Origin of the sequence: Mammaliicoccus sp. N-M50 (assembly GCF_022386995.1) — a bacterium.
Classification (GTDB): Bacteria; Bacillota; Bacilli; order Staphylococcales; family Staphylococcaceae; genus Mammaliicoccus; species Mammaliicoccus sciuri_A.
In genome coordinates, this window is record NZ_JAJNJA010000002.1 from 288,357 (window position 1) to 403,699 (window position 115,343).

At 32.0% G+C, this 115,343-nt stretch carries 130 protein-coding genes and 1 riboswitch (2 of these 131 cut by a window edge); of the genes, 111 read left to right on the forward strand and 19 right to left on the reverse strand.

The genetic code is table 11. The features are described 5' to 3' along the window. The 16 genes from LQ622_RS04705 to LQ622_RS04780 all read left to right on the forward strand — a co-directional run. Window positions 1–305, forward strand: partial view of an acetyl-CoA carboxylase biotin carboxyl carrier protein gene (locus LQ622_RS04705; RefSeq protein WP_204252596.1) — the 3' portion only. It extends 115 nt beyond the left edge of the window; only the last 305 of its 420 coding nucleotides appear in the window; its start codon lies off the left edge, out of view; it ends in the stop codon at window positions 303–305. 14 nt (window positions 306–319) lie between these two features. Beyond that, window positions 320–1,657 carry an acetyl-CoA carboxylase biotin carboxylase subunit gene (accC, locus tag LQ622_RS04710; protein ID WP_239705345.1) on the forward strand — a complete coding sequence of 446 codons (1,338 nt, stop codon included), beginning with the start codon at window positions 320–322 and terminating at the stop codon, window positions 1,655–1,657. 12 nt (window positions 1,658–1,669) lie between these two features. Beyond that, a complete protein-coding gene (pxpA, locus tag LQ622_RS04715) occupies window positions 1,670–2,428 on the forward strand; it encodes a 5-oxoprolinase subunit PxpA (protein WP_037588380.1) in 759 nt (252 codons plus the stop codon). Window positions 2,429–2,439: 11 nt separating this feature from the next. Next, window positions 2,440–3,678 carry an NRAMP family divalent metal transporter gene (locus tag LQ622_RS04720; RefSeq protein ID WP_239762007.1) on the forward strand — a complete coding sequence of 413 codons (1,239 nt, stop codon included), beginning with the start codon at window positions 2,440–2,442 and terminating at the stop codon, window positions 3,676–3,678. A 67-nt stretch (window positions 3,679–3,745) separates the two neighbouring features. Next, the gene (locus LQ622_RS04725; RefSeq protein WP_239762006.1) at window positions 3,746–4,435 is read left to right on the forward strand and encodes a 5'-methylthioadenosine/adenosylhomocysteine nucleosidase; all 690 of its coding nucleotides are present in this window, start codon (window positions 3,746–3,748) and stop codon (window positions 4,433–4,435) included. A gap of 230 nt (window positions 4,436–4,665) precedes the next feature. Beyond that, window positions 4,666–5,190: a YqeG family HAD IIIA-type phosphatase gene (locus LQ622_RS04730; protein ID WP_025904225.1), complete on the forward strand. Its 525-nt coding sequence runs from the start codon at window positions 4,666–4,668 to the stop codon at window positions 5,188–5,190. A gap of 2 nt (window positions 5,191–5,192) precedes the next feature. Further along, on the forward strand, window positions 5,193–6,293 hold the full coding sequence (yqeH, locus tag LQ622_RS04735) for a ribosome biogenesis GTPase YqeH (protein ID WP_119650964.1): 1,101 nt from the start codon (window positions 5,193–5,195) through the stop codon (window positions 6,291–6,293). 12 nt (window positions 6,294–6,305) lie between these two features. Beyond that, on the forward strand, window positions 6,306–7,124 hold the full coding sequence (gene aroE, locus LQ622_RS04740; protein WP_239762005.1) for a shikimate dehydrogenase: 819 nt from the start codon (window positions 6,306–6,308) through the stop codon (window positions 7,122–7,124). Beyond that, entirely contained in the window at window positions 7,118–7,408 is a 291-nt protein-coding gene (yhbY, locus tag LQ622_RS04745; RefSeq protein WP_103360667.1) for a ribosome assembly RNA-binding protein YhbY, read from the forward strand. Before aroE ends, yhbY begins: the two co-directional genes overlap by 7 nt. Before the next feature lie 4 nt (window positions 7,409–7,412). Continuing rightward, the gene (gene nadD / locus LQ622_RS04750) at window positions 7,413–7,985 is read left to right on the forward strand and encodes a nicotinate (nicotinamide) nucleotide adenylyltransferase (protein ID WP_037588369.1); all 573 of its coding nucleotides are present in this window, start codon (window positions 7,413–7,415) and stop codon (window positions 7,983–7,985) included. Next, complete coding sequence (gene yqeK / locus LQ622_RS04755; RefSeq protein ID WP_037588367.1) at window positions 7,975–8,547, forward strand: bis(5'-nucleosyl)-tetraphosphatase (symmetrical) YqeK; 573 nt, start codon at window positions 7,975–7,977, stop codon at window positions 8,545–8,547. The genes nadD and yqeK overlap by 11 nt, the downstream gene beginning before the upstream one ends. A 12-nt stretch (window positions 8,548–8,559) precedes the next feature. Further along, complete coding sequence (gene rsfS, locus LQ622_RS04760; RefSeq protein ID WP_239774729.1) at window positions 8,560–8,913, forward strand: ribosome silencing factor; 354 nt, start codon at window positions 8,560–8,562, stop codon at window positions 8,911–8,913. After that, window positions 8,910–9,629 carry a class I SAM-dependent DNA methyltransferase gene (locus LQ622_RS04765; protein WP_371683272.1) on the forward strand — a complete coding sequence of 240 codons (720 nt, stop codon included), beginning with the start codon at window positions 8,910–8,912 and terminating at the stop codon, window positions 9,627–9,629. Before rsfS ends, LQ622_RS04765 begins: the two co-directional genes overlap by 4 nt. 42 nt (window positions 9,630–9,671) lie before the next feature. Then, complete coding sequence (locus LQ622_RS04770) at window positions 9,672–10,319, forward strand: helix-hairpin-helix domain-containing protein (RefSeq protein WP_126477530.1); 648 nt, start codon at window positions 9,672–9,674, stop codon at window positions 10,317–10,319. Between the two features lie 60 nt (window positions 10,320–10,379). Further along, window positions 10,380–10,835, forward strand: a complete 456-nt coding sequence (locus LQ622_RS04775) for a ComE operon protein 2 (protein ID WP_037588364.1) — start codon at window positions 10,380–10,382, stop codon at window positions 10,833–10,835. A gap of 147 nt (window positions 10,836–10,982) precedes the next feature. Beyond that, window positions 10,983–13,163: a DNA internalization-related competence protein ComEC/Rec2 gene (locus tag LQ622_RS04780; protein ID WP_239762004.1), complete on the forward strand. Its 2,181-nt coding sequence runs from the start codon at window positions 10,983–10,985 to the stop codon at window positions 13,161–13,163. Window positions 13,164–13,198: 35 nt separating this feature from the next. Here LQ622_RS04780 and LQ622_RS04785 read toward each other — a convergent pair whose 3' ends face one another. Beyond that, complete coding sequence (locus LQ622_RS04785) at window positions 13,199–13,336, reverse strand: YqzM family protein (protein WP_075577996.1); 138 nt, start codon at window positions 13,334–13,336, stop codon at window positions 13,199–13,201. A 91-nt stretch (window positions 13,337–13,427) separates the two neighbouring features. Between LQ622_RS04785 and holA the strand changes: the two genes are divergently transcribed. Then, the gene (gene holA / locus LQ622_RS04790; protein ID WP_159315594.1) at window positions 13,428–14,402 is read left to right on the forward strand and encodes a DNA polymerase III subunit delta; all 975 of its coding nucleotides are present in this window, start codon (window positions 13,428–13,430) and stop codon (window positions 14,400–14,402) included. A 72-nt stretch (window positions 14,403–14,474) separates the two neighbouring features. Here holA and rpsT read toward each other — a convergent pair whose 3' ends face one another. Then, window positions 14,475–14,726, reverse strand: a complete 252-nt coding sequence (rpsT, locus tag LQ622_RS04795) for a 30S ribosomal protein S20 (protein WP_239774730.1) — start codon at window positions 14,724–14,726, stop codon at window positions 14,475–14,477. A gap of 234 nt (window positions 14,727–14,960) precedes the next feature. Between rpsT and lepA the strand changes: the two genes are divergently transcribed. The 20 genes from lepA (at window position 14,961) to recO (ending at window position 33,277) form a co-directional block, all read left to right on the forward strand. After that, a complete protein-coding gene (lepA, locus tag LQ622_RS04800; RefSeq protein ID WP_037588356.1) occupies window positions 14,961–16,784 on the forward strand; it encodes a translation elongation factor 4 in 1,824 nt (607 codons plus the stop codon). Window positions 16,785–16,838: 54 nt separating this feature from the next. Further along, window positions 16,839–17,957 carry a radical SAM family heme chaperone HemW gene (gene hemW, locus LQ622_RS04805; RefSeq protein WP_159315595.1) on the forward strand — a complete coding sequence of 373 codons (1,119 nt, stop codon included), beginning with the start codon at window positions 16,839–16,841 and terminating at the stop codon, window positions 17,955–17,957. Window positions 17,958–18,073: 116 nt separating this feature from the next. Beyond that, window positions 18,074–19,048, forward strand: coding sequence for a heat-inducible transcriptional repressor HrcA (gene hrcA / locus LQ622_RS04810; RefSeq protein ID WP_239774731.1), 975 nt, complete (start codon window positions 18,074–18,076; stop codon window positions 19,046–19,048). 27 nt (window positions 19,049–19,075) lie between these two features. After that, window positions 19,076–19,663, forward strand: coding sequence for a nucleotide exchange factor GrpE (grpE, locus tag LQ622_RS04815; RefSeq protein WP_037588350.1), 588 nt, complete (start codon window positions 19,076–19,078; stop codon window positions 19,661–19,663). Between the two features lie 44 nt (window positions 19,664–19,707). Then, window positions 19,708–21,543 carry a molecular chaperone DnaK gene (gene dnaK, locus LQ622_RS04820; protein WP_126477526.1) on the forward strand — a complete coding sequence of 612 codons (1,836 nt, stop codon included), beginning with the start codon at window positions 19,708–19,710 and terminating at the stop codon, window positions 21,541–21,543. Between the two features lie 94 nt (window positions 21,544–21,637). Continuing rightward, window positions 21,638–22,771 (forward strand): molecular chaperone DnaJ, encoded by a 1,134-nt coding sequence (gene dnaJ, locus LQ622_RS04825; protein ID WP_025904208.1) that lies wholly within the window; start codon window positions 21,638–21,640, stop codon window positions 22,769–22,771. Window positions 22,772–22,774: 3 nt separating this feature from the next. Next, complete coding sequence (gene prmA, locus LQ622_RS04830; RefSeq protein ID WP_037588345.1) at window positions 22,775–23,707, forward strand: 50S ribosomal protein L11 methyltransferase; 933 nt, start codon at window positions 22,775–22,777, stop codon at window positions 23,705–23,707. Between the two features lie 8 nt (window positions 23,708–23,715). Beyond that, entirely contained in the window at window positions 23,716–24,465 is a 750-nt protein-coding gene (locus LQ622_RS04835) for a 16S rRNA (uracil(1498)-N(3))-methyltransferase (protein WP_107577765.1), read from the forward strand. Between the two features lie 6 nt (window positions 24,466–24,471). After that, window positions 24,472–25,818, forward strand: coding sequence for a tRNA (N(6)-L-threonylcarbamoyladenosine(37)-C(2))-methylthiotransferase MtaB (mtaB, locus tag LQ622_RS04840; RefSeq protein WP_126477524.1), 1,347 nt, complete (start codon window positions 24,472–24,474; stop codon window positions 25,816–25,818). Between the two features lie 124 nt (window positions 25,819–25,942). Continuing rightward, window positions 25,943–26,119, forward strand: a complete 177-nt coding sequence (gene rpsU, locus LQ622_RS04845) for a 30S ribosomal protein S21 (RefSeq protein WP_016998564.1) — start codon at window positions 25,943–25,945, stop codon at window positions 26,117–26,119. 211 nt (window positions 26,120–26,330) lie between these two features. Continuing rightward, window positions 26,331–27,047, forward strand: a complete 717-nt coding sequence (locus LQ622_RS04850; RefSeq protein WP_176698803.1) for an NfeD family protein — start codon at window positions 26,331–26,333, stop codon at window positions 27,045–27,047. A gap of 23 nt (window positions 27,048–27,070) precedes the next feature. Next, window positions 27,071–28,066, forward strand: a complete 996-nt coding sequence (floA, locus tag LQ622_RS04855; protein ID WP_025904203.1) for a flotillin-like protein FloA — start codon at window positions 27,071–27,073, stop codon at window positions 28,064–28,066. Window positions 28,067–28,081: 15 nt separating this feature from the next. Further along, a complete protein-coding gene (locus LQ622_RS04860) occupies window positions 28,082–28,786 on the forward strand; it encodes a hypothetical protein (RefSeq protein ID WP_204169996.1) in 705 nt (234 codons plus the stop codon). A gap of 108 nt (window positions 28,787–28,894) precedes the next feature. Next, window positions 28,895–29,392, forward strand: a complete 498-nt coding sequence (locus LQ622_RS04865) for a PH domain-containing protein (RefSeq protein WP_204188860.1) — start codon at window positions 28,895–28,897, stop codon at window positions 29,390–29,392. 35 nt (window positions 29,393–29,427) lie between these two features. Further along, window positions 29,428–30,375, forward strand: a complete 948-nt coding sequence (locus LQ622_RS04870) for a PhoH family protein (protein ID WP_037588335.1) — start codon at window positions 29,428–29,430, stop codon at window positions 30,373–30,375. 1 nt (window position 30,376) lies between these two features. Next, the gene (ybeY, locus tag LQ622_RS04875) at window positions 30,377–30,838 is read left to right on the forward strand and encodes an rRNA maturation RNase YbeY (RefSeq protein WP_025904199.1); all 462 of its coding nucleotides are present in this window, start codon (window positions 30,377–30,379) and stop codon (window positions 30,836–30,838) included. Next, window positions 30,831–31,178, forward strand: a complete 348-nt coding sequence (locus tag LQ622_RS04880; RefSeq protein ID WP_107565597.1) for a diacylglycerol kinase family protein — start codon at window positions 30,831–30,833, stop codon at window positions 31,176–31,178. The genes ybeY and LQ622_RS04880 overlap by 8 nt, the downstream gene beginning before the upstream one ends. Before the next feature lie 19 nt (window positions 31,179–31,197). Next, window positions 31,198–31,602 carry a cytidine deaminase gene (cdd, locus tag LQ622_RS04885; RefSeq protein WP_025904197.1) on the forward strand — a complete coding sequence of 135 codons (405 nt, stop codon included), beginning with the start codon at window positions 31,198–31,200 and terminating at the stop codon, window positions 31,600–31,602. Further along, complete coding sequence (gene era / locus LQ622_RS04890; protein WP_037588330.1) at window positions 31,603–32,502, forward strand: GTPase Era; 900 nt, start codon at window positions 31,603–31,605, stop codon at window positions 32,500–32,502. A 22-nt stretch (window positions 32,503–32,524) separates the two neighbouring features. Continuing rightward, window positions 32,525–33,277: a DNA repair protein RecO gene (gene recO / locus LQ622_RS04895; RefSeq protein WP_037588328.1), complete on the forward strand. Its 753-nt coding sequence runs from the start codon at window positions 32,525–32,527 to the stop codon at window positions 33,275–33,277. Between the two features lie 102 nt (window positions 33,278–33,379). Here the strand turns inward: recO and LQ622_RS04900 are convergent, their stop codons facing one another. Further along, window positions 33,380–34,768 carry a glycine--tRNA ligase gene (locus LQ622_RS04900; RefSeq protein ID WP_204188565.1) on the reverse strand — a complete coding sequence of 463 codons (1,389 nt, stop codon included), beginning with the start codon at window positions 34,766–34,768 and terminating at the stop codon, window positions 33,380–33,382. A gap of 294 nt (window positions 34,769–35,062) precedes the next feature. Here LQ622_RS04900 and ccpN point away from each other — a divergent pair, with 294 nt between their 5' ends. From ccpN to LQ622_RS04935, 7 genes are all read left to right on the forward strand, one after another. Then, complete coding sequence (gene ccpN / locus LQ622_RS04905; protein WP_037588327.1) at window positions 35,063–35,698, forward strand: transcriptional regulator CcpN; 636 nt, start codon at window positions 35,063–35,065, stop codon at window positions 35,696–35,698. Between the two features lie 14 nt (window positions 35,699–35,712). Continuing rightward, window positions 35,713–36,528, forward strand: coding sequence for a pyruvate, water dikinase regulatory protein (locus LQ622_RS04910; RefSeq protein ID WP_037588325.1), 816 nt, complete (start codon window positions 35,713–35,715; stop codon window positions 36,526–36,528). A gap of 11 nt (window positions 36,529–36,539) precedes the next feature. Further along, window positions 36,540–38,312, forward strand: coding sequence for a DNA primase (gene dnaG, locus LQ622_RS04915; RefSeq protein WP_025904191.1), 1,773 nt, complete (start codon window positions 36,540–36,542; stop codon window positions 38,310–38,312). Window positions 38,313–38,338: 26 nt separating this feature from the next. After that, window positions 38,339–39,448 (forward strand): RNA polymerase sigma factor RpoD, encoded by a 1,110-nt coding sequence (rpoD, locus tag LQ622_RS04920; protein ID WP_025904190.1) that lies wholly within the window; start codon window positions 38,339–38,341, stop codon window positions 39,446–39,448. Window positions 39,449–39,548: 100 nt separating this feature from the next. Next, window positions 39,549–39,902 carry a c-type cytochrome gene (locus tag LQ622_RS04925; protein WP_025904189.1) on the forward strand — a complete coding sequence of 118 codons (354 nt, stop codon included), beginning with the start codon at window positions 39,549–39,551 and terminating at the stop codon, window positions 39,900–39,902. Between the two features lie 54 nt (window positions 39,903–39,956). After that, window positions 39,957–40,622 carry a tRNA (adenine(22)-N(1))-methyltransferase gene (locus LQ622_RS04930; RefSeq protein ID WP_196307524.1) on the forward strand — a complete coding sequence of 222 codons (666 nt, stop codon included), beginning with the start codon at window positions 39,957–39,959 and terminating at the stop codon, window positions 40,620–40,622. After that, the gene (locus LQ622_RS04935) at window positions 40,622–41,713 is read left to right on the forward strand and encodes a Nif3-like dinuclear metal center hexameric protein (RefSeq protein ID WP_239762001.1); all 1,092 of its coding nucleotides are present in this window, start codon (window positions 40,622–40,624) and stop codon (window positions 41,711–41,713) included. Before LQ622_RS04930 ends, LQ622_RS04935 begins: the two co-directional genes overlap by 1 nt. Before the next feature lie 29 nt (window positions 41,714–41,742). On the opposite strand, the gene LQ622_RS04940 is transcribed toward LQ622_RS04935, so the two are convergent. Beyond that, complete coding sequence (locus LQ622_RS04940) at window positions 41,743–42,711, reverse strand: 4-hydroxy-3-methylbut-2-enyl diphosphate reductase (RefSeq protein ID WP_239762000.1); 969 nt, start codon at window positions 42,709–42,711, stop codon at window positions 41,743–41,745. Between the two features lie 149 nt (window positions 42,712–42,860). On the opposite strand from LQ622_RS04940, the gene LQ622_RS04945 reads away from it, so the two are divergent. The 5 genes from LQ622_RS04945 to LQ622_RS04965 all read left to right on the forward strand — a co-directional run bounded on the left by LQ622_RS04945 (window position 42,861) and on the right by LQ622_RS04965 (window position 47,506). Beyond that, complete coding sequence (locus LQ622_RS04945) at window positions 42,861–44,195, forward strand: DEAD/DEAH box helicase (RefSeq protein WP_239761999.1); 1,335 nt, start codon at window positions 42,861–42,863, stop codon at window positions 44,193–44,195. Between the two features lie 9 nt (window positions 44,196–44,204). Further along, window positions 44,205–45,095, forward strand: coding sequence for a deoxyribonuclease IV (locus tag LQ622_RS04950; protein WP_239761998.1), 891 nt, complete (start codon window positions 44,205–44,207; stop codon window positions 45,093–45,095). 246 nt (window positions 45,096–45,341) lie between these two features. Then, entirely contained in the window at window positions 45,342–46,148 is an 807-nt protein-coding gene (locus LQ622_RS04955; RefSeq protein ID WP_025904183.1) for a metal ABC transporter ATP-binding protein, read from the forward strand. A gap of 100 nt (window positions 46,149–46,248) precedes the next feature. Continuing rightward, window positions 46,249–47,130 carry a metal ABC transporter permease gene (locus LQ622_RS04960; RefSeq protein WP_239774732.1) on the forward strand — a complete coding sequence of 294 codons (882 nt, stop codon included), beginning with the start codon at window positions 46,249–46,251 and terminating at the stop codon, window positions 47,128–47,130. Then, the gene (locus LQ622_RS04965; protein ID WP_037588307.1) at window positions 47,093–47,506 is read left to right on the forward strand and encodes a Fur family transcriptional regulator; all 414 of its coding nucleotides are present in this window, start codon (window positions 47,093–47,095) and stop codon (window positions 47,504–47,506) included. Before LQ622_RS04960 ends, LQ622_RS04965 begins: the two co-directional genes overlap by 38 nt. A 460-nt stretch (window positions 47,507–47,966) precedes the next feature. On the opposite strand, the gene LQ622_RS04970 is transcribed toward LQ622_RS04965, so the two are convergent. The 3 genes from LQ622_RS04970 to LQ622_RS04980 are packed head-to-tail and all read right to left on the reverse strand — an operon-like array spanning window position 47,967 to window position 50,437. After that, complete coding sequence (locus LQ622_RS04970; RefSeq protein ID WP_025904179.1) at window positions 47,967–48,530, reverse strand: 5' nucleotidase, NT5C type; 564 nt, start codon at window positions 48,528–48,530, stop codon at window positions 47,967–47,969. A gap of 18 nt (window positions 48,531–48,548) precedes the next feature. After that, window positions 48,549–49,640 (reverse strand): flavodoxin-dependent (E)-4-hydroxy-3-methylbut-2-enyl-diphosphate synthase, encoded by a 1,092-nt coding sequence (gene ispG / locus LQ622_RS04975; RefSeq protein ID WP_239762041.1) that lies wholly within the window; start codon window positions 49,638–49,640, stop codon window positions 48,549–48,551. A gap of 41 nt (window positions 49,641–49,681) precedes the next feature. Next, window positions 49,682–50,437: a DUF1189 family protein gene (locus LQ622_RS04980; RefSeq protein WP_239761997.1), complete on the reverse strand. Its 756-nt coding sequence runs from the start codon at window positions 50,435–50,437 to the stop codon at window positions 49,682–49,684. A 164-nt stretch (window positions 50,438–50,601) separates the two neighbouring features. On the opposite strand from LQ622_RS04980, the gene LQ622_RS04985 reads away from it, so the two are divergent. The 13 genes from LQ622_RS04985 (at window position 50,602) to LQ622_RS05045 (ending at window position 62,150) form a co-directional block, all read left to right on the forward strand. Next, entirely contained in the window at window positions 50,602–51,204 is a 603-nt protein-coding gene (locus tag LQ622_RS04985; RefSeq protein WP_025904177.1) for a superoxide dismutase, read from the forward strand. Between the two features lie 190 nt (window positions 51,205–51,394). After that, window positions 51,395–53,440 carry a peptidoglycan D,D-transpeptidase FtsI family protein gene (locus tag LQ622_RS04990; RefSeq protein WP_037588294.1) on the forward strand — a complete coding sequence of 682 codons (2,046 nt, stop codon included), beginning with the start codon at window positions 51,395–51,397 and terminating at the stop codon, window positions 53,438–53,440. A 486-nt stretch (window positions 53,441–53,926) separates the two neighbouring features. Next, on the forward strand, window positions 53,927–54,877 hold the full coding sequence (locus LQ622_RS04995) for a PstS family phosphate ABC transporter substrate-binding protein (protein WP_037588292.1): 951 nt from the start codon (window positions 53,927–53,929) through the stop codon (window positions 54,875–54,877). 66 nt (window positions 54,878–54,943) lie between these two features. Further along, window positions 54,944–55,873 (forward strand): phosphate ABC transporter permease subunit PstC, encoded by a 930-nt coding sequence (gene pstC / locus LQ622_RS05000; protein ID WP_037588290.1) that lies wholly within the window; start codon window positions 54,944–54,946, stop codon window positions 55,871–55,873. Window position 55,874: 1 nt separating this feature from the next. Further along, the gene (gene pstA / locus LQ622_RS05005) at window positions 55,875–56,777 is read left to right on the forward strand and encodes a phosphate ABC transporter permease PstA (protein WP_025904173.1); all 903 of its coding nucleotides are present in this window, start codon (window positions 55,875–55,877) and stop codon (window positions 56,775–56,777) included. A 78-nt stretch (window positions 56,778–56,855) separates the two neighbouring features. After that, window positions 56,856–57,644 carry a phosphate ABC transporter ATP-binding protein PstB gene (pstB, locus tag LQ622_RS05010; protein ID WP_232174216.1) on the forward strand — a complete coding sequence of 263 codons (789 nt, stop codon included), beginning with the start codon at window positions 56,856–56,858 and terminating at the stop codon, window positions 57,642–57,644. A gap of 1 nt (window position 57,645) precedes the next feature. After that, on the forward strand, window positions 57,646–58,293 hold the full coding sequence (gene phoU, locus LQ622_RS05015) for a phosphate signaling complex protein PhoU (protein ID WP_239761996.1): 648 nt from the start codon (window positions 57,646–57,648) through the stop codon (window positions 58,291–58,293). Between the two features lie 76 nt (window positions 58,294–58,369). After that, window positions 58,370–58,519, forward strand: coding sequence for a 50S ribosomal protein L33 (gene rpmG / locus LQ622_RS05020; RefSeq protein WP_016911879.1), 150 nt, complete (start codon window positions 58,370–58,372; stop codon window positions 58,517–58,519). Window positions 58,520–58,668: 149 nt separating this feature from the next. Continuing rightward, window positions 58,669–59,223 carry a 5-formyltetrahydrofolate cyclo-ligase gene (locus LQ622_RS05025; RefSeq protein ID WP_239761995.1) on the forward strand — a complete coding sequence of 185 codons (555 nt, stop codon included), beginning with the start codon at window positions 58,669–58,671 and terminating at the stop codon, window positions 59,221–59,223. Further along, window positions 59,224–60,672 (forward strand): rhomboid family protein, encoded by a 1,449-nt coding sequence (locus LQ622_RS05030; RefSeq protein WP_239774733.1) that lies wholly within the window; start codon window positions 59,224–59,226, stop codon window positions 60,670–60,672. 4 nt (window positions 60,673–60,676) lie between these two features. Further along, window positions 60,677–60,868 carry a YqgQ family protein gene (locus LQ622_RS05035; protein WP_078099923.1) on the forward strand — a complete coding sequence of 64 codons (192 nt, stop codon included), beginning with the start codon at window positions 60,677–60,679 and terminating at the stop codon, window positions 60,866–60,868. Then, the gene (locus tag LQ622_RS05040; RefSeq protein ID WP_239761993.1) at window positions 60,865–61,836 is read left to right on the forward strand and encodes an ROK family glucokinase; all 972 of its coding nucleotides are present in this window, start codon (window positions 60,865–60,867) and stop codon (window positions 61,834–61,836) included. Before LQ622_RS05035 ends, LQ622_RS05040 begins: the two co-directional genes overlap by 4 nt. Then, on the forward strand, window positions 61,836–62,150 hold the full coding sequence (locus tag LQ622_RS05045; RefSeq protein WP_048539720.1) for an MTH1187 family thiamine-binding protein: 315 nt from the start codon (window positions 61,836–61,838) through the stop codon (window positions 62,148–62,150). Before LQ622_RS05040 ends, LQ622_RS05045 begins: the two co-directional genes overlap by 1 nt. A gap of 29 nt (window positions 62,151–62,179) precedes the next feature. Here LQ622_RS05045 and LQ622_RS05050 read toward each other — a convergent pair whose 3' ends face one another. Continuing rightward, window positions 62,180–62,419, reverse strand: a complete 240-nt coding sequence (locus LQ622_RS05050) for a DUF2759 domain-containing protein (protein WP_016911885.1) — start codon at window positions 62,417–62,419, stop codon at window positions 62,180–62,182. 97 nt (window positions 62,420–62,516) lie between these two features. On the opposite strand from LQ622_RS05050, the gene LQ622_RS05055 reads away from it, so the two are divergent. After that, complete coding sequence (locus LQ622_RS05055) at window positions 62,517–63,149, forward strand: MBL fold metallo-hydrolase (RefSeq protein WP_239774734.1); 633 nt, start codon at window positions 62,517–62,519, stop codon at window positions 63,147–63,149. Window positions 63,150–63,184: 35 nt separating this feature from the next. Here the strand turns inward: LQ622_RS05055 and LQ622_RS05060 are convergent, their stop codons facing one another. Beyond that, window positions 63,185–63,433 carry a DUF2626 family protein gene (locus tag LQ622_RS05060; RefSeq protein WP_025904960.1) on the reverse strand — a complete coding sequence of 83 codons (249 nt, stop codon included), beginning with the start codon at window positions 63,431–63,433 and terminating at the stop codon, window positions 63,185–63,187. A gap of 153 nt (window positions 63,434–63,586) precedes the next feature. On the opposite strand from LQ622_RS05060, the gene comGA reads away from it, so the two are divergent. The 10 genes from comGA (at window position 63,587) to gcvPB (ending at window position 71,780) form a co-directional block, all read left to right on the forward strand. Then, window positions 63,587–64,489, forward strand: a complete 903-nt coding sequence (gene comGA, locus LQ622_RS05065) for a competence type IV pilus ATPase ComGA (RefSeq protein WP_239761992.1) — start codon at window positions 63,587–63,589, stop codon at window positions 64,487–64,489. Next, window positions 64,479–65,519 (forward strand): competence type IV pilus assembly protein ComGB, encoded by a 1,041-nt coding sequence (gene comGB / locus LQ622_RS05070; protein WP_239761987.1) that lies wholly within the window; start codon window positions 64,479–64,481, stop codon window positions 65,517–65,519. The genes comGA and comGB overlap by 11 nt, the downstream gene beginning before the upstream one ends. A gap of 15 nt (window positions 65,520–65,534) precedes the next feature. Continuing rightward, window positions 65,535–65,852, forward strand: coding sequence for a competence type IV pilus major pilin ComGC (gene comGC, locus LQ622_RS05075; RefSeq protein ID WP_037588275.1), 318 nt, complete (start codon window positions 65,535–65,537; stop codon window positions 65,850–65,852). Next, on the forward strand, window positions 65,830–66,279 hold the full coding sequence (gene comGD, locus LQ622_RS05080) for a competence type IV pilus minor pilin ComGD (protein WP_204258647.1): 450 nt from the start codon (window positions 65,830–65,832) through the stop codon (window positions 66,277–66,279). Before comGC ends, comGD begins: the two co-directional genes overlap by 23 nt. Continuing rightward, window positions 66,263–66,544: a competence type IV pilus minor pilin ComGE gene (gene comGE / locus LQ622_RS05085; RefSeq protein WP_037588271.1), complete on the forward strand. Its 282-nt coding sequence runs from the start codon at window positions 66,263–66,265 to the stop codon at window positions 66,542–66,544. The genes comGD and comGE overlap by 17 nt, the downstream gene beginning before the upstream one ends. A 13-nt stretch (window positions 66,545–66,557) precedes the next feature. Further along, entirely contained in the window at window positions 66,558–66,953 is a 396-nt protein-coding gene (locus tag LQ622_RS05090; protein WP_239774735.1) for a competence type IV pilus minor pilin ComGF, read from the forward strand. A gap of 234 nt (window positions 66,954–67,187) precedes the next feature. Then, window positions 67,188–67,676, forward strand: coding sequence for a shikimate kinase (locus LQ622_RS05095; RefSeq protein ID WP_037588260.1), 489 nt, complete (start codon window positions 67,188–67,190; stop codon window positions 67,674–67,676). 16 nt (window positions 67,677–67,692) lie between these two features. Further along, window positions 67,693–67,788, forward strand: a riboswitch (glycine riboswitch). A gap of 80 nt (window positions 67,789–67,868) precedes the next feature. Then, complete coding sequence (gene gcvT, locus LQ622_RS05100) at window positions 67,869–68,957, forward strand: glycine cleavage system aminomethyltransferase GcvT (RefSeq protein ID WP_196307540.1); 1,089 nt, start codon at window positions 67,869–67,871, stop codon at window positions 68,955–68,957. Window positions 68,958–68,968: 11 nt separating this feature from the next. Next, window positions 68,969–70,312: an aminomethyl-transferring glycine dehydrogenase subunit GcvPA gene (gene gcvPA, locus LQ622_RS05105; protein WP_191835608.1), complete on the forward strand. Its 1,344-nt coding sequence runs from the start codon at window positions 68,969–68,971 to the stop codon at window positions 70,310–70,312. Beyond that, a complete protein-coding gene (gene gcvPB / locus LQ622_RS05110) occupies window positions 70,305–71,780 on the forward strand; it encodes an aminomethyl-transferring glycine dehydrogenase subunit GcvPB (RefSeq protein WP_037588250.1) in 1,476 nt (491 codons plus the stop codon). Before gcvPA ends, gcvPB begins: the two co-directional genes overlap by 8 nt. A gap of 239 nt (window positions 71,781–72,019) precedes the next feature. Here the strand turns inward: gcvPB and LQ622_RS05115 are convergent, their stop codons facing one another. After that, entirely contained in the window at window positions 72,020–72,400 is a 381-nt protein-coding gene (locus tag LQ622_RS05115) for a rhodanese-like domain-containing protein (RefSeq protein WP_025904950.1), read from the reverse strand. Between the two features lie 120 nt (window positions 72,401–72,520). On the opposite strand from LQ622_RS05115, the gene LQ622_RS05120 reads away from it, so the two are divergent. Continuing rightward, window positions 72,521–73,351, forward strand: coding sequence for a lipoyl protein ligase domain-containing protein (locus tag LQ622_RS05120; protein ID WP_204255289.1), 831 nt, complete (start codon window positions 72,521–72,523; stop codon window positions 73,349–73,351). Window positions 73,352–73,378: 27 nt separating this feature from the next. On the opposite strand, the gene LQ622_RS05125 is transcribed toward LQ622_RS05120, so the two are convergent. Next, on the reverse strand, window positions 73,379–73,591 hold the full coding sequence (locus LQ622_RS05125; RefSeq protein ID WP_025904948.1) for an SA1362 family protein: 213 nt from the start codon (window positions 73,589–73,591) through the stop codon (window positions 73,379–73,381). A gap of 55 nt (window positions 73,592–73,646) precedes the next feature. Continuing rightward, window positions 73,647–74,237, reverse strand: coding sequence for a hypothetical protein (locus LQ622_RS05130; protein ID WP_204255288.1), 591 nt, complete (start codon window positions 74,235–74,237; stop codon window positions 73,647–73,649). Window positions 74,238–74,336: 99 nt separating this feature from the next. Here LQ622_RS05130 and LQ622_RS05135 point away from each other — a divergent pair, with 99 nt between their 5' ends. From LQ622_RS05135 to LQ622_RS05195, 13 genes are all read left to right on the forward strand, one after another. Next, complete coding sequence (locus LQ622_RS05135; protein ID WP_159315620.1) at window positions 74,337–75,392, forward strand: M24 family metallopeptidase; 1,056 nt, start codon at window positions 74,337–74,339, stop codon at window positions 75,390–75,392. Between the two features lie 25 nt (window positions 75,393–75,417). After that, window positions 75,418–75,975 (forward strand): elongation factor P, encoded by a 558-nt coding sequence (efp, locus tag LQ622_RS05140; protein WP_025904945.1) that lies wholly within the window; start codon window positions 75,418–75,420, stop codon window positions 75,973–75,975. A gap of 181 nt (window positions 75,976–76,156) precedes the next feature. Next, entirely contained in the window at window positions 76,157–76,606 is a 450-nt protein-coding gene (gene accB / locus LQ622_RS05145) for an acetyl-CoA carboxylase biotin carboxyl carrier protein (RefSeq protein WP_037588238.1), read from the forward strand. Window position 76,607: 1 nt separating this feature from the next. After that, window positions 76,608–77,966, forward strand: a complete 1,359-nt coding sequence (gene accC / locus LQ622_RS05150) for an acetyl-CoA carboxylase biotin carboxylase subunit (RefSeq protein WP_025904943.1) — start codon at window positions 76,608–76,610, stop codon at window positions 77,964–77,966. A gap of 12 nt (window positions 77,967–77,978) precedes the next feature. After that, complete coding sequence (locus tag LQ622_RS05155) at window positions 77,979–78,338, forward strand: Asp23/Gls24 family envelope stress response protein (protein WP_025904942.1); 360 nt, start codon at window positions 77,979–77,981, stop codon at window positions 78,336–78,338. A gap of 56 nt (window positions 78,339–78,394) precedes the next feature. Continuing rightward, window positions 78,395–78,787 (forward strand): transcription antitermination factor NusB, encoded by a 393-nt coding sequence (nusB, locus tag LQ622_RS05160; RefSeq protein ID WP_025904941.1) that lies wholly within the window; start codon window positions 78,395–78,397, stop codon window positions 78,785–78,787. A gap of 12 nt (window positions 78,788–78,799) precedes the next feature. Continuing rightward, the gene (gene xseA, locus LQ622_RS05165; RefSeq protein WP_239761967.1) at window positions 78,800–80,125 is read left to right on the forward strand and encodes an exodeoxyribonuclease VII large subunit; all 1,326 of its coding nucleotides are present in this window, start codon (window positions 78,800–78,802) and stop codon (window positions 80,123–80,125) included. A gap of 32 nt (window positions 80,126–80,157) precedes the next feature. Then, window positions 80,158–80,349 (forward strand): exodeoxyribonuclease VII small subunit, encoded by a 192-nt coding sequence (gene xseB / locus LQ622_RS05170; RefSeq protein WP_153653573.1) that lies wholly within the window; start codon window positions 80,158–80,160, stop codon window positions 80,347–80,349. After that, window positions 80,330–81,208 (forward strand): polyprenyl synthetase family protein, encoded by an 879-nt coding sequence (locus LQ622_RS05175; RefSeq protein ID WP_126477500.1) that lies wholly within the window; start codon window positions 80,330–80,332, stop codon window positions 81,206–81,208. The genes xseB and LQ622_RS05175 overlap by 20 nt, the downstream gene beginning before the upstream one ends. Before the next feature lie 56 nt (window positions 81,209–81,264). Beyond that, entirely contained in the window at window positions 81,265–83,133 is a 1,869-nt protein-coding gene (gene dxs, locus LQ622_RS05180) for a 1-deoxy-D-xylulose-5-phosphate synthase (RefSeq protein ID WP_239761963.1), read from the forward strand. A gap of 148 nt (window positions 83,134–83,281) precedes the next feature. Next, a complete protein-coding gene (ahrC, locus tag LQ622_RS05185; protein WP_025904936.1) occupies window positions 83,282–83,734 on the forward strand; it encodes a transcriptional regulator AhrC/ArgR in 453 nt (150 codons plus the stop codon). Window positions 83,735–83,751: 17 nt separating this feature from the next. After that, window positions 83,752–85,428 carry a DNA repair protein RecN gene (recN, locus tag LQ622_RS05190; protein WP_239761960.1) on the forward strand — a complete coding sequence of 559 codons (1,677 nt, stop codon included), beginning with the start codon at window positions 83,752–83,754 and terminating at the stop codon, window positions 85,426–85,428. A gap of 23 nt (window positions 85,429–85,451) precedes the next feature. Then, the gene (locus LQ622_RS05195; protein ID WP_025904934.1) at window positions 85,452–86,156 is read left to right on the forward strand and encodes a response regulator; all 705 of its coding nucleotides are present in this window, start codon (window positions 85,452–85,454) and stop codon (window positions 86,154–86,156) included. Between the two features lie 2 nt (window positions 86,157–86,158). Here LQ622_RS05195 and LQ622_RS05200 read toward each other — a convergent pair whose 3' ends face one another. Beyond that, a complete protein-coding gene (locus tag LQ622_RS05200) occupies window positions 86,159–86,416 on the reverse strand; it encodes a DUF2627 family protein (RefSeq protein WP_025904933.1) in 258 nt (85 codons plus the stop codon). A 120-nt stretch (window positions 86,417–86,536) separates the two neighbouring features. On the opposite strand from LQ622_RS05200, the gene LQ622_RS05205 reads away from it, so the two are divergent. The 9 genes from LQ622_RS05205 to LQ622_RS05245 all read left to right on the forward strand — a co-directional run bounded on the left by LQ622_RS05205 (window position 86,537) and on the right by LQ622_RS05245 (window position 95,993). After that, window positions 86,537–87,427 carry a phosphate acyltransferase gene (locus tag LQ622_RS05205; RefSeq protein WP_239761956.1) on the forward strand — a complete coding sequence of 297 codons (891 nt, stop codon included), beginning with the start codon at window positions 86,537–86,539 and terminating at the stop codon, window positions 87,425–87,427. 209 nt (window positions 87,428–87,636) lie between these two features. After that, entirely contained in the window at window positions 87,637–88,737 is a 1,101-nt protein-coding gene (locus tag LQ622_RS05210; protein WP_025904931.1) for a Glu/Leu/Phe/Val dehydrogenase dimerization domain-containing protein, read from the forward strand. Next, window positions 88,737–89,798 carry a butyrate kinase gene (gene buk, locus LQ622_RS05215; protein WP_239761954.1) on the forward strand — a complete coding sequence of 354 codons (1,062 nt, stop codon included), beginning with the start codon at window positions 88,737–88,739 and terminating at the stop codon, window positions 89,796–89,798. Before LQ622_RS05210 ends, buk begins: the two co-directional genes overlap by 1 nt. Before the next feature lie 11 nt (window positions 89,799–89,809). Next, window positions 89,810–91,222, forward strand: coding sequence for a dihydrolipoyl dehydrogenase (gene lpdA, locus LQ622_RS05220; RefSeq protein WP_239761953.1), 1,413 nt, complete (start codon window positions 89,810–89,812; stop codon window positions 91,220–91,222). A 14-nt stretch (window positions 91,223–91,236) separates the two neighbouring features. Then, window positions 91,237–92,235, forward strand: coding sequence for a thiamine pyrophosphate-dependent dehydrogenase E1 component subunit alpha (locus tag LQ622_RS05225; RefSeq protein ID WP_239761952.1), 999 nt, complete (start codon window positions 91,237–91,239; stop codon window positions 92,233–92,235). After that, window positions 92,228–93,211 carry an alpha-ketoacid dehydrogenase subunit beta gene (locus LQ622_RS05230; protein WP_048539745.1) on the forward strand — a complete coding sequence of 328 codons (984 nt, stop codon included), beginning with the start codon at window positions 92,228–92,230 and terminating at the stop codon, window positions 93,209–93,211. The genes LQ622_RS05225 and LQ622_RS05230 overlap by 8 nt, the downstream gene beginning before the upstream one ends. 11 nt (window positions 93,212–93,222) lie before the next feature. Continuing rightward, window positions 93,223–94,497: a dihydrolipoamide acetyltransferase family protein gene (locus tag LQ622_RS05235; protein WP_204252624.1), complete on the forward strand. Its 1,275-nt coding sequence runs from the start codon at window positions 93,223–93,225 to the stop codon at window positions 94,495–94,497. Window positions 94,498–94,571: 74 nt separating this feature from the next. Beyond that, on the forward strand, window positions 94,572–95,009 hold the full coding sequence (locus LQ622_RS05240) for a BrxA/BrxB family bacilliredoxin (protein ID WP_025904925.1): 438 nt from the start codon (window positions 94,572–94,574) through the stop codon (window positions 95,007–95,009). Window positions 95,010–95,027: 18 nt separating this feature from the next. Continuing rightward, window positions 95,028–95,993 carry an aromatic acid exporter family protein gene (locus LQ622_RS05245; RefSeq protein ID WP_204255278.1) on the forward strand — a complete coding sequence of 322 codons (966 nt, stop codon included), beginning with the start codon at window positions 95,028–95,030 and terminating at the stop codon, window positions 95,991–95,993. Between the two features lie 502 nt (window positions 95,994–96,495). Here the strand turns inward: LQ622_RS05245 and prli42 are convergent. Then, window positions 96,496–96,597: a stressosome-associated protein Prli42 gene (gene prli42 / locus LQ622_RS05250; RefSeq protein ID WP_150527395.1), complete on the reverse strand. Its 102-nt coding sequence runs from the start codon at window positions 96,595–96,597 to the stop codon at window positions 96,496–96,498. A gap of 95 nt (window positions 96,598–96,692) precedes the next feature. Between prli42 and LQ622_RS05255 the strand changes: the two genes are divergently transcribed. After that, entirely contained in the window at window positions 96,693–97,808 is a 1,116-nt protein-coding gene (locus tag LQ622_RS05255; protein WP_239774736.1) for a M20/M25/M40 family metallo-hydrolase, read from the forward strand. Window positions 97,809–97,918: 110 nt separating this feature from the next. Further along, on the forward strand, window positions 97,919–99,322 hold the full coding sequence (gene gndA / locus LQ622_RS05260; protein ID WP_239761948.1) for an NADP-dependent phosphogluconate dehydrogenase: 1,404 nt from the start codon (window positions 97,919–97,921) through the stop codon (window positions 99,320–99,322). A gap of 50 nt (window positions 99,323–99,372) precedes the next feature. Here the strand turns inward: gndA and LQ622_RS05265 are convergent, their stop codons facing one another. Both LQ622_RS05265 and zwf read right to left on the reverse strand, forming a co-directional pair. Next, complete coding sequence (locus LQ622_RS05265) at window positions 99,373–100,233, reverse strand: effector binding domain-containing protein (RefSeq protein WP_126477491.1); 861 nt, start codon at window positions 100,231–100,233, stop codon at window positions 99,373–99,375. Window positions 100,234–100,261: 28 nt separating this feature from the next. Next, window positions 100,262–101,746, reverse strand: coding sequence for a glucose-6-phosphate dehydrogenase (zwf, locus tag LQ622_RS05270; RefSeq protein WP_025907035.1), 1,485 nt, complete (start codon window positions 101,744–101,746; stop codon window positions 100,262–100,264). 195 nt (window positions 101,747–101,941) lie between these two features. Between zwf and rnz the strand changes: the two genes are divergently transcribed. Continuing rightward, complete coding sequence (rnz, locus tag LQ622_RS05275) at window positions 101,942–102,859, forward strand: ribonuclease Z (RefSeq protein WP_126477490.1); 918 nt, start codon at window positions 101,942–101,944, stop codon at window positions 102,857–102,859. Between the two features lie 58 nt (window positions 102,860–102,917). Here rnz and proC read toward each other — a convergent pair whose 3' ends face one another. Then, entirely contained in the window at window positions 102,918–103,733 is an 816-nt protein-coding gene (gene proC, locus LQ622_RS05280) for a pyrroline-5-carboxylate reductase (protein ID WP_025907039.1), read from the reverse strand. A 139-nt stretch (window positions 103,734–103,872) separates the two neighbouring features. Between proC and LQ622_RS05285 the strand changes: the two genes are divergently transcribed. Continuing rightward, window positions 103,873–104,628 carry an SDR family NAD(P)-dependent oxidoreductase gene (locus tag LQ622_RS05285; protein ID WP_204170178.1) on the forward strand — a complete coding sequence of 252 codons (756 nt, stop codon included), beginning with the start codon at window positions 103,873–103,875 and terminating at the stop codon, window positions 104,626–104,628. A 42-nt stretch (window positions 104,629–104,670) separates the two neighbouring features. On the opposite strand, the gene LQ622_RS05290 is transcribed toward LQ622_RS05285, so the two are convergent. Next, window positions 104,671–105,582 carry an aldo/keto reductase gene (locus LQ622_RS05290; RefSeq protein ID WP_239761947.1) on the reverse strand — a complete coding sequence of 304 codons (912 nt, stop codon included), beginning with the start codon at window positions 105,580–105,582 and terminating at the stop codon, window positions 104,671–104,673. Window positions 105,583–105,659: 77 nt separating this feature from the next. Between LQ622_RS05290 and LQ622_RS05295 the strand changes: the two genes are divergently transcribed. From LQ622_RS05295 to xerD, 3 genes are all read left to right on the forward strand, one after another. Beyond that, the gene (locus tag LQ622_RS05295) at window positions 105,660–106,202 is read left to right on the forward strand and encodes an NUDIX hydrolase (protein WP_037588197.1); all 543 of its coding nucleotides are present in this window, start codon (window positions 105,660–105,662) and stop codon (window positions 106,200–106,202) included. Window positions 106,203–106,302: 100 nt separating this feature from the next. Next, a complete protein-coding gene (gene fur, locus LQ622_RS05300; protein ID WP_025907044.1) occupies window positions 106,303–106,743 on the forward strand; it encodes a ferric iron uptake transcriptional regulator in 441 nt (146 codons plus the stop codon). Between the two features lie 91 nt (window positions 106,744–106,834). Then, the gene (xerD, locus tag LQ622_RS05305; RefSeq protein ID WP_037588196.1) at window positions 106,835–107,749 is read left to right on the forward strand and encodes a site-specific tyrosine recombinase XerD; all 915 of its coding nucleotides are present in this window, start codon (window positions 106,835–106,837) and stop codon (window positions 107,747–107,749) included. Window positions 107,750–107,835: 86 nt separating this feature from the next. On the opposite strand, the gene LQ622_RS05310 is transcribed toward xerD, so the two are convergent. After that, window positions 107,836–108,339 (reverse strand): DUF309 domain-containing protein, encoded by a 504-nt coding sequence (locus LQ622_RS05310; RefSeq protein WP_037588194.1) that lies wholly within the window; start codon window positions 108,337–108,339, stop codon window positions 107,836–107,838. A 97-nt stretch (window positions 108,340–108,436) separates the two neighbouring features. Here LQ622_RS05310 and LQ622_RS05315 point away from each other — a divergent pair, with 97 nt between their 5' ends. The 8 genes from LQ622_RS05315 to LQ622_RS05350 all read left to right on the forward strand — a co-directional run. Then, window positions 108,437–109,171 carry a segregation and condensation protein A gene (locus LQ622_RS05315; protein ID WP_126477487.1) on the forward strand — a complete coding sequence of 245 codons (735 nt, stop codon included), beginning with the start codon at window positions 108,437–108,439 and terminating at the stop codon, window positions 109,169–109,171. Beyond that, on the forward strand, window positions 109,158–109,718 hold the full coding sequence (gene scpB / locus LQ622_RS05320) for an SMC-Scp complex subunit ScpB (RefSeq protein WP_037588190.1): 561 nt from the start codon (window positions 109,158–109,160) through the stop codon (window positions 109,716–109,718). Before LQ622_RS05315 ends, scpB begins: the two co-directional genes overlap by 14 nt. Next, window positions 109,718–110,455, forward strand: a complete 738-nt coding sequence (locus LQ622_RS05325; protein WP_126477486.1) for a pseudouridine synthase — start codon at window positions 109,718–109,720, stop codon at window positions 110,453–110,455. The genes scpB and LQ622_RS05325 overlap by 1 nt, the downstream gene beginning before the upstream one ends. A 114-nt stretch (window positions 110,456–110,569) precedes the next feature. Further along, window positions 110,570–111,106, forward strand: a complete 537-nt coding sequence (gene resA / locus LQ622_RS05330) for a thiol-disulfide oxidoreductase ResA (protein WP_126477485.1) — start codon at window positions 110,570–110,572, stop codon at window positions 111,104–111,106. A gap of 13 nt (window positions 111,107–111,119) precedes the next feature. Beyond that, complete coding sequence (resB, locus tag LQ622_RS05335; protein ID WP_126477484.1) at window positions 111,120–112,763, forward strand: cytochrome c biogenesis protein ResB; 1,644 nt, start codon at window positions 111,120–111,122, stop codon at window positions 112,761–112,763. Further along, window positions 112,756–113,973, forward strand: coding sequence for a c-type cytochrome biogenesis protein CcsB (ccsB, locus tag LQ622_RS05340; protein WP_037588178.1), 1,218 nt, complete (start codon window positions 112,756–112,758; stop codon window positions 113,971–113,973). Before resB ends, ccsB begins: the two co-directional genes overlap by 8 nt. A gap of 27 nt (window positions 113,974–114,000) precedes the next feature. Next, window positions 114,001–114,708, forward strand: coding sequence for a response regulator transcription factor (locus LQ622_RS05345; protein WP_025907062.1), 708 nt, complete (start codon window positions 114,001–114,003; stop codon window positions 114,706–114,708). After that, window positions 114,708–115,343: the 5' end (the start) of an ATP-binding protein gene (locus LQ622_RS05350; RefSeq protein ID WP_239774737.1), read on the forward strand. 1,107 nt of this gene lie beyond the right edge of the window; 636 of the gene's 1,743 nt are visible here — the first part of the coding sequence; its start codon is at window positions 114,708–114,710; the stop codon falls past the right edge of the window. The genes LQ622_RS05345 and LQ622_RS05350 overlap by 1 nt, the downstream gene beginning before the upstream one ends.

Consider the following 115,343-nt stretch of genomic DNA (forward strand, 5'->3'; position numbering starts at 1 on the left):
ATAACGTGACTACAACACCAGTCAATAATGTTGAAGAAAACACGCCATCAGCAAATCAGGAAGAACAGCTTAATACAATAGAAGCGGAAATTCTTGGAACATTTTATTTACAAGATGAAGAAACATTACTAAATCCACTTGTCAAAGTTGGAGATGAAGTGAAAAAAGGTCAAGTTGTCGGTTATATCGAATCAATGAAAGTGCTCAATGAAGTTATAAGTGAGTATGACGGTATCGTTAATGATATTCAAATTAATCATGGGGATCCTGTTGAATACGGACAAACGATTATCACATTGAAATAAGGGGGATTTATATGATTAAGCGTTTACTGATTGCAAACAGAGGTGAAATTGCGGTAAGAATCATTAGAACATGTAGAATGATGAATATCACAACAATCGCAATATATTCCAAAGCAGATAAAGATAGTTTACATGTGCAATTAGCAGATGAAGCCATTTGTATTGGACCAAGTCAATCAAGTGATAGTTATTTAGATATTGAACGCATTTTAGAAGCTTGTAAGATGAGTAAAGCAGATGCGATTCATCCTGGTTATGGATTTTTATCAGAATCCACGACTTTTAGAAAAAGAGTAGATGAAGAAAATATTATCTTTGTCGGTCCTAGTTATAATACGATGGATTTAATGGGAGATAAAATAAAAGCAAGAGAAACGATGTACAACGCGAACGTACCTATTATTCCTGGGTCTATTGGAGAAGTAAAGACAGTTAAAGAAGCAGAAGAAGTTGCTCAAAAAGTAGGCTATCCATTTGTATTAAAAGCTGCTAGTGGCGGTGGTGGTAAAGGGATTCGAATCGTACAAGAACCTGACCAACTTGAACAATTCTTTAAAGAAGCTCAATCTGAAGGCGAAAAATACTTTGGAGATAAACGTGTGTATATTGAAACATTTATTGATGAAGCTAGACATGTGGAAGTTCAAATACTCGCGAGTAAACATGGAGAAGCGATTCATCTCGGTGAACGTGATTGTTCAATTCAAAGAAAGAACCAAAAGTTAATCGAAGAAGCACCTTGTGCAGCATTAGATCAAGAAACGCGAAATTCACTACATGCTGATGCTGTTAAAGCTGCTAAAGCTTGTAATTATGAAAGTGCTGGAACAATTGAATTTTTACTAACTGATGACGGCTATTATTTCTTAGAAATGAATACGCGCATTCAAGTTGAACATACAGTCACAGAATTATTAACAGGTGTTGATTTAATTAAGCAACAAATATTAGTAGCTAATGGTGAGAAGTTATCTATTAATCAAGAGGATATCCATTTTGATGGGCATGTGATTGAATGTCGTATAAATGCTGAAAATCCAGAAAAACAATTCCGCCCAGCAGCAGGTGTTGTTCAAGCATTACATTTACCTAATGGATTTAATACGAGAGTAGACAGTATGTTATATGATGGCTATCAAATTCCACCATACTACGATTCATTAGTCGCTAAAATACTTGTTAAAGGTGAAGATAGACTTGAAGCAATTGAAAAAATGAAAGGTACGTTAGAAGAAACGGTCATTGATGGTTTTCCGACAACGTTAGACTTTTTATATCGCGTGTTGAGCTATGAACCATATATTAAAAATGATATAACCATTAAATTTCTACATGAACATAAAATCGTTTAAGGAGAGGGTATTATGGTACAAGTTGATTTGAATTGTGATTTAGGAGAAAGCTTTGGTAACTATAAACTTGGTAATGATGAAAGTATATTACCTTTAATTACTTCTGCAAATGTCGCTTGTGGTTTTCATGCAGGAGATCAGCACGTTATGAATGAAACAGTTAAATTGGCAGTTCAACATGATGTACATATTGGTGCTCATCCAGGATTTCAAGATTTAATTGGATTTGGTCGTAGAAACATAGATGTTACACCAGAAGAAGTTTATGATTTAGTCATTTATCAATTAGGTGCATTATCTGGATTTTGTAAAATACATCAAACAAAAATACACCATGTAAAGCCACATGGTGCGTTGTATCAAATGGGTGCTAAAGATCCAGTAATTGCCGATGCAATTGTTAAAGCAGTGAAAGATTTTGATGATCAATTATTATTTGTTGGTTTATCTAACAGTGAACTAATCGAATCATGTAAACGTCATAATTTAACGTATAAGAGCGAAGTATTTGCTGATCGTGCATACGAAGATAATGGCCAATTAGTTTCAAGAAAAAAAGAGGGCGCGCTTATAAAAGATACTAACCAAGCTGTCGCACAAGTTATTAAAATGGTAAAAGAATCTAAAGTTATGACGATAAATGGAAATGAAATTCCGATTGAAGCAGATACAATCTGTGTACATGGAGACGGACAACATGCTTTAGATTTTGTTCAAGAAATTATTCGACAGTTTAAAGCTGAAGGCATAGAAATTAGTGCAATGAAATAGGAGGAAAGCGTATGAAGCAAAATAAAGGGTATGAGGAGTTAAATCAACCGTTTGAAATAACAAATAAGCATAGAAGAATTCTATGGGGTGCAGTATTCTTAATGGCTACTTCATCTATTGGACCAGCATTTTTAACTCAAACGGCAGTTTTTACTGAGCAATTTCTTGCAAGCTTTGCATTTGCAATACTTGCATCTATTCTGATTGATATCGGTGCACAAATTAATATTTGGCGTGTTATCACAGTTGTCGGTAAAGGTGGACAAGATATCGCGAATGATGTGTTTAAGGGGTTAGGTACATTTATCGCAATATTAATCGCTATTGGTGGGCTAGCATTTAACATCGGTAACGTTGCAGGTGCTGGACTAGGACTTAATGCGATATTCGGTTTAGATGTAAGAATTGGTGCAGGTATTACAGGCGTATTAGCGATTTTAATATTTGTTGTTAAAAACGCACAAAAAGTCGTAGATATTATTACACAAATTTTAGGTGTGCTCATGATTGCCATTGTTGCTTATGTAATGGTATTAACGAAACCACCAGTTGTCGAAGCGGCACAAAAAATGATTGTACCTGATGATATTAGTAAACTCATCGTACCAATCATCACATTGGTTGGTGGAACTGTTGGTGGTTATATTACATTTGCAGGTGCTCATAGATTGTTAGAAGCGGGTATCACTGGAAAAGGCTATATTCCATTTGTAAATAGAGCGGCCATTTCAGGTATTTTAACAACGGGTATAATGAGAACATTTTTATTCTTAGCAGTACTTGGTGTTGTTGTTACAGGATTCACTTTAAATCCAGACAATCCACCAGCTTCTGTATTTGAACATGTATTAGGACCTGTCGGTAAACAAGTATTCGGTGTTGTATTATTTGCAGCAGCATTATCATCCGTAATTGGCTGTGCATATACAAGTACAACATTTATTCAATCATTACATCCATCTATTAAAAATCATAGAAACTTAGTTATTATTATTTTCATAGTCGTTTCATCTATTGTATTCTTAACAATTGGTAAGCCAGTTAAATTGTTGATTATTGCTGGTGCATTGAACGGTTTGATTTTACCAGTAACTTTAGGAACAATTTTAATTGCTTCTAAGAAGAAAAGTATCGTTGGTGACTATAAACACCCAACTTGGATGATTGTAATTGGTATTATTGCTGTTGTTACAACATTAATAGCAGGGGTCTTATCATTACAAGGCTTACAAAGTTTGTGGAATAGTTAAAAACTTATTTCAAAGTATACTAATTATGTTAATATAAATATGAATGAATATGATGGAGTGATAAAGCATGATTGGTATTATTGGAGCAATGGAAGAAGAAGTAGAAATATTAAAGTCATCTATTGAAAATAGAGAAACAATCCAAATTGCACATGTTATTTTTTATAAAGGTAATATAGAAGATAAACAAGTTGTATTAGCACAAAGTGGTATTGGTAAAGTAAATGCTGCAATTACAGCAACATTACTTATCAATGAATTTAAACCAAATTTAATCATTAATACTGGATCAGCAGGTTCTGTTGATAGCGAATTAAATATTGGTGATATCATTATTAGTAATAAAGTTTATTATCATGATGTTAATGCAACGGCATTTGGCTACAAATTGGGACAAGTACCAAGTATGCCAGAATTTTATGAAACTGATAAGGAATTAATTGACTTAGCTAAATCATCAATAGAACAACTTGATTTAAATGGTATTGTTGGTGAAGTTGCTACAGGTGATAGTTTCATAGGCTCAATTGATCAGCGTAAAGTGATTAAATCTAACTTTCCTACTGCGAGTGTCGTAGAAATGGAAGCTGGTGCAATTGCGCAAACTTGTTACCAATATAATGTGCCTATTATTGTTACGAGAGCTGTTTCAGATTTAGCAGATAAAGAATCTGATGTTACTTTTGAAGAATTTTTAAAAGTAGCTTGCGTCAATTCTAGTAAAATTGTAAAATTATTATTAAATAGAGTGGCATAAGGAGGCAGTTTCATGTTAATATTAATGGCTATCGCTGTCATTGCTACAGCACTTGTTGGTTATGTGATTTATGCGAATACAGAAGTTGAAAAATCTTCTGACCGTGAAATTACAGAATAATATTTAGTGTTGCGAATCGTAAGTGATTTGCAACACTTTTATTTTGTATTGAACTAAAGGAATGTAAATATAATTTATGTTAAAATAAAAGATAATATTGAGGTGTAATAATGGGATTATTTACAAAATATTTTTTACCAAATGAATATGTTCAATCAGTTTTTAATATCGAACCTGAACATTTAAAATCTAAAAATATAAAAGCAATTATCACAGACTTAGATAATACATTAGTTGGTTGGGATGTTAAAGATCCAACAGATGAAGTGAGAAATTGGTTTGAAAATATGAAAGATAATGGTATAACAGTTACGATTGTTTCTAATAATAATCAAGAACGTGTTGCGTCATTTTCATCAACATTAAATATTGATTATATTTTTAAAGCGCGTAAACCACGTGGTAAAGCGTTTAGACAAGCAGCTAAATTAATGAACGTCAATAAGTCTGAAGTAGTTGTTATTGGTGATCAAATGTTAACAGATGTGTTTGGTGGAAATAGAAACGGATTATATACAATTATGGTCGTACCTGTGAAAAAAACAGATGGTTTCGTTACGAAATTTAATCGATTAATAGAAAGAAGATTTTTAAATTACTTTAAGAGAAAAGGTTTAATTAACTGGGAGGAATAAATTTGACAGAGTTTGCTAAATGTATTGGTTGTGGTGCAACACTTCAATCTGAAAATCCGAATGAAGCTGGATACGTTCCACAATCAAGTTTGAATAAAGAAGATGTCATTTGTAAAAGATGTTTTAGACTTAAAAATTATAATGAAGTCCAAGATGTTGATTTAACAAGTGAAGATTTTCTAAATATGTTGAAATCTCTTCACAATGAAGATGGTCTAATCGTCAATGTTGTGGATGTATTTGATTTAGAAGGTTCGATGATACATCGCTTAAAAGATATAGTAGGTAAGAAAAAAGTTGTACTTGTCGCGAATAAAATGGATATCTTACCTAAAGCCATTAATAAAAGAAGAGTTGAAATATGGCTAAGAAATCGTGCGAAAGACTTTGGACTTAATCCTGACGAAGTTGTACTGATTTCTGCATATAAAAATCAAGGAATTGATGATTTATTATCAACTATCGAGAAAGTTAGAGATGGTAAAGATGTTTATGTAGTGGGTACAACAAACGTAGGTAAATCTACATTAATCAATAGATTGATTGAAAAGAGTGTTGGCGAAAAAGAAGTGATTACAACAAGTCATTTTCCAGGTACAACATTAGATATGATTGATATTCCATTAGATGATGATTCATATATGTTTGATACACCAGGTATTATTCAAAGTCATCAAATGACACATTACGTTACAGATAAAGAATTAAAAGTTGTTATGCCTAAAAAAGAAATTAAGCCTAAAGTGTATCAATTAAACGAAGAACAAAGCTTATTCTTAGGTGGCTTAGTTAGAGTGGATTATGTAAGTGGCGGTAGACGTTCATTAACTTGTTTTGTATCAAACGATTTAAACATTCATAGAACAAAGTTATCAAACGCTGATGATTTATGGAAACGTCAAATTGGTGAACTGCTTAAACCTCCATATGATCCATCAAACTTTAACTTCGACAACTTAAAAACAACTAAGATTACAACTGAAGCTGAAAGAAAAGATGTTATGATTTCAGGATTAGGATTTGTAACTGTAGATGCAGGTGCAGAAATACATGTTACGGCACCTAAAGAAGTCGAAGTTACATTAAGAACATCTATTTTATAAGAGGTGAATTAAATGAAGTTTGGAGTTATCGGACATCCTATTAGCCATTCACTTTCACCGATTATGCATGCAGCAAATTTTGAAGCATTAGGTAGAGAAGATGAATATGGTGCTTTAGATATCCCACCAGAACAATTTAAACAAATTAAAGAAATTATAAATGAAAAAGCTTTAGATGGATTTAATATTACAATACCGCATAAAGAATCCATCTTGCCTTATTTAGATGAAGTATCATCAAATGCTAAGCATATTGGTGCTGTTAACACCGTTCTAATACAAGATAATAAATGGATTGGGTATAATACAGATGGTATTGGTTTTGTTAAAGGTTTAATTGAACATTATGGTAGTATTCAAGATCGTAAAATTTTAGTACTCGGTGCTGGTGGTGCGAGTAAAGGTATTGTTTCGGAAATGCAGAAGTTCACGAATCATAAAATAACAGTAGCAAATAGAACGATGTCTAGATTTGATAATTGGCAAATTGATATAAATACAATAAGTCTTACAGATGTTCAATCTATTCTTCACACATTTGATATTATTATTAATACGACACCGGTAGGCATGAATACTCAGCATAGTGAATTCATTATTCCTGTGGAGAAGATAAGTAAAAGTAGTTTAGTTTGTGATATTATCTATATTCCTGACAAGACACCGCTACTCAAAGCATGTGAACAAGCAGGTATTGCAATATATAACGGATTGGATATGTTCGTTTATCAAGGCGCAGAAAGCTTTAAAATATGGACTGGACAAGAAGCTCATATAGAATCAATGAGAAATAAAGTACAAGAGGAACTTAAAAGGAGATTATTATGTTAACAGGTAAACAAAAGAGATATTTAAGAAAAGAAGCGCATCATTTAGATCCAATTTTCCAAATTGGTAAAGGTGGATTAAATGACAATATGATAGAACAAGTGCAAGACGTACTTGAAAAAAGAGAATTGATCAAAATTCATATCTTACAAAACAATATGGATGATCATAAAGAAGTAGCTGAATCAATCGCTGAACAAGCAGGTGCTGAACTCGTACAACTTATCGGTAATATTATTGTCTTATATAAAGAATCTAAAGAAAATAAAAGATTAGAACTACCATAATATTATGAAAAAGCTCATGATCTATGGAGGTCAATTTAATCCAATTCATATTGGACATATGTTAGTTGCGAGTGAAGCATATCAATTTGTTCAACCTGATAAATTCATTTTCTTACCAAGTTATCAATCACCACTTAAAGAACATAACGAATCGTATTTAATAGAATCAGAACGTGTAAAAATGTTAGAATTAGCTATTGAAGATTTGCAATTCGGTGAAGTTGATGAGAGAGAACTTAATAGAAAAGGTACGAGTTACACATTTGATACGATTAAAGAATTTAAACAAGAATTTCCTGATTATCAAATATATTTTGTAATCGGTTCAGATCAATACGAGAATTTGCATAAATGGAGAAACATTGCAGAATTGAAAGAATTATTAACATTTGTCGTAGTTAATAGAGAAGTTGATAAACAAGATGTAAAAGAAGGAATGTTAGCATTACACATTCCTAGAATGGATGTAAGCTCAACAGACATTCGCAATAGATGTAAAAATCGTCAATCTATAAAGATGCTCGTTACGCCACGAATTGAAAGATATATCAAAAGGGGACGATTGTATGAAAATTAAAAAAGCAGTCAAATTGGTTGAAGAAACATTACCATCAAAAAGATATAATCACTCTATGAGAGTAGCCGAAACAGGTAAGAAAATGGCAGAAATCTTTGATGGTGATATGAAAAAAGTTGAATTAGCAGGTATACTGCATGATTTATGTAAATATGAAGAACTTTCAGCGTTATACCAAAGTGTAACGCAATATGATCTAGGGCAAGATTTATTAAGTTATGGCTCAGAAATACTACATGGACCAGTTGCTGCTGCAAGGCTTAAAGATCAATATGATATAAATGACGAAGATATTTATTATGCAATTTATAATCATACGACTGGTAGAGCACAAATGAATAAGACTGAAAAAATAATTTTTATTGCTGACTATATTGAACCTAAAAGAACAACTCCAGGTGTAGATGAAATTAGAGATATTGTCTTTAAAGAACGCAACTTGGATAAAGCAGTTTATGAAATATCAAAACGTACAGTGTTACACTTAATTAATAAGGATAAAACAGTACATTTAAAAACTATAGAATGCTTAAATTATTATAATATGCATTCAGAACAATAAAGGAATGGTTAAATGAATTCAAATGATTTAATGAAACAAACGTTACTAGCATGTGATGATAAACGTGCTGAAGATATTATTGCAATTGATATGAAAGGTATTAGCGATATAGCTGATTATTTTGTTGTATGTCATGGTAACAGTGACAAGCAAGTTCAAGCTATTGCAAGAAATGTTAAAGACGAAGCGGAAATAAATGATATATTAGTAAAAAGACTAGAAGGCTTTAATGAAGCAAGATGGGTATTAATTGATTTAGGCGATGTTGTTGTACACGTATTCCATAGAGAAGAACGTGATTACTACGATTTAGAAAGATTATATAAAGACGCACCAATTATTACACTAAATGAGGTAGCACAATAATGGCATACAATCGTATGAGTCATTATTATGACCTTCTGACTGAAGATCAACCATATGATAAATGGAAAGACATTGTCGGTCATTATGTTACAGGTAATGATAACGATATTTTGGATATTGGTTGTGGGACAGGACGCTTAACAGAGCAATTATTAGAATATGGTCGTGTAAGTGGACTTGATTTAAGTGAAGAGATGTTAGAAGTAGCTGAAAGTCGTAATCCTAATATAAATTGGTATTGCCAAGATATGAGAGATTTAGACTTACCACAAAGTTACAATGTAATTACCATCTTTTGTGACAGCTTGAACTATATAACCGACCCTGAAGAAGTTCTTCAAGTATTTAACTATGTTAATCAATTTTTAAATGATGGTGGATTACTTATATTTGATGTGCATTCACTATATAAGATGAATCATCAATTTAATAACCGTAACTATATTGATGAAACCGAACAATTAACATTAGCATGGCAAGCAATTGCTGGTGAAGAACCTAATAGTGTATATCATCAAATGTCATTTTTCATCGAAAGAGAAGATGGACTTTACGAACGATTCGATGAAGAACATTATCAAGTCACATATGAAATCGACCTTTATAAACAACTTTTAGACTTTGCTGGATTTAAAGTTGAAAATGTATTTACTGATTTCAATATTGAACAATTTGATGAAAAAGGCGATAGACATTTTATAGTTGCACGAAAGTAATTTAGAACACTTCCTACGTTTAATTATGTAGGAGGTGTTTTTTTGAAATACATTCATAAAATAAAAGAATGGATAATAGAGAATTATCAACTTGCAATCATCATGATTGTTGTATTGTTTTTTATTTGTAATAGCCTTTTGACTGGTAATGATGATCATGAAGCTATTATTCATCAACAAGATACTATAAATGAAGTTAAACAACAGTCTTCAGAAGAGAAGCCAGTTGATAAGATGGATGAATCTAAATTTACTAAAGATGTTGATCGAAATGTCGTAGTAGATGTGAAAGGAGCTGTTAATTATCCCAATACATATTCAATGTCTTCAAAGGATCGCGTACATGATGTGTTAAAGAAAGCTCAAACAAAGCATAATGCAGATTTGTCTAAAATCAATCTATCAGAACGACTTAAAGATCAAATGTATATATATGTTCCAATAACTGGCGAACATGTGCCAAGTGTTAATACAAACCAATCTTCTAATGATAAAGTAGAAGTTAATATCAACACAGGAGATAAATCAGAAATTGAAAAATTACCTGGTATCGGTCCGAGTAAAGCAGATGCCATTTTACAATATAGAGAAACAAATGGAGAATTTAAAACTGTGGATGATTTGAAGAAGGTCAAAGGATTTGGAGATAAAACAGTAGAAAGTTTAAAAGACTTTATCGTTTTAAATTGAATTGCATTTATACTTGTTAAATTTTACAATAAGAATATATGAAAGGTAGGTCGATGTGTAATGGATAGAATTGAATGGAAAGAATATTTTATGGCTCAAAGTCATCTATTATCATTAAGGTCAACATGTGAAAGATTATCTGTTGGTGCAACAATCGTTAAAGATAATAGAGTGATTGCTGGTGGATATAATGGCTCTGTTTCAGGAGAAGAACATTGTATAGATAATGGCTGCCTTGTAGTGGACGGTCATTGTATTAGAACCATTCATGCTGAAATGAATGCGATTATACAATGTGCTAAGTTAGGTGTTTCCTCAGAAGGTGCGACTATTTATGTTACACATTTCCCTTGTCTAAACTGTACGAAATCAATTATACAAGCTGGTATTAAACAAATTTATTATGCTGACGATTATCATAATCATACATATGCAATACAATTGTTAGAACAGTCTGGTGTACACTATGAAAAAATTAATTTCCATCCAGAAGACATTATTAAATATCTAAAGTAAGGACTAATATATAAGATGTGGTTTTATTTTGCACTTTATTTATTGTCCGGTTTAATTTTCTTTGTACATCCCTATGTAAGTATAGTCATGCTCATTATCTTAGTTATAAGTTGCTATATTAAATGGCAATCATTAAAAATTTTGGTGATGAGCTTTATTTTTTTTATGATAGGTTGCTTAATTTATCCGAATGATCCAATACAATATTACGAATCATTTAATGTTTCAAAAAATCATAAAAATTATACTGAAGTGATTCAGTTTGGAGATAAGATAACGATTGATGGAGATGCTTTTCAAGCTGAAGGACAAATCCATAATCAAACGTATAAAGCATTTTATACGATTAAAAATGAAAAAGAAAAGCTTAAACTTCTGAAGAAAATGCCTTATTTAAAAAATTGCCGTATTACTTACTCTGTTAATCAAACTTTACCTAATACTAACGCATTAAAATTTCAATACTTTGAGTTTTTGCAAAATCATGATATTAAAGGTGTTATTAAGATAGAACACTTATTTTTAAATACTTGTTCGAATCGGTCATTAACTATTATCGAACGTATTCAACTATATCGAACGAATTTAATTCATGAAATGAAACAACTTGATTTAGATGGTGTTGATGATATTATTGCGCTCACATTAGGTGATACAAGTTATTTAAGTGAAGAAAGAATAGATCAACTTAAGAAATTAGGTATATATCATTTATATGCTGTAAGTGGATCACATGTCGCATTGTTAAATATATTTTTATTTAAATTATTACTTAGAATGAATATCAAATATCATCATGCCGAGAATATGATATTTATATTGTTACCAATATACGCTGTCTTAACTGGCTTAAGCCCGAGTGTTCTTAGAGCAGTAGGTGTAGTAATGGTTTATATGATTTTGAATAAAATCATGAAAATAGACGCTTTACAAATCCTATCTATCACTTTCATTGTTTATACAATTTATAATCCTCACATTATTTTCGATATTGGTTTCCAATTATCTTATATTGTCTCCACGTTTATCATTTTATGTGTACCACTTATAAAGTCTTTCAATACAATCCATAAAATCATTACGATCAATGTCGTATCTCAATTATCCTCATTTGTCATATTACTGATTCACTTTAATACTTTTCAATGGTTAGGGTTTATAACAAACTTTCTTTTTATTCCACTTTTTGAATTAATTATTTTTCCACTTGTGATGTTATTCATGTTGATGTTTGCAACTTTTGGTAAAGTTCCAAATTTATTTACAACACTAATAGAAATCTGTATGAATCAAACTTTTAAATTAATAGATGTTATGAGTCGTATTCCAATAAACGAGTTGGTCGTTAGAAATCTAGCCGAATGGATATATTTAATCGTCCTTATAGTTGTAGTACTAGTCTTAACTTTATTTATTAAAAGGAAATATATTAAATTTTTACTACTTTTCACGATGTTAGTCTTTGCAATCATATACCATTTTAATCATAATGAGGTTATTTTAAAATTTCTTGATATTGGCCAAGGAGATGCAATGATAGCTTATCATCATGATGTAAATCAAATTGTGATGATCGATACGGGTGGTAAAGATAAATTGAAGAAGAAACCGTGGCAAACTAGAAGTAAAATATCAAATTATACAGATTCAATTATTGTGCCTGAACTTAAAGAAAAGGGATTTCAAAAGATTGATTATTTAATCATCACACATCCACATGCAGATCACATGGGAGAATTAGCTACTTTGAGTAAAAGGGTATCAATCAAACATTTAATTATTAATAAAAAGACTTGGGATAGCCGTGAATTAAAACATTTGTTAGAAGAGGTTAAAGAAACGAACACACAAATTGTAGATAGCTCAAATTTGAATGAATTAAAGATTGGAGAATCGACATATAAATTTTTCAATCAAAATAGTCCGAATTATGAAGATAAGAATGATACATCAATCGTAACTGAAATCACTACGTTTGGCAGTACGATATTAACGACGGGTGATGCAACAGAAAAGGTAGAGGAAAGTATATTGAGTCAACTTAAAGGGCATTATGATATTTTAAAAGTAGCGCACCATGGTAGTTTGACAAGTACAAGTGATCGCTTTTTATTAAAAGCAAAGCCACATATTTGTGTCATAAGTTCTGGTCGACATAATAGGCATGGACTTCCGAAAGAGGCTATTGTAAATAAACTTAAACAAAACAATTGTAAAGTGTTCAATACACAAGATTACGGAATGGTGCAATTTGAAATCAATAAAGACAACATGATAATGACAAATGGACTACAAGAACATAATAAAAAAGCTTACAATCGACAGTAGTCGTTTGTAAGCTTTATATAAATGGATTTGATATATTAGTTTGGTAGTAAACTGAATACTTGTGCAATAATATAAATTGCTGCTAAGAATACGAAACCAATTATAAATCCAAATCCAGAGTCTTTAACATCATTGTTACGCCCTTGAGTATTTTCACCTTCAAATCTGTTCATATGACTCCCTCCTATACTTACTTTCATTATATGATATTAAACTTAAAAATGCTATACTTAATTAGAACTTTATAAGAGAGGGAGACTTATTTTGGAAGACAATATTGTATTGAATTATGGTGCAGTAAATGCACTTATTGAGAAAAAATCTGACGAAATTATAAATCAATATTTAGGTGGAGAAAGAGACGATTTCAATTATGTTAAATTTGATTTATATGAAACACCTATTTCAAGCGCGATAGAAGAATCATTAACTTTACCATTCCTCTCAGACAAAAAAGTTGTACATGTTAAGAATGCTTACCTTTTTACAGGAGAAAAAGTTAGTACTCAAATCAATCAAAATATCGATCAATTAATTCAATTTATTGAACAATATGATGGTGAAACGTTAGTCGTATTTGATGTGTTTAATGAGAAATTAGATGAAAGAAAGAAACTCGTTAAAACAGTTAAGAAAAATGCAAGGCTCAATAAAATTGACCAAATGACTGAACAAGAAATAAAACAATGGATTAAATCTTATTTGCATGAACAATATAAAGATATAAAAGAAGATGCACTAATAGAATTTTTAGAACTGACAGGTATTCAATTTAATATTATTAAAGCAGAATTAGATAAATTAGTGTTATTTATTGGTGATGAAGCGGTTATTAATAAACAAGACGTTAAAGAAATTGTGAGTCGTTCTCTAGAACAGAATGTATTTTTGTTAACGGAATATATTCAGAAGGGTCAAAAAGAAAAGTCTATTAATTTACTGAAAGACTTAATCAATATGAAAGAAGAGCCGATTAAGCTGTTAGCGTTAATCACAAGTAATTATCGCTTGTATTATCAATGTAAGATTCTTGCTGGTAAACATTATAGCGAACAACAAATAGCCAAAACGATTGGTGTACATCCATATAGGGTTAAACTGGCACTTCGTATTACGAGAAAGCTATCACTCGATCGTTTATTAGCGACTATTGATATTTGTGCTGATACAGATTACCAATTGAAATCTTCATATATGGATAAAGTACTCATATTAGAACTTTTCATTTTAAAAATATAAGATATGAGGTTGGTATTTCATGCCATAAAAAAGAGCGTGACACAGAATGTTCTGTGTCACGCTCTCACATAATTAGTTAGCTTTTGACATTAAGCTTGATTTAATTCTATCAGCTTTATTTGAATGAATTAGATTGTTTTTAGAAGCTTTATCAACTTTTTTAACAGCTAATGAAACTAATTCAGCTTTGTTTTCAGCATTGTTTTCGATTGCAGTTTTAGCAGTTTTAACAGCTGAACGCATATCATTTTTTTGTGAAATGTTAGCAGCGTCTTTCTTTTCTGTTACAGCAACGCGTTTAATAGCAGATTTAATGTTTGGCATGAGAGTCACCTCCTAAATATGTTGTCCGTGATCAAAGAATTTTTGATTGCAACAAAAAATATTTTATCAAATGTAGGGCATAAGTGCAATGATTATTTACACATTCCTTATAAAGCATAACACTTTATTGATAGTTTGATAATACGTTTGCATTTATTTCATAAAGACGGTATCATATCAAAGATGCGACTTACATTTAATACATGTAAAATTAACGAGAAAGTTGGAGTTCAAATGGACAGAACTAAACGCCTAGAGCGCCAAAATAAAATTAGAAACTTTTCTATCATTGCTCATATTGACCATGGTAAATCTACGTTAGCTGATAGAATTTTGGAAAATACAAAAAGTGTAGAATCACGTGAAATGAAAGAACAATTATTAGATTCTATGGATCTTGAAAGAGAACGTGGTATAACAATCAAACTTAATGCTGTTAGATTAAATTATACTGCTAAAGATGGGGAAACATATATCTTACATTTAATTGATACACCGGGGCATGTCGATTTTACATATGAAGTTTCAAGATCACTCGCAGCATGTGAAGGTGCGATTTTAGTTGTAGATGCTGCACAAGGTATCGAAGCTCAAACGTTAGCAAACGTATATTTAGCATTAGACAATGACTTAGAATTAATACCTGTTGTTAATAAAATTGATTTACCTGCAGCTGAACCAGAGCGTGTTAAACAAGAAATTGAAGATGTAATTGGTTTAGATGCAAGTGATGCAGTACTTGCAAGTGCTAAATCTAATATTGGAATTGAAGACATATTAGAGAAAGTTGTAGAGATGGTACCACCTCCAGAAGGTGATCCAGATAACCCATTACAAGCGCTTATTTTTGATTCTTCTTTTGATGCTTATAGAGGTGTAATTTCTTCTATACGTGTTGTTGAAGGTTCAGTTAAAGCTGGAGACAAAATTCAAATGATGTCTACAGGTAAGACATTTGAAGTTACTGAAGTGGGGATTAATACACCGAAACAACTTCCAGTTGATACGTTATCTGTCGGAGATGTAGGATACATTGTAGCTTCAATTAAAAATGTTGGAGATTCCAATGTTGGTGATACTATTACTTTAGCTGACAGACCTGCTGAGAAGCCTTTAAAAGGGTATAAAAAGATGAATCCAATGGTATTCTGTGGATTATATCCAATTGATAATAGTAAATACAATGATTTAAGAGAAGCACTTGAAAAGCTTCAACTTAATGATGCATCTTTAGAATTTGAAGCTGAAACTTCTCAAGCTTTAGGCTTTGGTTTCAGAACAGGATTCTTAGGTTTACTACACATGGAAATTATTCAAGAAAGAATTGAAAGAGAATTTAATATTGAACTGATTGCGACAGCACCGTCAGTTATTTATGAATGTGAATTAACAGATGGACAAAAATTACAAATTGATAACCCATCACAATTCCCAGACCCGCAAAAAATCAACAGAATATATGAACCGTATGTTAAAGCAACAATGATGGTACCGAATGATTATGTGGGCGCTGTAATGGAACTTTGTCAGAAAAAACGTGGTAACTTTAAGACGATGGATTATTTAGATGATATTCGTGTCAATATTATTTATGAACTTCCATTATCTGAAGTCGTATTCGATTTCTTTGATCAGTTGAAATCTAATACGAAAGGTTATGCATCGTTTGATTATGAATTAATCGGATATCAAGAAAGTAAACTTGTTAAAATGGATATTTTATTAAATGGTGATAAAGTAGATGCATTAAGCTTTATTGTCCATAAAGAGTTTGCTTATGATAGAGGTAAAGCAATAGTAGATAAATTAAAAACATTAATTCCAAGACAACAATTTGAAGTACCAGTTCAAGCAGCAATTGGTAATAAAATAGTAGCTCGAACAAACATTAAATCTATGGGTAAAAATGTTTTAGCAAAATGTTACGGTGGGGATATTAGCCGTAAACGTAAATTACTTGAAAAACAAAAAGCAGGTAAAGCTAAGATGAAATCAGTAGGTAATGTGGAAATTCCACAAGATGCTTTCTTAGCCGTGCTTAAAATGGATGAAGAATAATTTTGAAACAGCTGCATAATATGTAGCTGTTTCTATTTTTAAAGGAGCGTTTATATGGCAAAAAGTGTATATATTCATATACCTTTCTGTGTGAGAATTTGTACTTATTGCGATTTTAATAAGTTCTATATTGCTAATCAGCCGGTAGATGAGTACTTAGATTGTTTGATAAAAGAGATGTCAACGAGAAAAGATAAAGAAGTTGAGACTGTCTTTGTTGGTGGAGGTACACCTACAGCATTATCTGAAGCACAACTTGAAAGATTACTGCAAGCTATTAACGATTTATTTGTGATTACAAAAGAGTATACATTTGAAGCTAATCCAGATGAATTAACAGAAGCAAAAATAAAATTACTCAAACAATATGGTGTGAACAGATTGTCATTAGGTGTTCAAACATTTGATGATGAATTGTTAAAAGTATTAGGAAGAACTCATCATAGTGACGATATTGAAAAAGCCGTTACATTATCTAGAAAACATAAAATCCCTTCTGTAAGTTTAGATCTTATGTTTCATTTACCAGGTCAAACATTAGAACAATTTGATGATTCACTTAATAAGGCACTATCACTTGATGTAGATCATATTTCAAGTTATGCCCTTATACTTGAACCTAAGACGCAATTCTATAATTTATATAGAAAAGGGCGTTTGAAGTTACCTAATGAAGATTTAGGTGAAGAAATGTATCAACATTTGAAAAAGAAATTAGCAGATTCTAACCTAAATCAATATGAAATCTCAAACTTCTCGAAAGAAGGGCATGAATCTCTTCATAATAAAGTATATTGGAAAAATGAAGAATATTATGGTTTCGGTGCAGGTGCTCATGGTTATATTAATGGTGTACGCTATGGCAATATTAATCCGGTTAATCAATATATTAAGAAATTAAAGAATGGTGAAATGCCTGTATTGCAAAGTACAGAAGTGTCATTGAAAGAACAAATGGAAGAAGAAATGTTTCTTGGATTGAGAATGACAAAAGGTGTTTCTAAATCAAAATTCAAAAATAAGTTTGACCAATCAATAGAAGATGTATTTGGTCAACATGTGAAAGAACTCATTGAACAAGAATTGTTACTAGATGAAGAAGACTATTTACGCTTAAGTAATCGCGGACAAATAATCGGAAATGAAGTGTTTGAGAAGTTTTTATTAAGCTAAAAATATGTATTAAAAAAAGATATAAAAATTGAATGCTTTAACGTTGACTTTCTTTGACCAATTTGATAAATTATAATTAGCACTTAGGAAGATAGAGTGCTAATCGAGGTGATGACATGATTATTGAGAGGCAATTACAAATTTTGAATGTAATTGTTGAGGATTATGTTGAGTTAGGACAACCAATTGGTTCTAAGTCGATTATTGAAAGGCATCAATTGCCGATTAGTCCAGCGACAGTTAGAAATGAAATGAAACAATTAGAAGATTTGAACCTTCTTGAGAAGACACATACGTCATCAGGTCGTATTCCTTCTGAACAAGGGATTAAGTATTATGTTAATCAATTACTTGAGACTAAATCTCAAAGTAAGAAAAGTTTAAATTGGTTTGAACATTTTCAAGATAAAAATCAATATGATGTCAACGCAATGCTTAAATGGTTAGCATTAGAAATTTCAAATCGTTCACATTATACAACTGTAGTACTCGGACCGAATAAATTTTCAAGATTTATATTTGAAATTCATTTTGTGAGAGTCAGCCCAACTCATCTCATGGGCGTCATTGTATTTACAGATGGTTATGTAGAGAAAGTTCATATTCAAATTCATGAATCTTTAAATCAATTACAGATTGAGAAATTTATGAACTACTTAAACCAGTATTTTAAGCAAAATACTTTAACTACAATGATAAAAACGTTAGAATCATTATCGTTGTCATTCATTGATCAAGAATTTATTACTAATTTTAAACAAGCGTTATTAACGCAAATTAATGATCATAATGAAGAAATGTTTCTAGGTGGTAAGATGCACCTAATTGACGCGTTAGATGTAACAAATGTATCTATGATTCAATCGATTTTAAAGTATCTTGAATCTGAACGTATCGCTCAATTTTTAAATGAAACTTCTAATGATTCGATAAGTGTCAAAATTGGACAAGAAATTAATAAAGATTTACATGGTATTTCGATTATAAGTACCAATTATGAAATTTCTGGTGATATAACTGGTCATTTAGCCGTTATTGGTCCAACTGCAATGCATTATAACAAAGTGATTCAACTTTTGAATCATTTTTAAATAAGGAAAGAAAATGGAGGGCATGAAATGACGGAAGAAAAGCAAAATGAACAATTCGATGAAACTAATGATCAAACTCAATCTGTCGCTACTGAAGAAGTAGAAGCAAATGAAACTGAAGAAAATGTTGAAGAGGTTGAGCAAGATAAAGTAGTCGAAATTCCGGAAGCTGAACTCGAACAACTTAAACAAAAAGCAAATGAAGAAGAAGAAAAATACTTACGTTTATACGCTGAGTTTGAAAACTATAAACGTAGAATGAAACAAGAAGCAAGCATTATTAAAGATTATCAAGCACAGCGTGTACTTACAGATGTATTACCTGCGCTAGATAATATGGATCGTGCACTTAAACAAGAAGGTGAGTCTGAAGACTTCTTAACTTTCAAAAAAGGTGTAGACATGGTTTATAACGATTTACTTAAATCATTAAAAGATAATGGTTTAGAAGAAATCGAATCTTACAACCAACCATTCGATCCAAATGTACATCAAGCAGTAATGCAAGATAACAATCCTGACTTTGAATCAGGTGTTGTAACTGAAGAGTTACAAAGAGGATATAAATTGAAAGATCGTGTTTTAAGACCAGCAATGGTTAAAGTAAACGAATAATGAACTCGATGATTAATTAATTATAAATTGGAGGAATAATTCTTATGAGTAAAGTAATAGGTATAGACTTAGGTACAACAAATTCAGTAGTTTCAGTATTAGAAGGTGGAGAACCTAAAGTAATCCAAAATCCAGAAGGTAACAGAACAACACCATCAGTTGTTGCATTTAAAGATGGTGAAACACAAGTTGGTGAAGTTGCTAAACGTCAAGCAGTAACTAACCCAAATACAATTCAATCAGTTAAACGTCATATGGGTACTGATTATAAAGAAAAAGTTGAAGATAAAGAATATACACCACAAGAAATCTCAGCTATGATTTTACAAAACTTAAAATCAACTGCTGAAAGTTATTTAGGTGAAAAAGTAACAAAAGCTGTTATTACAGTTCCAGCTTATTTCAATGACTCAGAACGTCAAGCAACTAAAGATGCTGGTAGAATCGCTGGTTTAGAAGTAGAACGTATTATTAACGAACCAACTGCAGCAGCATTAGCTTACGGTTTAGATAAAACTGAAACTGATCAAAAAGTATTAGTATTTGACCTTGGTGGTGGTACTTTCGACGTATCTATCCTTGAATTAGGTGACGGTGTATTCGAAGTATTAGCAACTGCAGGTGACAATAAACTTGGTGGTGACGATTTCGATGACGTTATCATTAAATATTTAGTTGAAGAATTCAAAAAAGAAAATGGCATAGATTTATCACAAGATAAAATGGCATTACAACGTCTTAAAGATGCTGCTGAAAAAGCTAAAAAAGACTTATCAGGCGTATCTTCAACTCAAATTTCATTACCATTCATCTCTGGTGGCGCAAATGGTCCATTACACTTAGAAACAACACTTTCAAGAGCTAAATTTGAATCATTAACAAGCGATTTAGTAGAAAGAACAATGGGTCCAACTCGTCAAGCTATGAAAGATGCAGGATTATCTAATTCTGATATCGATGAAGTTATCTTAGTTGGTGGATCAACTCGTATCCCAGCTGTTCAAGAAGCTATCAAAAAAGAAATCGGTAAAGAACCTAACAAAGGTGTTAACCCTGATGAAGTAGTAGCTATGGGTGCTGCAATTCAAGGTGGCGTAATCACTGGTGATGTTAAAGACGTAGTATTACTTGACGTTACACCATTATCATTAGGTATCGAAACTATGGGTGGCGTATCTACAGTATTAATCGAAAGAAATACAACAATCCCAACATCTAAATCTCAAGTGTTCTCTACTGCAGCTGATAACCAACCAGCAGTTGATATTCACGTATTACAAGGTGAACGTCAATTAGCAGCAGATAACAAAACACTTGGTCGATTCCAATTAACGGACATTCCACCTGCTCCACGTGGTGTGCCACAAATCGAAGTATCATTTGATATCGATAAAAACGGTATCGTTAATGTAACAGCTAAAGATTTAGGTACAAACAAAGAACAAAAAATTACGATTGAATCAAGCTCATCATTATCAGATGAAGAAATCGATCGTATGGTTCAAGATGCAGAGAAAAATGCTGAAGCAGATAAAAAACGTCGTGAAGAAATCGATTTAAGAAATGAAGCAGACCAAATGGTATTTACTGTTGAAAAAACTTTAACTGATCTTGGCGATAACGTTGATGAAAGCGAAAAAGCTAAAGCTGAAGAAGCTAAAGAAGAATTGAAAAAAGCACTTGAAGGTAATGATATAGAAGATATCAGAACTAAAAAAGATGCACTTCAAGAAATCGTACAACAATTATCTGTTAAAATGTATGAACAAGCTGCACAAGCACAACAAGGTGCGGAAGGCGCTGAAGGCCAATCTACTTCAAACGATGATGACGTAGTTGATGCTGAATATACAGAAGTCAACGAAGACGATAAAAAATAATACTAATCATTAAAAAGTCAAAGTCAATGTGATTGGCTTTGACTTTTTTAATTCATATACGTATTATAAATCAGTGTGTAAAGGAGAGATTACATTGGCAAAAAGAGACTATTATGAAGTACTTGGCGTATCCAAAGATGCTTCTAAAGATGAAATAAAAAAAGCTTATCGTAAATTATCAAAAAAGTACCATCCTGATATCAATCAAGAAGAAGGTGCTGACGCAAAGTTTAAAGAAATTTCAGAAGCATATGAAGTGCTAAGTGATGAAAACAAACGTGCGCAATACGACAGATTCGGTCATAGTGGTCCGCAACAAGGATTCGGTGGATCACAAGGATTTGGAGGACAAGACTTCTCTGGATTCGGTGGCTTTGAAGATATATTCGGTTCATTCTTTGGTGGTGGTGGCGCTAGAAGAGATCCTAACGCTCCAAGACAAGGTGATGACTTACAATATAGCATGACATTAACATTTGAAGAAGCTGTATTTGGTACAGAAAAAGATATTACAGTTCGTAAAGATGTAGAATGTGACACATGTCATGGTAATGGTGCTAAACCTGGCACTAAGAAGAAAACTTGTACGTACTGTAACGGACAAGGTCATGTAACAGTTGAACAAAATACTATTCTAGGCAGAATGCAAACACAAAAAGTTTGTCCTGAATGTGAAGGTTCTGGACAAGTATTTGAAGAAAAATGTTCAGATTGTCATGGTAAAGGTACTCAAAACAAAAAAGTTACAATCAAAGTGAAAGTACCTGAAGGTGTAGATAACGACCAACAAATTCGCTTAGCTGGTAAAGGTGGTCCAGGTATAAATGGAGGACCTGCAGGCGATTTATATGTTGTGTTCAGAGTGAAACCACACAGTAAATTTAGACGTGATGGAGACAATATCTTCTATGATCTAAATCTATCATTCCCTCAAGCAGCACTTGGTGATGAAATTACTGTTCCTACGTTGACTGGTAATGTGTCATTAACAGTTCCAGCAGGTACACAAACTGGTAAACAATTTAGATTGAGAGAAAAAGGTGTGCAAAACGTTCATGGTTACGGTAAAGGTGATTACTTTGTAACTGTTAAAGTTGTAACACCAGATAAAATGACTGAAAGACAAGAAGAACTATTACGTGAGTTTGCTGAAATAGGTGGAGAAACTATTACAGAACAACCATCTAGCTTTAAAGACAGAGCCAAAAAGTTTTTTAAAGGAGAATAGCCTGTGAATTGGATTGAGTATTCTATCATGATAAATAGCGAAGCAGAACCAGAAGTTACAGCATTGTTAAATGAATTAGGTGCAAATGGTGTCGTAATTGAAGATTCAGCAGAATTAGAGAAAGAACATACAGATGTATACGGTGAGATTTATGAATTAAATCCCGCAGATTATCCTGATCATGATATTAGGGTTAAATGTTATTTTAATGAATTAGTATTTACGGATCAATTAGAACAAGAAATTCAAGAAACAATTGCAAATGTAAATGGCATTCAGTCAGAAATTTTATCGTTTGAGAAAACGATTATTAAAGAATCAGATTGGGAAAATGAATGGAAAAATTATTTCCATCCGTTTAAAGCTTCTGAAAGATTTGCGATTGTTCCAAGTTGGGAACAAGAAGGATATCAAAATAACGAAGGTGATCTTTGCATCAAACTAGATCCAGGTATGGCTTTTGGTACAGGTGACCACCCAACAACAAGTATGTGTTTAAGACATATAGAAGAGGTTGTACAACCTCAACACAAAGTGATTGATGTTGGTACAGGTTCAGGTATTCTAAGCATAGCTTGTCATTTACTAGGTGTAAACGACATTAAAGCGGTGGATTTAGATGATTTAGCAATTAAAGTTGCTAAAGAAAACTTTGAAATCAATGATTGTGAAAAAGATATCGTCGCAGATACTGGCAATTTGCTTACTGAAGAAACAGAACAATATGACGTGATTATTGCAAATATATTAGCGCATATTATTGATTTAATGATAGAAGATAGTTATGAAAGATTAAATGATAATGGCTACTTTATTACTTCAGGCATTATTGAAGAAAAATCCGATGAAATAATTGAAAAACTACAAAATACTGGTTATACTATCGAAAAAGTACTACGTGAAGATGGTTGGGTTTCAATACGAGCTAGAAAGTAGGAGAAATGATGCAAAGATATTTCTTACAAGAAAACGCTGAGTTAAATCAGCGTTTTTTTATACATAATACAGATGATATACATCATATTAAAAATGTGATGCGCAAAAGTATCGATCAAGAAATCATATTAACTTTTGAAGATCAAAAGTCGTTAATTTCAAAAATCATTGCTTTTCATGACGATAGTATTGAGTTAGAAACGATAGAAGACATTACAAGACAAACGGAACTACCTGTTGATATAACGATTGCGAGTGGGCTTATTAAAGGCGATAAATATGAATGGTTGCTTCAAAAAGCAACTGAAATGGGTGCACATCATTTTATTGCTGTCCAATCCGAAAGGTCTATTGTCAAATTAGACGAGAAAAAAATATCTAAAAAATTAGATAGATGGCAAAAAATTGTTAAAGAAGCTAGTGAACAAAGTATGAGACTTACTATACCAAGTATAAAGTATAAGTCGAATTTTAAATCAATTTATGATAATATGAATGAATATGATTATGTAATAATAGCTTATGAAGAAGAAGCTAAAAGTGGGGGAACAAGCAAATTTCATCAAATTGGTTCTAACCTTAAACATGGACAAAAGGTTTTAATGATATTTGGACCAGAAGGTGGATTAACTGAAAATGAAGTTAATCTTTATGATGATGCTATTAAGGTGAGTTTAGGACCTAGAATATTAAGAGCTGAAACCGCTCCATTGTATGCTTTAGCTGCTTTAAGCTATCAATTAGAATTAATGAGGTGAATAAAATTGGCTACAGTAGCGTTCCATACGTTAGGTTGTAAAGTAAACCATTATGAAACTGAAGCAATTTGGCAATTATTTAAGGAAAATGATTACGAAAGAGTGGATTTTGAAACGAATGCTGATGTCTTTATCATTAATACTTGTACTGTAACAAATACAGGTGACAAGAAGAGTAGACAAGTGATTAGAAGAGCAATACGTAAAAATCCAGATGCAGTTGTTTGTGTAACAGGTTGTTATGCTCAAACATCTCCTGCTGAAATTATGGCAATTCCGGGCGTTGATATTGTTGTAGGTACTCAAGATAGACATAAACTTATTTCTTATATTGAGGACTATAAACAAAGTAGACAACCTATTAATGGTGTAGGTAATATTATGAAAAACAGAAAGTATGAAGAATTAGAAGTTCCATACTTTACTGACAGAACACGTGCATCATTAAAAATTCAAGAAGGCTGTAATAATTTCTGTACTTTCTGTATCATTCCATGGGCAAGAGGGTTAATGAGATCAAGAGATCCTGAACAAGTAGTAAGCCAAGCAACAACACTTGTAAACTCAGGATATAAAGAAATTGTTTTAACAGGTATTCATACAGGTGGATATGGTGAAGATTTAAAAGATTATAACTTAGCGCAATTATTAAGAGATTTAGAACAAGTTGAAAATCTTGAAAGAATTCGTATATCATCTATAGAAGCGAGTCAGCTTACAGATGAAGTTATTGATGTTATCGATAAATCAACTAAAGTTGTAAGACATCTTCATATACCATTACAATCAGGTTCTGATACTGTATTGAAACGTATGAGAAGAAAATATACGATGGCACACTTCTCTGAAAGATTACAAAAATTGCATAAAGCTTTACCAGGTTTAGCTGTTACAAGTGATGTAATTGTTGGATTCCCTGGTGAAACTGAAGAAGAATTCCAAGAAACATATGACTTCATTGTTAAACATCAATTTTCTGAATTACACGTGTTCCCTTATTCTATGAGAACAGGAACACCAGCAGCAAGAATGACAGATCAAATTGATGAAGAAGTTAAAAATGAACGCGTACATCGTTTAATTGAATTATCTAATCAATTAGCTAAAGATTATGCTTCTAAATTTGATCAAACTGTATTAGAAGTGATACCTGAAGAAAAAGGTTCAACTGATGGTAAACTAGTCGGATATGCAGATAATTACATGAAGATTGAATTTGAAGGCGATGAATCATTAATTGGAGAATTAGTGAAAGTGAAAGTTGTCACACCAGGTTATCCTATCAATCAAGGTAAACTTGTAAAAGTTGTGGATCATGCAACAAATAAAGACGAAAGATTAGTTGCATATTAATATTCATAACAAATGATTATTGACTTAAAAAATGACTTATTTTATAATGTTTAAGTACATAGTAATATATACTATGTAAATGACATATAAAGCTTTGTTGATATTTGGAGGGAGGGAAATACAGATGTCTAAAACAGTAGTTCGTAAAAACGAATCAATCGAAGATGCATTACGTCGCTTCAAACGTACAGTTTCAAAAAGCGGTACGATTCAAGAAGTGCGTAAACGTGAGTTCTATGAAAAACCAAGCGTTAAGCGTAAGAAGAAATCAGAAGCAGCACGTAAACGTAAATTTAAATAATTAATTTTTTATTGAACTCCCTCAATGAATATTAATTAATTATAATGAACAATATTTAACGTTGAACGTCATAAAGAACACATAAACGATATCGTTTATGTGTTCTTTTATTTATTTGAAAAACATTTAAGTTTATAAATTTAGAATATTATGTATATACGTTTTAGTTCACGCCTATTTTATTGTATAATAAATATGAGGGGTGAGATTATTGACATCAGGGTATGAATACATATTTGCTTATTTTCAGAACAACTTGAATTTAGGTATTGTTTCAAGTCAAAGTATGTCGTCTATTGGTGAGTTCATTACGTCTCCATTAGTCACATTGATACTGACTTGTATTATTTTTCTAGGTGCACTATATCAATTATATTCAGAACGTATTAATTTTGCGGGAATTTTAAGCTTTATTTGTACACTTATCTTTTTCATCGGCTACGTTATAATTGATGAAATTAGTTTGATTTCTGTTTTACTTTTTGGGATCGGTGCATTATTAGTAATAATTGAATTATTTGTTATAGGAGCAGTACTAGGTATCCTTGGTTTTATTGCCATTATTGGTAGTTTTGTATTAGTTGGAGAAAATATCTTAACTATGGGTATGATTATTGCTGTAGCATTAATTCTAACAACGATAGAGTGGGTGATATTAGTGAAAGGATTCAATCGTAAAATACCATTCTTTGATAAAGTCATTCTTAGAGACTCTACAAATAAAGAATCTGGCTATACATCTCATGATGATAGAAGTCATTTGATTGGCAAACTATGTACAACATACACTGCATTGAGGCCCTCAGGAATTATACTTGTTGATGACGAAAGAATAGATGCTGTTTCAGATGGTAGTTTTATTCAGAAGGATAAGCAAGTTAAAATTGTACAGGTTGAAGGTACAAGAGTTGTCGTAAGAGAAATTTAATTTAGACAAGGAGAGAAATGCATATGTTATCAGGTTTAATTGCTTTTGTAATTATTGCTGTCATATTAATCGTACTACTTATGATTTTATTCTCATTTGTACCAGTAGGATTATGGATTTCAGCTATTGCAGCAGGCGTAAAAGTAGGTATTGGTACTTTAGTTGGTATGCGTTTGAGACGTGTATCACCTAGACGTGTTATTAACCCATTAATCAAAGCGCACAAAGCTGGTTTAGCATTAACAACGAACCAGTTAGAATCTCATTATCTTGCAGGAGGTAATGTTGATAGAGTAGTTGATGCAATTATTGCGGCTCAAAGAGCAGAAATCAACTTAGTATTTGAAAGAGGGGCAGCGATTGATTTAGCTGGTCGTGACGTTTTAGAAGCTGTTCAAATGTCCGTTAACCCTAAAGTAATTGAAACACCATTTATCTCAGGTGTTGCGATGAATGGTATCGAAGTTAAAGCAAAAGCTAGAATTACAGTTAGAGCAAACATTGATCGATTAGTCGGTGGTGCTGGTGAAGATACAATTATCGCACGTGTTGGTGAAGGTATTGTATCAACAATTGGTTCAAGTCAACATCACACTAAAGTACTTGAGAATCCAGATAGTATTTCACAAACAGTATTAAGTAAAGGTTTAGATTCAGGTACAGCATTTGAAATTCTATCAATTGATATTGCTGATGTGGATATCGGTAAAAACATTGGTGCAGACTTGCAAACTGAACAAGCACTTGCTGATAAAAATATTGCACAAGCTAAAGCCGAAGAACGTCGTGCAATGGCCGTTGCTACTGAGCAAGAAATGAAAGCAAGAGTACAAGAAATGCGTTCTAAAGTTGTTGAATCAGAAGCAGAAGTACCACTTGCAATGGCAGAAGCACTTAAATCAGGCAATTTAGGTGTTAAAGACTACTATAATTTAAAAAATATAGAAGCTGACACTGGCATGAGAGAAGCAATCAATAAGAGTACAAAGCCACAAGATTCTAATTCACCGAACCAATAAGAGAGGTGATTTAAAATGGAAATAGGCATTATCATCTTTGTTATTTGGGTTATTTTTAGTGTCGTGAGCGGTATAATCGAAGGCGCTTCTAAAAATAAAAAGAAAAATAAGCAACCTCAAACAAGACAAAGACAAAATCCAGTAAATAGACAAGCTGAAGATAAGAAAAAATCTGCTGAGCAAGAATTAAAAGAGTTAGTTAATAAGTATGAAACTTATAAACAAAAAGCAGAAACAAGTTCAACTGAACGAATGTCTGGCCATTATAAAAACTTAGCAGATCAACTTGCCAATCATCTTAAACAATATAATATAGATGTTGAAAAGCCTGCTGTTCAATCACATAAAGTAGAACAACAACCAGAGCAAACTTCTAATGAGCATGAGAATGCTTATATCAATCAGAAGAAAGAGCAAATTCATAAAAATAGACCTAAAAAACAACAAGAAGCAATCAAACAGCTATTGGCATACAGCCAAGAAGAGAAAAAGTCTTTAATGAATGTACAGCGTGAAAGTATAGATGATGTTGAAAAAGAAGCAGAGCAAATTATCAACAACACGCAACTTTCAGAAAGAACGAGAAGAGCGATGGTTAAACAACTCTATTTAAACAGTAAACATAAGTTTAACGATGAAGCAATCAATGTTGATGAAAACCAAGTCGTAAATGGTATCATTTGGTCAGAAATTTTAAAAAGACCAAATGAATTAAAATAACGAATATAAACAAGCTGGGACATAATGTAATGTCTCAGCTTGTTTTTTATTCACAAAAATACCATTTAGACTTACAATAAAGGTAGGATTCAAGAGGGTGTGATGAAAATGGTATTTAAGAAAAAGCAGAGTATATTATCTATTATCATTTCGATTTTATTATTTTTTATTGCTTTAATACCGCTTTTTATTAGTAATAAGTATTTAATATTTATTACTTTTATTCTCGTTTTTCTTATAATTTTAAACATTCTTTTTGAAAGATACACAATAAAAGAGCATTTTTTATCCATAAGAAGAGGATTATTCAAAAATCGTTACAATATTTTTGATATCGATCAAATTAATATGACTAAATCTATAGAAGGTAATAGCATGTTAGAAATTGTTTCAAAAGGTGAATTGGTCGAAAAAGTGAGTCCAATTGAAGAACGTGAGTTTATTATTACATTAATTCGAATTAATCCTAAAATTAAATTAAATAATAGCAATAGAGTACATGAATATGAAAAAGTTAGAAATCTCATTATTGCACGTGAAAAACTAAATAATATACAAAATAAAGTGCATAAGATTGCACGTTACAATAAGGTTTGGTACATTTAAAGTGTCAACAATTCAACTTATAAAGGAGATATTTAATGCCTACATTAATTCAAATCGAGAATATGGATCAAGCTCAAGCTCTGTTGGGTAACGGAGATGAGCACATAAAGTATATTGAAAATGAACTCGAGGTGGATATATTAACACGTGGACAAGAAATTGCTGTCCGTGGTAAACGTATAGAAAATGTTGAAAAAGCTGAAAAAGTATTATTGAACTTACTAAAAGTAATTGAGAGTGGTGCGAGTATAACGATTAATGATGTACAAGCAGCGGTTAAAATGGCTGACAAAGGAACAATCGATCAACTCATTAATTTATATGATGAAGAAATCACTAAAGATAGTAATGGTAAAATAATAAGAGCTAAAACAATGGGTCAAAGAGTATATATCAATAATATAAAGAACAATGACTTAGTATTCGGTATAGGTCCAGCAGGTACAGGGAAGACGTTCTTAGCTGTTGTAATGGCTGCAAGGGCATTGCGCCTAGGACAAGTGAAACGTATCGTATTAACGCGTCCTGCAGTCGAAGCGGGTGAATCATTAGGTTTCTTACCAGGTGATTTAAAAGAAAAAGTAGACCCTTATTTAAGACCTTTATATGATGGGCTTCATACAGTGTTAGGAACTGAGCAAACATCACGTTTAATTGAAAGAGGTACGATAGAAATCGCACCACTTGCTTATATGAGAGGTCGAACATTAGATGATGCGTTTGTAATCCTAGATGAAGCTCAGAATACAACACACCCACAGATGAAGATGTTCTTAACAAGATTAGGTTTCGGTTCAAAAATGGTTGTAACAGGTGACCGTACACAAATCGATTTACCTAAAGGTGTGAAAAGTGGACTGATTGAAGCCGATCAACGATTAAGTGGTGTAAAAGGTATAGCAATGACATACTTAGAACAAACAGACGTTGTGAGACACCCATTAGTAGGTAAAATAATAAACGCATACGAAGAGGAGAAATAATATGCTAACAATGGATTTTATAGATGAGCAACAAGTAATTGATGAAGATACAAAAAATCAAATTGAATCATTGCTCACTTTTGCTGCTAAAAAGGAAAATATTACTGAAGAAGCAGAACTTTCAATTTCATTTGTCGATGAAGAAGAGATTCAAGCTATCAATCGTGATTATCGCGATAAAGATAAAGTAACAGATGTTATTTCATTTTCATTAGAAGAAGATGAACCTGAAATAGAAGGCTTAGATATGCCTAGAGTGTTAGGTGATATTATCATCTGTCTTGAAGTTGCTAAAGAGCAAGCTGAGTCTTATAATCATAGTTTGAGTAGAGAATTAGGATTTTTAGCATTACATGGATTTTTACATTTACTAGGTTATGATCATATGACTGAAGAAGATGAAAAAGAAATGTTTTCTCGACAAGATGAAATATTAAATGAATTTGGATTAACACGTGAATAAATTTGTAAATCGCTTTAAATTTCCTTTAGCAGGTTTAGTGACGATTCTCAAAAAAGATAAAAACTTTTTATTACATCTTATATTCGCTGTACTTGTATTGATTGTTAGTTTAATATTAAATCTCAATACATTTGAATGGTTATGGATTTTATTTGCAATATTTAGTGTACTCATTGTAGAGGTTCTCAATACTTCTATAGAGTATGTAGTAGATATGTTTACGGATGAATATAACTTACTTGCTAAACATGCTAAAGATACAGCCGCATTAGCCGTTTTATTAACATCAATAATGGCTGCAATAATCGGGATAATGATATTTTTACCAAAAATAATATAAACATATAGGGGGAAATGGTATGGAATTCAAACAAGAGTGGTATGAAGGTGCAAGAGAAGCACAAAAGAGAGCATATACACCATATTCTAAATTTAATGTAGGTGCATATTTAGTAACGAAAGATGGTAAAGCTTATTATGGTGCTAACATTGAAAATGCAGCTTACCCATCAACAATTTGTGCTGAGAGATCTGCACTCGTTGCAGCAATGTCAGATGGGTATAGACCGGGAGACTTCAAATGTATTACAGTTACAGTAGATGCTGATAAACCATCATCTCCATGTGGCACATGCAGACAAGTGTTAAAAGAGTTATGTGATGATGACATGCCAGTATTTTTAACACATCAAACAAATGAAAGAATTGAAACTACAGTTAATGAATTATTACCTTTAGGTTTCTCAGGAAAGGATCTAGAATAAATGAATGAATTTAAATCAGGGTTTATATCTATTATAGGTAGACCTAATGTTGGTAAATCTACTTTTATGAATAAAGTTATTGGTCATAAAGTAGCGATAATGTCTGATAAAGCACAAACGACTCGAAACAAAGTGCAAGGTGTATTAACAACTGATGATGCTCAAATGATTTTTATTGATACACCAGGTATTCATAAACCTAAACATGCTTTAGGTGACTACATGATGAAAATTGCTAAAAATACTTTAAAAGAAGTAGACTTAATCATGTTTATGGTTAATGTTGATGAAAGTATCGGTAAAGGCGATGAATACATTATCGAATTGTTGAAACAAACGAAAACACCAGTATTTTTAGTGTTAAATAAAATAGATTTAATTCACCCTGATCAACTTTTAGTTGAAATTGAAAAGTATCAAAAAACAATGGATTTTGCAGAAATTATTCCAATTTCAGCATTAGAAGGGTTAAACATTGAGACACTACTAGAACAATTTAAAAAGTACCTTGAAGAAGGTCCAATGTATTATCCTAAAGACCAAATTTCTGATCACCCAGAACAATTTGTTGTTGCTGAGTTGATAAGAGAGAAAGCATTACACCTTACGAATCAAGAAATTCCGCATGCTATCGGTGTGAACGTCGATAAAATGACAAAAGCAGAAGGTGAGAAAGTCCAAGTAGAAGCAACAATTTATGTTGAAAGAGACTCTCAAAAAGGCATTGTCATTGGTAAAGGCGGTAAAATGCTTAAAGAAATAGGTAAACGTGCAAGAAGAGATATTGAAATGCTACTTGGCTCAAAAGTATACTTGGATTTATGGGTTAAAGTACAAAAAGATTGGCGTAATAAACCTAATTTCATCAAACAAATTGGTTATAGAGAAGACGAGTATTAACTAGAATGGAGGCGATGATATAATGCTTTATAAACAAGAAGGATTTGTCATTCGCTCTGTAGATTATGGTGAAAACAATAAAATCATCACTATATTAAATGAACACGGTCATAAAGTTCCATTAATGGCACGTGGTGCTAAAAAAACAAGTCATCCACTACAAGGTGCTACTCAGCCCTTTGTACATGGCTTGTTTATTTTTTCGAAGTTTAAAGGAATGGGCACACTATCATCTGCTGATATTATAAACAGTCATAGAACGATGCAATCCGATATTTTTAAAAGTGCATATGGTGCATATTGTATAGAAGTCGTAGATAAGGCGTTAGAAGCGGAAGAACACGATGTATTCTTTTATGAATTATTGTTAGGTGTATTCCAAGCAGTAGAAAGAGGCGTTGATGCAGATACGATGAGCATGATTGTCGCGTTGAAATGTATGCCTAAATATGGTTATGAACCAACTTTCAATGCATGCGTTGTAACAGGAGATATGGATCAACAGCAATTAAATGCCTATAGTTTCAAATATAACGGACCACTTAGCAATCAAGCATTAATACATGATGAACATGCATATCGAATATCTAATAGAGCATTATATTTTATGAATCTCATGTATCAATTACCGATCAAACATTTAAACAGTTTTAAAATAAACGAACAAGTCAAAAAAGAAATACAAACTTTAATCGATAACATGTATGACGAATACGTTGGAGTTGTATTTAGAACCAAAAAATTACTCAACCAACTCGAAAACTTAAAAATGTAAAAGTCTTATGTGAAGTGTTTCGTAATGGTTTCTTAACAACTTAATCATAAAAAAACAGAGCTAAACTTAGATAATAAGTTTTTGCTCTGTTTTTGTTTAGTATTAGAATCTGATTTTTTCAGCTAAGAAGTTTTCAACTTCATCAATTGGCATACGTACTTGTTCCATTGTGTCTCTGTCACGTACTGTAACTTGGTTGTCTTCTAATGAATCGAAGTCAAACGTGATACAGTATGGTGTACCAATTTCATCTTGTCTACGGTAACGTTTACCGATTGATTGTGACTCATCAAAGTCGATTGCAAATCTTTCACTTAATTTTTCATATACTTTAATAGCATCTGGTGAAAGTTTTTTGCTTAATGGTAAGATTGCTGCTTTATAAGGTGCTAAAGCAGGGTGGAAATGCAATACTGTACGTTGATCTTTCTCACCTTCATTTTCTTCTTCGTATGCATCACATAAGAATGCTAATGTTACACGGTCAGCACCTAATGATGGTTCGATACAGTAAGGGATGAATTTTTCATTTGTTTCTTGATCGTGATATTTGAAGTCTTCACCACTGAATTCACTATGTTGTTTTAAGTCATAATCTGTTCTTGAAGCGATACCCCAAAGTTCTCCCCAACCAAACGGGAATTTATATTCGATATCAGTTGTTGCATTTGAGTAGTGACTTAATTCATCTTCGTCATGGTCACGTAATTTTGTATTTTCTTCTTTAATACCTAAATCTATTAACCATTTTGCAGCAAAGTCTTTCCAGTAATTTTGCCATTCAATTTCAGTACCAGGTTTACAGAAGAATTCAAGTTCCATTTGTTCGAATTCTCTCGTTCTGAAGATGAAGTTACCAGGTGTAATCTCGTTTCTGAATGATTTACCAACTTGCGCAATACCGAATGGTAATTTTTTACGCATAGAACGTTGAACGTTTTTATAGTTTACGAAAATACCTTGTGCAGTTTCAGGACGTAAGAATATTTCGTTTGTTGAAGATTCAGTAACACCTTGGAATGTTTTGAACATTAAGTTGAATTGACGAATGTCTGTCCAGTTAGCTGTACCACTTTCAGGACAAGTGATGCCTTTATCATCGATTAATTGTTTCATTTCATCAAAGCTCATACCGTCAGCGATAAAGTTCTCATCACCTTCAACATTATGCATGTAATCTTCAATTAATTTATCTGCTCTGTAACGAATTTTAGAATCTTTGTTGTCTATCATTGGATCGTTAAAGTTTGATAGGTGACCTGAAGCTTCCCAAGTTCTTGGGTTCATTAAAATAGCTGCATCTAGTCCAACGTTGTATGGAGATTGTTGAACGAACTTTTGCCACCATGCTTTTTTAATGTTATTTTTTAGTTCAACACCAAGTGGACCATAGTCCCAAGTGTTTGCTAAACCACCATAAATTTCACTACCAGGGAATACAAACCCTCTATGTTTTGCTAATGTTACTACCTTATCCATATCTTTTGCCATAAAAATTCACTCCTCAATTAAATTAAAAAAGCCCCAAGACATCATCAAATAATGCCTTGGGACGAGTATATTACCCGCGGTTCCACCCAAATTAGTGTAGCCACTCACTTTTTATAAAATTTTGTAAGCCAAAACTTTAATGTTAAGCTTTCACCATCCTTAACTCGCTTTTATTTCAAAGTTAATTAAAATATAGCATGGTATGGGAGAGTTATCAAGTGAAAACAGATATTCAAATTGAGCAATATTTGCGTTACATGTTATAATTAATCTATCTGAATTGTGTTCGAAGGGGTGAGAGCAATCGAATTAAATCAAAGACAAGAACAAATTGTACAAATTGTTAAGAACAATGGACCCATTACAGGAGAAAAAATAGCTGAACGACTAAATTTAACAAGAGCAACTTTAAGACCAGATTTAGCAATTTTAACAATGGCAGGTTATCTTGATGCAAGACCTAGAGTAGGATATTTTTATACAGGGAAATCAAGTACACAATTATTAAGTGATTCAATTAAAAAAATGACCGTAAAAGAATCGATGGCGATACCAGTTGTAATAGAAGAAAGTATTTCTGTATATGAAGCAATATGTAAGATGTTTTTAGAAGATGTCGGCACATTATTTGTTATAAATAAAGAAGGCAATTTAATTGGCGTATGTTCAAGAAAAGATTTACTGAGGGCAGCAATAGGTGGTCAAAGTTTAAAAGATACACCGGTTAGTATTAATATGAGCAGAATGCCAAACATAACAGTATGTTTAGAAGATGATTTATTGATTTATGCAGCTAAATTATTAATTGATAAACAAATAGATGCGATACCTGTTGTCAAAAAACTTAAAGGCGACAAAATGAAAGTTAAAGGCAGAATTACAAAAACAACGATCACAAGAGCATTTGTTTCACTTATTGAAGATGAGTAGGAGGAATTAGTTAAATGGAAGAGATAAGAATAATTATAGCATCCGATTCAGTAGGAGAAACGGCAGAGCTTGTTACGAAAGCATGTACGTCTCAATATAAGACAGAAGGAAATGCTTTAGATATTGTAAGATTACCATATATAGAGAATGAAAGTAATATTAATGAAGTCGTATCATTAGCATTAGAACAAAAATCAATAGTCGTTTATACATTGGTTAAACCAGAAATGCGATTATACTTAAAAGAAAAATTAGAAGAAAATAATATTGAAAATGTAGACATTATGGGTCCATTGATGAGCATATTAAGCAATGAACTTAATGAAGCCCCACTTAATGAGCCAGGCAATATCCATAAATTAGATGAAGATTATTTCAAGAAAATTGAAGCAATCGAATTTGCGGTTAAATATGATGATGGTAGAGATCCACGCGGCTTACCAAAAGCTGATATCATTCTTATTGGTGTATCTAGAACTTCAAAAACACCATTGTCACAATACTTGGCACATAAACGTTATAAAGTAATGAATGTACCATTAGTGCCTGAAGTTGCACCACCAGAAGGATTATTTGAAATTGATCCAAAGAAATGTATCGCTTTAAAAATTAATCAAAAAAACCTTAATGCGATTAGAAGAGCAAGATTAATTCAATTAGGTTTAAGTGATGATGCTAATTATGCGAAAGATGACAGAATCGAAGAAGAATTAAGATACTTCGAGGAAATTGTTGAGAAAATTGGCTGTCCTGTACTAGATGTTTCTGACAAGGCAATAGAAGAAACAGCAAATGACATTATTAAAATCATTACACAACAAAACCGTTAAAGGGTGACAGGATGCGTATAGAACAAGATTTAATAAATGAAATACGTGAGAAGAATGACATATTAGATGTCGTAAGTGAATATGTGAAACTAGAAAAAAGAGGACGTAATTATATAGGATTATGTCCTTTCCATGATGAAAAGACACCGTCGTTTTCAGTATCTGAAGATAAACAAATTTGTCATTGCTTTGGTTGTAAGAAAGGCGGCAATGTCTTTCAGTTTATTCAAGAAATTAAAGGAATATCATTTGTTGATGCAGTAAGAGAACTGGGTGATAAAGTAGATATTCATATTGAAAAGCAAGAAACAGCACCAACTGAAGGTATTGTGGATGATCATATCAAAATGATTGAAATGCATGAGTTAATGGCAAATAACTACCATTATATATTGAAGCATACTGAAGAAGGTGAGGCAGCTTTAAACTATTTGAAATCTAGAGGTTTCACGGAAGAATTGATTAATGATAGAAAGATTGGATATGCACCAAACCATTCGAAATTCACGCATGACTTTTTAGAGAAAAATGGTTATGATGCTGTACTTGCTTATGAAGCAGGTTTGTTAAGCCGAAATGATGAAACGTTTGATTACTTTGACCGATTCAGAGACAGAATCATCTTTCCATTGTTAAATTTCCAAGGTAAGACAGTTGGTTTCTCTGGTCGAACGTATACCGATCAATCGCCGAAATATTTAAACAGTCCAGAAACACCTATTTTCCAAAAAAGAAAAATGTTATACAACATTGATCGAGCAAGGAAATTTATAAGACAAAATGATGAAGTTATTCTGTTAGAAGGATTTATGGATGTCATAAAGTCGTTTGAAGCGGATATTAAACAAGTTGTAGCAACAATGGGTACGGCATTATCTAGAGAACATGTTACGATGGTCAAAAAACTGGCATCTAATGTAACTTTACTGTATGATGGAGATTTCGCAGGAAAAGAAGCTGCCATAAATGTTGGTAAAGACTTATTAAATGAAGGATTAAATGTCTTTGTTGTCAATTTACCAAAAACGATGGACCCTGATGATTATATTACAGAATACGGAAGTGATGCTTTCAAATCATTTGTTGAAGGGCAAAAACAATCATATGTTGCATTTAAAGCGCAACAATTATATTATGCCAACGAAAATAATGATTTAAAACATGAACAACATATTGAAGAGTTGATTCATGACATCAATCTGATTCAATCGGAATTTTTAAGAAAAAAAGTATTGCAACAAGTAGCAGATTTGTATAAAGTAGATGTTAACAGTCTAAAAAATCGACTTTCGCCTAATATTGTTCAAAATTATACCGATTATAATAATTTCGTTCCTGAAATGAAGGAAAAAAAACTTGATAAAGTCGGTAGAGCAGAGCAAGCGTTGTTAAAACATTTTATGAATCATAAACAGCTATTTTTAGAATATCATTCTAGGATTAATCAAGAAGACTTCACTTCATTGAATAATAGAGTGATTTTTTCACGTTTAAATGGGTATTATAAGAATAACGATGTTTTTAACATAAGTGATTTTTCAAGTTACATTGAAGAACATCAAATCATTGAAACGGTTATGTATCTAGATTCATTGCTAATCAATGATGAACCAGAGACAGAAGAAATCGAAGACTACATTAGGATTATCAGTCCTAACGAACACAAAGAAAATTCCATAGAATATTTGAATCAACAATTGAATAAAGCAATGCAAGCAGGCGATATCGCACTGCAAAGGCAGTATTTAGAACAAATTGTACAATATAATCGGAATAGAATGTAAGAGTTAATAACCCGGGAGGCCTATTCATGTCTGATAAAGAATTAAACAAAATTAATAGCGCTAATAATGAAGAAGTGCTTACAATTGAACAAGTTAAGCACCAATTAATTGAACAAGGTAAAAAAGCAGGACATTTGAGTCACGAAGAAATTGCAGATAAATTGCAAAACTTCGAGATGGATCCAGATCAAATGGATGATTTCTTTGATTTAATTAATGAGAATGAAATCAATCTTATTAATGAAAAAGATTCAAGTGATACAAATGACAAACTAAATTTAAATGACTTAAGTGCTCCTCCAGGTGTTAAAATAAACGACCCAGTAAGAATGTACTTAAAAGAAATCGGACGCGTCAATTTATTAACTGCACAAGAAGAAATCGAATTAGCTAAACGTATCGAGCAAGGTGACGAAGTTGCGAAATCACGTCTTGCTGAAGCGAACTTAAGACTTGTTGTAAGTATCGCGAAACGTTATGTAGGTAGAGGTATGTTATTCCTAGACCTTATTCAAGAAGGTAATATGGGTCTAATCAAAGCCGTAGAAAAATTCGACTTTAACAAAGGTTTTAAATTTTCAACATATGCAACATGGTGGATTCGTCAAGCAATTACAAGAGCGATTGCTGACCAAGCACGTACAATCCGTATCCCAGTTCATATGGTTGAAACAATCAATAAATTGATTCGTGTTCAACGTCAATTACTACAAGATTTAGGCAGAGATCCATCTCCTGAAGAAATTGGTGAAGAAATGGACTTACCACCAGAAAAAGTTCGTGAAATTCTGAAAATTGCTCAAGAACCAGTGTCATTAGAAACGCCTATTGGTGAAGAAGATGACAGTCACTTAGGCGACTTTATTGAAGACCAAGATGCACAAAGTCCATCTGATCACGCTGCATATGAATTACTTAAAGAGCAATTAGAAGATGTATTAGATACATTAACTGACAGAGAAGAAAATGTATTAAGATTAAGATTTGGTCTTGATGATGGTAGAACAAGAACTCTTGAAGAAGTTGGTAAAGTATTTGGTGTTACAAGAGAACGTATTCGTCAAATAGAAGCGAAGGCATTACGCAAGTTAAGACATCCATCTAGAAGTAAGCGTTTGAAAGATTTTATGGATTAAACATGAAAAGTTTATATTAATCCCAAAAAGCCTTTGACAATGCCTTGTTTTAATATAAAATATAATTGTATGAAGGTTTAACAAAAGGGAGGTTGTATGAATGAATCGTAATCCTGTTATCCCGTTTATTCTGATTTTACTACTCGGTGTAGGATTAATATTCTTCATGTCAGCACATGGTGCTAACAAAGAGGAAGAAAAAGAAGGCGGTGGCGGTGCTAAAACTGAAAAGTTTGATGCAGCTACATTCGCTAAGGACAATTGTACAAGTTGTCATGGACAAAATCTTGAAGGTGGAATGGGACCTAAATTAGCTGGAAGCAAAAAAGGTGCCGATGAAATGAAAAAAATCATTCGTGAAGGTAAAGGTTCAATGCCTGCACATGACGAAGCTACTATTTCAAATAAAGATTTAGACACACTTGTCAAGTACTTAAAAGATGGCGCTAAATAACACAAAAAAATCTTTTGCTATTGCAAAAGATTTTTTTAATGAAAGGGAAAAATAATGATCCAAATAAATAAACGTTTAATGAAGGTAAGTGAATATTTAAATCATCATAAATTAGCAGATATCGGTTCCGATCATGCATATTTACCTATATACGCAATTCAAAATGGATTAATTAAAGAAGCGATTGCTGGAGAAGTTGTCAAAGGACCTTTTCTTGCTGCTCAAAAGAATACTAAATTATATGGTATGAATGAACTTATTGAAGTTAAACTGGGCGACGGTTTAGAAGTAGTAGATGAATCAATTGATGCGATTACAATTTGTGGCATGGGTGGTCCATTAATTGCTCAAATTATTGAAGAAGGAAAGCATAAGTTATCAGGGTATCCTGATTTAATTTTACAAGCTAATATTCATGCGTTACCAATTAGAAAAGTATTACAAAGCATTGGTTATCAAATCGTTGATGAACAACTCATAAAAGATAAAAAACATATATATGAAATCATAGTGGCTAAAAAAGGTGAGATGGACCTAAATGAATTAGAATTAAAATTTGGTCCTAAATTATTAGCCAAGAAAAATGATTTATTCCATGAAAAATGGCAAAGAGAATTAGAATCACTTAATAAAATTAGTAAACAATTAGAACATCATGAGGATAAAAATAGGTATAATGAAATTAATCAACAAATACTTCAAATAAAAGAGGTGCTTTAATGATTATTCAAGAGCTATTACACGAAATTGATAAACAAGTTCCATTTTCAACGAGTGAATCTTGGGATAATGTTGGTTTATTAATTGGTACAGAAAAAAGTGAAGTGAACGGTGTATTAACAACATTAGATTGTACGTCAGAAGTTGTAGAAGAAGCCATTCAAAACAATATCAATACGATCATTGCACATCATCCACTTATTTTTAAAGGTGTTAAAAATATTACGGATAAAAGCTATGGTCCTATTATTCGTAAACTGATTCAAAATGATATCAATTTGATAGCACTTCATACAAATCTTGATGTACATCCTAAAGGCGTTAGTTACATGATTGGACAACAAATAGGATTAAGTAATATGAAAGTATTAGAAGAACAACAAGAATCATATTATAAAGTACAAATTTTCTTACCTGATCAAGACGTTGAAGCAATGAAAACTGCATTTAATGAACATCATTTAGCTCAAACAGAAGAATACAGTGAAGTATTTTTCCAGTCACAAGGTAAAGGCCAATTTAAACCTAGTGCAACAGCTAATCCACATCTTGGACAAGCAGATAAGACTGAAACGGTTTATGAAACGAAACTAGAATTAATGGTTGATGAGAAAGATTTAGCACTTGCTAAAGAACTCATTATTCAAACGCATCCATATGAAGAACCCGTTTATGATTTCATCAAAATGTCGAGAACATCTTCTGTAGGCTTAGGAATTATCGGAGAATTAAATGTAACGCAATCAGTAAATGAATTTGTGCAAAACTATAAAGAAAAGCTCGCTATACCAGCAGTTAGATTTATAGGAGACCAATCAGCGCAAATAAAACGCGTCGCAATTGTTGGTGGTGCGGGTATTGAATATGCAAATTTAGCTAAAGCACAACAAGCTGATTTATTTATTACTGGAGACGTTAAACATCACGAAGCATTAGATGCACTAATGGATGATATAAATGTTTTAGATGTTAATCATTATAGTGAGTATGTTATGAAAGAAGGATTAAAGTCATTATTAGAAGAATGGACAAATGGAACGATTAAAGTGTTAACATCTTCTATTAATACAGATCCTTATCAATATATGTAAAAAACTGCCGAGTCAATTCGGCAGTTTTTTTAGTCCATTATTTTTACAGGTTTAGGCTTTTTAATTTTAGGTAATATTTTTTCAACAGGTACATTACTTGTTAAGTTTACGTCTTGTACTTCTGTCGGATCATAATTTTTAATATAATCAATGACTTCTTTAACGATAGGTGTTGGTGTTGAAGCACCTGCCGTTACAGCTACACTTTCGATGTCTTGTAGCCATTCTAATTTTAATTCACTCAAATCAGCGATTCGATATGCGTTTGTATGTGCGATTTCTTTAGATACTTGGGCTAATCTATTTGAATTATTACTTTTAGGATCACCAACGACAATGAGTAAATCTGCTTGATCTGCTTGTGTGGCAACAGCTTTTTGTCTAACTTGTGTTGCTAAACAAATTTCTTCATGTACTTCAATATGAGGATATTTAACTTTTAATTCATCAATAAGGTGTTTAACATCCCATTGTGACATAGTTGTTTGATTCGTTACGATGAGTTTTTGGTTCATTAATGCTTCTGGCAAGGCATTGATATCTTCTAAAGTTTGAACGAGATGTACGATATCAGGTGCTACACCAACTGCGCCTTCAGGTTCTGGGTGTCCTTTTTTACCAATATAAATAACGTGATAGCCATTTGATTTAACGTCACGTATTAACTGATGTGTATTATCTACATCTGGGCATGTCGCATCTATACAAACGAGTCCTTTTTCTTTAGCACGTCTTTTGACTTCAGGTGATACGCCATGCGCAGTAAATATAACGGTACCTTCATTAATTTGTTCTAAAATCTTTAATCTGTTCGGACCATCTAACGTAATAATGCCATCAGATTCAAAGGCATCAGTCACATGTTTATTATGAACAATCATGCCAAGTATATAAATGGGTCTCGGAAGTGACTTATCTAAAGATGCATTTCTAGCAATAACCATAGCGTCTACAACACCGTAACAATAGCCTCTAGGGGTAATCTTTATAATTTCCATAAATTGCCCTCCTTATTAATGTCTATTATAACAAACACACAAGTCTTAAAGAAACGAAATAAAAATTCAAAATAAATCTTTTAGCCTATCATAAAGTGCGCATTTACTATATAATGTATGAAGTGAAAAAGAAACGAGGAGGGTCGCTTATGTCTAAGCATCCGTTTGAACATTTTCAAATAGAAAATGAATTAGTAGAGGCCGTTAAAGATTTACATTTTAACCAGCCAACAGAAATACAGCGAAGAGTTATACCCAAAATTAAAAAAGGATCTAATATAATAGGACAATCTCAAACTGGTACAGGGAAATCACACGCATTTCTACTACCATTATTTGATAAAATTGACGTCGATATAAAAGAACCACAAGTGATTATTTTGGCACCAACAAGAGAATTAGCAAAGCAATTATATGATGCAGCTTCACATTTAACTCAATTTAAAAAAGGTGTAAAAGTTAGCCTATACATTGGTGGAACAGATAAATCAAGAGATATCGATAAATCTAAAAATACACCACATGTTGTTGTAGGTACACCGAATAGAATTGATGATATGGCTGTAGAGCGTGCTTTAGATTTACATCTAGCGAAGTCAGTAGTTGTAGATGAAGCAGATTTAATGATTGATTTAGGATTTATGCCTAAAGTAGATAGTATTGCGAGTAGATTAGATGAAAACGCACAAATTTCAGTATTTAGTGCGACGATTCCTAAAGCATTACATCCATTCTTAAATAAATATTTAAGTAATCCTGAATTTGTTGAAATTGAAACAGCATCATCTAACAAAGACAATATCGACTTTTACTTAATACCAACTAAAGGTGTTGAGAAAAAAGAAAAAGTCTTAAAAGTTATGAATGTGATTAATCCTTATTTAGCAATCATATTTGCTAATAGCCGTGATAGAGCCGATGAATTAGTTGCGTATTTATCAGAAGAAGGCTATAAAGTTGGGGTTATCCATGGTGGTTTGTCACCTAGAGAAAGAACACAACAAATGAAACGTATTAAACAATTAGACTTTGAATTTGTTGTCGCAAGTGATTTAGCATCACGTGGTATTGATATTGAAGGCGTAAGTCACGTTATCAACTATGATTTACCTAAAGAAATAGACTTCTTTACACATAGAGTTGGTCGTACAGGTCGTGGTGATTATAAAGGTATCGCTATTACATTATATACACCAGATGAAGATGATTTAATTACACAAATTGAGAAGCATAATTACAAGTTTAAACATGTCGATATTAAAAACGATGAATTTGTAGAAATTAAAGATCGTCAAAATCGTACGAAACGTGTTAAAAAAGAAGATAATATTGAAAAATCACTAAAACAAAAAATTAAAAGAAACAATAAAAATAAAGTAAAACCTGGCTATAAGAAGAAATTTAAACGAGAATTAGATGAGTTGAAATTTAAAGAGAAGAAAGCTCATTCTAAGAGAACAAAAAGACAAAGTAGAAAAGGATAGGTGTCAAATATGTTAATTGGATCACACGTTTCAATGAGTGGTAAGAAGATGCTATTACAAGCAGCAGAAGAAGCGGCAAGTTATAATGCTTCTACATTTATGATTTATACAGGTGCTCCACAAAACACAAGACGTAAAAAAATTGAAGGTTTAAATATTGAAAATGGTAAAGCAGCAATGAAAGAATATGGTTTATCTAACATTGTTGTGCATGCACCATATATCATCAATATTGCAAATACAACTAAACCAGAAGTATTTAATTTAGGTGTTGAATTCTTACAATCAGAAATTGAACGTACTGAAGCATTAGGTGCTAAAGACATCGTGCTTCATCCAGGTGCTCATGTTGGTGCTGGTGAAGAAAAAGGTATTCAAAAAATTATTGAAGGTTTAAATGAAGTATTAACAAATAATAATGATGTACGTATCGCATTGGAAACAATGGCAGGCAAAGGCTCTGAATGTGGTAAAACATTCGAAGAACTTGCACAAATCATTGATGGTGTTAACCATAATGAAAGATTATCTGTATGTTTCGATACTTGTCATACAAATGATGCTGGTTACAACGTTAAAGAAGACTTTGATGGCGTATTAAATGAGTTTGATAAAATCGTTGGTATCGACCGTATTAAAGTACTTCACGTCAACGACAGTAAGAATCCACAAGGTGCAAGAAAAGATAGACATGAAAATATTGGCTTTGGATCAATAGGTTATGATGCATTGCACTATATCGTTAATCATGATGCATTTAAAGAAGTACCTAAAATTTTAGAAACACCATATGTTGGTGATGACAAAAAGAATAAAAAACCACCATATAAATATGAAATCGAAATGATTAAAAATGGTACATTCGATCCAGATTTAAAAGAAAAAATCTTTAATCAATAACATTATTCAGGGAGCGGGACAGAAATCTAATTTGTATAAAAAGATTTCGTAGTCCCGCCCCGGCAAGGATGACTAGAGTTGAAAAAAGCTTGGTACAAGCGCATTTTCAATTCAGACATCTACTGCCAAGATACTAGAAAAGTCTGAGACATTACATTATGTCCCAGACTCTTTTTTGTTCGTAAACATTACTATTTACATTCTTTCATATTCATTGTATAGTATTCTATTGACGAGGTGATGAAGATGGAAAAAGAAACACCGATTTTCGAGTTAAAAGATATCAGTTATAGCTATCCAAATAAATTGGCACTTAGCCATATTAATATACAAATTTATAAAGGAGATTTCTTGGCAATAGTTGGCCCAAATGGCTCTGGGAAATCGACTTTACTGAAACTGATATTAGGGTTATTACCTTTACAAAAAGGTGATATCTTAATAAGTGGTAAAAAAATTAATCAATATAAATCTTGGGAAAAAATTAGTTACGTATCACAAAAATCTAATGCTTTTAGTTCTGGCTTTCCAGCGACAGTGAAAGAAGTTGTTATGAGTGGCTTAACTAAAAATAAAAGTCTTTTTAAATGGTTTAATAAAGAAGATGCTGCACAAGTAGATGCCATATTAGAACGATTAAACATAAGTGATCTTAAGAATGAAAATATTGCTCAGTTATCAGGTGGTCAGCAGCAAAGAACGTTTATTGCTAGAGCCTTAATTTCTAAACCAAGTATTTTAATATTAGATGAACCTACTGTAGGTATTGATGCGAGACACGTTTCAGAATTTTATCAATTACTGACGCAATTAAAGCAAGAAGGGATTACAATCATTCTTGTAACGCATGATATTGGTGTTGTAGCTGATACAGCAAGTAAAGTAGCTTGCTTAAATCAACATATACATTTCCATGGTACAAGTGAGTCATTTAAATCATTAGATGAAGTCTCAATATCTAAAATCTATGGACATCCCGTACAATTTGTCGATCATCAACATGATCGTGACTGTTGTGCACATGAAGAAGTTGAAGAATTAGTACAAAGTTAACGTCGAGCATAATAAATATATAGATTTTAAATAAGGAGATTGGATATGTCAGTTGAAACGAGAGATAGATTTATGCTCCTGAATGAAGGAGTGTTATATCGTGATTGATGCGTTTTTAAATTTTGATTTTATAAGATATTCATTTATAAGTGGTATCTTAGTAGGATTGATTGCACCTTTAATAGGGGCATTTATTGTAGTTAGAAGGCTATCGCTCATTGCTGATGCTTTAAGCCATGTGACGCTAGGTGGTATATCAATGGGACTGTTTTTAATGAGTGTTAGTCCATTGTTTGCTACTATAAATCCGATATGGTTTGGTATTATTTTTTCAATAGCAGGTGCGCTATTAATAGAACAATTAAGAACTGAATATAAACATTACCAAGAAATCGCGATACCCATTATTATGAGCGGTGGTATTGGAATTAGTGTTATATTCATTTCTTTAGCAAATGGATTTAATCAAGATTTATTTGGATATTTATTTGGTTCAATTAGTGCCGTAAATTTAAGTGATTTATTTACAATTATCGTTATTACAGTAATTGTTTTAATCTTTGTTATGTTATTGTACAAGTCATTATTTGTATTATCATTCGATGAAGAGTACTCAAAAGTTATTGGCATGCCAAAATGGATACAATTATTATTTATTGTCATTGTTGCACTTGTTATCTCAGCTTCAATGAGAGTCGTTGGTATCTTGTTAGTGAGTAGTTTAATGACATTGCCAGTCGCTACAAGTATGAGATTAGCAAAAGGGTTTAAACAGTTAATCGCATTAAGTATTTTATTCGGTGAAATCTCAGTAGTACTAGGATTGATATTATCCTTCTATTTGAATATTTCACCAGGAGGTATTATAGTAGGATTATTGATTATAGAATTACTTGCTAGTATTGCGTATAGTAAAGTATTGATTAATAAAGGAGGCTATCATCTTGAAAGTAGAGGAAGCCATTCAAATATTGAAAAATGATGGACATAAGTACACTAATAAACGCCGTGATATCATCTCATTGTTTGTAAATGAAGATAAATACATCACAGCAAAATATATTCAAGAAGCATTGAAAGATGATTATAATGGATTATCTTTTGACACAATTTATCGTAATTTATACTTATTTAAAGACTTGAATATTATTGAAAGTACTGAAATAGACGGTGAAATGAAATTTAGAATTGCATGTCAAAGTCACCATCATCATCATTTTATTTGTGAATCATGTGGTACAACAAAAGTAATAGACTTTTGCCCAATGGATTCAATAAAACAACAATTACCAAATGTAGAAATAGCATCACATAAATTAGAAGTATACGGTAAATGTGAGCAATGCAAAACAGTATAATAAGAGAAAAATGGTAGCTTGAGGAGCTACCATTTTTTTATTTGGAGGGAAACAGGTAGAATTGAATATGCGCTAACGATCAAGACTCAAAAACAAGAACGTTAGAAATTCTAACGTTCAAGAAAATGAAACAAGATCGTTAGCCGACACTTTATACGCAAAAAATAAAAAATTATGTACGCTAACGATCAAGACTCGAAAACAAGATCGTTAGAAATTCTAACGTTCAAGAAAACAAAACAAGATCGTTAGCCGACACTTTATATGCTAAAAATAAAAAATTATGTACGCTAACGATCAAGACTCGAAAACAAGATCGTTAGCCGACACTTTATATGCTAAAAATAAAAAATTATGTACGCTAACGATCAAGACTCGAAAACAAGATCGTTAGCCGACCATTTAATTACACAATACATGAAAAAACCTGGTCCATCTCATATATGGGCCAGGTTTTTAACTATATTCTATTAAGTAACGTTGATACTTCATGCCAATTTTTAATTCTATATATACCATTTTGTAAATCTTTCTGGTTATAAGGTGTGTCAAACAAGAAAACAGGGATATTTAAATAATGATTGATATCTTCTGCGTTATCTAATTTATCTTCAAAGAAAATATCGATATTCTGTTCTTTTGTCACTTCTAATTTATTATGACTACCTGTTAATGTAATTTGATCAAATGGTATATGATGTGATTGAAACCATTCTTTCGTAATATCTTCTAAATAATGATGTCTTGCACTTATATAATAAAGTTCGTAGTCATCTTTTAGTTGATTCAAAATGTCTCTTGCACCTTCTGCAACAGGGGAGTGTTGGTATATATGTGATTCATTATTTTTAAACCAACTCAACATTTCTTCTTCTTTACAGTTTAAGACATTTGCTAAATTGTATTCTGTAATATCTTCATATTTAAGTTGTTGATTAAAATCTCTTTGTAAATAGGGTACAAATGTTTTTGGACATGTAACTGTGCCGTCAATATCTATACCTAATCTTGGCTTTTGATTCATAAAAATTCACCTTTTACTTTATGCTTTTTGAGTTTCTTTATTTTGTTCCATTTCAATTGCTAATTTATCTATTTCTTTTTTTAATTCTTCAACCATTGTTTTTTCAGGTACTTTACGAACGGTTTTACCTTTCATAAACAGTAATCCTTCACCACGTGCACCAGCAATGCCGATATCAGCTTCTCTTGCTTCACCCGGACCGTTAACTGCACAACCAAGTACAGCTACTTTTAATGGGACTTGTAGGTTTGAAATATATTCTTCTACTTCATTAGCTATCGATATTAAATCAATTTCAATTCGTCCACATGTAGGGCAAGCAATTAATGTAGCAGCATTACTCGCTAAACCAAATGCTTTAAGTAAAGATTTCGCTACTTTAACTTCTTCGACTGGATCAGCTGATAAAGAAATTCTACACGTATTTCCAATCCCTAAGCTTAGTATAGCGCCTAATCCTGCAGACGATTTAACCGTTCCATTAAATAATGTGCCACTTTCAGTTATTCCTAAATGTAATGGGTAGTCAAAAGCTTGAGCTGCTTTCGTATATGCTTCAATAGCTAAATTTACGTCACTTGCTTTCATTGATACGATAATGTCATGAAAATCTAAATCTTCGAGTATTTTAATATGATGTAATGCACTTTCAACCATACCATCAGCAGTAGGGTAGCCATATTTTTTAATAATATGTTTTTCTAATGATCCTGCATTAACACCAATACGAATAGGAATACCTTTTTCTTTACATGCTTTGACAACTGCTTCAACTTTTTCACGTCTACCAATGTTTCCTGGATTGATTCGAATCTTATCTGCGCCATTTTCAATTGCAATTAAAGCTAATTTGTAATTGAAATGAATATCTACAACTAAAGGTATATTGATTTGCGCTTTAATATCTTTAATTGCATATGCGTCTTCTTCATTTGGACAAGCTACTCTAACAATTTGGCAACCAGCTTCTTCTAATCGTTTGATTTCAGCTACAGTTGCGTCAACATCATATGTTTTTTTAGTCGTCATACTTTGAATGATAACTTCATCTGAACCGCCAATCGTTAAATCCCCAACTTTAACAGGTCTCGTTTTCGTGCGATGAATGATTTCTGACATGATAAGACTCCTTTGTTTAAATTTGCTAATCTTTACACTTTAGCAGGTCTTTTTCCTTTAGGTAAATACATAGCAATCATAACAATGCTTAAAATGATTATACACCATGAAGCAATTATTAATAAAGGAATCACTGTAATCATTCCTAATAATAGGACTAAAGTCGGAAGCGTTATCACAAATGTCATCATTTTGAACCAAGTCATAAAGCGAGACTTTCTTCTTAACATCATTCCCAATAAATGTCCAGCAAATGCTAGAATACCAATTTTGATAGATAAGCTTAAAAATTGAATAAATAATAGAAAGACAACAATCAAACTTAAGTAAAAATATTTAGAATCATTTATCGTTTCAATAAACTTAATTAAATCGTCTTGATTGGTAACAAGGGAAGATAGGGAACCATAACTAATTTCTGTGTAGTCACTATAATTTGATATCTCAATATGATTAGGTTTAAACACGATTAAATGATGATCTTTCATCTCGAAATCATTAGATTGAGTAAATTCTACCGTTTGATGATGATTTAATTGGATAGATTTATCTTGTGATAAAATCATTTTGTTCTGATCGATTTCAAAATCAGGAATTTCTGTCACTTCATCATTGACTAACGTTGATAAATTTTGAGTGATTTGTATGTATTGAATAGAATTAGGTATGATTAATATCAAACTTAATAATAATATATGAAGGAATATGTATCTTAACTTCGTAATTCTAAACATTGGATACTTACTAGGATGCTTAAATAACCTTTTAAGCTCTTTTATATACTGCATAAATTCACCTCTTCTTCACTTAATAATAATGTTAAAAAACACCTGTTGCAAGGCGATACATAAGAATTAAAAATTTTTTGATTATTTATTAAACAAATTATTTGTTATAAAACTTTAATCTTGATAAGATAGGTATGTAAAACAAATGAGGAGGATGATTTTTTATGGCTTTTGAATTACCAAAATTACCATATGCGTATGATGCATTAGAACCACACATCGATAAAGAAACTATGGAGATTCATCATACGAAACACCATAACACTTATGTAACAAAATTAAATGATGCAGTGAAAGGTACAGATTTAGAAAGCAAATCTATTGAAGATATTGTTAAAAACTTAAATTCTGTTCCTGATGATATCCGTACTGCAGTTCAAAACAATGGTGGCGGACATTATAATCATTCATTATTCTGGGAACTATTAACTCCAAATGCTTCTGAGCCTTCAGGAGAAGTTGTAGATGCAATTAGTTCTACATTTGGTTCATTAGACAAATTCAAAGAAGAATTTGCAGCTGCAGCAGCTGGCCGTTTTGGTTCAGGATGGGCATGGTTAGTTGTAGATAATGGCGAATTAGCGATTGTTTCAACTCCAAACCAAGATAACCCAATTTCAGAAGGTAAACTTCCAATCTTAGGTTTAGATGTTTGGGAACATGCTTACTACTTAAACTACCAAAACAGACGCCCAGATTACATTAATGCATTCTGGAACGTTGTAAATTGGGATAAAGTAAACGAATTATACCAAGCTGCAAAATAATTCGACTTTAAATTTGGATGACTGATTAATAAAACAATCATCCTGATGGGGTGGAGCAATGAAATCTTTTTATTTAAACGAGATTTCAGCTCCACTCTTTTTTTATAAAAATTTACCTATATCAATAGCAATGTAAGTCATAATAATATATGATGAAATTATTATAATAGAGTTAAAAAGGTAGGTTTAGTTGTTGAAACGAGTAAAAAAGAAATCAAAAGAAGAAGCATTTCGCCTATTAATGAATAAACGCGTAAGCCTTATATTGGCAGTAGTCGTCATTTTATTCTCTGTGCTCATTATGCGGTTAGGTTATTTACAAATTGTAAAAGGCGGAGAATACAAGCGTGCGATAGATAGTACAGAATCTATTACAGTTAATGAATCGGTGCCTAGAGGCCGTATATATGATAGAAACGGTAAAGTATTAGTAGACAATGAGTCTAAAAAGGCAATTACATACACGAGAGATAGAAGAACGAGCCAAGATGATATTTTAAAAATCGCTGAAAAACTATCTCACTTAATGAAGATGGATACTTCAAAGATTACAGAACGTGATAAGCAAGATTTTTGGATATTAAGAAATCAAGATGAAGTTCATAAGTTAATGAAAGATGAACAAGCTTTATTCTCTGATGGCAATATTAGTCAAGATGATTATGATAAAGCGTTATACGACAAAGTAACATCTAAATATACAGATAAATTATCCAAAAAGGATTTACAAATCCTTGCGATATTTAGAGAAATGAATTCTGGATCTCAGCTGAGTCCTGTTGTTATAAAAAATGAAGGTGTTAAAAATGATGAGTATGCAGCTGTATCTCAACATTTATCTGAACTGCCTGGCGTTAATACAACAATGGACTGGGAAAGACGTTATCCATATGGTGACACTTTAAGAACTTTATTTGGAAATGTTTCAAGTAAAGAAGAAGGTTTGCCTAAAGAGTTAGTGAATGACTATCTCGCGAAAGGATATTCTAGAAATGATAGAGTTGGTAAATCTTACTTAGAATATCAATATGAAGATATTTTAAAAGGCTCTAAGAAGAAAATGAAATATGTCACTGATAAATCTGGGAAAATAACAAGTTCTGAAGTTATTTCACAAGGTTCACGTGGTAACGATTTAGTGTTAACAATCGATATAGATTTACAGAAAAAAGTTGAAGAATATATTGATAAACACATTGAATCATTAAGAAGTAAAGGCGCTACAGATATGGACAGAGTTATGGTTGTTGTCCAAGATCCTAGAAATGGTGATGTATTAGCAATGGCCGGACGTGATATTGACAAAAATGGCAAGATTACGGATAACCATATCGGTAACTTCACAAGTCAATATACAGTGGGTTCATCTGTTAAAGGTGCTACATTACTTACTGGTTACCAAAACGGCGTATTAAATGTTGGCGATACTATGGTCGATGAACCATTAAAATTTAGTGGTGGTTTAACAAAACGATCATACTTTAACCAAAATGGCAGAAAAACAATTACAGATGCTGAAGCTTTAATGCATTCATCAAACGTATTTATGTATAAGACAGCATTGTTATTAGCTGGATCTCCGTACAGTAGTGGTATGTCATTACCATCTGATGTAGAACAAGCAGGTATCAAATTACGTAAAGGTTTAAATCAAGTTGGTTTAGGTGTTAAAACAGGTATCGATTTACCAAATGAATCAGCAGGTCAAATTGAACCAATTAAAGATAACCCAGGTAACTACATTGATTTAGCAATTGGACAATTCGATACTTATACACCTATACAGTTATCACAATATGTCGCAACAATTGCGAACGATGGCTATAGATTGAAACCACATTTAGCAAAAGAAATCAGAAGCTCTACAAATGAAGATTCACTTGGACCTATTAAAAAGACTTTTAAAGGTGAAGTGATGAATAAGGTTAATAATAGTGATGCAGAAATAAAACAAGTACAAAAAGGTTTCGATATGGCATTTAATAAGCCAGAAGGAACAGGTTATTCTAGTTTTAATAAAACGGTCGTAAGATCAGCTGGTAAAACAGGTACAGCAGAAGTATTCAAAGATGGTAAACCGAAAGTAAACTCAACATATATTGGATATGCACCTGCTAAAAATCCTGAATTATCATTCTCTATCACATATACAAACCAACCCGTACCAGAACCATGGTTACCAGGTGGGGATTTAGGTCGAGATATTATTAACTATTACTTTAAAGATAGAAAATAACTTAATATAAAGATTGAATCAATATAACATCTCATTTTACTGATTAATTCAGTGGAAATGAGATGTTATTTTTTTGTTTGCGAATTTATTTTTCGAGTAGATTACGATTTTGTGTGTGCATGCTTGCCTAGGGTATGGCTCGAGCCTGTATTCTCTCGCTCATACGATTCCCTCAGGCGTCAGCACTTCACAAAATCGATTTATAGTTATGAGTAATTACAGTTCTCCGGTCTTTTGTAACTAAGGGGGTCTATATTAACAATTCGGCCGAGTTTTGTAATTAAGGCAGCCCATAGTAACAGTTCTCCGGACTTTTGTAACTACTGTACCCATATTAAAACACCATTCGCTTACTTTTTTACATTTTAAAACGTTTTCATAAGAAGTTAACACAAAATTTACATTCAATTTATTTGTACTTAATAAAGAAATTGTAAAGTGAAGATGTAATAAAGATTAAGGCGATATTAATTAGGAGGATTTAACATGAAAAAGTGGCAATTAATCGGATCAACAACAGCTTTAAGTTCTGTACTTTTATTAGGAGCTTGTGGTGGGGCAGCTGAAAAATCTAGTTCCGGGGATACTAAATCTTCAGATGATAAAAAATTAAGTGGTGAAGTTAAAGGTGATGGTTCATCAACTGTTGCACCAGTTATGGAAAAAATAAACGAAGACTTCTCAGCCGAGCAACCTGATGTTTCAGTTTCAATTGGTGTATCAGGAACTGGTGGTGGATTTGAAAAGTTCATAGCGGGAGAAACAGACTTTTCAAATGCTTCTAGAGATATTAAAGATGAAGAAAAAGAAAAATTGAAAAAAGCTAAAATAGAATACACTGAGTTTAAAGTTGCTCAAGACGGCTTAACAGTAGCTGTTAACAAAGATAATGACTTTGTTGATGAGTTGAGTATGGATGAATTAGCAAAAATTTATAGCGGTAAAGCAAAAACGTGGAAAGATGTTAATTCAAAATTCCCAGATAAAAAGATCAAAGCATTTTCACCAGACCAATCACATGGTACTTACGACTTCTTTAGTGAAGAAGTATTAGATGAAAAAGATTTACAATCTGAGAAAAATGCTGACACGAATGTCATCGTTAAATCTGTCCAAGATAATAAAGATTCGATCGGATTCTTTGGATATAACTTCTATCAAGAAAATAAAGATTCACTTAAAGCTGTGAAGATTAAAGATGATGGAAAAGCAATAGAACCTACAGATAAAACAGTAAATGATGGTAGCTATCCTTTAAGTAGACCATTATTCGTATATGCGAAAAATAAATCACTAGAAGATAATGATGCGTTTTACGGATTTATGGAATATGTAATTGATAACTCAGCTGATGCTGCTAAAGATGCTGGTTATGTTCCGTTGAAAGATGATGAGTATAAAGAAGATAAAGAAACGTTAGAAAAATTTAAAAAATAATCATTAATAAATTTAAGCAGAGGGCGGTCAGTAATCGCCCTTTTTCAAAATGAAGGAGTTATTTTTATGAAACAACAAACTTCAGTACAAGAATTGATTAAGCAAAATAGCAATAATAAAGGTAAAGTTTTTGCGGATAAAGCTGTTCCCATTATTTTATTGTTAATCGCTTCAGTTTCTGTACTTACAACAATCGGGATATTATTCACACTTGTAACTGAAACAGCAACATTTTTCACGAGAGTGAATCCATTTGAATTTTTATTTACGAAAGACTGGGCACCATTTTCATCTGATCCTAAATACGGTATTTTCGCACTGATTTTAGGAACGTTGAAAGTTACAGCAGTAGCGACAATCTTTGCTGTTCCAGTTGGATTAGGTGCAGCACTATACTTGAGTGAGTATGCTTCTGATAGATCAAGAAGAATTATTAAACCCATTCTTGAAATATTAGCAGGTATACCAACAATTGTTTACGGATTTTTCGCTCTAACTTTTGTAACACCAATTTTAAGAGGTATATTCCCTGATTTAGGAAGCTTTAACTCTATTAGTCCAGGTTTAGTCGTGGGGGTCATGATTATACCGATGATTACGAGTATGAGTGAAGACGCAATGAGTTCGGTACCTGATTCAATTAAAGAAGGCGCACTGGGATTAGGTGCAACAAAGTTTGAACTTGCAACTAAAATCGTATTTCCAGCGGCTTTATCTGGTATCATCGCATCTGTTGTATTAGCGATTTCAAGAGCTATTGGTGAAACAATGATCGTATCTTTAGCGGCAGGTAGTACACCAGATTCAAGCTTTAGTTTAATAGGATCTATCCAAACAATGACAGGATTCATTGTCCAAGTTGCAACTGGAGATGCGACTTACGGATCTGATATTTATTACAGTATTTATGCTGTAGGTTTCACATTGTTTATATTCACATTTATTATGAATATCATTTCACAATGGATTACAAAACGATTTAGAGAGGAGTATTAATATGTCAGAAGTTAATTTAGTTGATCAAACCGTCGTTCGTAAAAAGCTACCGACAAGACTAATGAAAAATAAAGTCATAAAATCAATATTTTTCGTTTGTACATTAATTGGCTTAATCGTATTAGCTATTTTGCTATTTGACATATTTAGAAAAGGTATTCCTTATCTAAGTACAGATTTCTTCACAAACTTCTCATCAACATCACCTGAACGTGCAGGTATTAAAGGTGCTTTAATTGGGACACTTTGGCTCATGATGACAATAGCACCTATATCTATCATTCTTGGTGTTGGTACAGCGATTTACATGGTTGAATATGCAAAAGAAAACTGGTTTACGAAATTTATAAGAGTTAATATTTCAAATTTAGCAGGTGTGCCATCAGTAGTATTTGGTTTATTAGGATTAACAATATTTGTACGTGGTGCAGGTATTGAAAACTTATCTCTAGGTAAGACTGTTATAGCAGCAGCATTAACGATGTCACTAATGATTTTACCAATTATTATCGTAGCAAGTCAGGAAGCAATTAAAGCTGTTCCATCATCTATTAGAGAAGCTTCATTAGGATTAGGTGGTACTAAATGGCAAACGATTAAAAACATCGTATTACCAGCTTCAATACCTGGTATTTTAACAGGGACAATTCTTGCACTATCAAGAGCACTTGGAGAAACAGCTCCACTTGTTGTAATCGGTATTCCTGCAATATTGATGAAAACACCTAACAGTATATTCGAATCTTTCCAAGCATTACCAATGCAAATATACAATTGGGCTAAGTTGCCACAAGCAGAATTTCAGTTTGTTTCATCAGCAGCAATTATCGTATTACTCGTAATTTTAATTCTTATGAACTCAATCGCAATCTATATTAGAAATAAATATCAAAGAAAATTATAATAATCAAAATGAAGAGGGGTCATGACTATGACAGACGTAAAAATTAGAGATTTATCTCAAAATATACCTTCAAATGAAATGACAGCAAATCAACAAATAGCAGTAGAAGATAAAAATATTGTTTATAAAACGAATAATTTAGATTTATGGTATGGAGATTTTCATGCGCTTAAAAATATAAATTTAGATATTGCAGAAAATGAAGTGACGGCAATTATTGGACCATCTGGTTGTGGTAAATCAACTTACATTAAAACATTAAATAGAATGATTGAATTAATTCCAAGTGTTAAAACATCTGGTGAGATCATTTATAGAGATAAAAATATTTTCGACAAAAAATATAGTGTTGAAGAATTAAGAACGAATGTTGGTATGGTGTTCCAAAAACCAAACCCATTCCCGAAATCAATCTATGACAATATTACTTATGGACCTAGAATTCATGGTATTACAGATAAAAAGGTACTAGATGAAATCGTTGAACGTTCATTAAAAGGTGCAGCAATCTGGGATGAATGTAAAGATAGACTAGATAAGAATGCATATGGTTTATCTGGTGGTCAACAGCAAAGAATTTGTATTGCAAGATGTTTAGCAATTGAACCAGATGTTATTTTAATGGATGAGCCAACTTCAGCACTTGATCCTATTTCAACATTAAAAGTTGAAGAATTAGTGCAAGAATTAAAAACTAAATACTCAATCATTATCGTGACACATAACATGCAGCAAGCAGCTAGAATTTCTGATAAAACAGCGTTCTTCTTAAACGGTTATGTAAATGAGTTCGATCAAACAGATAAAATCTTCTCTAACCCAACAGATAAGAAAACAGAAGACTATATTTCTGGGAGATTTGGATAATATGGTTATTAGAGAAAAATATGAAGATGAATTAAATTCACTCATTAATGATTTATTTGTGTTGGGTAAAGAAGTATACTTTATGATAGAACAATCAATATCTGTATTGAGTGATGAAGATAGAAACAATGCTCGTAATTTAATCAAATACGATAAAAAAATTAACCAAATGGAATATGACATTAATGAAAAAGTAGTTATGCTAATTACAAAGCAACAACCTATAGCGACAGACCTTCGTGTTATGATCTCAGGTTTAAAAATAGCTTCTGAATTAGAGAGAATGGCAGACAATTCTACTAATATTGCTCAGATCAGAAAAAGAGTTAAAATAACAGATTACTTTATACTAACGAGATTAAAAACAATGGGTAAATTAGCAATGTTAATGTTAAAAGATTTAGAAGTGGCAGTAAATGATAAAGATATCTTGTTGATAAAAGAAATTATTGATCGCGACAATGATATTGATGATTTATATCGTGAGATTAATAACACGACATATTTAATCGATAACGATCCATTTATTTCTGGTCAAGCACATCTTGCTGCAAGATACTTAGAAAGAATTGGAGACCATATCACGAATATCAGTGAAAGTTGCTATTATTATATAACTGGTAAACACTATGAACCTATTGAAAAATAGTACTGGAATTATATAAGCATAGATGGTATTATAATAAGGTCGTATATTAATTGAAATAAGAATAGGAGGGTTCATCATGCGCGTAAATGTAACTTTAGCATGTACTGATTGTGGTGAAAGAAACTACATCTCTAAAAAGAATAAACGTAACAACCCAGAGCGTATTGAAATGAAAAAATATTGTGCTCGTGACGGTAAACACACTCTTCATAGAGAAACAAAATAATAAAACGAATAAAAACACATTCCATTATACGGGAATGTGTTTTTTTAATACCTTTAAAGGTTGTACGACTACCTATCACAATAATTCTTGTGTTATCATACTATGTGTAACTGATAAAAATTTAATCAATATTTGGAAGTGTTAAATTCATGTCAAACAAGAAAAATTTAAGAAAAGAAATATTGAATTTAATGAGAAATCAAGACATATCTCAAAAAGAACAATATGATTTAAATTTAAAAGAACAATTATTTGAACATAACAATTTTAAGCAAGCCAATTCAATTGCTATCGTTATGAGTATGGATCATGAAGTCAATACGATACCTATTATTGAACATCTTTTAAATATAGGTAAGAAAGTATTCGTACCGAGAACCAATTACGAAACGAAACAAATGGAATTTCAGCGAATACTTGATTTGAATTCCATTGCAATTGATCAAAAAGGCATTAAGTATGTTAATCAAGAAACTGAAATTAGTGATGATATTGATTTAATTATTGTACCTGGTGTTGTATTTAATCAAGCTGGTTATCGAATAGGCTATGGTGGAGGGTATTATGATAAATATTTATCTCGTTATAATGGACATACAATAAGTTTGTTATATCCTTTTCAGATAAGAAACTTTGATGCTGAATCACATGATATACCAGTTGATGAAATGTTGACACCAAATGATATATATGGAGAAGAATAGATGGATAAAACAAAACAAATGTGGAAGTCGATATATTATTTAGTCTACACTGAAGGCTATAAAATAATATCGATTGATGAAGAAGAAGCAGAAATATGGTTGACCCATGAATCTAAAAAAATAGTCAAAAGGTTTATACATAAGACACCTACACATCAAGAAGTTGATTTTGACTTAGAAAAAATCATTGACCATTTAGGTGACTTAATTGATAGTATAGGGTTTAGTTTTGAACAATTAGATGTTTTTTATATTACTGATAAAGAGATAGATTTCACTGAATTTAATCATACTAAACGACCTAAAATTAGGTATCATGCTTTATATGAGCTTAGTGATTTCGAGAAAGTATCTCATCACTTTGTAACGAAACATCAAATTAAACGTAATAGAACAAATCCTGTTACGACATATAAAAACAAATTATTGAATGCGAGCTTTATTGATAGCTTTATGCTTAAGTTTTCACCTGTCACATACTTTTTAGTAGCTGCTAATGTAATTGTTTGGCTGTCTTTAGTTTTAATTTTTAATCATTTTGGCCAAATTAATTTAGTCGATTACGGTGGACTTGTGCATTTCAATGTTGTTCACGGTGAATGGTACCGTTTATTAACGTCCATGTTTATACACGCGAATTTTACACACTTAATGATGAATGTATTTTCGCTTATTATATTCGGTAAACTGATTGAAGGTGCATTAGGCTCCCTTAAAATGTTCACCATTTATTTCATATCAGGTCTATTTGCAGGTATTGTATCGCTTAGTATAGATACACAATCTATTTCAATTGGTGCAAGTGGTGCCATTTTCGGATTAATTGGTGCATTTATTGCGTACTTATTTACACGTAAAAATATTAATAAACAATTTGTATTACAAACATTTATCGGTATTGTGATTATTTCGTTATTAGCATTGTTTATTAATAATGTGAACCACTTCGCTCATTTAGGTGGATTTGTTGGCGGGGTAATCTTAATGTTTATCATGTACAAATGGATGGAACATGATAAATTCAAACTTTATTATATTGCTGCCTTTATAGTGATCATCATCATTTTGATCGTTACCATCTTTAACAGACAACAACATTATATATATGATGAATTAACGAAAGATGCTATGAATAACGGTGATTTTGATAGAGCAGAAACTATGGTAAAGCAAATTAAAGAAAAGAACTTCGAGTCGGATGAGACATATATTTTAAGTGGCTTAATCGTAGCGAATAATACATCTTTGAATGAAGCGATACTAGAATGGGAAAGAGGCTTAAAAGTTTTTCCTAATTCAGCTAAATTAAATTACCAATTAGCTTTAGGTTATAGAGCAAAAGATGACTATGATAAAGCAAATAAGTTTATTAATAAGGCCATAAAGCTTGATAAAAAGAATAAACATTATGCAGCATTAAAAGATGAAATTGATGCGTTTAGGAGTTAATTTTATGAATAATTTATATGACGTACAACAATTACTTAAAAAGTTTGGTTATATCATTTATTTTAAAGATGAAGAAGATCAACTAGAAATGATGGAACAAGAAATAAAAGCTATGTATCAATCTATGCTTATTGATAAAGAAACATTTTTACAAGCAAGACTTATTATAAATCAGAGAAGGATTGAGAAAAAATGACACATATTTTATCAGCTGATATTGGTGGTACGACTTGTAAATTAGGTATTTTTGATCGTTCACTAAATATCGAAGAGAAATGGGAAATTTCAACGAATAAAACAGGGGAAGGCATATTAGAGAATATATATGATTCTTTCGTTGTACATCTGAATAGAAAAGATATCGATATCAAGAACATTATCGGTATGGGAATCGGTGTACCTGGCCCAATTGATTTTGAAAATGGTATCGTCAACGGTGCAGTGAATTTAAATTGGACTGGTAACATTGAAGTTAGAAAACATATGCAACAATATTTTGATGGCCCAATATACGTAGATAATGATGCGAATGTGGCAACTTTAGGAGAAAAATTTAAAGGCGCTGGCCAAAATGAAAGTGATGTTGTTTGTATGACGCTAGGAACAGGTGTAGGCGGCGGCATTGTTTCAAATGGCGAATTAATTCATGGTCATAATGGTTCAGGCGCTGAAATAGGTCATTTCTTAGTGGATCAAAAGAAAAGATTTCAATGTAATTGTGGTATGAAGGGCTGTCTTGAAACGGTTGCTTCTGCTACAGGTGTCATTAATTTAGTACATCATTATTATCCAAATATCAATATGAAATCAAGTATTCATGACTTAATAACTGGTAAAAATGTTACAGCTAAAGACGTATTTGATGCTGCAAAATCAGGTGATGAATTTAGTTTATTTATCATTGATAAAGTTGCTGGTTACATAGCTTATGCTGCAAGTGTTGTTAGCGTCATGACAAACCCTAAATATATTATAATTGGTGGTGGCGTTAGTAAAGCCGGCGATATTCTTATCCAATATATTAAAAAGCATTATGAAAAAATGACATTTAAACCTGCACAAGATGGTACAAACATCGTAGTTGCACAACTAGGTAACGACGCAGGTATCATCGGTGCAGCTGGTCTAATTAAGACATATGTAATAGAAAAGGAGAATGAATAATGGCAATAGTTGACGTAGTCGTAATACCAGTAGGAACAGAAGGACCTAGTGTAAGTGAATATATTGCAGATATTCAATTGATCTTAGAAAAGCATAAAGAGGCAGGTACAATTGATTATCAATTAACACCAATGAATACACTTATTGAAGGTGATTTAAAAGATTTACTTGAGATTATACAAGAAATTCATGAAAGTCCATTCAATAAAGGATTAGACAGAGTATGTACAAATATTCGAATTGACGATAGAAGAGATAAATCTAGAAAAATGAACGATAAATTAGATTCTGTTAATAAACATTTGAACAAATAAAAAAAGACGAGTGTAAACTCGTCTTTTATTTAATGATGTAAAATTGGATAACCGTATGTAAAGATTGTAGCTAATGAGAAGAACCCAAAAGATACTACAGTTATTGCACCAAAAAGAATGCCCAAAATATTTTTGTTTTTGAATGCTGAAATTAAACCAAATATGGCTAGAATAAAAACAGCTAGCATTAATAATGAGAAAATATTAACACCGATATGGATTTTTACTCCGAATAACTCAAATAGTTCCCCTGTGTCGATAAATGGCATTCCAATACCCCCAATACAAATTTCTTTTATTATCATATTAATTGTATAATTAATATGTGGTTTTGTCGAGATACTTTTTAAAAGAGGAGGAAATAAAATGCAAGTACATAGTTTTTCATTAGGAATTGTAGAAACAAATTGTTATATTCTAGAAGGTGAAAACGAATTACTCGTGATAGATCCAGGAGATAATGGCGAGTTTTTAAATAAACAAATTAAACAATATCATAAAAAGGTGAGTGCTGTATTATTAACACACGCTCATTTTGATCATATAGGTGCAGTAGATGATGTCGCAAATGAATTTGATGTGAAAGTATATGTACATCCTGAAGAAAAATCGTGGCTAACAGATACAGAGAAAAATGGTTCTAAAAAATTTGCAATGTATCAATTACCACAAGTGGTTCAACATACTGTTCCACAAATAATGGAACCTGGAGAATATGAGATTGGTGAATTTAAATTTGAAGCGATCCATACACCAGGACATACACCGGGTAGTTTATCATTTGTGTTTGGCGACTTTGCGATAGTAGGTGATACTTTATTTAAAGGTGGAATTGGCAGAACGGATTTATATAAAGGTGATACAAAAACATTATTGAATTCAATTGAAGATAAGTTGTTAGAACTAGATCCAAATACAACTATTTTCCCAGGTCACGGACCGGAGACAACAATTGCAGATGAAGAAATGACAAATCCGTATTTAAATGGATTTAATTAAAAAAAGAAGCATTACACAAACGTGTAATGCTTCTTTTAATGATGTGCTCCAAAACTTGGCTCTAATAAGAATGTAGAATAATATGTAAATCCAACAAAACATAATACTAAATAAATTGCGAATATATACATATACATTCTTTCTGTTAATTTTAAGTATCCCAACAATACGAAAAATCCAGTTTGTGCTAAGAAGAAATATGCCATCATGTCCATACCACCGACATAAAACATCGTAGCAAAAATAGCAGTCCAGAAGCCTAGAGTTTTATAAACTTTATCCATCTTCTTAAGAACCCCCTCTGTGTTTACTTTCTTATTCATATTTAATTATAAAGTTACTCTATTCAAAAGTAAATAGCATTTTAACGCAAATTCATAAGCATTAAACAAGTAATTTAGGTAATTGGAAGCGTTTATATATATTAGGAGGAGATTATGGAGAAATTATTTAAGTCAATTATTAACGACGCTGTAAATTCTAATGCGAGTGATATTCATTTTGTACCTTTAAATGATGATAAAGTCTTTGTTCAAATGAGGATAAATGGCGATAATACACCTTATGATTTAGATTTAGACTTTAAATTGTATAGTAGGCTACTCATTTATATGAAATTTATCGCGCATCTTGATGTAAGTGAACGTAATAAAGCACAAAGCGGGCAATATTTATATGAACATGACATTCATTACTACTTAAGAATTTCTACAATACCAATCAGTTTAGGAATAGAATCTAGTTCCATTAGAATAACCCCTCAACATTTTAATCAATCACATAGGAAATCAGAAGATCAATTTTATAACGTTCTACAAAATAGAATGTATCAATCAGAGGGGTTATTTCTATTTACGGGGCCAACAGGATCAGGTAAGACGACATTAATGTATGAATTGATGTACGCATTAAAGAGAAAGAAGAATAAACATATTATTACAATTGAAGATCCTGTAGAACAAACATTAAATGGCATTGTCCAAGTTTCAGTCAATGAAAAAGCTAACATAACTTATCAACAATCTTTTAAAGCAATTTTAAGATGTGATCCTGACGTTATTATGATTGGTGAGATAAGAGATGATGTTACTGCTAAGCAAGTTATTCAGGCAAGTTTAAGTGGTCATTTAGTGCTTTCCACTATGCATGCGAGTGATACAATCGGGGCAATCCACCGACTAATTGAGCTAGGTGTAACAGTCGAACAAATTAAACAAGGTATTTCATGTATTACGAACCAACGTCTTGTGAAGAAAAATGATGAAACAAGAACTTTAAATATGTCATATATTTTTAAAGATGACATTATTAAATATATGGAGAATGATTATGAAACGTAAGAAAAATGTATTAAAAAAAGACCAAGTATTATATTTAACACGACTGTTAGATATGTTGAAACAAGGCTTCACTTTACTAGAAGCTATTCAATTACTGTCTGATCAATTCATGCAACTTAAAAAGCATAATTTAAATACGACTGCTTGTGAAATTGTTAAAGAGACTGGTCAATTACATGAAATACTTAAACTGTTTAATTATCCGCAAGTCATTATTACCCAAATATACTTTGGTGAACAATATGGTAATTTGAATGAAACGTTAGAACACACTATTCTATATTTAAAAAAGATTGAACAAGTTAAACAAAGATTTATAAAAACAATTCAATATCCCGCTTTATTATTCAGCATCTTTTTTATGTTACTCGCTGTTGTAAATCAAACCATTATTCCTCAATTCACAGAAATTTATGCTTCAATGAACGTAGAAATTTCCACTTCGTTACGTATTATCACGACAATATTTTCATATTTACCAACTACTATTTTTTCTTTAGTCCTCATTTTATTCCTCGTTTATCTTATCAGTTATATGAATTTTATGGATAAAGAAATGGCTCGTAAATTAGCTATATATAAGAAAATTCCAATCATCAATCGTTACATTACGATGTATAACTCATATCGTATATCTAGAGATTTTTCTTTTTTTATTCAAAATGGTATTACCCTTACTAAAATAATTGAAATATATATGTTGCAAACTAAAGATGACTTTTTGAAATATATTGGACATTCCATCAATCAATCTTTGGTTTCTGGTATGACATTTCCAAATTCAATTAAAAAGTTAGGGTGCTTTGAATCTAATTTCATACACTATATCAATCACGGAGAAAATAAATCTAAATTAGATTTAGAACTTTATTATTACAGTCTTTTTATGCTGGACACATTAGAGAAGACTTTCTTAAAACATCTCAAATGGATACAACCAGTAGTATTTGGTGTTCTAGCTTTATTAATCGTAACGCTATATTTAATAATCATTCTACCGATGCTGCAAATGGTAGAAGGTATAAAGTGAAAGGAATGTTTTAAAATGAAAAGATTTAAATTTTTAAGTAAAAAAGAAGGATTTACATTGGTTGAAATGCTAATTGTCCTTTTAATCATAAGTATATTATTGGTGATCATCATACCAAACATTAGCAAGCAATCAGAGACGGTAAAAAGTACTGGATGCCAAGCTCAAGTTAAAATGGTTGCTGGTCAAGTAGAAGCTTATACATTGAAGCACGACGCTAAACCAAATTCTATAAATGATTTAGTAAGTGATGGTTATATTAATCAAAAGCAACTGACATGTAAATCAGGTGAGACAATTACACTTGAAAATGGTGAAGTTGTTGCACATTAATGATAATAAAGGTTTTACGCTGGTGGAAATGATTATTGTTCTATCGATCATCAGTATTATCTTTATGGTGACAATGTATTTATCTGTAAACGCATTGGCAAGTAGTGGATTAAATAATGGCATAGATGATTTTGAAACGAAGCTAGAGTTTTTAGAAACGAAATCTCTATCTCAAAAGCAACCTATATTAGTTTGGTTTAAACCCAATTCAGATAAAATATTTTATCAAATTGAGAAGAATCAGATTCAAACCATATCGCTCTATAAAGGTCGTATTTCTAAAAATAATGAGTTTACGACATTAGTTTTTGATGGAGAGGGGAATATTAATCAATTTGGTACTTTAAAAGTGGAATTTAATGAAAGAAGGTATCATGTTATTTTTCGCATCGAGAAAGGGAGATATAGAATTGTTGAAACGACATGATGGGTATGTGTTTATAGATTTTATGTTGTCTATTTTTATCATAATGCTATTGAGTGGGACATTACTGCCTTTAGTTACAACATTAAATGAAAATATCACTCGTGAACACGATAGAATAAAGCTTTATCAAATGCTTTATCAAACAGTACAATCAAAATCTAACGAACCAAAATATGATGTAAAGAGATATAAATATTTAGAGTTTAATACAAAAGTTTGTATGAAAGATGAATTGAAAAATGAAAAAATATGTATTGAAAAATAGTAAAGGCTTTACGATGATAGAAATGCTACTGTCGTTATCATTTTTATTAATTATATTGGCATTAATTCCATTGCTCATTAAGAGTCTTTATTTGTTTAAAGATAATGCAATGGATCATACGCATTTTGAATTGATGATGTTCAGAAAAGAATTCTCCGATGAAATAAAAGAAAGTACTATAAAATTAGACAATGCTCATAACAGGATTAAATTCATAAATGAAACACGTTCTACAGAATTCACATTATTAAATGGAAAGATAATAAAAACTATAAATGGCCGAGGTAACATCACTTTGGTTAATAATGTGAAGACTTTTCAAGTAGATAAAATATCTAACGAATCATTTAAAGTATTTATTATTATAAGAAAAGGCGATAAAGAATTACATGAAGAAATTTATATCTAACGATGCTGGTTTTATTTTACCGTTATTACTTGGGATATTATTTATTTATAGTTCCTTTTTGTCATTTTACTTAGTACAATATAGCTTTAAGCTTAATACTTATCACAATTTAGAACAATACTATATACGTGAAATAAAAATAATGATAAATAAATAATTTTAAGCTTTTTATTTTCTGAATAATGAGATAGAATAAAGTTTAAGTTGAAATGAAACAACTGAGGAGTAGATTTAATGTCAATCGTATTAATTGGATTTATGGGTGTTGGCAAAACAACTATCGGAAATTTGTTGAGCGAACATTATGATAAAAGTTTAGTAGATATAGATACTTATATCGTTGAAACAACTCAATTACCAATCCCACAAATTTTTGAAAAATATGGTGAAAAACATTTTAGAGATTTAGAGTATCAAGCTTTAAAAAAATGGATTGACCAAGATGTGATTATTTCAACTGGTGGCGGTATTGTAGAATCAGAGTTATGCAAAGAATTATTAAAGCAAAATGACAATACTTTTTGGTTAAAATGTGATGTCGAAATTCTATTTAATAGAATTAATCATGATAATAACAGACCGAATGCTAACGGAAAGTCATTAAATGAATTAAAAACCTTGTATTCAAAACGAGAATTAAGTTATAATGAAATCGCATTCAAGCATATTGATGCTAACAGACCTAGAGAAGTAGTTGCAAGTGAGATTATTGAATCTCTATAAGCTTAAATATTTGCGAATGATCAAAGTTAGAGAGAATGAATGATATATTCATCGCCGAAGGAGCAAGCCAGATTTGAGTGAATCTCTCAGGCAAAAGGATAACTTTGTGACGCATTCCTGAAGAGCACTTCAACAGGGTAGCGAAAGCTACCCTGTTTTTTTATTATACATATTCAGAAGGGGAGAGTTATGATGACGACAGATTTAAAACAAACACCTTTGTATCAAACTTATATAGATCAAGGTGCTAAAGTAATTGATTTTTCTGGATGGGCTTTACCAGTCCAATTTTCAAGTATTAAAGAGGAACACAATGCAGTAAGAAATCATGTTGGTATATTTGATGTAAGTCACATGGGTGAAATTCTCGTTACAGGTGAAGAAGCGGATCAGTTTATTCAATACACTTTAACGAATGATTCAACATTATTAACGGATAGTAAAGCTCAATATACAACGCTATGTAACCAAGATGGCGGTGTAATTGATGATTTAGTTGTTTATAAATTAGACGACAAAGTTTATTTCTTAGTTGTCAATGCAGGTAATACAGATAAAGACTTCGAATGGTTAAAATCAATTAAAGATTTTAATGTAAATGTTGAAAATAAATCTTCTGAATATGGCCAATTAGCAATCCAAGGTCCAGAAGCACGCGAACTAATTCAAAAATTAGTAAGTGATGATGTATCAGAAATGAAGATGTTTGAGTTTAAACAAAATGTAACACTATTCGGGAAAGAAGTTATATTATCTCAATCTGGTTACACAGGTGAAGATGGATTCGAAGTTTATTGTGATGCTGCAGACACTAAAGCAATTTGGGATGGATTTATAAACGAAAATGTTGTTCCATGTGGTCTTGGTGCACGTGATACTTTAAGACTTGAAGCTGCTTTACCATTACATGGTCAAGATTTATCTGAACAAATCACACCATATGAAGCTGGCATTGGCTTTGCAGTTAAACCATTAATTGAAGATGACTTTATTGGCAAAGATGTATTGAAAGCTCAAAAAGAAAATGGTGCGCCAAGAAAATCAATCGGTATAGAAATGATTGATAAAGGCATACCGAGAACAGATTATGCAATTCTAGATACTGATGGTAATGAAATCGGTTATGTAACTTCTGGAACTCAGTCTCCATCAACTGGCAAATCAATTGCTATGGGATTAATTGAGAAGGGTGCATTTGAATTAGATAAAGAAATTTTAATACAAGTTAGAAAAAGACAAGTAAAAGCTAAAATTGTTAAAAAATCATCTTTTAAATCATAGGAGTGAATAAAATGGGTCACCGCTATATACCTTTAACTGAAAAAGATAAATCTGAAATGTTAGATGTCATTGGTATTCAATCTGTAGATGAATTATTTACGGATATACCTGAATCTGTAAGGTTTAATAAACCGTTAAATATTAAAGAAAAGAAAGCTGAAACGCCTTTATTACGTGAACTATCTCAAATTGCTAACAAAAATATTACAAGTGAAACACATGCTTCATTTTTAGGTGCAGGTGTTTATGATCACTATATTCCAACTGTTGTCGATCATGTTATATCTCGTTCAGAATTTTATACTGCTTACACACCTTATCAACCAGAAATTTCACAAGGTGAATTACAAGCTATTTTTGAATTTCAAACTTTAATTTGCGAATTAACTGGTATGGATGTAGCCAATTCATCTATGTATGATGGTGGAACTGCTTTTGCTGAGGCTGCTGTTCTTGCAGCAGGTCATACTAAGAAATCAAAAGTAATTGTATCTAAATCTGTACATTATCAATCTATAGAAGTACTTAAAACTTATACAAAAGCTCAAGACATTGAAGTAGTTGAAGTTGATTTAGACGGAACTGTTACGGACTTAGAAAAGTTAAAAGCAGTTATCGATGACGATACAGCAGCAGTATGTGTTCAATATCCTAACTTCTTTGGTTCTTTAGAAGACTTAGAGGCAATTAAACAATTAATTGAAGATAAAAAAGCTTTATTTATCGTATCAAGCAATCCTTTATCACTTGGATTAATTACACCTCCTGGTGAATTCGGTGCTGATATTGTTGTTGGTGATGCACAAGTATTCGGTATTCCAGCACAATATGGTGGACCTCACTGTGGTTATTTTGCATCTACCAAGAAACTTATGAGAAAACTACCAGGACGTTTAGTTGGTCAAACTCAAGATGAAGATGGCAATAGAGGCTTTGTTCTTACGCTACAAGCACGTGAACAACATATTAGAAGAGATAAAGCGACATCAAATATTTGTTCTAACCAAGCTCTAAATGCATTAGCAGCATCAGTTTGTATGAGTGCATTAGGTAAAAATGGTGTGTTTGAAATGGCTAAACTTAACATGGAAAAGACAACTTATATGAAGCAAAAAATGCAAGAAGCTGGATTTGATGTGTTAGAAGGTATTTCATTCAACGAATTTGTTGTTAAATTTAACAAACCGATAAGTGAAATCAACGCTGAATTACTTGAAGAAGGTATTATTGGTGGATTTGACTTAGGTTTCATCGACGAAGCATTCAACAATCATATGTTAATTGCAGTAACAGAATTAAGAACAAAAGAAGAAATCGACACATTTATCAAAAAAGTAGGTGAATACAGTGCGTAAACCATCAAGCGAATTAATATTTGAAAGATCTAGAAAAGATAGATTTGCATATTCTTTACCTGAAAAAGATGTTGAAACACAAGATGTTCAAGATCTTTTAGGAGATAAATTTACAAGAAAACAAAAAGCAGAATTACCAGAAGTTAGTGAATTAGATTTAATGCGTCACTACACTGAATTATCTAATAAAAACCATGGTGTAGATACTGGATTCTATCCTTTAGGTTCATGTACGATGAAATACAATCCTAAAATTAATGAAAAAGTCGCTAGAATGTCAGGCTTTGCAAACGCACATCCATTACAAGATGTTTCAACTGTACAAGGTTCACTAGAAATCATTTATGATTTACAAGAACATTTAAAAGAAATTACGGGTATGGATGAAGTAACACTTCAACCTGCAGCAGGTGCGCACGGTGAATGGACAGCATTATTAATGATTAAAGCTTTCCACGAAGCAAATGGCGATTTCAATAGAACGAAAGTTATTGTTCCAGACTCAGCTCACGGTACGAATCCAGCTTCTGCAAAAGTAGCAGGTTTCGATACAGTAACTGTAAAATCTAATGAAAAAGGATTAGTTGATATCGAAGACTTAAAACGTGTAGTTGGAGATGACACAGCTGCTATCATGTTAACAAACCCTAACACATTAGGTTTATTCGAAGAAGATATTTTAGAAATCAGAGAAATCGTACACCAAGCAGGTGGTAAACTGTATTACGATGGTGCTAACTTAAATGCAATTATGAGTAAAGTTAGACCTGGTGATATGGGATTTGACGCTGTTCACTTAAACTTACACAAAACATTCACAGGACCTCATGGAGGCGGTGGACCTGGTTCAGGACCAGTTGGTGTTAAAGCAGATTTAGTACCATTTTTACCTAAACCAACAGTAGTTAAAGAAAATGATACATTTAAATTCGAACATGATATGCCACAATCTATCGGAAGAGTTAAACCATTCTTCGGTAACTTCGGTATCTATTTAAGAGCTTATACTTATATTAGAACGATGGGACCAGATGGATTAAAAGCAGTTTCAGAAACAGCTGTATTAAACGCTAATTACATGTTGAGAAGACTACAAGATCACTTTGATACACCATATACACAACACTGTAAACACGAATTCGTAATCAGTGGTTCAAGACAGAAAAAACTTGGTGTAAGAACATTGGATATTGCTAAACGTCTCTTAGACTTTAACTTCCATCCACCAACAATTTACTTCCCAATCAATGTGGAAGAATGTATGATGATTGAGCCAACAGAAACAGAATCTAAAGAAACTTTAGATGCATTCTGTGATACGCTTATTCAAATTGCAAAAGAAGCAGAAGAAACACCAGAAGTTGTATTAGAAGCACCACATACTACTGTCATTGGTCGATTAGATGAAACACAAGCAGCAAGAAAACCAGTACTTAAATTTGAATTACTAAAAGAAGAAAAAGCATAATAAAAAGCGTCTTTACCGTAATTTCTAAATTAAAGTAAATAACATCTCATTCCTTATATTCAAATAGGGTAATGAGATGTTTTTTTATTTGAAAATTTTAGATGGTTAGACAAGATGTGAGTTAAAAGCAACATTAGATTGGGAAACATGTGAGTTAAATATCATATTAACTCACTAGATTAGTCTTTTATAAATTAAAAAGCGTCTTGGTCGCATTTAACGACCAAGACGCTTTAATATTATTTAGATTTAACTTTACCAGTCCATTTTTTATAGCCGCCTTTAAGCATGAATAATTCAGTGTAACCTTTTTTCTTCATCATTCTAGCAGCTCTATAACTTGCTACGCCATTTGCGTCGCAAAAATATATAGGTTGGTCTTTACGTAAACCTTGATATCTTGTACGAAATACACTCATCGGTATATTTCTTGCCCCGATAATATGACCATAGTCAAAATCAGCCTTTTCACGCAAGTCTATAACTTGTGCCTTTCTTAATCCCTTATGGAATTCATTTTGATCTAATTCTTTTACTGCGCGCTTATTTAATGAATAGTTAATTGCCATATAAATGATAATCAAGACTAGGACTATGAGCGCGATATACCAATAATTCATGGTCTGATTCCTCCCAATTCAAGTCGATACCCTTATTATAAGATTTCTTGTGAGATTTATCAAAATTTTTTTGCTAAAATAGAAAAGTACATAAGAATTAATTGAATAGGAGTTTTAATTGTGAAAGAAACTTGGCACTTTATAAACACGAAATCGAATAATCCATATTATAATATGGCAGTTGATGAAGCACTTATGAATTTTGTGAGTAGAGGAGAAATCGATCCGGTTATTAGATTTTACACATGGGATCCAGCTACGTTATCAATTGGATATTTTCAAAAACTAACTAAAGAAATTGATATTGAAAAAGTAAAAGAAAAAGGTTTTGGACTTGTAAGACGTGCTACAGGAGGTAGAGGTGTCTTACACGATAAAGAGTTAACTTATAGCGTCATCGTTCCAGAATCGCATCCCAATATGCCTAAAACGGTAACTGAGGCTTATAGAGTCATTTCAGAAGGATTGTTAGAAGGATTCAAGTCGTTAGGGTTTGATGCATACTTTTCAATTCCAAAGACAAAAGAAGAAAGAGATAAACTTAAGACACCACGAAGTTCAGTTTGTTTTGATGCGCCAAGTTGGTATGAACTTGTTGTAGAAGATAGAAAAATAGCAGGCAGTGCCCAAACACGTCAAAAAGGCGTTATCTTGCAACACGGTTCAATTTTACAAGATATAGATGTTGATGAATTGTTCGATATGTTTATATATAGAAACGATCGACTAAAAGATAAAATGAAAGCTGCATTTACAGATAAAGCAGTTGCTATCAATGATTTATCAGATAAATACATCACTTTAGAAGAAATGGAAACAGCATTTTTTGAAGGATTCAAGAAAGGTTTAGATATTGAATATAAACCACTTGAATTTACCGAAGAGCAGCTTGCTGAAATTAAACAATTAGAAGAAAAATATAAATCAGAAGAATGGACTTATAGAAAGTAAAAAAAAGAGACTATTGAAGTCTCTTTTTTATCTATTTCTACGCTTTTGTTTGCGCATGGCTTTTTTATATTTTCGTTGATCTGGCGTTAAAAAGAAGAAATAGTAAATTAGATAGATGATTAATCCGAATATGATAAATGAGACAATCATACGAATGAAGCCCATGATAAAGAAATCAAGATTCATAATTAATCCAAAAACTGCTATAGCAATAATTAAATAGAATAAAACATTTTTCATAAAATCTCACCTTAAATTATTAGTCTATTTAATATAGCACATTTTATGTATAATCTCACTCAATTTGACCTATCTCTTTGTCTAGTCCATGAAGTTCATCAATTGCTTTTTGAACATCTTTTTTATCCTTTTTATTGTATGCATCATTTAAATCTTTAAACACTTTTTCAAAACTTGTTGATAGCTTTAACATGCTTTTATGAAGAGATTTATAATCTTTAGGAATAGATTTACCTTCCATTTCATCTTTATATCTATCTGTAATATTTTCTTGATTATGATAAATATTTTCTAATTCATTTTTAGTATGTTCGTCATCGAATTTTGAAGTTACATTTTTCTTGATTTTGTTATAACTCGCTATATTCGTTTTAGTTTCATTTACAAATTTTGTAGATGACTTTAAATATTGAGTTGTAAACTGGCTAGACGACTCTTGTTCATTTTTTTTAATTTTGCTTTTAACACTATTTTCTTTTTGTTTATATGTTTTGTTTTTATCTTCTAAGTCTAATACTTCTTGTTTTAATTTTCGATTATCACTTTTTAATAAAGACTTCTTTTCTTCAAGTTGTTGAACTTTATCATTTCCACACGCAGATAAGACAACTGTACTTGCCATGATTGTTATAATTGTTTTTCTCATGTTTATTTACTCCCAATGTTTTACTGTGAAAAAATTTCGATATGTATGATATTATTTTAATGTATATAGATTTATTGTACAAATAGAAAGGGGATAATTATGAAAATTAATAAATTAAGAGAAGTCATGAATGAAAAAGGTCTTGAAGCAGTTGTAATTCTATCACCGTATAACAGAAGATATCTTTCTGGATTTACAGGGACAAGTGGTAGTCTACTAATTACACAAGATAAATCCCTTTTAATTACGGACTTTAGATACATTCAACAAGCGAATGATCAAGCTCAAGATTTTGAAGTTATTAATCAAGAAGGACCAATGCTAGGTAAGATTAATGAACTGATAAAAGAAGGTCAATATAAAAAAGTTGGCGTTGAAACACATTTAATTACTTATAATGAATATCAAGCATTAAATACAGATGCAGTTGAACTTTCTTCTATTGAAGGTGTTATTGAAACAATCAGAATGATTAAAGACGAATTTGAAATTAAACAAATTCAAAAAGCAGCTGACATTGTAGATGAAACATATGAACACATTTTAAAATGGGTTAAACCAGGCATGACTGAAAATGAAGTCAATAATGAAATGGAAATGTTCATGAGAAGTAAAGGTGCAACATGTTCTTCATTTGATACGATTGTTGCTTCTGGCCACCGTGGTGCATTACCGCATGGTGTAGCAAGTAATAAAGTTATCGAAGAAGGAGACATGATTACATTAGACTTCGGTGCACTATATGAAGGATACGTTAGTGATGTTACGAGAACATTTGCTATTGGTGAACCTAAAGAAGAAATGAAGAAAATCTATAATATTGTTTTAGAAGCACAATTAGCAGCTTTAGAACAAATTAAACCGGGTATGACAGGTAAAGAAGCAGATACAATTGCAAGAGATGTTATTAAAAGTTATGGCTACGGTGAACAATTTGGTCATTCATTAGGACACGGCATTGGGTTAGAAGTACATGAAGGTCCAGCACTATCTCAAAAATCAGATATCGTACTTGAAGAAAATATGTGTATCACATTAGAACCAGGTATTTATGTAGATGGTTTAGGTGGCGTTAGAATAGAAGATGACGTATTAGTTACAAAAAATGGCTTACAGCGCTTTACTAAATCTTCAAAAGACCTTATTATTTTATAAGAAGGTATAAATAGGAGGAAAATGAATGATTTCAGTTAATGATTTTAAAACAGGTTTAACAATTAAAGTTGATAATGGCATTTGGAAAGTTATGGACTTCCAACATGTAAAACCAGGTAAAGGTGCGGCATTCGTTCGTTCTAAATTAAGAAACTTAAGAACTGGTGCAATCCAAGAGAAAACTTTTAGAGCCGGTGAAAAAGTTGAAAAAGCTCAAATCGATAATCGTCGTATGCAATATCTATATGCTAATGGTGATAGCCATGTGTTCATGGATAACGAAACTTACGATCAACTAGAGTTACCTGGTGATAAACTAGAATATGAACTTAAATTTATTAAAGAAAACATGGAAGTTCAAATCCAATCTTACGAAGGTGAAACAATTGGTATTGAATTACCAAATACAGTTACACTTCAAGTAACAGAAACTGAACCTGGTATTAAAGGTGATACAGCAACTGGTGCAACTAAACAAGCTACAGTTGAAACAGGTTATAGTTTAAACGTACCGTTATTTGTTAATGAAGGTGATTTACTTGTCATTAATACTACTGACGGAAGCTACGTATCAAGAGGTTAATATTAAACATTAAAATGAGGCCGGGACAGTAACTTGTGTCCTGGCCTCAATCATTTTAGTTAAATTAGGAATGTATCTTATTTACATTTATAATTAAATATTAAAATCTCTTGAATTGGTATGACCACTAAAGTAAAATGTATGAAGTGTAACGTATTAGAATTTAAAAGGAGTTTTTCAAATGAACTTAAAACAAATTAAAGAACTAGTTGATGTGTTAGATAATTCTTCTTTAACTGAAATTGATATTAATGATAAAGATTTTAAACTAACTTTAAAAAAAGATATTAAACAAGAAATCATTTATAGCCAAGGGGCAACAAATGTTGTAGCAGAACAACCACAACAAGCAACTCAATCAGCACCACAACAAAATGTTGAACAAGAAGCACCAAGTGGTTTAACGATTAATGCACCAATGGTTGGTACATTCTATAAATCACCATCTCCTGATGAAGGTCCATATGTTCAAGTAGGTTCACGTGTAGAAGCTGATACAACTGTATGTATTTTAGAAGCAATGAAATTATTTAATGAAATTCAAGCAGAAGTTTCTGGTGAAATCACTGAAATATTAGTTGAAGACGGACAAATGGTAGAGTATGGCCAACCGTTATTCAAGGTGAAGTAATATGAAAAAAGTATTAATTGCAAATAGAGGGGAAATTGCAGTAAGAATCATTAGAGCTTGTAGAGAATTAGACATACAAACGGTCGCAATTTATTCAGAAGCTGATAAAGATGCATTACATACTCAAATAGCAGATGAAGCTTATTGTGTTGGACCGACACAATCTAAAGATTCATACCTTCACGTTCCTAATATTATTTCAATTGCAAAATCAACAGGTTGTGACGGTATCCATCCTGGATATGGTTTCTTAGCCGAAAATAGTGATTTTGCTGAAATGTGTGAAGCATGCCAAATTAAATTTATTGGACCTAGTTATCAATCTATCCAGAAGATGGGTATTAAAGACGTTGCGAAAGAAGAAATGATCAAAGCGAACGTACCTGTTGTGCCTGGTAGTGATGGTTTAGTAGATACAGTAAGAATTGCAAAGAAATGTGCGAAGAAAATTGGTTACCCCGTTATTATTAAAGCTACTGCCGGTGGTGGCGGTAAAGGTATCCGAATTGCACGTAATGAAGAAGAGCTTGTAACAGGATTTAGAATGACACAACAAGAAGCTGAAACAGCATTCGGAAATAAAGGTTTGTATTTAGAAAAGTTCATCGAAAACTTTAGACATATTGAAATTCAAGTAATGGGTGATTCAGAAGGTAATGTTATACATCTTGGTGAACGTGATTGTACGATCCAAAGACGTATGCAAAAATTAGTAGAAGAATCGCCATCACCAGTCCTTTCTGAAGAAATGCGTAAAGAAATGGGTGAAGCGGCTATTAGAGCAGCTAAAGCCGTTAATTATGAAAATGCTGGTACAATTGAATTTATTTATGATTTAGATGCTGAAACGTTCTATTTCATGGAAATGAATACGCGTATTCAAGTAGAACATCCTGTTACTGAGATGGTAACTGGAATGGATTTAGTTAAACTTCAACTTAAAGTGGCAAGTGGTGAAACTTTACCAGTTACACAAGAAGAAGTTGACTTGAGTGGACATGCGATTGAATTTAGAATCAACGCAGAAAGTCCATTTAAGAATTTCATGCCATCACCAGGTAAAATTAATCAATATTTAACACCAGGTGGATTTGGTGTGCGTATTGATTCAGCTTGTTATACAGGATATACGATTCCGCCTTATTACGATTCAATGGTTGCGAAGCTTATTGTTCATGGTAAAGATAGAACAGATGCAATTCAAATCGGTAAAAGAGCTTTATCAGAATTTTTAGTTGCTGGCATAGATACAACGATCCCATTCCATTTAAGATTGTTAGAAAATGATGTATTTGAATCAGGTGATTTTAATACCAATTTCCTAGAGATTCATGATATTATAAATAATGAAGACAAATAGGGAGGGATTCAAATGGCTAAAACAATTGAAAATAAAAAGCCTTCTTTAGGTAAAATAGAGATTGCGCCAGAAGTTATTGAGGTCATTGCGAGCATTGCGACTACTGACATTAAAGGTGTATCTCATATGCAATCCGTTTTTAATAAGAATTCCTTAGAAAAATTCGGGAAAAAGAATTTTGGTAAAGGTATTAAAGTCGATATTAAAGAAGACGGCATCTACATTAATGTCTACTGTACATTTGACTACGGTACAAAAATTTCTGAAACAGCACGTAAAGTACAATCAGAAATTAAACAAGCATTAAATACGATGACGGCATTAACACCAAAAGAAGTTAATGTACATATCGTTAATATACATTTCCAATAATAAAATGATTAATTAAGAGGATGCGTGCATCCTCTTATTCTTTGAAGGAGAAGAATATGAAAAGAACAGAACTAAGAGAGATTGTCTTTAAATCACTATATCAATTAGAAAATAACAAAACTGATTTAACAGTAGAAGAAGCGATTCAATATTTAGTAGAAGATTTTAAAGGTGAACAATATTTATACGTGAAGAACTTTGTTAAAGAAGTGATAGAGAAAAAAGACGAATTAGATGAAATTGTAAGTCCACATTTAAAAAACTGGACATTAGACCGTTTACTTAAGACTGATAGAATCATCTTGAGAATGGCAACTTATGAATTAAAATATACAGATACACCAGAGAAAGTTATATTTAATGAAGCAGTAGAAATTGCGAAAGTATACAGTGATGATGATCACTATAAATTTATTAATGGTGTATTAAGCAGTTTATCAAAAAGTTAAAGAGTGATATAAATGGATAAGTATTTATCAGTTACAGCAATAACTAAATATATCAAATATAAATTTGATCAAGATCCACATCTACTTAATGTCTTTATTAAAGGTGAAATATCAAACTTTAAAAGACATTCAAGTGGTCATCTTTACTTTGCCTTAAAAGACGATAAAGGTGTACTCAGTGCAATGATGTTTAAATCGAGCGCAAACCAATTGTCGTTTAATCCTAAAGAAGGTGACCAAGTACTTGTTGAAGGTAGAATTGGGGTTTATGAATCAAGAGGTGCTTACCAAATTTATGTTCAATCTATGCAATTAGATGGTGTTGGTCTTCTGTATGAAAAATTCGAAGCACTCAAAAAAGAATTAGCAGAAAAAGGTTACTTTGACCAAGATCATAAATTAAGCATACCTAAATATCCTAAGAAAATCGCTGTGTTGACAGCATCGACTGGCGCTGCAATAAGAGATATATGTTCTACTTTAGATAAGCGATATCCACTTGCAGAACAAGTGTTAATGAGCACGTTAGTTCAAGGTAAAGGAGCTAAGGATAATATCATTAACAACATCAAAGAAGCTGATTCCATGGGCGTTGATGTTATTATCGTTGGTCGTGGTGGTGGATCTATTGAAGATTTATGGAGCTTCAATGAAAGAGAAGTTGTAGAAGCCATTTATCATTGTAAGACGCCTGTTATTTCAGCAGTTGGTCATGAAACGGATACGACATTAAGTGATTTTGTCAGTGATGTAAGAGCTGCAACACCAACACAAGCTGCAGTTATTGCGACACCAGATATTAATGCGCTGTATCAACTGATTTCAAATGCTAGACAGTATTTAACAAAACATATCACGCAATCTATACAGCAAGATAAACATAAATTAAAACAACTTTCATCATATTATAAATTGAAGACGCCTTCGTTATTATATGATCAAGAAACTCAGAAGTTAGATGAATTACAAAAACAATTATCTAGAAATTTAGAACAAACTGTTACGCGTAATAATCATAAGTTAGATATCTTACAAAATAAATTGCGAATCACACCAATTTATAATAAGACTTTTCAATTTAGACAAGATTTTGATCGTTTAAATATGCTTCAAACTCAACTCGTTAATCGTATTATCAGTCAAAAAAGACAAGCTCTGACAAGCAAGTTAGCGCAATTAGATGCGTTAAGTCCGACTCAAATCATGTTAAGAGGTTATTCAATTATCGAAAAAGATGATAAAATCATTACAAGCAAAAATGATTTAAAAATTGACGATGATATTACAATCAATTTAAAAGATGGTAAAATAAATGCTAATGTTAAGGAAATTAGGTGACAAATGTGGCTAAAGAACAAACTTTTGAAGAAATGATGGAAGAATTAGAAAAAGTCGTCGGTAAATTAGACGAAGAAAATATTTCTCTTGAGGAATCAATTGAACTTTATCAAAGAGGTATTGAATTAAGTAGTAAATGTGAAACGAAACTTAAAGCAGCTGAAGATAAAGTAAATAAACTTGTTCAAAAAGAAGGTGATTCAGATGAGTCAAATCATGAATAGTTATGTAGACAAGTTCACTGAATCACTTAATCAAACGAAACTAGATTCAGTTGTAAATACACAATTAGAAGAAAGTATGCGCTATTCTTTATTAGCAGGTGGTAAACGTATTCGTCCTGTACTATTATTAATGACTTTATCGATGTTAAAGACAGATATTAATAAAGGAATGGAAACTGCAAAAGCACTTGAAATGATACATACATATTCCCTTATACATGATGATTTACCAGCTATGGATAACGATGATTATAGACGTGGAATGAAAACGAATCATAAAATCTATGGTGATGCGACTGCAATCTTAGCTGGTGATGCACTATTAACAAAAGCTTTTGAACTGATAACTAAAGATACATATATAGAAGCTGACGACAAAGTGAAATTAATCAGATTGCTTTCTGAATCAGCAGGCCATCAAGGTATGGTAGGTGGACAAGTGTTAGATATGGAAAGTGAAAACAAAGAAATTTCGCTAGATACATTACGCAAAATCCATAGATATAAAACTGGTGCACTGATCCGTTTTTCTGTTGTTGCAGCTTGCACAATCGCTAAAGTTAATAGTAAGACATTCTTATTACTTGATTCATTTAGCCAAGAATTAGGATTAATATTCCAAATTAAAGACGATTTACTAGATATTGAAGGGGATTTCGATAAAATAGGTAAGTCAGTTGGTAGTGACGTTGCGAATCATAAGAGTACTTATGTGTCACTATTAGGTAAGACGAATACTAAAGTTGCTTTAGAACAACATGTGAATCAAGCGTTATATTTACTTGAACAATTAGAAGATCAATATAACACTGAAGAACTCAAGTCTCTCACAAAATTATTTGCAAATAGAGAAAATTAATCTATCTAATAATTAAGATGACTGGTCACAAGAATCGGGCTAAAGGTGGTTAAAAAATGGATGTTTCAAAAATAAAAAACCCATCCTTCCTCAAAGATTTATCTCATCAAGAACTTGAACAACTGAGCAGTGACATTAGGAAATTTTTAATTGAAACTTGTTCAGTAACTGGCGGACATATTGGGGCAAATTTAGGTGTGGTTGAATTAACATTGAGTCTACATAAACATTTTAATAGCCCTGTAGATAAGATATTATGGGATGTTGGACATCAAACATACATTCATAAAATATTAACCGGAAGAGGCCACGAATTTAATTCTTTGCGACAATATAAAGGATTATGTGGTTTTCCTAAAATGAAAGAATCCGAACATGATGTGTGGGAAGCTGGACATAGTTCAACTTCTTTATCTGCTGCTGTGGGGATGGCAAAAGCAAGAGATATATTAGGACAAGATCATCATGTTGTACCTGTAATTGGTGATGGTGCTTTAACAGGTGGTATGGCACTAGAAGCGTTAAACCACATAGGCCATGACAAAACAAATTTAACGATTATTTTAAATGATAACGAAATGAGTATCGCACCAAATGTCGGTGCAATGCACAATATGTTTGCAAGAATACGATCAAACCAAAATTATAATCGCTTTAAATTTGATGCTGAAAGTTTGATTAACAGATTGCCTGGTGGAGATTTGTTAAAAGACTCTGCGGATAAAATTAAAGACAGTTTAAAATATTTAGTCGTAGATGGCATTTTCTTTGAAGAACTCGGCATTAAATATATTGGTCCTGTAGATGGACATAATTTTAAAGCATTAGATGAAGCGATCACCGTTTCTAAACAAATGGACAAACCTGTTCTCATACACGTTGTGACTAAGAAAGGGAAAGGTTATAAACCTGCTGAGAAAGATATAATTGGGACTTGGCATGGTTTAGGACCATATAAGCTTGAAACTGGTGAAGTGATAAAAGGAAATGCTGAAGGTCCTGCATGGAGTGCTTTAATGAGTGATGAAGTATTAGCTTATGCGCAACAAGATAAACGAATTGTTGCAATTACGCCAGCAATGCCTGTTGGATCAAAATTAACTAAATTTCAACAAATGTTACCCGAACAATTTTTTGATGTAGGTATTGCTGAACAGCATGCTGTTACGATGGCAGCAGGACTAGCAACACAAGGCATGAAACCATATGTCGCAATCTATTCAACTTTTATGCAACGTGCTTACGATCAGTTGTTACATGATGTAGATCGTCAAAACTTAAACGTATTATTTGGCGTTGATCGAGCAGGACTTGTTGGAGCTGATGGAGAGACACACCAAGGTGTATTTGATGTTGGCTTTTTAAGTCAATTTCCTAATTTTACAATCATGATGCCTAAAGACGGTAATGAAGCGAAAAATATGATCAAAACTGCATTTGAAACTGACCATGGTCCAATGGCGATCAGATATCCAAGAGGGAATGCGCCATTACTTGATGATTATAAAAATAGTGAACGACTAAAAATAGGATCTTGGAATGTTGAAAGAAATGGTGATGATTTAACAATTATAAGTTATGGGCCAACAGTATCACTTGTAACAGATGTAGCAGACGAACTATTAAAAGAAGACATCCATATCAATATTGTTAATGCTCGGTTTATAAAACCTATGGACTATGACATGCTTCATAATCTCGGTAAAGCGTCTAAACCGATCCTGACAGTTGAAGAAGCTATGTTGACTGGTGGTTTAGGAAGTCAAATTGCTACTTTTATGAATGACAATGATTATCATAATACTATGCGTAGAATAGGTATAAATGACACGTACATTGAGCACGGTGATGTAGGTTTATTATTAGAAGATATTGGTATCTCTAAATCAAATATTATATCTACCGTCAAATCTTTAATTAAGTAGTTAAGAGAAATATATGAATATTTATGTTGAAAAAGACGCTTTAGTATATCTAAAGCGTCATTTAAATGTTTATAGCGCTTACATTACTATTTTTTTCAATTTTATGCTATTATAAGTGTATAAATATTCATTAACAGAGGTGTATGTAATGGCGAACAAAACAATGCGTCAGATTAAGATAAGAGAAATAATTTCTAACGAACAAATTGAAACACAAGAAGAATTAGTCAAAAGACTAAATGAATATGATTTGAATATCACACAAGCTACTATATCTCGTGATATTAAAGAACTTCAATTAATTAAAGTTCCAGCACCTTCTGGTCAGTATATCTATAGTTTACCTAGAGACCGTAAATATCACCCGATTGATAAATTAGGTAGATATTTAATGGATTCATTTGTAAAAATTGACGGAGCAGATAATTTATTAGTCCTTAAAACATTACCAGGTAATGCGCAATCAATTGGTGCAATTATTGACCAAATCGATTGGACAGAAGTAATTGGGACGATATGCGGTGATGACACATGCTTAATTATTTGTAAAGATACTGAAGCAGCTGAAGTGATTACGGATAGAATTTTTAATATGCTTTAAAGGAGATTTAATATACAATGTTACAAGCACTTACAATTAAACAATTCGCTATAATTGAATCTTTAGAAATTAATTTTTCAGGTGGACTAACTGTTTTAAGCGGTGAAACTGGTGCTGGTAAATCTATTATTATAGATGCTATTGGTCAGTTAGTAGGTGCAAGAGCCTCACAAAGTTTCGTGAGACATGGCGAACAGAAGGCGATAATTGAAGGCGTATTTGATATTGATAATGTACCTAACGTCAATAAGATTTTAAGTGAGTTAGATATCGACTTTGACGAAGATTTCTTGTTTGTAAAAAGAGAAATCTTTGCTTCAGGGAAAAGCATATGTAAATTAAACAATCAGAATGTAACGCTATCTGATTTAAAAATTGTCATGCAAGAATTACTTGATATTCATGGGCAACATGAAACACAAATATTACTTAAACCTAAATATCATTTATCATTGTTAGATGATTATGCTGATGGTACTTATCAAGCTGAAATTGATCAATACGACGAGACCTTTCAATCTTATCGCTTAAAGAAACAAGAACTTGAAAAGTTAGAATCTCAAGACCAAGCATTATTACAAAGATTAGATTTAATAAAATTCCAACGAGATGAATTACAAGATGCGAATTTAAAAGAAGACGAAATTGATTTTTTAAATCAAGAAATTAAGAAACTTCAAAATCACGAAAAAATAAACGAAAGTCTTAATAAAGCGCATATGTTATTGAGTAGTGAAGAAAACATTACTGATAAAATTTATGAGCTTAATCAAGAAATTCAACATATAAACGATATTATTCCGGATAAATACACTGCTTTTAGTGAAGAATTAGATCAAATGTATTACACTTTAGAAGACTACAAACATGAACTATATAATGAGTTAACGTCTAATGACTTTGATGAATCTTTACTAAATGAGTATGAGTCTAGATTAAATGTACTCACAGACCTCAATCGTAAATATGGCAAAAGCATACCTGAATTAATCAAATATAGAGATAAAATTGACGATGAAATTTATAAAATTGAGAACTACGAACAAAGTACTTCTCAATTACGTGAAGAAATTAATGATCTTTATACAAACGTTGTAAAATATGGAGAAGCACTATCAGCTAAAAGAAGACAAGTTGCGTTGAACCTGAGAGATAGATTAGTTGAAGAAGTACAGAATTTACACATGCAAGATGCGAATATTGAAATTACATTTACTAAAACAAAGCCTACTCAATATGGCTTAGAAGAAGTAGAATTCTTAATCAGCCCAAATAAAGGCGAACCATTAAAAAGCTTAAATAAAATAGCTTCTGGTGGTGAACTATCGAGAATAATGCTTGCGTTGAAAAGTATATTTGTTTCTTCAAAAGGACAAACAGCAATTTTATTCGATGAAGTAGATACGGGTGTATCTGGTAGAGTCGCACAAAAAATGGCTGAAAAAATGCATCAAATTGCGCAAATACTTCAAGTGATATGTATTTCGCATTTACCTCAAGTTGCAGCAATTAGTGATAATCATTTGTATATTGCTAAAGAAACCGTAAATGATAGAACGACGACTTCTATAAAACAATTAGATGGTGAAGATAAGATAGATGAAATAGCAAGAATGATATCAGGTGTTGAAGTTACAGAATTAACACGACAACACGCTAAAGAAATGATTATACAAAACAAAAATTTAAAATAGAATGATTCGTTAGGGTGTTAAGCATGGTAATTAAGGTAGCAATAATAGAAGACTCGAAAGCATATGTTAGTGAAATGGCACAATATTTAAAGAAACACGATATTGAAATTGTTAATATTGGATACAACGGTAAAGAGGCACTCGACATTTTAAATGGAGAAGTTTTCGATGTTCTTCTATTAGACTTAATCTTGCCACATATAGATGGCATGACTTTGCTTAAAAAATATATAAAACAAAATAAGCAATTTAAAGTGATATGTATGAGTGCTTTTGTAAGTGATGATGTCTTAAAAGAATCTGTTTCATTAGGAGTAGATTACTTCTTAATTAAACCTGTTGAGTTTGATGTCTTGTTAGATACGATACAACGTGTATTAACAACAACAGATTCTAATATAGAAGAAATGGACGCTTTAGATTTATTACTAGAGAAAATCGGATTTTCATCAAATTTAAACGGGTACGAATATATTAAGTATGGTGTACACCTTATGCTTCAATATAATCGTAAGATGCCGTTAACTAAAGAACTATATCCTTTAATTTCTCAAAATTATAATATTCAAGCGAATAATGTGGAAAGGTCTATCAGACATGCTATTAAATTAGCTTGGGATAAAGAATTAAAGTCCTATTGGTATAACAGCGAAAAATTGTATGTACGACCTACAAATGGTGAGTTTTTATTACATCTATATGAAAAGTTTAAAAAAGAGACTAGGTAAGCCTAGTCTCTTTTTTTGGCATTTTGTTTCTTCATAAAATGTTCTTGTGCGCGTTTATTTTTCTTTTCACGATGCAGTATATAACCCCCAATGAACACTACACCAAATACAAAGAAGATAAAGCCTAATAAAAACTGTAACCAAATAAAATGTAATTGTGGAACAAGTTGTCCAAAAACAGCATCTCTCATCCATTTAATACCTAGTCCTGCAATGATACCTGGTATGACCAAAATGAGTAATGCAATATACTTTTGCATAAGTTAAAACTCCTATTAATTAATAACTTATATTATATATGAGATAATGAGTAAAAGTAAACATTGAAAAAATGGAATAAACGGTACAATTTGATTATGATAGTAATAGGAGGGGATTAAATGCTTTTTAAAGATATGATAAAAAACGGCCAAAATATATCAGCTACAATTGCTGTATGTAAATCAAATGATGAAGGTGTCATTAAAGCAATTGTTAAAGCGATTAAACATACAAAAGCTAGATTCATGTTGTTTGATGAACGACCACAAGATGAGTTGATCAGGTCATTTAATTTAACACATGAAGAATTAAATAGAATAGAAATTATTCAAACACTTAACGAAGAACATACTGTATCTCAATGTGTACAAGCTGTAGCAGATGGAAAAGCAGACTTAATAATGAAAGGGCTAATTTCAACTTCAGAATTATTGAAAGAAGTTTTAAAAGATAAATATAACTTGAAGACCAACTATAGAATGAGCCATATCGCGATATTTAATATACCTGAGTATCACAAGATGTTAACCGTATCAGATGTTGCAATGAACATTACACCAAATATCGAACAAAAAATTGAAATCACATCGAATTTAGTTTATTCGCTCAAAAAAATTGGTATCGACTCACCAAAAATAGGGGTACTTTCTGCAATTGAAAATGTAAATCCGAAAATGCAGTCGTCGGTTGATGCGAAAGAAGTCGTATCTTATTTCACTCAAGAAAAACCAGACCTTGAAATAGAAGGTCCAATTGCGTTTGATGCTGCAATTAATAAAAAAGCATCCATTATTAAAAAAATAGATTCAAAAATATCAGGTAATGTTGATGGTTTAATCGTCCCTCAAATTGAAAGTGGCAATATTTTATATAAATCACTCGTTTATTTATCGAACGCTGATGTAGCATCTGTTATAATTGGGGCAAAAATACCCATAATTTTAACTTCTAGATCAGATTCATCACAAGATAAATTTCATTCTATTTGTAGTGCGTTAATGCTTATTTAGTATATTATAATAACAAATTAATAACTATACTCTTTATTTCAAAGTATTGAAAGAGCTTACAATGCTTTTATATCAATAAAGATTGAATTTTCTAAAAATTTTTACTTTTTGTAAGCGCTATCATTTTTCGTCAATTTATTTGATAAATAAAACATTTCATGTAAAATTAGAAATGAAGTTATTATATTAAAGTTGAAAAGGGGATTATTATGTTATTTGAAACGATAGAAAAATATGACTATGAGCAAATAGTATTTTGTCACGATAAAAGTTCAGGATTAAAAGCAATCATTGCGATTCATGATACAACATTAGGACCAGCACTTGGCGGTTGTAGAATGTGGCCATATGAAAGTGAAGAAGAAGCTATTAATGACGCATTACGCTTATCAAGAGGTATGACATATAAAAATGCTGCAGCTGGTTTAAACTTAGGTGGCGGTAAAACAGTTATTATCGGCGATCCTAAAAAAGATAAATCAGAAGCTTTATTTAGAGCTTTAGGTAGATATGTAGAAAGTTTAAATGGTCGTTATATCACTGCTGAAGATGTAGGAACAACTGAAGACGATATGGATATTATCTTTGAAGAGACTGATTACGTAGTTGGTTTATCTGAAAGTCACCAATCTAGTGGTAACCCAAGTCCTAAAACTTCATTAGGTGTATTTGTTTCTATGAAACGCGCAGCTAAAGAAGCATTTGGAACAGATGATTTAAACGGGAAAACAGTTGCTGTTCAAGGTGTTGGACACGTTGCTTACGAACTATGTCGTTATTTACATGAAGCAGGTGCTCAATTAGTTGTAACGGATATTAACCAAGAAGCTGTAGATAGAGTTGTAAATGACTTCAACGCTCAAAGTGTCGGTATTAATGATATATATGATGTAGATGCTGATATCTTTGCACCTTGTGCTTTAGGTGGCGTATTAAATGATGATACTATCGCACGTTTAAAAGTTAAAGTCGTATGTGGTAGTGCAAACAACCAATTACAAGACATAGATGTACACGGTGCTCAATTAGAAGATAAAGGTATTGTATATGCGCCTGACTTCGTTGCTAACTCTGGTGGTGTTATCAACGTTGCGGATGAATTAGATGGATACAATGAAGTACGTGCTATCTCAAACATTGAAAAAATCTATGACCAAATGGATAAAGTGTTTGAAATTAGTAAGCGAGATCAAATTACTACTGCACGTGCAGCTGAAATTTTAGCTGAAGAACGCATTGAACAACTTATGAATGTTAGAAGTAATTTCTTAAAAACTGAAAGATCTATCATTTCTAGAGGTAAAAAATAATGAAAAAAATTCTTGTACTTAATTTAGGAAGCACATCATCTAAAGTTGCAGTATTTAATAACTATGATATGTTATTTGAGGATGTTATCAGACATGATATCGATCAAACTAATCTTCCATTAATTGATCAAGTCCCATTTAGACTTGAAAGTATCAAGAACTCATTAAACCAACATCATATCTCACTACAAGCAATAGATGCTATTGCTTGTAGGGGTGGTGTTTTAAAGCCTATACAAGGTGGAACATATCTTGTTAATAACATCATGTATCAAGACTTGAAATCTTTTAAATATGGATTTCATGCCTCAAATTTAAGTGGTATTATCGGCTATACATTTGCTAAAGAATTAAATATACAGGCTTATATTGTTGATCCAGTCGTCGTAGATGAATTAATACCAGAAGCAAGAATTACTGGCATTAAAGGTATTGAAAGACGCAGTATCTTCCATGCATTAAACCAGAAATCAGTCGCTAAACAATATGCAGCTGATATGAACAAAGCATATGAAGATATTAATGTCATCGTCGCACATCTTGGAGGCGGTATAAGTGTAGGTGCTCATAGAAAAGGAAGAGTCATCGAAGTTAATGACGGCTTGTTAGGCGAGGGTCCATTTAGTCCTGAAAGAGCTGGCTCCATTCCAAATGATGCGTTAATTAAATGGGTTATTGATCACGATTTAAATGCTAAAGAAGCTAATAATGAATTAAGTAAAAATTCTGGGTTATTATCATATTTTGGTACAAATGATTGTTTAAAAGTAGAACAAATGATGGAAAATGGCGATAAAACTGCTAAACTTGTCTTAGATGCTATGTGTTATCAAATTGCTAAATCAATAGGGTCTTGCGCGGTCGTTTTAGAAGGTCAAATCGATCAAATTATCATAACTGGCGGATTAAGTTATTCAAAATATATCACAAATAAAGTAAAACAATATGTATCTTGGCTACAAAATGTTACTATATATAAAGGAGAAAAAGAAATGCACGCCTTAAATATTGGCGTAATGGACCTCTTACACGGTAAAATTAGTACCAAGTCATATGAATAAGGAGTAATACTATGTCTAAAGAATATGATTTAGTCGTTCTAGGTGGCGGTACGGCAGGCTATGTATCAGCAATTCGTGCTTCACAACTAGGAAAAAAAGTCGCAATTGTAGAGAAATTTAAGTTAGGTGGAACTTGTTTACATAAAGGTTGTATACCTACAAAATCATATTTAAAAACTGCAGAAATTTTAAGATACATACAACATTCAAACGAATATGGTATTAAAACTGCTTCAGCTGATTTTGAAATGACGGATGTTGTTGCTAAGAAAGATGAAACAGTTACTACGATGTACAATGGTGTACAAAGTTTGATGAAAAAATACAAAATTGACATTTACGAAGGTAATGGGAGAATTCTCGGACCTTCATTGTTCTCGCCTCAAGCTGGAACAGTATCTGTTGAATTTGAAAATGGCGAATCAGAACTACTCGTTAATCAACATGTATTAATTGCAACAGGGTCAAGACCAATTGAATTACCATTCTTAAAGTTTAACCATCAAACCATCATTTCAAGTGATGATATGATGCAATTAGAAACGTTGCCTGAAAGCATGTTAATTATCGGTGGCGGTGTAATTGGACTTGAGTTTGCATCTTTACTAAATGATTTAGGTGTAAAAGTAACAGTTGTTGAAGCTGGGCAATCCATTATCCCTAACGAACAACGAGAAATCAGTAAAACGATTAAACGTAGCTTTGAAGAAAATGGCATAACCATTCATGAGAAATGTCCTTTATCCGAACAAGATGTCAACATACATGATAAACATGTAGATGTCACACTTCAAAATGAGCAACAAACTTTTGAAAAAGTATTAGTCGCAGTTGGTAGAACACCGAATACTGAAGATTTAGGATTGAACAACACAAAAATAAAGACCGATGAAAAAGGCTATATACTAACAAATGATGTTTATCAAACAGATGATAAACATATTTATGCGGTTGGAGATGTCATCGGCAATTATCAATTAGCACATGTTGCAACTAAAGAAGGCACAATTGCAGTAGAGCATATGTTTGATCAAAATCCTATCACATTAGATTACTTAACAGTACCAAGATGTATATATACAAATCCTGAAATTGCATCGATAGGGATGACTGAACAAGATGCAAAAGCGCAAAATATTAATTTCAAAAAATTTAAAGTACCATTTAAAGCGATTGGCAAATCCGTCATCGAAAATAATGGACTTGGTGAATGTATATTAATTAAAGATATAGACAATGAAAAAGTGCTTGGCATTCATATGATTGGTGCAAAAGTGACTGAATTAATTAATGAAGCAGCTCTATTTACATTTATGAATGGCTCTACTGAAGAACTAGCAACTACTGTACATGCACATCCTTCAATTGGAGAAGTGCTCATGGAACTAGGGTTAAAATCTGAGAATCGTGCTATTCACGTCTAAAGAGGAGAGATTAGATGTTAGATTATAAGACTGTCGGATTAACGCATGAAGACTTAAAAGAAATTTATAAATGGATGTTATTAGGTAGAAAAATTGACGAAAGAATGTGGCTACTTAACCGAGCAGGTAAACTACCGTTTGTTATTAGTTGTCAAGGTCAAGAAGCAACACAAATTGGCACATATTATGCACTAAAAGACGAAGACGTATTAGCACCTTACTATAGAGATTTAGCTTTAGTTACAGCTCGTGGTATTTCTGCAGAAGAATCTATGTTAGCTGCATTTGCAAAACAAGGTGATACTTCAAGTGGTGGTAAGCAAATGCCATCTCATTTTAGTAAAAAAGATTTATCTATTTTAACGCAAGGTTCTTGTGTAACAACTCAAGTGTTACATGCAGTTGGCGCAAGTTTATCACTTAAAATGGATGGCAAAGAAGCGATTGCACTTGCTACTTTAGGTGAAGGTAGTACGAGTCAAGGTGATTTCCACGAAGCAATGAACTTTGCTGGTGTTCATAAGTTGCCATTTATTTGTATTATCGAAAACAATAAATATGCCATTTCGGTACCAAGTCACTTACAGTACGCAACAGATGATTTATCATCTAGAGCTGCAGGTTACGGTGCATTTGGTGAACAAGTGGATGGTAATGATCCTATAGCTGTTTATGAAGCAGTTAAACGTGCAAGAGAACGTGCAATAAATGGTGAAGGACCAACACTTATTGAAGCATTATGTAGTCGTTTAACACCTCATTCTTCAGATGATGATGATAATTATCGTCCGGCAGAAGAAATGAAAGAAGTAAAAGACAGTGATTGTATGATTAAATTCAAAGAATATTTAGTTGAACATCAAGTTACAAACGATGAATGGTTCAGCCAAATTGAAGATGAAATTAAACAAGAAATCAATACTGCTACTAAAAATGCAGAAAAAGCACCTTATCCATTACCGGAAGAAGCTTTAACACATGTATATGATCAAGGAGGCGAAAAGAATGCCTAAGTTATCCTATCTTGACGCGATTAATCAAGCAATGGACCAAGCGATGGAAAAAGACAATAATGTATTTGTTATCGGCGAAGATGTTGGTCTAAAAGGCGGCGTATTTGGCGCAACTAAAAATTTATACAACAAATATGGTGAAGGACGCGTGATCGATTCACCATTAGCAGAATCAAATATAGTGGGTGCTTCAATTGGTGCAGCTATGATGGGTAAAAGACCGGTATCTGAAATTCAATTTGCAGAGTATATCGTTCCGGCAACAAATCAAATCATCAATGAAGCAGCTAAAATAAGATACCGTTCTAATAATGATTGGGATTGTCCTTTAACAATTAGAAGTCCATTTGGTGGCGGAATTCATGGCGCATTATATCATTCACAAAGTATTGAGAGTATATTCTGTTCAACACCAGGCTTAAGAGTTGTCATTCCATCAACACCATATGATGCTAAAGGATTACTTCTTGCGGCAATTGAAGATAATGATCCTGTACTATACTTTGAACATAAAAAAGCATACAGACTATTAAAAGAAGAAGTTCCTGAAGAATATTATACTGTACCAATCGATAAAGCAGATGTTAAACGAGAAGGTTCAGATATTACAGTATTCACTTATGGATTATGTGTAAATTACGCACTTCAAGCAGCTGAAATATTATCAACTGAAGGTATAGATGCAGAAATAGTAGATTTACGTTCATTATATCCACTAGATAAAGAAACAATTATTAATTGTGCGAAAAAGACTGGCAAAGTATTGGTTGTAACTGAAGATAATTTAGAAGGTAGTGTCATGAGTGAAGTATCTGCCATAATAGCTGAAAATTGCTTATTTGATTTAGACGCACCAATTGCAAGACTTGCAGGTCCAGACGTACCAGCTATGCCATTTTCACCACCTATGGAAGATTTCTTTATGATGAATCCTGTGAAAATAGAAGAAAAAATGAGAACGTTAGCTGAATTTTAGGAGGTTAAATTATGGACGTAAAGATGCCGAAACTTGGAGAAAGTGTTCATGAAGGTACAATCGAACAATGGCTCGTTAAACCAGGTGACACAATTGAAGAGTACGATGCACTGTGCGAAGTGATAACAGATAAAGTAACAGCTGAAGTCCCTTCAACATTTAATGGAACAATTAAAGAAATTGTTGTCGAAGCTGGTGAAACAGTAGATGTTGGAACAGTTATTTGTACTATGGAAGTTGAAGGTGAAACATCAGAGGATAACAATAATAGTGCTGATGAACAAACTGAACCAGACGTAACTAAAGAAGACCAACCTGCAAAAGCTGAAACACCTGTTTCTAATGAACCACAAGAAGGTCCAATGAATAACGGTCAATATTCACCTGTTGTATTTAAATTAGCAAGTGAAAATAATATTGATTTAAATAAAGTTAAAGGTACTGGTAATTTAGGAAGAGTGACTAAAAAAGATATTTTAAATGCAATTGAAAATGGTGTTCCAACTGAAGATACATCATCTAAACAAGTAGAAGCACCAACTCAAGAAATTGCTGAAAATACTGTTCAACCAGAAACGTCTTCTTTACCTGGTGATTCAATTCCAGTCAATGGTGTAAGAAGAGCAATTGCGAATAAAATGTTGCAAAGTGTTCATGAAATTCCACATGCTTGGATGATGGTCGAAGTTGATGCTACAGATCTTGTTAAAACAAGACAGCATCATAAATCATCTTTCAAACAAAATGAAGGATATAACTTAACATTCTTCGCATTTTTCGTAAAAGCTGTTGCAGAAGGATTGAAGAAATATCCGATGTTAAATAGTACTTGGGCAGGCGATGAAATTAAAATTCATAAAGATATTAATATTTCAATCGCAGTAGCAAGTGAAGATAAATTATATGTACCTGTTATTAAAAATGCTGATGATAAATCAATCAAAGGTATCGCTCGTGAAATTAATGATCTTGCAACTAGAGGAAGAAAGCATAAATTAACTTCTCAAGATATGCAAGGTGGTACATTCACAGTCAATAATACAGGTTCATTTGGCTCAGTATCATCAATGGGTATTATCAATCATCCACAAGCTGCTATTCTACAAGTAGAATCTATTGTGAAACGACCTGTAGTTGTCAATGATATGATCGGTATTCGTGATATGGTTAATTTATCATTATCCATTGATCATAGAATATTAGATGGTTTAATGGCCGGTGAATTCTTAAAATATGTAAAAGAAAGATTACAAAGCATGACAATCGAGAACACATCTATATATTAATAAAACCTTGTCATTGTTTTACCCTTAAATCTCCTGTAAAATAGACTTATCTATTATTACAGGAGGCTTTTTTTATGGAAATGGATTTCAATTTATATATGAACGACGTAGTCAATTCTGCGAGAAATGAAATAGAAGCGGCTGGATACAAACAATTAACAACTAAAGAAGAAGTTGAAGAAACTTTCAACAAACCAGGTACAACATTTGTTATGGTTAATTCAGTTTGTGGATGTGCAGGCGGTATCGCAAGACCAGCAGCACAACATGCGTTACACTATGATAAATTACCAGATCAATTAGTAACTGTATTTGCTGGTCAAGACAAAGAAGCAACAGAAACAGCACGTGATTATTTCGAAGGTTACCCACCATCAAGTCCATCATTTGCTTTTCTTAAAGATGGCAAAATTGTCAAAATGATTGAAAGACATGAAATCGAAGGTCACGATCCAATGAGTGTTATTACAAACATTCAAGCACTATTCGAAGAGTATTGCGAAGAAGTGTAAAGGAACGGTTCATTTCTTATGCAAATAAAACCGTACAGAATAGGATATAGAACATTAAAAACTGCCCTAGGGATGACATTAGCTGTCATCCTTTCTAGGTTAATCGGCTTAGATAATTATGCATCCAGTGCTATTCTTGTTGTATTATGCATTAAGGATACAAGAGTTAAATCATTTGAAGCTGCAATATATAGATTTATAGCATGTTTAATAGCAATTATGATTGGTTCAGTATTTTTCACTTATTTAGGAAGTACGCCTATTATACTTGGTATTATGGTCCTTTTATTTATACCCGTAACAGTCATGATTGGTGTACAAGAAGGAATTGTAACAAGCTGTGTTATTATACTTCATCTGTATATGGCTAAAACGATTGATATGAATGTTGTCGTAAATGAAATTTTATTACTTATAATTGGTATAGGTATAGCTTTAATCATGAATATGTTTATGCCAAGTTTAGATTATAAACTTAACAATTATAAACGCAAAATAGAAGACGACTTTATATTAATAACCTTTATTTATAGTCAATGCTTACAAGATCCAAATAAGAAAATTAATGTACCGTCATTCGATATCGTTTCGGAAAATATTAGAAAAGCTAAATCATTAGCATTTAGAGAAGTTAAAAATCATTTTGTGAGAAATGAGAACTCTTACTATCATTATTTTGATATGAGAGAAGAACAATTAACTTTATTAAAAAGAATGAAAAAATTAATCGAATCCATGCAACACAGTCAACATGCACATCATTTATGTAGTCAATTGTTATTAGAAGTATCACAAAACGTACAAGGTAACGATTACTCTCTTATGAGATTGCATAACCTATATGATATTAAAATAAAATTACAATCTATCGAGCTACCAAAATCACATCAAGAATTAGAAAGTATCGCAGCACTATTTCAACTATTAAACGAAGTAGAAGAATACTTACTAATCAAATCACAATTCGGTAGCCTTAAGAAGTAAAAACGCAATGCTATATGGCATTGCGTTTTTTGTGTATATAGTGGGGAGATGTGAGTTAATGTTGACTTTAACTCACATGTTTTCCGATCTCGTGAGTTAATATTGTCTTTAACTCACATCTTTCCTAATCTCGTGAGTTAATGGTGCCTTTAACTCACATGTTTCTTAATCTCGTGAGTTAATATTGTCTTTAACTCACATCTTTCCTAATCTCGTGAGTTAATATTGTCTTTAACTCACATCTTTCCTAATCTCGTGAGTTAATATTGTCTTTAACTCACATCTTTCCTAATCTTGTGAGTTAATGTTGCCTTTAACTCACATCTTTCCTATTCTCGTGAGTTAATATTGTCTTTAACTCACATCTTTCACAATCTCGTGAGTTAATGTTGGCTTTAACTCACGAGTTCCACATATTCTAATAATACCTAATTAAAATTTGTATCTCTCCCCAAAACAAAAAGCGCTACTCATCATGAGCTAGCGCTTTTAAACTATATTATTAATTTAATAGGAATGGTAAGATACCTGATAATACAAGTGCAGCTACGATTGCTACTAACATTACGATGATTATAATTTTACGTACATTCTTATTTCCCATGATAACCCTCTCTTTAAACATTAGTTTTGTATATATTTATCAACTATTATACACTAGATTATGAGATATTTAAATAAATGAAAAGAGGGACAATCATGATTAATGAAGAAAGATTATTAAATACTTTTATGGAACTTGTAAAGGTAGATTCTGAATCTAAAAATGAAAGAAAGATTGCTGACTTATTAAAGCAAAAGTTTACGGATTTAGGTTTAGATGTTAAAGAGGATGACTCTCAAAGCGAAACTGGTTATGGTGCTGGAAATTTAATTTGTAAATTAAAAGGTGAAGATTCTAGCAAGACACCGATTTATTTTACAAGCCATATGGATACTGTTACACCTGGTAATAATATTGAACCTGAATTATGTGAAGATGGTTACATTTATTCTAAAGGCGAAACAATCTTAGGTTCTGATGATAAAGCTGGTTTAGCTGCAATTTTAGAAGCTATTCAAGTTATTAAAGATAACAATATTCAACATGGTGATATCGAGTTTATCATTACAGTTGGTGAAGAATCTGGTTTAGTTGGTGCTAAAGCTTTAAATCCTGATGATATTCAAGCGAAATATGGCTTTGCTATTGATGCACCTGGTAAAGTAGGTACAACTGTTGTAGCAGCTCCTACACAAGCTAAAATAGAAGCTATTATTAAAGGTAAAACAGCACACGCTGGATTAGAACCTGAAAAAGGTGTTTCTGCGATTAATATTGCTGCTAAAGCTGTTAGTCATATGAACTTAGGACGTATCGATGAAGAAACGACTGCTAATATCGGTAGATTCGAAGGTGGAACAGCAACAAATATTGTAAGCGATCATGTATATATTTTAGCAGAAGCTAGATCTTTAGATGACGAAAAAATGAATCAACAAGTTACACATATGAAAGAAGCATTCGAGAAAACTGCTGAAGAATTCGGATGTTCTGCTGAAGTTAATGTACAAATTATGTACCCAAGCTTTAACTTAACTGAAGAAGACGATGTTGTTCAATTAGCCGTTAAATCTTCTGAAAAAATTGGACGTAAAGCAGACCTTGTTAAACTAGGTGGCGGATCTGACGGAAATGTTATTAGTGGATTCGGAATTCCTACTGTTATTTTAGGTGTTGGATATGAATATATTCATACAACAAATGAACGTATGTCAGTTGAAGAATTACAAAAAATTACAGAACAAATCGTTGCAATTGCTGAACTTGCATAAAAATTCAGTATGTAAACGTATTCATTTGAAATTAAAGACTTTATAGACGAAAAACGTATTCAAACTATGTTAAAATGTACTAGAAAATGAAAAAAAGTGAGGTTAATTTCATGACACAACAAATAGGTGTAGTTGGTTTAGCTGTAATGGGTAAAAACTTAGCTTGGAATATTGAATCACGTGGTTACTCAGTTTCAGTGTATAACCGTTCAAAAGAGAAAGTCGACCAAATGGTTGAAGAGTCACAGGGTAAAAATATACATCCAAACTATTCAATCGAAGAGTTTGTAGATTCATTAGAAAAACCAAGAAAAATTTTACTTATGGTAAAAGCTGGTGAAGCTACAGATAAAACAATCGATAGCTTACTACCATTATTAGATAAAGGTGACATCCTTATCGATGGCGGAAACACTAACTATTTAGATACGATTCGTAGAAATCAATACTTAGATGAAAGTGGAATAAACTTCATTGGAACAGGTGTTTCAGGTGGAGAAGAAGGTGCTTTAACTGGTCCTTCAATTATGCCTGGTGGTCAGAAAGAAGCTTATGAATTGGTTGCACCAATTTTAGAAAGCATTTCTGCAAAAGCTAGCGATGGTTCTCCATGTGTAACATATGTTGGTCCAGACGGTGCTGGTCACTATGTAAAAATGGTGCATAACGGTATTGAATACGCAGATATGCAATTAATCGCTGAAAGTTATGACTTAATGAAACGTGTATTACACATGGATCATAAAGAAATTGCTGAAACGTTTAAATCATGGAACGCTGGTGAATTAGAAAGTTATTTAATTGAAATCACAGGCGAAATCTTTAATAAATTAGACGAAGATGGTACACCATTAGTTGAAAAAATTATGGATAAAGCTGGACAAAAAGGTACTGGTAAATGGACTTCAATTAATGCTTTAGAATTAGGTATTCCATTAACAATTATTACTGAATCTGTATTTGCTAGATTTATTTCTTCATTCAAAGATGAAAGAGTTAAAGCAAGCACAGCGTTTAATCCAGAAATAACTGAGTTTGATGGTGACAAAGAAGCATTCTTAGAACAAATCAGACAAGCACTTTATATGAGTAAAATCTGTAGTTATGCACAAGGATTTGCTCAAATGAAAACTGCTAGTGAAACAAATAACTGGAACTTAAAATTAGGTGAGTTAGCTATGATTTGGAGAGAGGGTTGTATCATCCGTGCGCAATTCTTACAAAAAATCAAAGACGCTTACGATAATGATTCATCATTAACAAACTTATTATTAGATCCTTACTTCAACGATATCGTTGCAAAATATCAAGGTTCATTAAGAGAAGTATCAGCGACTGCAATCAAAGCAGGAATTGCAACACCTGGTTTTTCTTCAGCAATCAATTACTTTGATAGTTACCGTTCAGAAGATTTACCTGCCAACTTAATTCAAGCACAACGCGATTACTTTGGTGCGCATACTTATGAACGTAAAGACAAAGAAGGTATTTTCCATACTGAATGGACTAAATAATTTGATATAACAAAACAACCCGTTATCTCCAAGAGATAGCGGGTTGTTTTTTAATTCATACTTTTATGATCAATAGGTATCCAAAGTTGTACTTTAGAAGTTTCTTGATCAAAATTAACATCAAGAGGGTATACCTCAACATAAAAATCATCATGTAAATAAGGCATTTTAAGTTGCCATTGATTTTCAATATGGTGCCAAGCTTCACTCACTACAAAATCTAATTCACCTTGTAAATTAAACGTCGCGAAATGATGTCCAGGTAAATAATAATTATCTAAATGACCTGGATATCTTTCACTAGGAACACCTACAAATACTTCGAGTCCATCTAAAAGTGGTCTTCGAATAACGAATAGTTGATTAGGTTTAACATCATTATATTTAATAAAGTCTTCTATGTAATTATTCTCTAATAACATTTCTAATAAGTCAGGTATTAAAAAATGATTATCTAGTTCATTTGAATGATAATGATGATTCTTTCCTACTAACTTTAAATCATCTTTGTATTGTAATGAATAATTTAACGGTTCTGTTTCTGTAGAAGTTAATTTAATAGAGACTCTTTTTTTAATTTTAAGCATAGATTGATGTGTCTTCGTTTGTAGCGGACTTATGCCATGATATGCATTAAAATCATGAGCGAATGCATGCGCATCTCTGTATCCATACTTTAAGGCGATATCTAAAATACGTGTATGACCACTTAAAATATCAAACGCCGCTTCTGTCATTCTTCTAGCAAGTTGATATTCAATAGGTGTCATACCAATAACCATCGTAAATGATTGATTCAAGTGAAAAGGGGACTTTTCAACGTGATCGCTCAAAGTTTGTAAATCGATATCGCTCAATAGATGATCTTCAATGTACACAATTGCTCTTTGTAAATCTTTAATTACTTCCAATGTTCAGTCACTCCTGTTGGCGGAAAGATTAGTTAATATCGTCCCACCATTTAAATCCATCAATAGACAATAATAATTGACTCTTAATCGGTCCATTAGTACCCGCTCTATAATTAGGGAACGGTGCTTTATCATTGTCCCACACATTTTGTATCACATCTACATATTTCCAAGTTGCTTTTAATTCTTCCCAATGCGTAAAGTTTGTTGAATCACCTTTAAGACAGTCGAAGATTAAGTTCTCATATGCATCAACTGTATTCATTTTATCTTGTGCACTCATTGCGTATGATAATTGAACAGGTTCTGTTTCTATGCCTTGAACTTGTTTTTTAGCATTTAAATGTAGTGAAAGACCTTCATTAGGTTGAATATTAATGACAAGTAAATTTGATTCTAGTTCTGAATCACGTTGATAATATAAATTCATTGGTACTTCTTTGAATTCAACAACGACTTGAATACCTTTTTTCTTCATTCTTTTACCAGTTCTAATAAAGAATGGTACGCCAGCCCATCTGAAATTATCTATCAATACTTTACCTGCAACGAAAGTAGGGGTATTAGAGTCATCTGCTACTTTATCTTCTTCTCTATAGCTTTTAACTTCTTCGCCTTCAATTTGACCTTTATCATATTGTCCTCTAACAAAGTTCTGTTTAACTTCAGACTCATCTAAAGCTCTAATTGAACGCAATACTTTTACTTTTTCATTTCTAACATCTTCACTGTTTAAACTAATAGGTGGTTCCATTGCTAATAAAGCAACCATTTGTAACATATGGTTTTGGAACATATCTTTTAATGCGCCACTATTTTCATAGTATCCGCCACGATCTTCTACACCTAATATTTCAGAAGATGTTACTTGGATATTAGAAATATATTTATTATTCCATAATGGTTCGAACATCGCATTCGCAAATCTTAACACTTCGATATTCTGTACCATATCTTTACCTAAATAATGGTCGATTCTGTAAATTTCTTCTTCTTTAAATGAACGTCTAATTTGTTCATTTAATTCTTCAGCAGATGCTAAATCTGTGCCGAAAGGTTTTTCAATAATTAAACGTTTGAAACCGTCAGTATCTGTTAAACCTGAAGATTTTAAGAAATCTGTAACAGTTCCAAAGAATTGAGGTGCCATTGCTAAATAAAATAATCGATTACCTTCTAATTGATACTGTTCATTTAACTCATTTGAAAAAGCTAATAATTCTTCATAACTAGAAGGGTCACTAACATCGTGCGATTGATAAAACACATGTTCCATAAATTCATCTAACTTGTCTGTATTCTGTACATGTTTCTCTACTGAAGCTTTAATTTCATTTCTGAACTTTTCAGTAGTCCAATCTCTTCGACCAACACCAATTATTGCGATGTGCTCGTCTAATTGATTTTGTTGATATAAATGAAAAATAGATGGGAATAATTTACGGTGACTTAAATCACCTGTAGCCCCAAATATTGTAATTAAGCATGGAATATTTCTAGTTTCGGTTGTCATTTATTTACCTCGATTCTCTAACTTTTTCACAATTTACAATATTAATTATTATAACATGTTAGTGATTGATATTCTTCCATTTGAACTGTTAAATTTTCAATTTATTCAGTAAGTTGTATAATCATCATCATTTTTATGTATTTTTATAAATCATTGTATGATACATGTTATAATAATATCGTAAGGAGGAAGACGATGGAACTCACATTTTTAGGCACAAGTGCCGGATTACCGACTAAAGAAAGAAATACACAATCAATTGCCTTTAATTGCCTACCTCACGTCAATCAACTATGGTTATTTGATGTTGGTGAAGCAACTCAACATCGAATATTACATACTGGCATTAAACTTGGCAAAATAAGTCATATATTTATTACGCACTTACATGGTGACCATATATTTGGATTACCTGGATTATTAACAAGTCGTTCCTTCCAAGGTGGTAAAGATAAACCTTTAACAATCATTGGCCCTAAAGGTATAGCAAAGTTTATACAAACGGCATTAGAAATTTCTCAATCAAATTTAAATTATCCGATAACTGTAAATGAATTCAACACGGAAACCGAACTTAATATTGATGGCTTTCATATTAAAGCTTTACCTTTAAAACATGGTATATTATCTGTCGGTTATCGCATCACAGCACCTGATATTGAAGGGAAGCTTGATGTTGAAAAACTTAAAGCAATCGGAATAGAGCCTGGACCAAAATATCAAGAAGTAAAAGCAAACGAAACTTTTGAATATGAAAATCAAACTTATCAATCTAAAGATTTCAAAGGTCCTAAGAAAAAGGGGAAAGTGATTACAATCTTTGGTGATACGATGCCATGTCAAAATGAACATATCCTTGCTCAAGATGCAGACGTTATTGTTCATGAAACAACGTATATCGAAGGCGATAAAAAATTAGCCAATTCTTATTATCATAGTCATATTGAAGATGTCTTTCAATTAATGACTGATGTTAATGTAAAAAAAGGTCTATTCACACATTTATCTAATCGATATGAATTAGAAGATATTCAAACAGTTGAAGCCACATTGCGTTCAGCTGTAACTCATGACTTTAAATTTGTAAAAGATTATGACCAATTTCAAATATAAAAAAACATCTCATCTTATATGTATTTTAAGATGAGATGTTTTTTTGTAACTTATTCAATTAATCTTCATCCGCTTCTGCAAGTTCGATACTTCTCTTAACAGCTGCGTTTAAACAATCTAAGAAAATAGCTTCAATGTCATGGTTGCTTAACGCATTTAAACCAGCTTGCGTTGTACCACCTTTAGACGTAATATTTTTTCGTAATTGATCCATTTTTAAATCAGAACGTTCAATCATTTTACCAGTACCAATAATCAACTCTTTAATAGACTCTTCAACTTGAGATTGCTCGATGCCTAATTTAGTACCAGCATTTACATATTGTTCAAATACGTGATATAAGAATGCAGGTCCACTACCAGTAATAGCTGTCACTTGATGTAAGTGATCTTCTTTAACTTCTAACGCTGTACCGAAAGCTTCAATAAGCGTTAATACTTCTTGTTTAGAATTAGGATCGAAGTTTGTAGAGAAACTAATACCCGTTACTGAATGCCCAACGTGCGCATTCGTATTCGGCATAATTCTAGCAATTGGATTATCAACTTGTAAATTATCTCTAATATAACTAATCGGTAAACCAGCCATAATTGAAATGAATTTATTATCACTCGTTATGAAAGGTTTAATGCGTTCAGCTAATTTTAAGAAATCATAAGGTTTTGTACTTAAGAATACATAATCTGCATCTTTTAACAATTCTTCATCATCATAACTATAGCTAACGCCTAAAGCTTCATGATAACTTTCCAATGCTTCTTGGTTCGACTTATTTGTTAAATAAATATTTTCAGGTTCAATCGACTTACTGTTAACAATTCCAGTGAATATCGCGTTTGCCATATTACCAGATCCATAAAACACAATTTTCATAATAAAATCACTCACTTCCATATGAATTCATTTTAATTATAAAGAAATATAATCTTATGTCAAAATTGCTTGTATCGTATTTAGTTTTTTTGAAGTGTTATGATACATTATACATAACAATGAATAAAGGATGAGTTAAATGATCGGTAAACATTATTTATTAACTGGTGCCACAGGTTCACTAGGGGAGAGCTTGATACAATCATTGAATAATCATGGTGCTTACGTTTCAATAATTGTTAGAAATGTGGATAAAGCCAATCATTTAATGACGACATATAAAAATATTAAAGAAGTCTTTATATTAGATATGAATGACACCGCGCAAGTCGAACAATTTAATCTTGCACAGAACAATACGTATGACGGAATTATTAATAATGCTGGGTTAGGTTACTTTAAATCTAATGAGGCACATTCAAGTGATGAAATAAAGGATATTTATCATACGAATCTCGTGAATTTAATAATACTATTGAACCGTATATTACCTTATTTAAAAAGAGGGGCATCAATCGTTAATATTTCATCGATTTCTTCTAAAGTGACAACACCATATGGTAGCCATTATGCAGCGTCAAAAGCAGCTTTGAGTAGTTTCACAAATGCTTTAAGACTTGAACGCGAAGATTTACATGTACTTAATGTCAATCCAGGACCTTTCAAATCACAATTTCATGCTAAAGCAGACCCTTCTGGCCACTTTGAAAAGCTTACATCTCAAATACAACTTAATGTTGAAGATTTGAGTGAACAAATTGTTAAAAGTATGATTAAAAGAAAAATAGAAATAAACGAACCGAAATGGATGGATTTAGGATTGAGGTTTTATCAATTAGCACCTCGTACATTTGAAAAATTATTTAAGCAAAGTTTTTTGAGTAAAAAGATATAAATAGAGTCTGGGAAATTTAATCTTCTCCCAGACTCTTTTCTTTTATTGTAAGTGATTTGTGTATTCAATATTTTTAACGATTGAACGAGCGTGCTTAATTTGAGCTTCTGATAATGTTCCATTATAACTCTGAATACTTTCTTTCAATTGCTCTGGTGAACTTGCACCTGTAATAATAGAGCCAAGTGCGTCAAATGATTTCAAATAACTGAATGTAACACTTGATAAATCATCATATTCTTTATTCAGTTGAGAAATAGTATCCGATAAATCATTATAATTGTATTCTAGTAAGCCATCTTTAAATTTACGATCTAGTACTTCGTTTGATTTATGAGTTAATAAACCTTTAGAAACTGGACCTCTTGCTAATATTTTAACACCATGCTCGTTAATCTTTTCTAAAAGACTTTCAGGGCGATTATCTAAAATACTAAACTGCATCATAATTGTTTCAATGTTACTGTTTTTCAAATAATAATCGATAACATTAGGTCTAATTGACGAAATACCATATGCTTTTATAAGACCTTGTTCTTTTAATCTTTCGAATGCTTCTATTGTTTCATCTTTGTTATCTTCAATCGTACCGCCATGTAACATATATAAATCTAATTGTTCTAAATCCAATCTTTGTAAAGTTTCTTTAATGCTTTTCATAATGTGTTCTTTAGAAGGGTCCCAAAAGTGTTCTTGTTTCTCTTTATCAAAATGATTACCAACTTTTGATCCAATGACAATATCTTGTTGATCTTGATATTTTTTCAAAAGTTTTCCTACGATTTTTTCATTCTCACCGTAATCATATAAATCAGCAGTATCAAAATATGTGATATCTTGTTTGATTGCTTCATCAACAATTGTTTCTGCATGGTTAATATCTGTTCCTAAACTCATACAACCTAATCCGACTTCTGAAATTTCAATGCCACTTTTCAATGTATTCTTTTGCATATTGAAGCTCCTTTCGCTACACTTTATATATTAAGTTTACCAGATAAATTATTTTAATGAAAAGAGGCACACTTATAATGAAACTAACTGAAGAAACGATTTCGAAAGAAACGATATATGATGGCCGTATTATTAAGCTAGAAAAACATCAAGTTACACTTCCAGACGGGCAAACGAGTGAACGCGAAGTCGTATTACATAATGGTGCAGTATCCGTATTAGCAATAACGCCAGAAAATGAAGTATTAGTAGTGGAACAATATAGAAAAGCAATGGAAAAGACATTAATCGAAATTCCTGCTGGTAAATTAGAAATAGGGGAGGAACGTGAATCGGCTGCACTTAGAGAATTAGAAGAAGAAACAGGATACGTTGCAGATAAACTCGAACTCATAGGTGAAGTATATGGATGTCCAGGGTTCTGTAGCGAGAAAGTAAGTATTTATATCGCGAAAGATTTAAAAGAAGGAAAAGTAAATTTAGACGAGGATGAGTTCTTGAATTTAACTAAAATTCCAATTGATCAAATACAGTCATTATTATCAGAACATAAAATTGAAGATGCAAAAACAATGATAGCCTTCCAATACTTATTATTAAATTATAATCATTCTAAATAAAAAGATATTTTTTCTTGCTTTTTGAGAAGATTATTGGTATTTTAGTATACGAATACATTACTAATTGATAATGATTATTTTTTAGAAAGAAGGTGTCAAGTTGGAAGAACGTATACAACGTGTGAAAGAACAATTACACAAAGCTTCCTACAAACTAACTCCGCAAAGAGAAGCGACAGTTAGAGTATTACTTGAGAATGAAGCCGATCATTTAAGTGCAGAGGACGTTTACCTAAAAGTTAAAGATAAGGCACCTGAGATTGGTCTCGCAACTGTCTATCGTACGTTAGAACTATTAGCTGAATTAAAAGTAGTCGACAAAATTAACTTTGGCGATGGTGTTGCTAGATTCGATTTAAGAAAAGAAGGGGCAAAACATTTTCACCACCATATGGTATGCATGGAATGTGGCGCAGTTGATGAAATCGAAGAAGATTTATTAGAAGACGTAGAACGTCGTGTTGAAAAAGAATTTAACTTTAAAATTTTAGACCATCGATTAACTTTTCATGGTATTTGTCATAGATGTCACGAAGAATAAATCTATACTGGACGTTACTAAATGAAGTTTTATACTGATTTTAGTGATGTCTTTTTTTATGGTAAAATAATGACAACAATGAGGTGAATTCATGGAACAAATCATAAATGAGTTTATAGATTTTATAAGATTAGAAAAAGGTTTGAGTCAAAATACAATCCAATCGTACCAAAGAGATTTAAAGCAATATAACCAATACATAACTGAACATAAAATTAGTCATATAGACAACATTGATCGTATTGTGATACAAAAATATTTTGCACATCTTAAACAAGAAGGTAAATCAGCTAAGACAATTGCGAGACTGGCAGCGACAATTAGGAGCTTTCATCAATTTGCGATTAGAGAAAAGTACGCCGTTAAAGATCCAACAATATTGATTGAAACACCTAAATACGAACAAAAGCTTCCAGATGTATTGAGTGAAGATGAAGTGAATCAACTCTTAACATTTACACATATTACAAATCCTAGAGATGAACGAGACCGTACGATGCTTGAACTTTTATATGGCACGGGCGTTCGTGTAAGTGAATTGATTCAATTAAATGTAGAAGACGTCAATTTGACGATGGGATTTATTAGAGTGTTTGGTAAAGGAAATAAAGAACGAATCGTACCACTTGGTGAACATTTAATGGGCATATTAAGAAACTACATCCAGGAAGTTCGTCCAAATTTATTGAAGAAACATGTTACAGATATATTATTCTTAAATGCACGTGGTACAGCTTTAACGCGACAAGGATTTTGGAAAATATTAAAAAAAATCGGCTTAGAAAAAGGGATAACGAAAACTTTAACACCTCATACTTTAAGGCATTCTTTTGCGACGCATTTGCTTGAAAATGGTGCAGACTTGAGGGCAGTGCAAGAAATGCTCGGACATTCCGACATTTCTACAACACAACTTTACACACACATCTCTAAAAAACAAATACGTGAGATGTATTTAACGTATCACCCTAGAGCCAAAAAGGAGAAGAAAAATGAAGAACAATAAACAACAACAAAATGAATCAAAAAAATATGTCACTTTAGCAATTTTATTAACTTTTGCTGTCGCTTGGGGTCTTATTTATTGGTTATTTATTGTCTAGCGTGACGTTGTTTATATGCTGAAATACGACTTTCTATCACTTCAGTACGATCTCTTAGTAGATGATGATGTTTAATATAATCTGATACATCTGTATTATAGTTAAATTCAAAGTCATCAAATGTACTTTCTAAAGCACGATAGCTTGCATCTGTTAAAGGGAGTTGGATATTTTCATATGGATGACCTTGCTCAATGCGCATGATTTGTGAACGAATTAAAGATTGAAACGATGCTTTTTCAATACCTAAATGGCTAAAGTCATCATTTAATTCTGCAATTTGTAATGCTTTTTTATAAGTTTTTAGAGCGCCTTTGGTATTATCACGTCTATAGTGGTAACATGCTGTTGAGAACAATATTAAACTTACAATTGCATCATGCTTACTAAATTGAGTTTGATCTTTCCAATGATCTTCTAATATATCGTGACATTCAAAATAATGTCTTAAGACATGGAAATGATAGTGAAATGACATTATTTGTGTTTCCATTTAAAATCCCTCTCAGCATAGAATATTTATACGTAATCATGGTATAATAATTTTTAGATTTATGCACGTAAAAGGAATAGAAATGAGGAAGTTTTAAATGTATGAAGTAAAACTTGATGCCTTTGAAGGACCTTTGGATTTATTACTTCATTTAATACAAAAATACGAAATTGATATTTATGATATTCCAATGAAGGAACTAACCGAGCAATACTTAAGTTATATACATCAAATGAAAATATTAGAAATAAATGTAGCGAGTGAATATTTAGTGATGGCATCAGAGTTATTGATGATCAAAAGCAAATTATTACTACCTACACAACCATCAGATATTGATGAATTTGAAGATGATCCAAGGGACGATTTAGTTAGACAATTAATCGAATACCAAAATTATAAAGAATATGCTGAATTATTAAATCATAAAAAACAAGACAGAGAGCAAATATTCATCAAAAAGCCAGCAGATTTATCCAAATTTGAAGCCGTTCATGACAAACGTGCACCTTTAGATTTAGATATGACGGATTTAATTATTGCATACCAACGTACTAAACGTAGACAGAGATTTAATAAACCACAGAATGTTACCGTTAACGAAGATAGTTATACGATTGAAATGGCAACTGCTTCAATACAAGCACAACTTGCCCAACATAAGAGTTATAAATTTTTCGAGACATTGCCATCTGATTTATCTACAAATGTATTAGTAACGTTGTTCTTGGCAATATTGGAAATGATGAAATTAAGACAAATTGATGTATTTCAACAATATCAATTTGGAGAAATAACTATAAATCGAGGCGTGAATTATGTCAGTGAGTAAATTAGGATTATTAGAAGGATTATTATATTCATTAGGTGATGAAGGCATTGAAGTTAATCAGTTATGTGAGTTATTAGAATTAACGCCATCACAATTAAAAGATTTAGCAAATGAATATGATCGCGAAACATTACAAATTATTTTTTACGGTAATAAATGCATTCTTACAGCAAAGCCAATTATGCATCAATATCTTGAAAAATTAATGATAGATAATATGAATACAAAATTATCACAAGCTGCGTTAGAAACATTATCTATTATTGCATATAATCAACCTGTTACGAGAAGTGATATAGAAGTGATTCGTGGTGTAAATTCAGACGCTTCTGTTAAGACTTTAATTGCGAAAGGTGTCGTTGAATCAAAACATAACGATCAATCTAGAAGCCAATTATTGTATACGACAGATTACTTTCTAAATGTATTTGGACTGACTTCTTTAGACGAATTACCGAAATCAACAAATGAAGAAAATGAACAAGAAGAAATGGATTTGTTTTTTAGTAGCATGAACGAAAAACAAAACAATGAGGAGCAATCATAATGAGTGAAGAATTAGAGAGATTACAAAAAGTTATTGCGAAAAGTGGCTATACGTCACGTAGAAAAGCAGAAAAATTAATCGAAGAAGGGCTTGTATACGTTAATAATAAACAAGTAACTGAACTTGGCACTAAAGTGAAAGATTCTGATTATATCGAAGTAGAAGGTATTCCATTAGAAATGCCGGATAAACTATATATTTTATTTCATAAACCAACAAAAGTAATTACAAGTGTATCTGACGATAAAGGAAGAGCGGTTGTAACGGATTATTTTAAAGATATTAAGACGAGAATTTTCCCAGTTGGTAGATTAGATTATGATACATCAGGTTTATTAATTTTAACGAATGATGGTGAGTTTACAAACTTAATGACACATCCTCGTTATAAAATTCAAAAGAAATATGTAGCAAAATTAAAAGGCTATTTACTAAGAGAAGAAGTTAAACAATTAGAAAAAGGTATACAGCTAGAAGATGGATTGACACAACCTGCAATTGTAAAAGTAAAAAGTCAAGATAGAGAGCGTAATGTAACGCATGTGGAAATTACGATTACGGAAGGTAGAAATAGACAAGTTAGAAGAATGTTTAGTCATTTTGGACATGAAGTTGTTAAACTTACGAGAGTAGAATATGGGCCACTTAATTTAAAAGGCTTAAATGCTGGACAAGGCAGAACGTTATCACCTCATGAAATCAAAGTTTTAAGACATTTAGCACAAGATGGTAAATAATCTGTAAACGTTCACAATAATGCCACTAATCTGCTTTTTAGTCATGATATACTAGACAAAACACCATAACATTGCATATGTATGGTTTTTTTATTGTGTTAGGGAGGATTTTAAATGAAGAAAAAACAGAAGACTGTACTCCAAATTGTTATAACTGCAGTGATTTTAATTGCAATTGTATTTACAGTATGGTCCAGTCTTACGAAAGATAAGGATAAAGTAGCGCAAGTTGGAGATGATGCGCCACTTTTTGAACTCCAAACAGTTGATGGGAAAAAAGTTAATTTAAAAGATTTACGTGGGAAAGGTATTTTAATTAACTTTTGGGGGACTTGGTGTGAACCATGTAAACGCGAAATGCCTGAGTTAGAAAGACAATATCAAAACTACAAAGACAAAGGTGTTGAAGTCGTTGCGATACATGTCAGAAATAATCCTCAACAAATCAAACAATATTTAAGTTCATTAAAAGAAACACCAACATTCACAGTTGCGATGGATAACGATAATTTAGTAACAGATGCATACGGTATCAATCCATTACCAACTACGATAACGGTTGATAAAGATGGTAAAATAAAAACAAAGCATACTGGTGAACTTTCTAAAAAGCAAATCATAGAAGAAATGGAAAAGGTCAAAGTGAAATAGAGGGGGATTTAAAGTGAGCAACAAGCAAATTGTTTGTGAGTGCGGGCATAAGAACCCAGAAGGAACTCAATTATGCTTAAACTGTGGTCGCTTAATAAATGACGACTATGATAAGAAAAAGACAACCGACGTTATGCGTTACGATGGGCAAGCGATACGTTCGAAAACAAAAAACAGAACAATCTTAGATCGCATATGGAATTTCTTCGCTTCAATCAAAACAGGTGTTACTTTACTCGTATTAACGGTTATTGCAGCTTCAATTGGAACAATATTCCCGCAAGAATATTTTATTCCAATGAATGTGAATCCAGAACAATATTATTATGAACATTATGGTTCACTAGGCTTACTATATTATAAACTTGGATTCCACAATTTATATAGTTCATGGTGGTTCTTAATTCTGTTAGGTTTAGTAGCGTTCTCTATTATTACATCAAGTATTGATAGAGGGATACCTTTACATAAATCTTTGAAAAATCAAAGAACGAAAAAGCACAGTTCATTCTATAAACGTCAAAGATTAAACTTGCATTCAGAAGATCAAGTTAATCTAGATGAAATAAGTCAATCTTTTAAAGAAAAAAGATATAAAGTTAAACAAGATGGGAGTCATATCTTACTTGAAAAAGGACGTTTATCAAGATACGGTCCTTATATCAACCATACTGGTTTAATCATTTTATTATTTGGGGCAATGTTAAGATTCTTACCAGGCTTTTACTTAGATGATATGGTCTATGTGAAAGAAGGAGAAACGAAACCAGTACCAGGTACAGATAGAGGCTATTATATAAAAAATAACGACTTTATATATGAAGAATATGATCAAAAATCTCAATCTAATACAAACCCTGAATCAATTGACCCAAGTTTAAACAAAATTGCTAAGAACTACGAAACAAAAGCTACTTTGTATAAAAACAGTCAAGAAGAAGTAATTGGTTCAGATGCTAATTTAAAAGAAGTCGCTTCTGGTTCAATTAAAGTCAATCATCCATTGAAATATGATCACTTACAATTTTACCAAAGTAGCTTCGACAACTCGTTGTTAAAAGATATGACATTTAACTTAAAAACAAAAGACGGTAAAGCACTCGGGAAACCATTTACAGTCAATTTGGAAAGTCCTAAAAAGACTTATAAAATTACAGATGATTTAACAGTTAAGTTAAGAAGTTATGCACCAGATTACGAAAAAATAGAAAATGGTGTACTTGCAACTAAATCACCAAATCCAAATAATCCAGCTTTTGTGTTTGAAGTAACTGATAAGGGCAAACAATCAGAATTTAGTTTCTTAAGAATTAAAGAATCACAAGATATATCTAAAGATAATAAATACGATGTGAAATTTGCCAATGCAACAAATCAATGGGCAACAGTGTTGGCAGTGAAGAAAGATTTAACACTTCCAATATTATTTACAGGTTTCGTTATTTTCTTATTAGGTTTAGCAGTCGGATCATATATTAACCATAGACGTATTTGGATTAATACAGATAACGGTGAGTTTAATATCGCTGCACATACAAATAAGAATTATTATGGTTTCTCAAAAGAGATTAACCAAGTCTTAGATAAACATCACATTTCACATATTGAAGATACTAAACAAGACATTCACGAAAGTAAGGAGGCAAACAATGGATAAAGATATGTTTTTAAATATTAGTAATATCAGTTTATATTCTGCTTTTATTTTGTACTTAGTTGCGATTGTCCCATATTCATTCTCAATCCGTTCACCTAAGAAAAGAGCAGAAAAAGTAGGGGTGACATTAACTGTCATCGGTTTTGTATTACAAATTCTATACTTTATTACAAGATGGATTGCTGCGGGACATGCACCAGTAAGTAATATGTATGAATTCTTAACAATGTTCGGCATTATGATGGTAGGTGGCTTCCTTGTTATTTACTCTATTTATAAGACACCAATTTTAGCGTTATTCGTATTACCAATTGCGATGTTGTTAATTGCATATGCAAGTATGTTCTCTAGAGATGTTTCGCCTTTAATTCCTGCGTTACAATCTAGTTGGTTAGCAATTCACGTTATAACCGTAACGATTTCATATGGTATTTTATCAATCAGCTGTATAGCAGGATTAATTTATTTATTCGCAGCTGTTAGTCCAGAGGAAAAATCGATACATAGTTTCTTTGTAGAAGTCATTATGTATTTCATTGTTATTGTCATTGGATTTATATTAACAACGATCATTATGAAAGATATCGTTGGTTATGATGACACTTATTTCTTTATCGACAAAAACGATAATAACTCTGTTCAACATTATCATCTTCCAGCATTTGTGACACAACAAGATAGTTTACTTGTAGATCATGTTTCTGGTAGCGATTATGAACCAAAAGAAAGAACTGATATCTTAAAATGGAGCAAGATTGAATTACCTGCTGTTATCAATGCTCAAAAACTAAACACAGTCGTTTGGTCAATTGTAGTTGGTACAGTCTTATATGGTATACTAAGATTGATTTTGAAAGGCAAGACTTTATTTAGTCTTATCAAACCACTTACGAAAAAAGTCAATCTATCCTTGATGGATGAAATAGGATATCGTTCAGTAATCATTGGTTTCCCATTATTTGCACTTGGCGGTATATTATTCGCGAGTATCTGGGCACAAATGGCTTGGAGTAGATATTGGGGCTGGGATCCTAAAGAAGTTTGGGCGCTTATAACATTCTTATATTATGCGATATTCTTACATTTAAGATTAGGTAAAGGTTGGGAAGGCAGAAAATCAGCATGGTTAGCTGTTGGTGGCCTTGCAATCATTCTATTTAATGTTATTGCCGTTAACTTAATAGTAGCTGGTTTACATTCTTATGCTTAAAAAATGCTAGAAGGGAGTCAACGAAGCATGACAGATCGTATTTTAGTAGTAGATGATGAAGATAGAATTCGAAAATTAGTTAAAATGTATCTCGAAAGAGAAGGTTATGAAACTGATGAAGCGGATAATGGCCAAGATGCCTTAGATAAAGCTTTAAACGAAGATTATGACTGCATATTGTTAGACTTAATGTTACCTGAAATAGATGGAATCGAAGTATGTAAGAGAGTAAGAGAAACAAAATCAACACCTATTATTATGTTAACAGCTAAAGGTGAAGAAAATAATCGCGTTGAAGGATTTGAAATTGGGGCAGATGATTATATCGTCAAACCATTTTCGCCTAGAGAAGTTGTCTTACGCGTAAAAGCATTACTAAGACGTACTACGAATCATTCAATGGTTAATCAAACGAATACAGCTAAAGATTTAATTGTATTTGAAAACTTAGTCATTGATAATGACGCACATCGCGTATTAGCAGATCAAAAAGAAGTAAATTTAACACCTAAAGAGTATGAATTATTATTATATTTAGCAAAATCACCTGATAAAGTATTTGATAGAGAACAACTGTTGAAAGAAGTTTGGCACTATGAATTTTATGGTGATTTAAGAACAGTTGATACGCACGTTAAAAGATTGCGTGAAAAGTTAAATAGAGTTTCTGAAGATGCTGCACAAATGATTCATACTGTATGGGGCGTCGGTTATAAATTTGAGGTTCCTGAATAATGAATCGATTAAATAGTGTTGTTGTAAAACTGTGGTTATCTATTATTTTAATAGTAACGACAGTTTTACTTTTATTAAGCGGATTTCTTATAACTTTTTTACAATCTAATAATACATCTACTACAGGTGAAAATTTATATAATAATGCAAGTAAAATAGAACGATTATTACTGAGTTCACACGAAAAAGAGTCAGCAATCGATTATGCAAGAGCACTTGTTGAAGATCCTGCTGGACTCATTATCGTTAAAAATAGTGAGGATTTGACAGCAAGATCTGAAGACCCGTTAAAAGAAGTCATGCTTAATGAGATCAGAACTAATCATGCATTCGATAAAGTCTTTAATGAAGATAAGCACGTATTAAAAGAAATCAATTTAACTTATAACGGTGAGAAACATCAATATATTTTATTAGGCTATCCTTCACAAGCTTTTCCTGAAGACGATGCAGGTATCTTTTTATTCCAAGATATCAACTCCATTAAAGAAGCTCAAAATGTTGTTACATTGAGTATACTTGTTTCAGCCATTATATTATTAATCGTGAGTACGATCTTTGCCTTCTTCCTTTCAAACAGAATTACGAAACCTTTAATTCAATTGAAACATGCAGCCTTTAAAGTTGCTAAAGGT

Excerpts from the sequence above, each read along its gene's own strand:
- pxpA (WP_037588380.1), top strand. The coding sequence starts at position 1,670 with ATGGTACAAGTTGATTTGAATTGTGATTTAGGAGAAAGCTTTGGTAAC.
- LQ622_RS04720 (WP_239762007.1), top strand. The coding sequence starts at position 2,440 with ATGAAGCAAAATAAAGGGTATGAGGAGTTAAATCAACCGTTTGAAATA.
- LQ622_RS04725 (WP_239762006.1), top strand. The coding sequence starts at position 3,746 with ATGATTGGTATTATTGGAGCAATGGAAGAAGAAGTAGAAATATTAAAG.
- LQ622_RS04730 (WP_025904225.1), top strand. The coding sequence starts at position 4,666 with ATGGGATTATTTACAAAATATTTTTTACCAAATGAATATGTTCAATCA.
- aroE (WP_239762005.1), top strand. The coding sequence starts at position 6,306 with ATGAAGTTTGGAGTTATCGGACATCCTATTAGCCATTCACTTTCACCG.
- yhbY (WP_103360667.1), top strand. The coding sequence starts at position 7,118 with ATGTTAACAGGTAAACAAAAGAGATATTTAAGAAAAGAAGCGCATCAT.
- nadD (WP_037588369.1), top strand. The coding sequence starts at position 7,413 with ATGAAAAAGCTCATGATCTATGGAGGTCAATTTAATCCAATTCATATT.
- yqeK (WP_037588367.1), top strand. The coding sequence starts at position 7,975 with ATGAAAATTAAAAAAGCAGTCAAATTGGTTGAAGAAACATTACCATCA.
- rsfS (WP_239774729.1), top strand. The coding sequence starts at position 8,560 with ATGAATTCAAATGATTTAATGAAACAAACGTTACTAGCATGTGATGAT.
- LQ622_RS04775 (WP_037588364.1), top strand. The coding sequence starts at position 10,380 with ATGGATAGAATTGAATGGAAAGAATATTTTATGGCTCAAAGTCATCTA.
- LQ622_RS04780 (WP_239762004.1), top strand. The coding sequence starts at position 10,983 with ATGAGCTTTATTTTTTTTATGATAGGTTGCTTAATTTATCCGAATGAT.
- LQ622_RS04785 (WP_075577996.1), bottom strand. The coding sequence starts at position 13,336 with ATGAACAGATTTGAAGGTGAAAATACTCAAGGGCGTAACAATGATGTT.
- rpsT (WP_239774730.1), bottom strand. The coding sequence starts at position 14,726 with ATGCCAAACATTAAATCTGCTATTAAACGCGTTGCTGTAACAGAAAAG.
- lepA (WP_037588356.1), top strand. The coding sequence starts at position 14,961 with ATGGACAGAACTAAACGCCTAGAGCGCCAAAATAAAATTAGAAACTTT.
- hemW (WP_159315595.1), top strand. The coding sequence starts at position 16,839 with ATGGCAAAAAGTGTATATATTCATATACCTTTCTGTGTGAGAATTTGT.
- hrcA (WP_239774731.1), top strand. The coding sequence starts at position 18,074 with ATGATTATTGAGAGGCAATTACAAATTTTGAATGTAATTGTTGAGGAT.
- grpE (WP_037588350.1), top strand. The coding sequence starts at position 19,076 with ATGACGGAAGAAAAGCAAAATGAACAATTCGATGAAACTAATGATCAA.
- dnaK (WP_126477526.1), top strand. The coding sequence starts at position 19,708 with ATGAGTAAAGTAATAGGTATAGACTTAGGTACAACAAATTCAGTAGTT.
- LQ622_RS04835 (WP_107577765.1), top strand. The coding sequence starts at position 23,716 with ATGCAAAGATATTTCTTACAAGAAAACGCTGAGTTAAATCAGCGTTTT.
- rpsU (WP_016998564.1), top strand. The coding sequence starts at position 25,943 with ATGTCTAAAACAGTAGTTCGTAAAAACGAATCAATCGAAGATGCATTA.
- floA (WP_025904203.1), top strand. The coding sequence starts at position 27,071 with ATGTTATCAGGTTTAATTGCTTTTGTAATTATTGCTGTCATATTAATC.
- LQ622_RS04860 (WP_204169996.1), top strand. The coding sequence starts at position 28,082 with ATGGAAATAGGCATTATCATCTTTGTTATTTGGGTTATTTTTAGTGTC.
- LQ622_RS04865 (WP_204188860.1), top strand. The coding sequence starts at position 28,895 with ATGGTATTTAAGAAAAAGCAGAGTATATTATCTATTATCATTTCGATT.
- LQ622_RS04870 (WP_037588335.1), top strand. The coding sequence starts at position 29,428 with ATGCCTACATTAATTCAAATCGAGAATATGGATCAAGCTCAAGCTCTG.
- ybeY (WP_025904199.1), top strand. The coding sequence starts at position 30,377 with ATGCTAACAATGGATTTTATAGATGAGCAACAAGTAATTGATGAAGAT.
- cdd (WP_025904197.1), top strand. The coding sequence starts at position 31,198 with ATGGAATTCAAACAAGAGTGGTATGAAGGTGCAAGAGAAGCACAAAAG.
- era (WP_037588330.1), top strand. The coding sequence starts at position 31,603 with ATGAATGAATTTAAATCAGGGTTTATATCTATTATAGGTAGACCTAAT.
- recO (WP_037588328.1), top strand. The coding sequence starts at position 32,525 with ATGCTTTATAAACAAGAAGGATTTGTCATTCGCTCTGTAGATTATGGT.
- LQ622_RS04900 (WP_204188565.1), bottom strand. The coding sequence starts at position 34,768 with ATGGCAAAAGATATGGATAAGGTAGTAACATTAGCAAAACATAGAGGG.
- LQ622_RS04910 (WP_037588325.1), top strand. The coding sequence starts at position 35,713 with ATGGAAGAGATAAGAATAATTATAGCATCCGATTCAGTAGGAGAAACG.
- dnaG (WP_025904191.1), top strand. The coding sequence starts at position 36,540 with ATGCGTATAGAACAAGATTTAATAAATGAAATACGTGAGAAGAATGAC.
- rpoD (WP_025904190.1), top strand. The coding sequence starts at position 38,339 with ATGTCTGATAAAGAATTAAACAAAATTAATAGCGCTAATAATGAAGAA.
- LQ622_RS04925 (WP_025904189.1), top strand. The coding sequence starts at position 39,549 with ATGAATCGTAATCCTGTTATCCCGTTTATTCTGATTTTACTACTCGGT.
- LQ622_RS04930 (WP_196307524.1), top strand. The coding sequence starts at position 39,957 with ATGATCCAAATAAATAAACGTTTAATGAAGGTAAGTGAATATTTAAAT.
- LQ622_RS04935 (WP_239762001.1), top strand. The coding sequence starts at position 40,622 with ATGATTATTCAAGAGCTATTACACGAAATTGATAAACAAGTTCCATTT.
- LQ622_RS04940 (WP_239762000.1), bottom strand. The coding sequence starts at position 42,711 with ATGGAAATTATAAAGATTACCCCTAGAGGCTATTGTTACGGTGTTGTA.
- LQ622_RS04945 (WP_239761999.1), top strand. The coding sequence starts at position 42,861 with ATGTCTAAGCATCCGTTTGAACATTTTCAAATAGAAAATGAATTAGTA.
- LQ622_RS04950 (WP_239761998.1), top strand. The coding sequence starts at position 44,205 with ATGTTAATTGGATCACACGTTTCAATGAGTGGTAAGAAGATGCTATTA.
- LQ622_RS04955 (WP_025904183.1), top strand. The coding sequence starts at position 45,342 with ATGGAAAAAGAAACACCGATTTTCGAGTTAAAAGATATCAGTTATAGC.
- LQ622_RS04970 (WP_025904179.1), bottom strand. The coding sequence starts at position 48,530 with ATGAATCAAAAGCCAAGATTAGGTATAGATATTGACGGCACAGTTACA.
- LQ622_RS04980 (WP_239761997.1), bottom strand. The coding sequence starts at position 50,437 with ATGCAGTATATAAAAGAGCTTAAAAGGTTATTTAAGCATCCTAGTAAG.
- LQ622_RS04985 (WP_025904177.1), top strand. The coding sequence starts at position 50,602 with ATGGCTTTTGAATTACCAAAATTACCATATGCGTATGATGCATTAGAA.
- LQ622_RS04995 (WP_037588292.1), top strand. The coding sequence starts at position 53,927 with ATGAAAAAGTGGCAATTAATCGGATCAACAACAGCTTTAAGTTCTGTA.
- pstC (WP_037588290.1), top strand. The coding sequence starts at position 54,944 with ATGAAACAACAAACTTCAGTACAAGAATTGATTAAGCAAAATAGCAAT.
- pstA (WP_025904173.1), top strand. The coding sequence starts at position 55,875 with ATGTCAGAAGTTAATTTAGTTGATCAAACCGTCGTTCGTAAAAAGCTA.
- pstB (WP_232174216.1), top strand. The coding sequence starts at position 56,856 with ATGACAGCAAATCAACAAATAGCAGTAGAAGATAAAAATATTGTTTAT.
- phoU (WP_239761996.1), top strand. The coding sequence starts at position 57,646 with ATGGTTATTAGAGAAAAATATGAAGATGAATTAAATTCACTCATTAAT.
- rpmG (WP_016911879.1), top strand. The coding sequence starts at position 58,370 with ATGCGCGTAAATGTAACTTTAGCATGTACTGATTGTGGTGAAAGAAAC.
- LQ622_RS05025 (WP_239761995.1), top strand. The coding sequence starts at position 58,669 with ATGTCAAACAAGAAAAATTTAAGAAAAGAAATATTGAATTTAATGAGA.
- LQ622_RS05030 (WP_239774733.1), top strand. The coding sequence starts at position 59,224 with ATGGATAAAACAAAACAAATGTGGAAGTCGATATATTATTTAGTCTAC.
- LQ622_RS05035 (WP_078099923.1), top strand. The coding sequence starts at position 60,677 with ATGAATAATTTATATGACGTACAACAATTACTTAAAAAGTTTGGTTAT.
- LQ622_RS05040 (WP_239761993.1), top strand. The coding sequence starts at position 60,865 with ATGACACATATTTTATCAGCTGATATTGGTGGTACGACTTGTAAATTA.
- LQ622_RS05045 (WP_048539720.1), top strand. The coding sequence starts at position 61,836 with ATGGCAATAGTTGACGTAGTCGTAATACCAGTAGGAACAGAAGGACCT.
- LQ622_RS05050 (WP_016911885.1), bottom strand. The coding sequence starts at position 62,419 with ATGCCATTTATCGACACAGGGGAACTATTTGAGTTATTCGGAGTAAAA.
- LQ622_RS05055 (WP_239774734.1), top strand. The coding sequence starts at position 62,517 with ATGCAAGTACATAGTTTTTCATTAGGAATTGTAGAAACAAATTGTTAT.
- LQ622_RS05060 (WP_025904960.1), bottom strand. The coding sequence starts at position 63,433 with ATGGATAAAGTTTATAAAACTCTAGGCTTCTGGACTGCTATTTTTGCT.
- comGA (WP_239761992.1), top strand. The coding sequence starts at position 63,587 with ATGGAGAAATTATTTAAGTCAATTATTAACGACGCTGTAAATTCTAAT.
- comGB (WP_239761987.1), top strand. The coding sequence starts at position 64,479 with ATGAAACGTAAGAAAAATGTATTAAAAAAAGACCAAGTATTATATTTA.
- comGC (WP_037588275.1), top strand. The coding sequence starts at position 65,535 with ATGAAAAGATTTAAATTTTTAAGTAAAAAAGAAGGATTTACATTGGTT.
- comGD (WP_204258647.1), top strand. The coding sequence starts at position 65,830 with ATGGTGAAGTTGTTGCACATTAATGATAATAAAGGTTTTACGCTGGTG.
- LQ622_RS05090 (WP_239774735.1), top strand. The coding sequence starts at position 66,558 with ATGATAGAAATGCTACTGTCGTTATCATTTTTATTAATTATATTGGCA.
- LQ622_RS05095 (WP_037588260.1), top strand. The coding sequence starts at position 67,188 with ATGTCAATCGTATTAATTGGATTTATGGGTGTTGGCAAAACAACTATC.
- gcvT (WP_196307540.1), top strand. The coding sequence starts at position 67,869 with ATGACGACAGATTTAAAACAAACACCTTTGTATCAAACTTATATAGAT.
- gcvPA (WP_191835608.1), top strand. The coding sequence starts at position 68,969 with ATGGGTCACCGCTATATACCTTTAACTGAAAAAGATAAATCTGAAATG.
- LQ622_RS05115 (WP_025904950.1), bottom strand. The coding sequence starts at position 72,400 with ATGAATTATTGGTATATCGCGCTCATAGTCCTAGTCTTGATTATCATT.
- LQ622_RS05125 (WP_025904948.1), bottom strand. The coding sequence starts at position 73,591 with ATGAAAAATGTTTTATTCTATTTAATTATTGCTATAGCAGTTTTTGGA.
- LQ622_RS05130 (WP_204255288.1), bottom strand. The coding sequence starts at position 74,237 with ATGAGAAAAACAATTATAACAATCATGGCAAGTACAGTTGTCTTATCT.
- LQ622_RS05135 (WP_159315620.1), top strand. The coding sequence starts at position 74,337 with ATGAAAATTAATAAATTAAGAGAAGTCATGAATGAAAAAGGTCTTGAA.
- efp (WP_025904945.1), top strand. The coding sequence starts at position 75,418 with ATGATTTCAGTTAATGATTTTAAAACAGGTTTAACAATTAAAGTTGAT.
- accB (WP_037588238.1), top strand. The coding sequence starts at position 76,157 with ATGAACTTAAAACAAATTAAAGAACTAGTTGATGTGTTAGATAATTCT.
- accC (WP_025904943.1), top strand. The coding sequence starts at position 76,608 with ATGAAAAAAGTATTAATTGCAAATAGAGGGGAAATTGCAGTAAGAATC.
- LQ622_RS05155 (WP_025904942.1), top strand. The coding sequence starts at position 77,979 with ATGGCTAAAACAATTGAAAATAAAAAGCCTTCTTTAGGTAAAATAGAG.
- nusB (WP_025904941.1), top strand. The coding sequence starts at position 78,395 with ATGAAAAGAACAGAACTAAGAGAGATTGTCTTTAAATCACTATATCAA.
- xseA (WP_239761967.1), top strand. The coding sequence starts at position 78,800 with ATGGATAAGTATTTATCAGTTACAGCAATAACTAAATATATCAAATAT.
- xseB (WP_153653573.1), top strand. The coding sequence starts at position 80,158 with ATGATGGAAGAATTAGAAAAAGTCGTCGGTAAATTAGACGAAGAAAAT.
- LQ622_RS05175 (WP_126477500.1), top strand. The coding sequence starts at position 80,330 with ATGAGTCAAATCATGAATAGTTATGTAGACAAGTTCACTGAATCACTT.
- dxs (WP_239761963.1), top strand. The coding sequence starts at position 81,265 with ATGGATGTTTCAAAAATAAAAAACCCATCCTTCCTCAAAGATTTATCT.
- ahrC (WP_025904936.1), top strand. The coding sequence starts at position 83,282 with ATGGCGAACAAAACAATGCGTCAGATTAAGATAAGAGAAATAATTTCT.
- recN (WP_239761960.1), top strand. The coding sequence starts at position 83,752 with ATGTTACAAGCACTTACAATTAAACAATTCGCTATAATTGAATCTTTA.
- LQ622_RS05195 (WP_025904934.1), top strand. The coding sequence starts at position 85,452 with ATGGTAATTAAGGTAGCAATAATAGAAGACTCGAAAGCATATGTTAGT.
- LQ622_RS05200 (WP_025904933.1), bottom strand. The coding sequence starts at position 86,416 with ATGCAAAAGTATATTGCATTACTCATTTTGGTCATACCAGGTATCATT.
- LQ622_RS05205 (WP_239761956.1), top strand. The coding sequence starts at position 86,537 with ATGCTTTTTAAAGATATGATAAAAAACGGCCAAAATATATCAGCTACA.
- LQ622_RS05210 (WP_025904931.1), top strand. The coding sequence starts at position 87,637 with ATGTTATTTGAAACGATAGAAAAATATGACTATGAGCAAATAGTATTT.
- buk (WP_239761954.1), top strand. The coding sequence starts at position 88,737 with ATGAAAAAAATTCTTGTACTTAATTTAGGAAGCACATCATCTAAAGTT.
- lpdA (WP_239761953.1), top strand. The coding sequence starts at position 89,810 with ATGTCTAAAGAATATGATTTAGTCGTTCTAGGTGGCGGTACGGCAGGC.
- LQ622_RS05225 (WP_239761952.1), top strand. The coding sequence starts at position 91,237 with ATGTTAGATTATAAGACTGTCGGATTAACGCATGAAGACTTAAAAGAA.
- LQ622_RS05230 (WP_048539745.1), top strand. The coding sequence starts at position 92,228 with ATGCCTAAGTTATCCTATCTTGACGCGATTAATCAAGCAATGGACCAA.
- LQ622_RS05235 (WP_204252624.1), top strand. The coding sequence starts at position 93,223 with ATGGACGTAAAGATGCCGAAACTTGGAGAAAGTGTTCATGAAGGTACA.
- LQ622_RS05240 (WP_025904925.1), top strand. The coding sequence starts at position 94,572 with ATGGAAATGGATTTCAATTTATATATGAACGACGTAGTCAATTCTGCG.
- LQ622_RS05245 (WP_204255278.1), top strand. The coding sequence starts at position 95,028 with ATGCAAATAAAACCGTACAGAATAGGATATAGAACATTAAAAACTGCC.
- prli42 (WP_150527395.1), bottom strand. The coding sequence starts at position 96,597 with ATGGGAAATAAGAATGTACGTAAAATTATAATCATCGTAATGTTAGTA.
- LQ622_RS05255 (WP_239774736.1), top strand. The coding sequence starts at position 96,693 with ATGATTAATGAAGAAAGATTATTAAATACTTTTATGGAACTTGTAAAG.
- gndA (WP_239761948.1), top strand. The coding sequence starts at position 97,919 with ATGACACAACAAATAGGTGTAGTTGGTTTAGCTGTAATGGGTAAAAAC.
- zwf (WP_025907035.1), bottom strand. The coding sequence starts at position 101,746 with ATGACAACCGAAACTAGAAATATTCCATGCTTAATTACAATATTTGGG.
- rnz (WP_126477490.1), top strand. The coding sequence starts at position 101,942 with ATGGAACTCACATTTTTAGGCACAAGTGCCGGATTACCGACTAAAGAA.
- proC (WP_025907039.1), bottom strand. The coding sequence starts at position 103,733 with ATGAAAATTGTGTTTTATGGATCTGGTAATATGGCAAACGCGATATTC.
- LQ622_RS05285 (WP_204170178.1), top strand. The coding sequence starts at position 103,873 with ATGATCGGTAAACATTATTTATTAACTGGTGCCACAGGTTCACTAGGG.
- LQ622_RS05290 (WP_239761947.1), bottom strand. The coding sequence starts at position 105,582 with ATGCAAAAGAATACATTGAAAAGTGGCATTGAAATTTCAGAAGTCGGA.
- LQ622_RS05295 (WP_037588197.1), top strand. The coding sequence starts at position 105,660 with ATGAAACTAACTGAAGAAACGATTTCGAAAGAAACGATATATGATGGC.
- xerD (WP_037588196.1), top strand. The coding sequence starts at position 106,835 with ATGGAACAAATCATAAATGAGTTTATAGATTTTATAAGATTAGAAAAA.
- LQ622_RS05310 (WP_037588194.1), bottom strand. The coding sequence starts at position 108,339 with ATGGAAACACAAATAATGTCATTTCACTATCATTTCCATGTCTTAAGA.
- LQ622_RS05315 (WP_126477487.1), top strand. The coding sequence starts at position 108,437 with ATGTATGAAGTAAAACTTGATGCCTTTGAAGGACCTTTGGATTTATTA.
- scpB (WP_037588190.1), top strand. The coding sequence starts at position 109,158 with ATGTCAGTGAGTAAATTAGGATTATTAGAAGGATTATTATATTCATTA.
- LQ622_RS05325 (WP_126477486.1), top strand. The coding sequence starts at position 109,718 with ATGAGTGAAGAATTAGAGAGATTACAAAAAGTTATTGCGAAAAGTGGC.
- resA (WP_126477485.1), top strand. The coding sequence starts at position 110,570 with ATGAAGAAAAAACAGAAGACTGTACTCCAAATTGTTATAACTGCAGTG.
- ccsB (WP_037588178.1), top strand. The coding sequence starts at position 112,756 with ATGGATAAAGATATGTTTTTAAATATTAGTAATATCAGTTTATATTCT.
- LQ622_RS05345 (WP_025907062.1), top strand. The coding sequence starts at position 114,001 with ATGACAGATCGTATTTTAGTAGTAGATGATGAAGATAGAATTCGAAAA.